Consider the following 115,343-nt stretch of genomic DNA (forward strand, 5'->3'; position numbering starts at 1 on the left):
TGGTCACGTGCGATTGCTGTTTGCTGATGATAACAACCTCGGCGAATGCTACCTGGGGGTCACGACAAAGATTTATTTGTCTTAGCGTTTGTCATGGCCACAGCTTTTGCCCGAATTTAGAAAGTCCTGATCAGCTCAAATGCAACGATAAAACTAACGCGACTTTTATTTTCAGGTTATAAAAATGGGGCCTTCCCAAACTAATGGATAAGCAAATTGCCAAAAATGGTTATTTGCCAGGACCTATGCAGTACTTGAAGAAAGTTAGAAATTTGGGCGTCACGTAGCAATAAGCACTTCCTCAGGTCAGATCCTGCATCAAGACAAAAGCTGATATCAGGTGATGGGCCATTTCGGCTAATTCTTGGTAATATGAGTGCTAAGCTTTGTTGAAAGTGCGGGGGCTATCTTTTCAATAAGGTATAGCATAAAAAACGGACATTAAATATCCGTTTTGGGATTTATAATGAGCTATATAGGTTTTCACTTTTTTTTTGTTTTCTATACAGATAATCTGAACAAGTTAAAGCGGCTCAATATTGTCTGTGTTACAACAGGCACTCTACCAATCATACCTATCAATTTATTTCTAATACCCGACTATTGTCACAGTAGTCGACTGGTAATCAATTATCTTGTGATAGGCCCAAGTCACCGTGGTAACATCTTTACGCAGTATGTGATAAAAATAGCGGTTAGACCGCAGCACATTTGTTGTGGATGTCTAAAATTCACCTCTTGCCAAAGTCAACGCCTGTACTATTTTGCTGGCTTTTTTTGACTTGCACTTATTATCTGTTCAAAACTGCACTGTCTTCGATAGTATTGTATCAGCATTATATAACAGGCTCTAATTTCCTCAGTTAAATTCCTCAACTCTATAGTTTGTACTTTATTACTATTTTAATAGATTATAAAATATAGTCGCTGGCTCTTCTGACCGTCTGATAACCTTATAATTCCCATACAACCGGCTGCTCTCATCATTTTAAAAAAAGAATATAAAGCCCCTCCCCCACCCCCCCCCCCGTTAAAAAATCACAACTATTCTCCATCCGCTATGCGCATCAGCTGTTTTAATGTTCTAAGTTCGATTCTGTCCACTCACTGTAAATAACTCGAATCATTAGGTTCTCGAAGTCTCTAAGGCATTTTTGTTCGAGCCGCTCCAATAGGAGAAGCTTCCTTCTTCCCATTGCTAAGAATGTACTTCTCTGATAATAATAGGTTGTAGCTAAGCAAACTTACCTTTTGCTCGTGAGGTGCTATTCTCAAACGCTTTGAAGCATACGCTACTTGATTTATGTGACTATACCGTAAACACCGTTTTTGGCAGCCTTCTAAACATTACTAAAATAGCCTGCCTTTCAGGTGTAAGTTAATTCGCTCGTGCAATATCACAATTGAGCCTTTATTAATGATGTTCTTGCTAGCACTGGATAATAAAGACCATGATTGCGGTCAGACCTTGTTCTAGCTGTGGAAGGATTTGAACGGTTCTTTTCGAATAGTAATAGAATCACTATTTGCGGCTTTTTAAAAGTACATTGTATCTCTTTTCTAGCTCAGCTGCAATTGGTGTTAAAAGTCTGCGAGACTCATCCTTTATTAGCAATGTAGATTCACTTTAGTCGAGGAAGTGTTTGAGGATTATACGGGATTAGGCAGTGGAAAGAATATATAATTTAGAAAAACATTTTTTTATACATGTATGTTTGTAGCGATAGGTATTCGTTATTTAGGACATTGAAACATTGTCTATTTGTGATTAACATTGGTATTTATTTGTTTTATCAGCTTTTCTCGTGAAAAGAAGCATTCACAAGTTATCTTTTTGAAATATTAATCTTAAATTATATTTTTTATTTTAAAAATTCTTCTTTGTTTTCTTTTTTCACTAACGATGACTTTATTTCTGTACCTTGAAAGGTTCTTTTTCAACTCCTTTCATATTATCTTATATAATTTTTATATAGTAGTGTTTATGGCTCTTCTACCTTTGTACATATCTTGATATTAGATAAGATTTCTAGTAGTATATTTAGTCAGTATATATTTTCTATCTTATTATTTTGTCTTTACCTAGCTCTTTCTAAGATTACATCTGTCCTGAAAAAGCTTCTTTTAAAGGTTTTTTTAGAATTTTTTGTACTCTCAATGTTTCTGTAAGATAGTATTCAGAACGTGTATTTATGTGTTACTCTTATTGTACAGGCTGTAATTCCTCTACAATTCTGACAGATTGCTTATTACATCTTCTTACGTACATTAAACCCTCTAACCGTTTAAATCGTTAATTCTAGATTTATTATTTTTTATTTAGTTTTGTATTTTTTATTCTCACAGGTTTATATATACATCGTAATAGTTTTTACATCAGGTATTGAATACAAAAACTTAGTCACTAGCATTCACTGGTCACATCCCCTCACATGATAGAATATTAAAAAGGCGTTGATAGTAATTCAAACTTTCATATTACGAAGGTAGGGGCATTGGGTTTTCATAAGTCATCGGACTTCCTAAATTGGTTAAGATAAAAATTGAAAAATATATAAGTTAGGATGTGTGTCAGTATTTTTTTATTATCTGATACCTATTCTACCTTCGTTAGTATTATTATCAGTATACATACTCACCCATAATAGATATCACACAACTCTCCATCAACGAATAACTTGATCAACGTGCACTTCATCGGCGAATTTACTCTTTCAATAATCGATGGAAGGGATTATACGCTATAAGTAACCAGGTAGATTACTCTAAGAGATAGTGAAGACTTGGGCTTGTTTAGATCATAAAAAACTCTAGGTTTGCTTTTCAGCAAAATACTTAAACCACTTATAAAATTTTTAGATACACAGAGGGATAGGTTGCTTCTGAATGTTTAGCCCTTGACTGTTAAAGTAGGGTATCTGCTGTCTTAGCTTGAGGATGATAATAGAGGGCTTAAATCACGTCATCAGTGATGCTTATTCGGGCTTCGGCTTCCATGCGCGCTAGCGCTGAACCAATACGTGTTGGAGCATATTGTCAATCGGCATTCATGCGCTGGAGCAGCTTCTATGCAAAACACCTATAGAGACGTATTAAACCCGTAAGCAAGTCACCGGCTGAAATATTATGTAGTGATGCTAAAGCAAAGTATGGTTTTGTGATCCAGTTCAGTGCGAGTCCGAATAATTAATATTCGGATGGGCATACATTGTAATTTTCCCGATTAGCACGTATCTCATTGCGCTTGGCAGCCATCTGCTAAACCGAAAATTTCCTCATCAGTCAGACTCGTTAAAAGATGGGAGGATAGATACAGAATATACGCGCCATAAGCCTGCAGTGAGAGGCATGTTCTCTTATAACTCTATTTACACATCGCTTATTGTTTATTTACAGAATAAAGGATGAGGGTACGATGATGATGGGCAAATAACGCCATATGCTGTACTTTCACGAAATGCACTTCGCTATACCAATTTATTCTGAGTGTGAGGTGTAGTTAGCGTCTTTTAGCGTACGGTCGTCACGAAAGCAACATCATATCATGTTAAATTTATAGAAATAAGGATTCGGCAGCCATTGGTCCATATGCGATATTTTTCGAGCTCTATAATGACCATCTTTTTGACGATGTGAAGGAACCGGTACCAAAGACATCAGAGTAAGGGAGGATTAAATACAGGGTTTAATTAATCGCCATGCTGAGTTGTGGATGTGAGTGGAAGTTAGATTATACATTATAATTGCAATGATATCAGATATGTATGGACAAAAACACTCTGTAGACCGCCTCAAATCGTGCTGATTAACGGCCGAGCCTAGCATTGTCTGGCATTTCGCTTTTTTTGAGATCGGACCCATAGTAGACAATTATATTAGTGTTTACAGTGGAGGGTAATTTCTGAACGAACTTTGTGTTTTCTCACAGAAGGAAAGTGGGGCGGTTGAGGGTATGTGGTTGGGAGTATATGGAGATTTATTGATTTCTTGGGTTTATGGTGTATTAGAGTATATAATAATACGACCGATATTAATGAGCGTGAGTTATGGTGCTGTTTTGTAGGTAGTTGGTTTGGAGCTGATATACGCCAGAAGCTACTAATCTTATAGGCCACTAATGGGCCCGGTGACTTATGCGGATAGTTTCCTGGAACTCGTTTTAAAGAGATTTCCTTGACAAGCAGATGAGGTACAATATTATTATAAACAATATTGTAGAAGAGGCTAAACCGTGCCTTAAAGGGCGTACTATGATATCGGGATAATTATGTGTGTTTAAATTGGGGATTTAAGGTGACCTATGGCGATTCACTTCATTTTTTTATTTAAGTCGCATTATTATCTGTTTAAAAAGTGACTTTTGTATGTTTGGTTTATATCGGATGGAGTAAATAATTACTATGTCAGTTAAGTATTAGTATTTAATATTCTCAGCATGAATATTTAGGGTCGAATTGTGGATATAACTACTCACTTCTAATCAAATCATATTTTAAAGCTAAGAATGATTCCAAGAATGTTGTGACTTATATATTATTATGCGGAAATTGTTATAGCTGTTGGCGATGGTGTTGATTTGTAGAGTGTTTGTGGGGCGGATGGCATATTAAAAAGGGTCACTCGTAGTTCTGTGAATTCAAAAATACTTCGGGCGTTCTAGTATTTACTTGCTTAGTTTGTTCAATTGATTATGATCTAAGAGAATTTATATTATTGAGATGAGAAAGTTCAGTTTTATCTTGTAGGTTGACTGTGGATGATTTTTATTTTTATAAACAAAAAATATATTACTGATTATGTATTAAATAATCGAAACTAACCGCATTCTACGATTGCAAGTGTGTTATTAAACTTAGGTTTTTTTGTTTTATTAGTTGGTAATCGCGGTTCTAATGGGTAATTTATAAGATAGATTTTACGTTATGAATTAAGGGTTTTAGGAGTACTTGGTTAAGTTGAGTAGGTAAGACTTTAGGTCTGTGTAATATTCTTTGTTATATTCGATTACACTGTTGATCTTGGGAGAACAAATTAATGGAATAAAAAAGCGAAACGTTTAAATATTTTAAGTTTTCTATCACAATTTTGTTAGCGTTCGCTTACTCGAAATTATGATCTAAGTTGTACACTGGAAATGTAGGTAACCTATAGTACTTAAATTAATATCTAACAAAGGTAATCATTAGACAAACGGGGATGGAGCGTTATCAGCATGAGGTTGCGGTCACTTGAGAGAATTATACACAGATGTTTTTGGGATATGCCGTGCCATCGATAAAGCTAACAAAGCGGGGGCGCTTTATATCTGTGCATTTTTACTTAACGAGCATAGACGGCTACCTTTGATGGTAGTTTTCTGCTACTATAGTTTAAGCGAATCTGCTAGAGTAGTGATAGGAGAATATAATTTCCATTGAGTATAATGGGTGGCAGGCCGGCGCAGGACCATAGTTAAATTGCAAGTTGTTAGAAATAGGCATTCAGTTCTTCGTTTATTTGTAATATGGCTAAAAAACTAGTGAAATTGTAGATCCTTTTTAATTACTTGGTTGACTAGAGTTTTAATGAGGTTTATATGGAAGATTGGCGGTTGTTTAAAGATACAGATTGATTATCATCTCATCTTATACTATAGGAGTTAGGAATATGGTTGATAGAGAAACGACGGATCGAATCATAGGAATTTTTCGACCTCTTATAATCGGGTTTACATACATAGTATCCTTGTCCTTGTAATCAGTGCGAATTTGACAGAGTGGGGTGGACAATACACTGACAAGTGTAGGGTGTCGGAGTGGCATTGAGAATTAATACTGGCAATTTTATTGTGAGGCAGGCATGAAACTTACTTTGACTAATGGATTGTAATCTCAGTGACTCTTATTCGCTGGGACTGTTAGCAGGTATTATTGTTCAATCTGATATGACACTATCATTGAGAGAGAGTGGTGCTTATATATTATTGCCTTAACGGATTACTGGAGAAAACAAGCGTAAGCTTTTTATGATTCTGCATTGACCTATACTCTCGGTTAGTAGCCAAGGGTATCACAAATCTAGATTGCTTTAGAACTAGATCCTAATAACGTTTGGATAATGATTTCCTTTTGTAAGAGTTTAAGTTAGTGTAATTGAGTTTAAGTCTTGTTCGCTGTGGTCATCTTTGAAGCTGAAGTGCATTAGAATATGACGAACGTTTTATTTGTTGGTGAGAACTTAAATGATAACCGTTCGCGATTTGTTTTGCACATATGTTGTCGACATGTTTTATCTCAGAAACAAACAATCATAACACAAAGAAACGTGATAGATTTTTAAATAGTATTTGATTTCTGTCAATTTAATTTTAAGCTTCTTTCATCAATCATTCTGTAGAGAGCTGTGTTAAACTTGATGACAGTGAGTTTGATTGAATGTTGTAGTTAGATGTTGAAAAACGTGGTTATTCTATTTATATTATAAACCTAGGGTATTTTAAAATCGGACAACGTGTGATGTAGGGTCGGTGGTTGTGGGGGGTATTGGATGGTTTTGGGTGGTTTTTTTGGTTTTATTGTAGGAGGATTATGGTAGCGGTAGTTTTTATGTAGTGTTTTAATAGGATTTATTAAATCTCTGTCTTATAGTAAAAGATGAACTATAAGTCTTGCGAAAATTGTTTCAGGTAGATTGGATGATGTATGTAGATGTACAATTTGTTTAATGAATGTCCAATTACCTTAATTTTTTGAGATGATATAATATAGATATAGAAAAAGAATATCCTTGGTATATGTAATTTCACTTTAACTTCAATTCTTGAATTTTTCTATTGAGTTATGAGTGTTTGTGGATTTTATGAGAGTGATGGTTTTTTTAATTTTTTGTATACAGGAAGTTGTCTGGAGAGTTTATTGTTTTTCTTATGAAAAGTAGTTACTTTTTTCATTTAGAATTATTATTCTGTATTCTTTTTGGTTAGGGGAATATTGTGGTTGAAATGTTATAGTTTTATTGTTTGTATGAATTGGTATTCATTTATCATATATATAATTATAATTATGATAATTGGGATTGTGAAAATGTTTGGAGAGGGTTGAAGAGACATTTGTGAGTAGAATTTGGTAGAGGAGGAATGAGGTTTGGATGTGATGGGTTATGTGGTTTAATTGTTATATTTAAAGAAATTGTGTAAAGAGCAATGTGCAAATTTTTTTTTGGTACGGATGGGTATAGAGATACGATATAGAATTATAAAATTTAAAGTTTTCTATTTAAATATCGAGACGATATTGTTTGTGAGCACGTTTGTTTATACGAGTTTTTAAAGTTAAGTATTGGCTTGATGTAGAAATATGTGATAGATATTTTAATAATTAATATTATGACACTAGTTAAATAGGTTTTATAATAAGTTACGGTAAAGTTTTTTAAATGCAAATAGGTTGAGAGCTTTTGTTGGTCAGTTGGGAGTGACAATTTTTTGGTATGATACTTTATTAAATGCGGCGGATGAATACCTGTTTGATGGAGGTGTTGAGATGGTTGTTTGCATATGTAGAGATGAGTGATTGGTTGTTGGAGTAAGAATGCGTTTAGCTAGATTTATTAAGATTGAGTTGGTGGATTTAATATGGTGAAGCAGTTTTTGAGTGAGGGGTATGAGGAGCAATGCGAAGTTTGTGGGTTAGGGTGAGATGAAAAGTTAGTATTTGTAATTTTGATCGATGTATGAGTTTTTGCGTTTTTTATATTGTTGGTGGGGGTATTGGGAGCGAGAACTGAGAGATAATATTTAGTAATTGATTAATATATAACGAGTTAGGAATTGTTTGATTTTATGATGTTATATTGGGGGAAATTTGAATAATTGCTGGAGTATAATTGTTGGAGTGTAGGAGGGTGGGATTGTGAGGTGTGGGGGGTGGATATTTAGAGTTATGGAATAGCTGTCTTGTTACGGTTGGGAGCGTGTGGAGGGGAGAGGAAGTAATTGAAGTAGGTTAGGATGTAAATGGTTTGGAAGGGGTGAGTTTGGAATTAGAGTTGTTTTAAGAGTGGTAGATTTTGGAAGTGGTGAAAGGAAAGTTTGTGTGGGTGTATAAGAAGATGTTAGGTGATATTTTAATGGAGGGAGGGTGAGGTGAGTTTGGGGAGAAATTGAGTAGGTGGGTGTAGAGAAGTGTAGTGTTTTAGAGTGAGAATGTTGGATGTGGTTTGGGTAAAATTATAGGGGGGAAAATGTTGGAGTAAATAGGTAAGTGTAAGTTGATTAGATTAAGAAGTGTAGGGTGGTTGAAGGGGGGTGATATGATTGAGTTGTATGATGGTAAAGTAGTTTTGGTTGGGAGTGGTGAAGAGTGTGGATGTGAATTGGAGTGTGGGGGGGGTGGGGGTTGGGGGAAGGTGGTATAAGAGTGGGGTGTTTAGGGTTTTGTTTTGGATAAGTGAAAGTGTGGTGTAGGAGGAAAGGGGAGTGTGGTGAGTGGTTGATAGAATGTGGGGTGAGTGGGTTGGAAGAAGGTTGTTTATAGGTGTAGTTGGGTGGAGGGTGGGGTGGGAGTGGTGTGGTGGGGTGGAGTAGGTGGGGTTGTAGGTAGGTGGTTTTGTTGGTTATTGTTGTTTGGAGTTTAAGGAGAGTTTGTTGTAGAGGTAATTTGGTGTTTGAGTATGTTGTGTTATGTATATGGGTTTTAGTGTAGTGGTTTTGAGTGTGGTAGTGATAGAAGGGTTAGTGAGGATGGGTTTGGTATGTTGTAGGAGGTAGTTGGGGGGTGGATTGTAGTTTGGTAGTGAGGTTGGGGGGGGGTTGGGGTTAGTGTATGGTGTATGGTTGTTTTGTGTGAGTTTGGTGAGTGGGTGTAGAGTGTGGGTTGGTAGTTAGTTGGTTTTATTGATGTTTTATGGTTTTGGTAGGATGTTGGTTTTGTTATTGTTTGTAAGGTGTGAGTTGTAGTTGTTATGTTAGGTTGTATTTTTGAGTGTTTTAGAGGGTTTGTGAGGGGAGGTAGGGTTTTAATGGTGTTTTGTGTGGTTTTATTTTGTTGTTGGGGGTGTTGGTTGTAGTTTGTTAGTATTGTTGAGGTGAGTTGTTGAGGTGTGGGTATGTGGAGTGTGTTTTGTAAGTTTATAGTAGGTGTTTTGTGTGTTGTGTTGTGGTTTTGTGGGTTTTGGTTAGGATTGTGATTTTGTTGGTGGGGTGGTTTTGTGGATTTTTGAGTTGGGGGTTGTGTTTTTTGTGTTGGTTTGGTTGTGGGATTTTGTGTTAGAGGGGTTGAGGAGGGATAGTTGTTTTAGGGGTTTGTTGTTGTTTGTGATGAGGGGTGTGGGGGGGTTGAGAAGGGGTGGGTTTGGTGTTAAGGTGGTGAGTGTTATTTGTATTGGGTTTTTGTGGGGAGTTGGTTGGTGTTAGTTAAGGTATGGGGGAAGTTTATAGGAAGAGTAAGTTTTGTTAGAGGTGGGAGTTAGGATTTTGGTTAGAAAGTAGGGTGTTATTGAGGGTGGTAGTTTTGATTGGGTATTGGTTGGGTTTTGAAGATTTGTGGTAGGTTAAGGGGTGTTGTGGTTTGGATTTATGAGATTTTTGAAGTGGGATGGGGGTGGTAATTGAGGGGTGGGGGTATTGATGATTTGATGGTTATTGAGATTTGGATGGGGGGTGGGTATAAGGTTGAGTTAGGTATAAAGTTGGGATGAGTGGGGTGAGTTGGAGGTGGTGTGAGGGGAATTTTTAGGGGGTAGGTGGGGATATTAGATATGTGAGTGTGATTTTAGGGGTTGGTGATAGATTTGATTTTGGGTTGGTGGTAGTGATTAGGTGGTGGGGATTAAGTGGGGGTATGGTGGTATTGGTGTGTGGTAGGTGAAAAGTGGGTATGAGAGTTTTTTAGAGTTGTAGGTATTTAAGTTTGGTGATGGGGTGGTAGGGTGGTATGGTGAGTAGGTGTTAATGGGTTTATAGTGGATGATGTAGTGGGGTTGGGGGGTAGGTGTAGAGTGTTTTGGTGTGTATGAGGGTTGGTTGGTGAGGGGGGGTTTGTTGGATTGTAATTGAATGGTAGGGGGTTGAGTGTTTTGTAGTTGTTTGTATTTGGTGTGTGGGTAGTGGGGTTAGGGTGTGTGGTTTAGGGTGGTGGGAGTTGATTGTAGTGATTTGTATGGGATTGGGGGATATGTGTGGTTGGATTGGAATTTTTTTAATGATTTGTGTTTGGAGGTTTGGGGATTGGTGGGAGGTTGGATTTTTATTTGGTGGGGAGTGAGAGTGGGGTTTAGGGTAGGGAAGGTTTGTGGGATAATAGGTAGGGTAGTGATTTGGGTTGGGGAGTTTGGAGTAGTAGGTAAATTTTTGTGTGTGGTGGTTGTTTGTTTGGGTGTGGTGGTGGGGTGTGGAAGGGGGGTTATAGGTATTGTGGTGAAGAGGGGTAGGGGATGTGGTGAGGTGTGTTTATTTTTTTTGGGTTTAGTGTGATGAGATGTGTTTTTGATTTTTAGGTAGTGGGTTGTGAAGGGGGGTGAGTGGTAAGGTGTTTTAGTGAGTAAATAGAGGGATTATTTAAGGTATAGATGGGGTAATTTGGATGGTAAGAGTTGGGAAATGATAAGGTTGATGAGGGAGGGAGGGTGGAGAGGTAAGTGGATTAGGTGGAGTTGAGGGTAGAAATTTGAGGAGTTAGGGAGATTTGGTAATGGATGTGGAAGGATTTGTTAATTGGGGGATGGGGAGGTGAATGTAGGGGGTTGATTAATGGGGTGTTAAAGGTTTGTTTGAGAGAGTGGGGTGAGAGATGGGGTAGTGATGTAGGGAGTTTGGTGAGGAGTTGTTTAGGAGAAATGTATTTGAGAGTTTATTTGTTTGAGGGGGAGGTAAAATAGTATTGGAAAGTGGGGTGAGGATGATTTAAATATGAGATAAAGGGTAATAAGGTTGTTTGTGTAAGATGTGGAGGTGGGAAGGATAGTGATAATGTGATGGTAGTATTTGAAGGAGTGTAGGGGGGGGGTGGTGAGTTAGAGGTAGATAGTGTTGGGGGAAGGTAGAGGTGATGATGAAGAGGATGAGGAAATGGAGAGTAAGGGTAAGAGATAAGGAAGGTTGTATGAGTAGGATTTGAGGGGGGGGTTTGGTTGTTGGATAATGATAGAGTAAGTGGTGGTAAGGGGTGTTGGGTGGTAATGAGAATGTGGATGGTAGGAGGAAGTATGTAATGATGTGGGGGGTGGGAAGGTGTTAGGAGGTGAGGTAGAGGTGGGGAGGTGGGGGGGGGGGAGGGAGGAGTGGGGTGGGTGGTAGGGGTGGGTTTGTGTGAAAGGAAGAATAGGAGGGGGAGAGTTAAATTGGGGAGGGTAAGTGAGTATGTGTGGGGGGGAGGGGAGTTTTGTGAGGGATGGGGATGTTAGGAGAAGGGGGTGTGGGGGGTGGTGGGTGTGGTGTTTGTTGATTGAGTGGTTGAGTTGTAGTGTGAGTGGGGGAGTGGGGAGTGTTGTTTGGTTATTTTAGTGGTGAGGTTTGTGTGTTGGGGGGTGTGGGAGTTAGGGGTTGGATTTGTTTGTGAGGTTTTTGTGTTTGAGGGTTTGTTAGTTGGAGGGGGGGTTATAGTGGTGTGGTGAGGTGGGGTTTTTGGGAGGGAATATGTAGTTTAGGTGTGATAATTTGGTATATAGGTGGTTGATTGATGTTGGAGGAGGGGTGTGATTAAAAGTTTGAATGGTTAAGGGGGATAGTGTTGTGGATGGTGATTTTGTAGAGAAGTGTTTATGGAAGTGTAGTGGTATTTGATTGGGGGTAGTGTAAGGGGGGGGGTGTTGGGAGGTGGTGTTTGTTTATTTGATTGGTTTATAGTTATAATTAGTTGTGATTTGAGAAGGGATTTAAGGGGAGATTGGTGGGATGGGGTTGGGTGTTGGAATAGGGGGGGAAATGTTGTGAGTTTTTGTAGATGTTATTTGTTGTTTTGGTTATTAGGATGGGAATAGTGTAAGTTAGGTAGGAGTGGTGTGATTTGAGTTTGTTTGGAGTGTAGGGGGATTTGTAGGGTGTGGGGGTGGAGTAGGGTATTTGGGGAAGGGAGGGAGGGAAGGAGGATAGAATTGAGGTATTTTGGTGAATGTGAGAGGTGAGGTGGTATAGGAAATGGAGTATTTGGGAGGTTATAGGATTGAATGATGGTGGAGATGGGAGGGGTGGTTAGGGTATTGTTGGGTGAGGTTGGTGAGGAATTTTAGGAGGTAATGTTGATTTTGTATAGTAGGGTGGTGAAGGTGAAGTTGGTTAGTGATATTTGTTTTTGTAGAAGGTGAGGATTGTAAGGAATGTTAGTGGTAGTTTGAATGTGAGAGTTGTGTGGAATGAAATGGAGATAGGGTTGGGGGAGAAGGAGATGATTGAATAGGATGATTTTGTGAAGAGTAAGGAAGGGAGTTTGTAGTTTATGGGGGGTAATAATGAGATATTGAGATTTGTGAGAAGGATGTAAGTATATTTGAAATGTTAGGGAGGTGGTTTGTGTATTAGTGTATGATGGAAGTTGATAGGAAGATTGATTGTAGAATGGTAGTGAATTATTATTGTTTGGGGTGAATATAGTATTAGGGGGGGTTGTGGAGTAAGAGATGTAGTGTAGTTTTGAGGGAGTAGTTGGATTGGGAAGTATGTTAAGTTGAGTGTTGATGGGGGGTGGAGTAGATGAGTTTAGAAGAGGGGGGTAGATTGGTGGTATAGAGGAGAGATGATGTGTGATATTGAATTTAGGTGGAGATGATTTGGGGTGTGGGTGGGATGGGGTGTGGAGGGGGTGAAGGGTTGGTGAATTTGGTAGATGAATGTGTGGTATTTTAAGTTTTTTGAGAGTTGTGTTTGAGATTTAGTTTGGTAATATTGATGGAGGTTTTGTTGGGAATGTGGATAAAGTAATGTGTTGATTAATAAGAATGTGGTAGTAGATGATTAATGTTTTTGGGAAGTTTAGGTATTGGGAAGGGGGTTATAAGGGTGGTGGTTGGTTGAAGGTAATTTGGTGTATGTGTGGATTAAGTTGGGGTGAATTGTTTGGGGGAGAAAGAGGGGGTGTGAGTTGATTATAAAGGGTAAGGGGGTGGGGTGATTGATGTTTGAATTTTTGGGTAGAAGGGTGAGTGAGGGTAAGTGAAGATGTAGGATTGTAGGGTAGAGTGGAGTATGATGGGAGGTAGGTTTAGTATAATGTGTTTGGTTGAGGGATTGGGGGTGATGGTAGATGTAGAGAGATTGTTGTTTGGAGTGGTGTTGGGGGGGTGGTAGTTGATTATTTTAGGGGTTGAGTGGATGTAGTTTGGTAGATAATTTTGTGAAGGTGAGGGTTTTGTGGGGTGTGTTGTGGAATTGATTAAAAGGTTGGTTTAGGGTGTTTAGGTATGAGGTAAGGGTTTGAATGGAGTGGTGTGTTGGTGTGAGTTTTTGTTGATTTGTGGGGGGAGAGAGATGTGTTATAGTGTATTGTGGTTGTTTTGAGATAGAGAGATGAGTTTGATTGTTGTGGGAAGTGTGAGTTGTTGGTTGGGGGGAATTGGGGAAATTGTTGGGATGTGGTTGGGATGGGGTTTGTATGTGTTAGTGGGTGGATGTTTGTTGTTTGTGGAGAGGTTAAGGGAAGAATGTGGATGGGTGTAAAGGGGGAGTGTGTGAAAATGGTTGAATATTGTAAAAAAAAAGAGGTTTATGTATAAAGGGTGGGTGGGTGTGTAGTGTGTTGGTGGATTTTGGGTTTATATGAGTGTGGTGTGGAGATGGAGGTAGAATTGGAAGTTGTGGTTATAAGGAGGTAAATTGGATAGGGAATGAGGGATTAAGTTGGGTTAAGGGGATTGGGATAGGAGTGTTATGAGTAATGTTTGGGGAATTTGTTTAGTTGATTTGATTAGTATAGGAAGTGGGTAGGTGTGTGGAGGTGGGATAGGAGTATAAGGTGGGTATGATGATTTATGGTTGTTAAGGGGGGATGGGGTATAGGGATGGTTTTGGTAATGTTTTATGAAGGGGTGTTTTGTCTGGAGAGGTAGGTTATGGGGTGAGGAAATAGGGTGTGGAATGATAGAGAGAGGGGTAGTTTGTAAGGAATGGAGGATTGTATGGTTGGTAGGTTTTTGAGAGTTGGGAGGTTAGGGAGTTGGTGTGGGTGAGTGGGAGGGGTAGGGGGGGGGATTGATATGTGGTGTGGTTGGTAGGGTGTGTTTTAGTTATTGGATTTTTTCTGATGGATTGGATTAGTGGATTTAGTATATGTATTTGAGAGAGATAGTAGTTATGGAGGTGTGGTGTGTGTAGAGAGTTGATTTTAGGGAATGAGTTATGTTAGCGTTGTTGTGGTGTGGAGTTAGTATTGTTGGGAGAGTGGTGTTGTGGTGGGGATTTAGGCTGTATGGAAAGATGATTTGGTGGGTAAGTGTAGAGTGAGTGGTGTGTATGGTAGTAGGAATTTTGGTGAAGATAGAGGTTGTTATGAGGAGGAAAGGGGGGGAGTGGTGAGTAGGGGTGTGGGGTTATGGTGGAAGGGTTGGGGGTGTGAGTATTGTGTGTGGGGGTTGTTAATGGGGAGTGGGGGAGGGTGGTATAAGTGGGTGAATGTGAGGTGTTGGGGGGTGTGTGGGTGTGTGAGGGATGTGTAGGTGGTGTTGTTTGGGGTGGTGGGTGTGGTGGTGTTGGGTGGGGGTGGTTTGGGTGTGGTGTGGGGTGTTGGGGGGGGTGGGTGGTGGGGGTTGGGTGGTGTGGGTGTGGGTGGGGTGGGGGGGTTGTGTTGGGTGTTGTTGTGGTTGGGGGGGGTGTTGGGTGGTGTGGTGGGTTGGGGTTGTGGTTGTGTTGGTGTGGTTTTGGGTGTGGTGTGGGGTGGTGGTTGTTGGGTTGGTGTGTGGTTTGTGGGTGGGGGTGGTTGTTGGGGGTTGGTGGTTGTGTTGTGGGTGTGGGTGTGGGTGTGTTGGTGGGGGTGTTGGTTGGTGTGGGGGTGGGGTGGGGGTGTGTTGTGTGTGTGGTTGGTTTGTGGGTGGGGTTGGGGTGTGGGGGGGTGTTGTTGGTGGTTGGGGTGGGGGTGGTTTGGGGTGTGTTGGTAGTGGGTGTGTAGAGTGGGGGTGGGGTTGGTGTGTGGGTTGGTTTTTGTGTGAATTAGAAAATTTTGCATTTTTATTGGTATCCGCACGTTCAATGTGCATTTGAAGGAGGGATTGAGAATGTGGTGGAGGGTTGTGGAGGGGTAGGGTGTTGTGTGGGGTGTTAGAGAATGTGGGTGGGAATTTGTGAAGTTGGGTGGTGTGGGAGAGGTGTGTTTTGGATGATGATGGTGATGTGGTTGTAGGTATGAGTTAAGGGGGTAGGAGAGGGTGGAGTGTGGGTATATTGGGGGGAGTTTTGTTTGGATGAGAGGTTATGTGTGGTTTGTGTAGTTGAGTGGAGTAGGGTTGTGGGGGTTGGCGGGGTTGTGGGTGGAGAAAGGTAATGTGAGGTATTTGTGTTTTTAGAGAAAGATGGGTAGAAAAGAGGGGGTAGGTGGAGATGTATTGTAATGTGATGTAGTGGTTGGTTGATGGTGAGTGGGTGTTAGTGTTTGTTTTTTTAATGATTTTTGTTAGGTGTTATGATTTGAGGGTTATTTGAATTTTTGTAGGGTTGTTGAGTTTGTATAAGGGAGTGTAATATTGTTGGTGGTGTGATTGTGAATGATTGGTAGATAGTTTTTTGTAAAAGATTTTATTTATAGTATATTGTAATGTATGTAAAGGTGTTTGATTGTTTTTTTATGTGGGGAGGGTAATAATATGTATGTAGTGTTTGGTGTTTGGAGTGTAAGGGTGATGAAGGTGTGTGTGGAATGGTGGTATGGGATTTTTTGATAGGGTTGAGGGGTGATTAAATATGGTAAGTTTGGAGTGATTGGTGGAATGTGTGTTTTAGATTTGTGAGTTGGTGGTTATGAGTTATTTTGTTAAATTTTTTGTAGGGATAGGGGGAGAGTTGGTGTGAGGTGTGTAGATTGTTATTGTGGAAGTGAGGGTGGAAAGGGGATAGGGATGAGGGGGAAGGTTGTGTATTAAGAGAGTTGGGAGTAAGGGATAGTATTTTGGGTGGGGAGGTATGGGGATGGGAATATGAGGGTGGTAAATTTGGGTTTTGAAGTGTGAGATTTGATTATGTTATAGTTGAAGTAGGTGGGGATTGGGTGTTTTGGGGAGGAAATTAATGTGGTGTTATTTGAATTTTTGGGGGTGGGAATGTAAGTGATTGGGTGGGGGATTTTGGGTTTTGGGAGGATAGTGTATTTGAGGAAGATGGGATTAATGATTTATTTGTTGTGATATGTGGGTGGTAAGTGTAGGGGGTTTTGTGGATGTTAGGGGGTTTGTGAGTTGAGGGGGATGTTGGGTTGTTTTTTTATAGTGGTTTGTGATGGGGGGGGGGGGGTGTTGGTAGTGTGTGGATAGGGGGGGGGGAGTGTATGTGTTGAGGTATTGGTTTTAGAGATTGTGGGATGGGGTATTATTAGAGTAATTATGTTAAGTGATTGGTGGGAGGTTGTAAGAGTGAGAGGGGGGGATGTGATAGGGTTTATTGGTTATGGGTGTGGAATTGATAAGGGGTAATGAGGGTAATGTTAGGAGTTTTGTGAGTGTGTTAAATGAAGGGGGGGGGTTGGATATTGATTAGAGAAATTTGGAGTAGAGGTAGTTGGGAGAGGGGGGGGTAGGATAGGTTGTGAGGGATTTTAGGATAGGAGGAGGTGTGGTGGTGGATATTGTTTATGAGAGTGTGAAGATGGGTTTGAAGATTAGAGTGTTGGGGGTAGGGTGGTAGTGGGGTGAGTGGTTTTTGTTGAGAGGAGATGAGGTAAGGAGGTTTTAATTTGTTGGAAGGTTTAAGAGGAGAGATGATTGGGGTGTAAGGTTTTGGATATTATGGATAATGAGAGTGGAGATGATAGGGGTTTGGGGAGTTGAGTGTAGATAGATATGTTTGTTAAGATTGATGGTGGAGAGGTTGAGAGTGATGGGGGGGAGTGAAGAGATTGTGTGTTGAGGATGATGAATGGGAGTTGTTGGTAATGAGGAGTTTTGTTGTTGGGTGTGAGATGATAGGTAAGGGGAGAGGGTGAGTTGAGATTTAAGGGGTGATGTGAAGTAGGGTGGGTATTGTTAGTTTATAAGGGGGGGGATTGGAGTAGTTGTATGGTGAGTTTTGTGAAGAATGGATGGGGTTGGGTTGGATGAGAGATTGTTTATATTGGTAAGGGTGGTTGGTGGGAGGAGGTATAGAGGGTTTTTGTAATTGGGGGATGTAATTGTTTTAGTAGGGGGGTGTTGAGGGGTAAGGGTAGTGGAGATTTGGGTTGATAGTGGGGAGAGGGTTTAGGTAAGGGTTAGGAGGGAGTGAGATGATATATGGGTGGTGTTTGGATGGAAGAGAATGAGGGTTGGTATTTGTTTGGAGGGGTGGAGTGGTTGGGGGGTTATAAGGGATTAGGAGGGGGTAGTTGGTTTGTTTATTGGGGGGTATGGGAGGGGGTGATGTTGAGGGTTGTTGGGAATTGTTTATGTTGGATTTTTTGTTTATATGGTAGGGTGGTGGTGGGTTATAGGGGAGGAGGTTTTGTTAAGATATTGGTGAGGGGTTTGTGGTTGAGGTGTGGGGGGGTGTGGTTTTGTAGGAGGGGTTGAAGGGGGATAGTTATGTAGGTGGAGTGTAGGTTGGGTGGGGATTAGATGGGGATGTGTGAGGAGTGTGGGGTGTTTGGTGGGGTGTAGAGGGTGTTGTGTTATGTGTTTGGTGGTGTGTTGTGGAGGTGTTGGGATGGTGGTGATTTGAGGGTTGGGGGGGAGGGTAGTAGAGGAGTTGTGGGTAGTAGGATGTTTTATAGGGTTTGGGGGTGTTGGGGGGGTAGAGATTTGGGGATGGTGATGTGTGAGTTGGGGTGGGGTAAGGGTTGGAATGTTGGAAGTATGGAGGATGGGGAGGTGGTATGAGTAGGTAGTATGGTTTAAAGAGTTAAGTGTTTTATGTTGAGTTTTGGTGGGGTTGGATTGGTGTTGGGATTAATGTTTTTTTTATGAGTTGTGGGGTATGATGTGGTTGTATTTTAGGTGATTGGTTAGAGGATGGGAAGGGAGTGTTGGTGGGTGTGGTGAGGGTGGTGGGTTTGGGGTTGGTGTGTTAGGGGGGATTGGGTGTGTTGATATGTGTGAGGTTGTGTGGGGGTGTGGGGTGGGTTTGGTTGGGTGTGGGGGTAGGGGTTTGGTGGTTGTTGGGGGTGTGGTGGTGGTGATGGTTATGTTTAGTTGTTGTGGTTGTTAGTTATATGTATTTTGTGTTTTTGTTTGGGGGTTTTGGTGGAGGTAGGGTGGTTGGTTTGGGTGTGGTTTAGTGGTGAGTGTGGGTGAGGGGGTTGTTGGGGGGTGTTGTGTTGGGGGTGATAGATTTAGGGGTGGTAGGGGTATGGGGATGGGGTGAGAGGTGTAGTTGTGTTGATGTTGAAGGTTTATGATTATAGAAGTTTGTGTGGGATAATGAGGTGGGGGGGATGGGTGGGTTGGGTTGTTGGTGTTGGGGTGGGGGGTTTGGTGGTTGTGGGGGTTGGGTTTGTGGTGGTGGGTGGGAGGTTGTGGTAGTGGGGTTGGTTGGGGTTTGGGTTGTGTGGGTGGGGTTGGTGTTGTGTGTGTGGGTTGGTTGTGGTGTTGTGTTGTGGTGGTTGGGGGGTTGGTTTGTTTGTGTTGGGTAGGTGGTGGTGTTTGGGGTGGGGGTGTTTGGGGTTGGTTGTGGGGTGGGGGGTGGTTGTTTGGTTGGTGGGGGTGGGTTTAGTGTTGGGTTTTTGTGTTTTGTGTGTTTTTTTTTTTGGGTGTGGTTGGAAAATGGTTTTTTTTTTTTGGGGGGGTTTTTTTTTTTTTTTGGGGGGGGAAGATGTAGAGATGAGATAGTTAAGAGAAGAGGAAGATGTGATGGATAGGGTAAAGAGGTGTGGGAGGTAAGTTATATTTGAGGGATATTGTAGGGAAGAGGGTTGTGGAGGATGGGTAGAGTTATTGTATTTTGTTATTGTGGTGTGGGTTTGTTGAAGAAGAGGAAGGTGAGTATATATGATGGGTGGGGGATTGTAAAATTTGGGAGGGGTATGGAAGGGGTTGTGTGTAGTTGGATGGGTGTGGTTTGGGTAGGGTGGGTGGGGGGGGGGGAGTGTTGTGAGTGGGGAGTGTTTTGTTTAGTAATTTATTTGGGTTTTGGTTGGTTGTTTTTGGTGTGGTGGGGTGGTTGTGGGGTGTGTGAGGGGTATGGTTGGTGTGGGTGGGGGTGTTTAAGGGTTGTTGGTGGGGTTTGTGTTTGTGGTGGTTGGGGGTTGTATAGTGTGGGGGTGTGGGGTGGGTTGGAGGGGGGGTGGGTGTTGGGGTGGGTTGGTGTGTGGGTGGTGGGGGTGTTGGGGGGGGTTTGAGGTTTGGTGGATGGGTGTGGTGTTGGGGGTGTGTGGTGGGGGGGTTGTGGGGGGTTGGTGTGTTGGATGGGGATTGGTTTGGTGGGGTGGAGGGGTTGGGGTGGGTGGGTTGGGGGGGGTTGGGGGTGTTTGGTGTGGGGTGGGGTGTTGTTGGTTGGTGTTGTGGATGGGGGTTGGGTGGTGGGGTTGGGGTTTTTTGTGTTGTGGTGTTTGGGTGGGGGGGGTGTGTGGGTGGGGTGGTGGGGGGTGGTGGGGGTTTGTTGGTGTGGTGTTGGGTGGGGGTGTGGTGTGTGGTTTTGGGGTTGTTTGGTGGTGGGGGGTGGTTGTTGGGGTGGGGTGTTGTTTGGGGGGGGGTTGGGTGGTTGGTGGGGTGTGGGGGTGGTGTTGGTGGGGTGGGGGGGTGGGGGGTGGGGGGTTGTGGTGGTGTTGTTTGGGTGGGTGGGGGGGGTGGGTGGTGGGGGGGGTGGGGTTTGGGGGTGGGGGGGGTGGGGTGTGGTGGTGGTGTGTGGGTGGTGTGGTTGGTGGGGGGGGGGGTTGTGTTGGTGTGGTGGTGGTGTTGTTGGTGGTGGTGTTGTGTTTGTGTTGTTGGTTGTTGTGTGTGGGGGGGGTGGGGTGGTGTTGGTTTATGGGGTTTGGGTGGTGGTGGGGGTGGGTGGGGGGTGGGGTGGTGGTGGGTGGGGTGGGTGGTGGTGTGGTGGGGGGTATGGGTGTGTGGTTAGGGTGTGTTGGTGTGGGTGTGTTTGTGGGTGGGGGGGGGTGGGGGTGTGGGGTTTGTGGTGGGGGGGTTGGGTGGGTGGGGGGTTGATGGTTTGGGGTGGTATTGGGTGTGTTTTGTGGGTGTTGTTGGTTTTGTGTTGTGGGTGTTTGGTGTTGTGTTTGTTTTGGGGGGGGGTTTGTGTGGGTGGGGTGGGTGGGGTTGGGTGTGGGGGGGGTTTTGGTTGGGTTGGGGTTGTTGGGGGTGTGTGTTTTGTGGGGTGTGTGGGTGTTGGGGGGGGTGGTTGGTGGGGTTGTGGTTGTGGTTGGTTTGTGTGGGTGTGGTGGTTTGGGGGGTGTGGTGGGTTGGGGGGGTGTGTTTGGTGGGGGGTTGGGGTGGGTGGGTGTTGGTGGTTGGGTGGTGAGGGGTTGGTGTGGGGGTGTGGGGGGTGGGGGGTGGGGGGGGGTGGGTGTGGGGGGGGTGGGTTGGGTGGGGGGTTGGGGTGTGGTGTGGGGGTGTTGGGTTGGTGGGTGGGGGGGGGGGGGTGGTGGTGGTGGGGGTTGGGGTGGGGGGGGGTGGTGGGTGGGGGGTGTGGTGGGGGGGTGTTGGGTTGGGTGGGGGGGGGGTGGGGTGGGTGGGGGTGGTGTGTTGGTGGGGTGGGGTGGTTGTGGGGGGGGGGGGGGGTGGTGGTGTGGGGGTGGGTGGGGTGGTGGGTGGGGTGGGTTGGGGTGGTGGGGGTGTGGGGGGTGGGTGGGGGTGTTGTGGGGGGGTGGGGTGGGGTGTGGGGGTGGGGGGGGGGGTGGGGGTGGGGGGGTGTGGGGGTGGGGGTGTGGTGGGGTGTGGTGGGGGTTGGTGGGGTGGTGGTGGGTGGGGTGGGGGTGGTGGGGTGGTGGGTGGGTGTGGTGGGGTGGGGGGTTGGTGGGTGGGGGGGGGGGGGGGGGTGGGTGGGGGGGAGAGTGGGGGTGTGGGTGGGTGGGGGGGTGGGTGTGGGGGGGTGGGGGTGGGGGGTGGTGGGGGTGGGGGGGTGGTGGTGGGGGGGGGGGGTGGTGGGGGGGGTGGTGTGGGGGGGTGTGGGTGGGGGGGGGGGGGGGGGGTGGGTGGGTGTGGGGGTGTGGGGTGTGGGGGGGGGGTGGGGGGGGGGTGGGGTGGTGTGGTGGGGGGGGTGGTGTGGGGGGTGGGGGGGGGTGGGGGGGGTGGGGGTGGGGGGGGGGGGGGTGGGGGTGGTGGGGGGTGGGGGGGGGGTGGGTGGGGGGGTGGGGGGTGGGGTGGTGGGGGGGGGGTGGGTGGGGGGGGGGGGGGGGGGTGGGGGGGTGGGTGGGGGGGTGGGGGGGGGTGGGGGGGGGTGGGTGGGGGGGTGGGGGGGTGGGTGGGTGGGGGGGGGGTGGGGGTGGTGGGTGGGGGTGGGGGGGGGGGGGGGGTGGTGGGGGGTGGTGGGGGGGGTGGTGGGGGGGGGTGGGTGGGGGTTGGGGGGGGGGGGGTGGGGGGGTGGGTGTGGGGGGGGGGGGGGGGGGGGGGGGGGTGGGGTGGGGGGGGTGGGGGGTGGGGTGGGGGGGGGGTGGGGTGGGGTGGTGGGGGGGTGGGGGGGGGTGGGGGGTGGGGTGGGGGTGGGGTGGGGGGGGGTTGGGGTTTGGGGGGTGGGTGGTGGTGGTGGGTGTGGTGGTGGTTGTGTGGGGTGGGGTGGGTGGTTGGTGGGGGGGGGGGTGTGGGGGGGGGGGGGTGGGGGGGGGGGGGGTGGTGTGGGGGGGTTGGGGGTGGGTGGGGGTGGTGGGTGGGGGGTGGGTGGTGGGGGGGGTGGGGTGGGGGGTGGTGGTTGGTGTGGGGGGTGGGGGGGTGGGTGGTGTGTGGGGGTTGGGGTGTGGTGGTGGGGGGGGGGGGGGTGTGGGGGTTGGGGGTGTGGGGTGGTGTGGGTGTGTGGGGTGGGGGGTTGGTTGGTGGGGTTGGTGTGGGTGGGGGGTGGTTGGGGTGGGGGGGGGGGTTTTTGGGGTTGTGGGGTGGTGGGGGGTGTGGGTTGGGGTTTGTGTTGTTTGGGTGTGTGTTGTGTGGGTTGTGGGGGGGGGGGGGGGGTGGGGGTGGTGGGTGTGGGGGGGGGGTGTTGTGGTTGGGGGGGTGGGTGGTGTTGTGGGTGTGTTAGGGGTGGGGTGGTTTGGGGGGGTGGTGGTGGTGGTTGGTGGTGGGGGTGTGGGGTGGTGTTGTTTGTGGTGGGGGTTTGGTGGGGGGTTGTGGGTGTGTGGGGTGGTGGGGGGTGGTGGGGGGGTGGGTTGGTGGGTGGGGGGGGGTTGGGTGGGGTTGGTTGTGGGTTGATGGGGGTTGGGGTTGGTGGTGGGTGGGTGGTGGGGGGTGGGTGGGTGGGTGTGGGTGGGGGGGGGTTGGGGGTGGTGTTGGTGTGTTGGGGGGGTGTGGGTGGTGTGGGGGGGGGTGGTGGTGGGTGTGGTGGTGGGGTGGTTTTGGGGGTTGATTTGGGTGGTGGGGGGGTGGGTGGTGGGTGTTGGGGAGGGGGTTTGGGGTTGGTGGGGGTGTTGGGTGGGTGGGGTTGGTTGGGGGTGGGTGGTGGGTGTGGGGGTGGGGTGTGGGTGGGTGGGTGTGGGGGGGGGTGTTGGGGTTGGGGGGTGGGTGTGTGTGGTTGTGGGGGGTTGGTGGGTGTGGGTGGTTGGGTGGGGGGGTGTTGGGGGTTGGGGTGGTGGGGTGGGGTTGTGGTGTGGTGGGGGGTGTGTTGGTGGGTGGGGGTGGGGGGTGGGGGGGGGTTGTGGGGGGGTGGGGGGTGTTGGTGTGGGGGGGGGTGGGGTGTGGGGGTTGGTGGGGGGTGGGTGGTGTGTGGGGTTGGGTGGGGTGTGGTGTGTGGGGGTGGGTGGGGTGGGGGGGTGTGGGGTGTGTGGTGGGGGGTGGGGGGTTGGTGGGGTGGGTTGGGGGGGGGGGGGGGGGTGTGGGGGTGTTGGGGTGTGGGGTGGGGGGGGTGTTGTGGGGTGTGGTGTGGGGGTGGGGGTGGGGTGGGTGGGGGTGGGGGGTGGGGTGTGGTGGGGTGGGGGTGTGTGGGTGGGGGGGGGTGGTGGGGGGGGTGGGTGGGGGGGGTGGGGTTGGTGTGGGGGGTGGGGTGGGTGGGGTTGGGGTTGTGGGTGGTTGTGTTTGGGGGGGTGGGTTGGGGGTGGGTGGGGTGGGTGGGGGTGGGTTGGTGGTGGGGGTGGGGGGGGGTGGGGGGGTGGGTTGGGTGTGGGGGGTGGTGGGTGGTGTGTGGGGGTGGGGGGGGGGTGGGGTGTGGGTGGGGGTGTGGTTGTGGGGGGTGGGGTGGTGTGTGGGGGGGTGGGTGGGGTGGGTGGGTTGTGGGGGGGGGGGTTGTGTGGGGGTTGGGGGTTGTGGTGGGGGGGTGGGTGTTGGGGGGGGGGTGTGGGTGGTGTGGGGTGGGTTGGGGTTGGGGGGGTGGGTGTGGGGGTGGGGGGTGGGGTGTGGGTGGTGGGGGTTGGTGGGTGGGTGGGGGGGGGGGTGGGTGGGGTGTTGTGGGTTGGGGTGGGGTGGTGTGGGGGTGGTGGGGGGTGGTGGTGGGGTGGTTGGTGGGTTGTGGTGGGGGGTGGGTGGGGGTGGGGGGGGTGGGTGGTGGGGGTGGGGGGTTGGGGGTGGGGGGGTGGGTGTGGGGGTGGGGTGGGTGTGGTGGGGGGGGTGGGGGGTGGGGGGGGTGTGTTGGGTGGGGGTGGTGGGGTGTGGGGGGGGGTGGGGGTGGGGGGGGTGGGTGTGGGGGGGGGGGTGTGGGGGGGGTGGGTTGGGGTGTTGGTGGGTTGTGTGGGTGGGTGGGGGTGGGGGTGGGGGGTGTTGGGGGGGGTGGGGTGGTGGGGTGTTGGGGTGGGGGGGGGTGTGGGGTGGGGTGTGGGGGGGGTGGGGTGGGGGGGTGGGGGGGTGTGGGGGTGTGGGGGGTGGGTGTTGGGGGTTGGGTGGTGGGGTGGTGGTGTGGGGTGGGGGGGTTGTGGGGGGGGTGGTGGGGTGGGGGTGGGGGGGGGTGTGTGGGGGGGGTGGGGTGGATGGTGGGTTGGTTTGGGGTTGTGGGGTGGGTTGGTGGGTGGTTGGGGTGTTTGGGGGTGGTGGGGGGGTGGTTTGTGGGGTGGTGGGTTGTGTGGGGGGGTGTGGTGGGTTGTTTGGTGGGTTGGGTTGTTTGTGTGGTAGTGGTTTGGGTGGGGGGGATGTTTGGGTGGTTTGGTGGGGGTGTGGTTGTGGGTGTTGTGGTATTGGTGTGGGTGTTGGTGGGTGTTTTGTGGTGGTGTGGGTGGGGTGGTGTGGTGGGTGTGGGGTGTTTGTGGGTGTGGTGTTTGTTGGGGTTGGGGGGTGTTGGGGTTGTGGGTGTTGTGGTGGGTTTGGGGGTGTGGTGTGGGTGGGGTTGTTGTGTGGTGGGGGGGGGGGTTGAGGTGGTGTTGGAAGGTGTTTTGGTTGTGGGTGTGGTTGGTGGGGTAGGGGGGGGTGTTTGGGAGGGTGGGGTGGGGGATTGGTGTGGAGTTTATGGTTTATGGGGATTATATATGTGGTTGGGATTGAATTTTTTTTTAATGGTGGTGGTGTTGGGTGTTAGGGGATGTGGGAGGTGGGTGGGTGTGGGGTGGAGGTGAGTGGGGGGTTGTGGGGGGGGGTGGGTGGTGGGGTGGGGTTTGGTGTGGGTTAATTGGTGTGGGTGTTGTGGGGGGGGGGTGGGGTTGGGTTGTGGTTGGTGGGGGGGTTTGGTTGTTTGGGTGTGGTGGGGGGGTTGTGGTGGGGGGGTGTGTGGGTTGTGGGGTGGGGTGGTGGGGTTGGTTGGGTGGGGGGGGGTGGGGTGTGGGGGTGTGTTGGTTGGGGGTGGTGTTTGGGGGGGTGGGGTTGTGGGGTGTGGGTTGTGGGGGTGGTGTTTGTGGGTGTGGGGTTGGGGGTGGTTGGGGTGTGTTGTGGTGGTGGGTGGGGTTGTGTGGTTTGGGTGGGGGTGTTGTTGGGTGTGTGTTGTGGGGGGGGTGGGGGTTGGGGGTTGGGTGTTGGGGGTGGGTGGGGTGTGGGTGGGGGGGTGGGTTTGGGGGTGGGGGGGGTTGTGGGGGGTGGGTGGGGGGGTGGTGGGGTGTGGGGTGGGTGGGGGTTGGTGGGTTGGGGTGGGGTTGGGGTGATTGTGTGTGTGGGGTGGTGGGTGGGGTGGTGTTGGGGGTGGTTGTGGTGGTTTGGGTGGGGGTGGTGTGGGGGGGGTTTTGGTGGGTGGGGTGGGGGGGGTTGGTGGGGGGTGTGGGGGGTGGTTGGGGTGTTTGTGGGTGGGTGTGGTTGGTGGGGGTGGGTGGGGGGTGTGTGGGTGTGGGGGGGGGGGGGTGGGGGTGGTGGGGGTGGTGGTGGGGGTGGGGGGGTGGGGTTGGGGGGGGGGGGTGTGGGGGTGGGTGTGGGGGTGGGGGTGTTGGGGGGGGGTGTGGGGGGGTGTTGTGGGTGGTGGTGGTTTGGGGGGGTTGGGTGGTGGGGGGGGGGGGGGGGGGTGGGTGGGGGTTGGGGGTGGGGGGGGTGGGGGGGGTGGTGGGGGGGTGGTTGGGGTGTGTGGTGGGGGGGGGGGTGGGGTGGGTGGGGGGGGTGGGGGTGGGGGGGTTGGGGGGGTGTGGGGTGGGTGGGGGGGGTTTGGTGGTGTGGGTTGGTGGTGGTTTGTGTGGGGTGGGGGGGGGGGTTGTTGGGGTGGGGGGGGTGGTGGGGGTGGGTTGTGGTGTGGGGGTGGGGTGTTGTGGGGTTGTGGTGGTGGGGTGTGGGGTGTTGGTGTGTGTATGTGGGTTGGGTTTGTGGTGGGGGGGGGGTGTGGTGGGTGTGGGTTGGGGTTGTGTTTGTGGTGGGTTTGTTTGGGGGGGGGTGGGTGGGTGGGTTTTTGGTTGTGGGGTTGTGGTTGGTTGTGGTTGGTTTGTGGGGATTGGGTTGTGAGGTTGGAGGTTGTGGGATGGGGGGGTTGGGTTGGTAGTGGGGGATATTAGGATGTTTTAGGGTTTTGTAGTAGTTTATGTGTGGTTTTGGGTTAGTAGAGGGAAAAGTGTAAAGTTTGGGATATATGGGGTGATTTTGGTTTGTTTGAGTGTTGGGGGGGATTGTAGGGGTGGGGGGGTGGGTTGGGGGTGTTGGGAAGATGGTGGTTGTAGTTTTTGGGTGAGTGGGGGGTAATATGTGTGGAGGTTAGTGGTAGAGGTTTTTTGTGGGGGGTTGGGTGAGTGGTTGTGGGGTGTGGGGTGGGGTTTGGGGTTGGGGGGGGGGTGGGGGGTTTGTTGGGGTTGGGGGTTGGGTGTTTGTGGAGTGTGGGGGGGGGGTGTTTTGGGGGGTGGTGTGTTTGGTGGGTTATGGTTGGATTGTGGGTTTGTTTGGGTTGTTGGATGTTTTTTGGTGTTGTGGTGGTTATAAGGGATTTAGGGGTGGGGGGTGGTAAGGAGATGATTGTAGAAGGAGTGTATTGTTTATGTTAAGAAGGAGTTTGTGAGTGTTGTGGTAATAATGGTGTTGTATTTATGTATTGGTTTGTGGTTTTTGTTTGATTTGGGTTATTGTGGTTGGGTGATATGATTAGTTGTATTGAAGGATGAGATGGAAAGGTATTTTTTTGTAGGAGGGATATATTTTATTGGAGTGGGTGAGTTTTAGGGGTTGTTTGGGGGTTGTGGTGTTGGTTGTGTGGGTTTTTGTTGTGTGGGGGTGGGTGGTGGTGTGGGGGGTGTGTGGGTTGTGGGGTTGTGTTTTGGTGGTGGGTGGTTGGGGGTGTGTGGAGTTTTTGTGGGGGTTGTGTGTGTTTGGTTGTGTGTGGGGTGTTGTGGGGTGTGTGGGGTGGTGTGGGGTGGTGGTGTTGGGTGGGTGGTGTTTGGGGGGTGGGGTGGGGTTTGGGTATTGTGGTTGTGGGTGGGTGTGTGGTGGTGGGTTGTGTTGTGTTGGTAGGGTGGGGGGGGTTGTGGTGTTGGTTGTGTGGGTGTGGGTGTGTGGTGGGTTGGTTATGATGGGTTGGTGGGTGGGTGTTTGGTGGGGGGGTTGTGTGGGTGTGTGGTGTGTGGGGGTGGGTGGTTGTGGGGTGGTTGGGGGGGTGTTTGTGGGGGGTGTGTTGTTTTGTTGGTTGGGGTGGGGGTGTGGTGGGTGGGGGGTTTGGGGTGTGGTGGTTGTGGTGGGGTTTGGTGGGGTGGGGTGGGGGTGTGGTGGGTGTGTGGGTGGTGGGGTTGGGGTGGTTGTGGGTTGGGGGGTGTGTGGGTGGGGTGGGGGGGGTGGGGTTGGGGTGGTTTGGGGGTGTGGGTGGGGTGGGTGTTGGTGTGTGGTTGGGGGGTTGTGGTGTGGTGGGGTGGGGGGTTGTGTTGGGGTGTGTGGGGGTGTTGGGGGGTTGGGTGTGGTGGTGGGGGTGTGGTGGTGGGGTGGTGGGGTGTGGGTGGTGGGGTGGGTGGTTGGGTGTGGTGGGGGGTGGGTGTGGGGTGTGGGGTGGTTGGTGGGGGGTGGTTGGGTGGGGGGGGTGGGGTGTGTTGGGGGGTGTGGTTTGGTGGGTGTGGGGTTTTGGGTTGTTTGGGTGTGTTGGTGGGGTGTGTGGTAGGTGTGTTGGTGGGGTGTGGTGGTGGGGGGGTGGTGGTTGGTAGGGTGGTGTTGTGGTGTTTGGGGGTTGGGGGGGATTTGTTGTAGTTGTATGGTGGTGTTTTGGTGTGGTGTGATTTTGGTAGGGGGGTTGTGTGTTGGGTTGGGGGATGGTGGGTGATGGATGGGGGGTGTGTTGGTGGGTGGGTGTGTGGGTGTTGGTGGTGTGGTTGGTGGTGGTTTTGTTTGTGGTGTTTGTGGTGGGTGGGGTTGTGTTGGTGGTGGGTTGGGGATTGTGATATGGGGGTGTTTTGGGGGTGGTGTGGGTGTGGGGGTGGTTGTGTTTGGTGGGGGGGAGTGTTATGTGGTGGTGGTGTGTGTGGTGGGGGGTGTGTGTGGTTTGTGGTGGGGTGGGTGGGGGGGGGGTGGGTTTTGGGTGGGGGGGGGGGGGTGGTTTGGGGGGGTGGGTGGGGGGTGGTGGTTGGTGTTTGGTGGGTGGGTGTGGTTGGGTGTGGGGTGTGGTTGGTGTTGGGGGTTGGGGTTGTTGGTGTTGGGTGTGGGGTTGTGTGGGGTGGTGGGGTGGTTGGGTGTGGGGGGTGTGGGGTTTGTTGGGTGGTGTGGGGGTTGTGGTGGTTTGGGGGGGTGTTGGGGGGTTGGGAGGTGTGGGGGTGGTGGGTGTGGTGGGGTTTGGGGGTGTGGGGGGTGTGGTTGGGTGGTGGGTGTGTGGTGGGTGGTGTTGGTGGGGGGTGTGTGGGGGGTGGGGTTGGGTGGGTGTGGGGGGGGTGGTGTGGTTGGGGGGGTGGGGTTGGGTGGGTGTTGGTTTGGGGTGTTGGTGGGGTGGGGGTGGGGTGGTGGGGGGTTGGTGGGTGTTGGGGGGGGGTTGGGGGGTGGGGTGGGGGGTGTTTGGTGGTGTGTTGGGGTGGGGGGGTTTGGGTGGTGGTGGGGGGTGGGTTGTGGGTGGGGGGGGGTGTGTGTGGGGTTGGGTGGGGGTGGGGGGGGGGTTGGTGGGGGGTGGGGGGGGTTGTGGGTGGGTGGGGGTGTGGGGGGGGGTGTGGTGGGTGTGGGGGGTGGGGTGGGTGGTGGGTGGGGTGGTGGGGGGGTGGTGGGGGTGGGTGGTTGGGGGGGTGGGTGTGGTGTTGGTGGGGTTGGTGGGGGTGGGTGGGGGGGGTGGGGGTGGTGGGGGTTGGGGTGGTGGGGGGGGGGTGGGGGTGGGGGGGTGGGGGGGGTGGGGGGTGTGTGGGTGGGTGGGGGGTGTGGTGGGGTGGGTGGGGTGGTGGGGGGGGGGGGTTGGGGGGTGGGTGTGGGGGTGGGGGGGTTGTGGGGTGGGGTGTGGGTGGGGTGGGGGGGGGTGGGTTGGGGTGGTTGTGGTGTTGGGGGGGGTGTGGTGGTTGTGGGGTTGGGGGTGGTGGGTGGGGGGGGTTTGGGGGGGGTGGTGTGTTGGGGGTGGTGTTGTGGTGGGTTGGTGGGTGTGGTGTGTGGGGTTTGTTGTGGGGGGGGTGGTGGGTGTGGTGGGTGTGGGGTGGGGGGGTGTGGTGGTGTGGGGGGTGGGGTGGTGTGTTTGGGTTGGTTTGTGTGTTGGTGGGTTGGGTTGGTTTGTGGGTGTTGGTTTGTTGGTGGGGTGTTGTTGGTGGTGGGGGTATTTGTGGGTTGTGGGTTGTGGTGGTGTGGTGTTGGGTGTTGGTGGGTGGGTTGGGGTTGGTGTGGGGTTGGTGTTTGGGGTGGTGTGGTGGGTTGGTGGTTTGTGGGGTGGTGGTGGTGTGGGTTGGGGGTGGTGTTGGTTGGGGGGGGTTGGGGGTGGGGGGGGTGTTGGTGGGGGGGGTGGGTGTGTGTTTGGGTTGGTGTGGTTTGGTGGTTTGGGGGGTGTGGTGTGTGGGTTTGGGTGGGATGGTTGGTTTTGTTTGGTTGGTGGGGGTGGGTGGGGGGGTTGGGGTTGTGGGGTTAGTGTGTGGTGTTGGGAGGGGGTTTGGTTGGGGTATGTGGGGGAGTGGTGGGATTAAGGATTGAGTATGGGATATTGGTTGGGGGGGGTGGTATGGGATGAAATGATGGTGGGTAAAGTTGGGGTTTGAGTGTGGATTGGGATGTAGTGTTTTAGTTAGAGTAGGGTGGGATTGGGTGTTTGGGGGGAAGGAAATTAATGGTGTTTATTTGAGTTTTGGGGGGTGGGAATGTATGAATGTAGGGGGGGATGTTTTGGGTGGGGGGTTATGTGGGGATGTTGGTAGTGTTTAATGAGGTTGAGTGGTGTGGTGAATGGTTGTGGTGTTGGGGGTTTTGGTGGAGTTAGGGGGGGGTTTGGGAGTTGAGGGGGGATGTTGGTGTGTTTTTTTATTTTGGGGGGGTGGGGGGGTGGGGGTGTTGTAGGGTGTGTGGGATAGGGGGGGGGGAGTGTAGTTGTGGTATTGGTGGGTGAGATTGTGGGGATGGGGTATTTATAAGATGTAATTGATGTAAGTGATTGGTGGGAGGTGTAAGAGTGAGAGGGGATGTGGAGTAGGGTTGTATTGGTTATGGGGTGTAATTGTAAGGGGGTTTTATGGGTAGATGTTAGAGTTTTGGTAGTGTGTTAATGAATTGGGGGGGGTTGGATGATTGATAAGAGGAAATTTGAGTAAGGTAGTGGGAGAGGGGGGGGTAGGATAGGTTGAGGATTTTTAGATAGGGAGGAGGTGTGGTGGTGGATGATTGTTGTATGAGAGTTGTGAAGATGGTTTGAAGATTAGAGTGTTGGGGTAGGGTGGTAGTGGGGTGAGTGGTTTTTGTTGAGAGGGAGATGAGTAAGGAGGGTTTTAATTGTGTGGAAGGTTTAAGAGAGAGATGATTGGGGTGTAAGGTTTTGATATTATGGATAATGAAGTGATGATGATAGGGGTTTGGGAGTTGAGTGTAGGATAGATATGTTGTTAAGATTGATGTGGAGAGTTGAGAGTGATGGGGGGGAGTAAGAGATTGTGGGTGTTGAGGATGATGAATGGAGTGGTTGGTAATGAGGAGTTTGTTGTTGGGGTGGTAGTGATAGGTAAGGGGAGAGGGTGAGTTGAGATTTAGGGGGTGATGTGAGAGTAGGTGGGTATTGTTAGTTTATAAGGGGGGGATTGAGATTGTTTATGGTGAGTTTGTAAGAATGGATGGGTTGGGTTGGATAGAGATTGTTTATATTGGTAAGGTGGTTGGTGGGTAGGAGGTATAGGAGGGTTTTTGTAATTGGGGGGATGTAATTTGTTTAGTAGGGGGTGTGGAGGGTAGGGTAGTGAGATTTGGTTGGATAGTGGGGAGGGTTTAGGTAAGGGTTAGGAGGGAGTAGATGATATATGGGGTGGTGTTTGATGGAGAGAGAATGAGGGTTGGGTGATTTGTTTGGAGGGGTGGGAGTGGTGGGGGTTATAAGGATTAGGGAGGGTAGTTGTTTGGTTTTATGTGGGGGGTATGGGAGGGGGGTGAGTGTTGAGGTTGTTGGAATTGTTATTTGGATTTTTTGTGTTATAGTGGTAGGGTGGTGGTGGGTTATAGGGGAGGAGGTTTTGTTATGGATATGTGGTGAGGGGGTTTGTGGTTGAGGTTGGTGTGGGGGTGTGGTTTTTGTGAGGAGGGGTTGAAGGGGATAGTTATGTAGGTGGGAGGTGTAGGTTTGGGGTGGGATTAGATGGGGATGTGGTGAGGAGTGTTGGGGTGTTGGTGGGGTAGAGGAGTGTAGTTGTGTTATGTGATTTGGTGGTGGTTGTGGTGTGGTGTGGTGGTGGTGGTTGTGGTATTTGAGGGTGGTGGGGGGAGGGTTGTAGAGGGTTGTGGGGTATTAGGTTTTTGATGAGGGTTGTGGGGGTGTGTTGGGGGGGTAGAGTTTGGGAGGGTGGAGTGTGATTTAGGTGGGTGGGGGTAGAGGGTTGGATGATGGTTGGAGTGTATGGGGGGATGTGGGAGGTGGTTGGTGAGGTAGGTATGGTTTAGAGTTAAGTGTTTTGATGTGTGAGTGTTGTGGTGGTGGTTGGGAGTTGTGGTTGTTGGATTAGATGGTTTTTTTTATGAGTTTGTGGGTATGGATGTGGTTGTATTTTAGGTGGATAGTTAGAGGAAAGGTATGGAGATAAGATTTTGTGGGTTTGAGTGTGTTGGATAAGGGATTGTGAGAAGTTGGGGATTGGGGTGGATGTTGGATGAGGTAGGGAAGTTTGGGGGTTTAGGGTTGGTGGGTATTGGGTGTTGGGTGGTGAGGGTAAGGTGGAGTAAGGTAGTTGTGGTTTTGATGTTTTAAGTAGATAATGTTGTGTTAGATAGTTAATAAGATAATTGATAAGATTGTAAGGGTGATTAGGAGGATGAAGAGATTGTAGATGTATTGTATAGATGAAGGGAGGTGTTGAGAGTTGTGAGTATAATTTTTGGTAGATAGATGATAGTTGAGAAGGGGGAGGGGTTTGAGATGTATTAGATTGGGAGTTGAGATTTGAAGGTTTAATATTAATATTTTTGTGAGATAAAGAGGAGGTGGTTGTAGTAGTGTTGAGAAATTGGAAGGGGGTTGGTGGGTTAGTAGAGGTGAGGAGGAGTGTTTTTGAGGTTGATAGGATGATTGTGAGGGGTGAGGGATGAGGAGTAATGGAGAATTGAGAGATAATTTTAGGGGAGAGTTTGGATAGTAGGATGGATGGAAGGTAAGAGTGTGATAAGAGAGTGAGAGTAGTGTTGTAAAGTAATGGAAGATTAATTGAGGTGTGTTAGTTTGATTTGTTGGGTGGGGTGAAATGGATTGAAGGAGGTTGTTTGTTGGAGGTTGGATGTAATGTATGTGAGGTTGATAGGGTGAGATGTAGAGGGGATTGAGATAGTTAAGAAATGGGAAGATGAGGATATAGGTAAAGAGGTGGGGGAGTAGAGTTATGATTTGAAGAATTGTAGAAGGAGGGTTGAGAGGGATTGGAGAGTTAGGAAGATTTTGAAGAGAGTGTGGGTTTTTGAAGAGAGAAGGATGAGGTAAGATGATGTGGGATTGTAAAGGATTTTGAGTAAGAGTATGGATATGAGGAGTGTAATTGTGTGGAGTAGGTGAGGTGTTTGTTGGGAGTGTTGGAGAGAGGGAGGATAGTTTATAATAATTTATTGGTTTGTTTGTGTTTTTTATGGAGGATAATGGGGGATTTGAGGTGTGGGGAGGAGAGATTTGGAATTGATGTTGGTATGGGTTTTAGTAATTTAGTGAGTGTTTATGATAAGGGTGTGGTGTGTTGTGAGTGGTGGGTGGAAGGAAAGGTGATGGTGATGGAATTAGAGATGTTGAGATTTTTATAGATGGATAAGAAGATTGAGGGGAGTGGTAAAGAGTAGTAGGGGTAGGAGTGAGAGGGGGTAGATGAGAAATTGAGGAATGATTGGATGTGTAATGGGGAGGGTTGGGAGTATGTTGGGGGTTGGTGTTGGGTGGTGGGTGGTGGGTTGGGGTGGTGGTGTGGGGGTGGTGTGTTTGGGTGGGTGTTGGGTGGGGTTTTGTTTGTGGGGGTGTGGGTGGGGGTGGGTGGGGGGGTGTGGTGGGTGGTGGTGTGGGTGTTGTTGGTGGTGGTTGGGGGGTGGGTGGTTGGTGTTGATGTTGGTGTTGATGGATGTGTTGTGTGGTGGGTGTGGGGTGGGTTTGTGGTGTTGGGTGGTGGTGTGGGGTGTGGTGTGGGGGGGTGGTTGGGTAGTGGGGTGGTTGTTTGGGGGTGGGGTGTTGTTGTGGGGTATTTTGGGGGGTGTTGGGGGTAGTTAGGGGGTGGTTTGTGGTAGTTGATGGGTGTTTGTTTTGTGTGAGAGATGGTTGTGTTGGAGTTTGTGGGTGTGTAAGTAGATGAGTTTGATATTTAATTGGGTGTTGAGTTTTGGTGATTTTGGGTGGGATGTGTGTTTGGAGTATGTGGAATTGGGTGAGAGGTGGGAGATGTGGGTGGTTTGGGTGATGTTTGGGGGAGATGATGGTTTTTGGGGAGAGGTGGAGTGTTTGGAATAGTATGAGAGGAGTGTGGGTAGTGAGGTGGGGGGATAGGGGAGGTGAGATTTGTGTAGGGTGGTTGAGTGTGTTTGGATGGTGGTAGTATTGTTGGTGGATGTTGGTTGTTTGTAGGGTTTTATTTTTAGTTTGTAGGTTGTGGTTTTTTGTTGAGTTTATTAAGAGGTATAAGGGGATAGGGGGTTTGTTAAGTGGGTGGTGGTTGGTGTGTTGAGAGGGGATTTGATGGTGTTTTTTGTTTGGTTAGTGTGGTTTTGTTGGGTTTTGAGAGTAATGGGTGGTGGTTGTAGGTTTGAGTGTGGAGTGGTTTTGTAGTGGGGGTGTGGAGTGTAGTGAGGGGTTATGGGATATTTGGTTGGATTTTTTTGTGAGTTAGGTTGAGGGTTGGGAGATATATTTTTTGTGTGAGGGAGAGTGAAGAATAGTGAGATTTGTGTTATAGTATTTAGTTTAAGTGTGTAGTTTAGGTTGTGAGTGGTATTTGTTTGAGGTTATTTAGGGTTAGGGAGGGGTAGATGAGGGGAGGGAAGGGAAGTAGGTAAAGTGGGGGGGGGATTAAGTTGTAATGAGTGTTTAGGTAATAGAGGGGGAGATGTTGTTAGTGATGGTGGGTAGGTAGGTGATTTTAATGTAAGGGTGGGAGGGTGAGTGATAGATGTGTGTTAGATGATATATGATGTGGATTGGTGTTGAGTATTGAATGGTGTTTTGGGGATAAGAGATAATTTGGATAGGGATGGGTGAATGGATTGAAGTGATAAGGGTGAGGGATTGATATTAATATGGGATGTGGAATAAGTGGGTTGTGTATTGGGTAGGTGTTGTATGTGGGGGTGGGAATGTTTGAGTGTGAGGATAGGAGGGTGAGAGGGGTTTATTATGGTATGTGTTGGGTTTGTTTTAGTGAGAGGGAGGAGGTTGAGTGAGGGTAGATGTGTTTATGAGGGTGTGTAGTTGATTTAGGAGTGGTTGGATGGGAGTGGTGTTGAGGGGTGGGATATGAGGTGTTTTTGGTGGATGGGAGTTGAGGGAATTGTTGAGGGATGGAAAGATATAGGGGTATTGTGGTTGTGTGGAGATGGGGATAGGTAGGGAGTGGTAGTGAGGGGGTGTGTGGGATGATGTTTTGTAATGATTGGGAGAGGGTGTGTTGGTTTGTTGTGTGATGGTGGTTAGTTTATGAGTGGGTTGGGGTTGGTGGTTGGGAGGTATTTTGTATGGGGGTGTTTGTTTTTATATTGGTGTTTGTTGTATGAGGATTAGGGGTGAGTTTGGAAGGGATGTTTGTGGTGGTGGTGATGGGGGGTGGTTGGGTATGGTTTGGGTTGTGGGATTGTGTTGTGTTGGGGGGGGTTGGGTTTGTGGTTTGGGGGGGTGTGGGGGTGTGGTTGGGTTGGGGTTGGGGTGTTGTGTTGTGGGTGTGTTGTGGGGTGTGGTGGTTGTGGTGGGGGTGGGGGTTGGGTTAGGTGTTGGGTTGGGTGTGGTGTTGGGTGGTGTGGGGTGTTGGGGGTTGGTGGTGTGGGTGTGTGGTTGGTTTTGGTGGGGTGTGGGTTGTGGGTGGTGGGGGGGGGTGGGGTGGTGGGGGGGGGGGGTTGGGGGGGTGGGGGGGGGGTTTGTGGGTGGGGGGGTGTGGGGTGGGTGGGTGGTGTTGGGGGGGTTGTGGGTGGTGGGTGGTGGGGTGGGTTGGGGGTGGTGGGGTGTGTTGGTTGTGGGGGTGGGTTGGTTGTGGGTGGTGGTGTTGGGGGTGTGTGGGGTTGGTGGTTGGTGTGTTGGTTGGGGGTGGTGGGTGTGGTTGGTTGGTGGTGGGGTTGGTGGTGGGTGGGGTTGTGGGGGGGTGGGGTGTGGTGGGTGTTGGGGGTTGGTTGTGTGTGGTGTGGGGTGGGGTGTGTGTGGTGTTGGTGGGTTGTGTGTGGGTTTGGTGGGTTGTTGTTTGGGTGGGGTGTGGTTGGGTGGTTTGTTGTTGGGTGGGTGTGTTGGTGTGTTTGGTGGGTTGGGTGTTTGGTGGTTGTGGGGTGGGGTTGGGTGTGGTGTGTGGGTGGATGGGTGTTGTTGGTGTGGTGTGGGGGTGGTGTGTGGGTGTGTGGTGGGGTTGTTGTTGGTGGGGTGGGGTGGTGGGTGTGTTTGGGGTGTGGGGTTGGGGTGTGTGGTTTTGTGGGGTGTGGGGGGGGGTTGGGTTGGTGGTGGGGGGTGTTTGTGGTATTTGGTGAAGGTAAGTAGAGTAAAATAGTTATGGTGTTTGATGGGAGGTGTTTGGGTAAATAAAGAGGGTGTGAATTGTGGAGGGTATGAGAGTGTTTTGAGGTTGGATTATGAGTAGGTTAGGGTGAGGATTTGTGTGGGGGGTTGGTAGGGGATTGTGTGGGTGGTGGGAGGGTTGGTTTGTGTAGATTGAGTTTATAAGATTGATGATATGGAGTTGGTGGAGTTGTAATATGGTGAAGGAAGGGTGAGTGGGGATAGGAGGATTGAGATGGTGTGGGTTGGGGGAATTTTTGTGAGAGGGGGTTAGTGAGAATGTGGAGGGGGGAGTGGGTGGGTTAGGGGGGGGGGGAGGGAGGGTAGTGTGTAGAGTTGAGTGTTATTTGAGTGAATGTAGTAAGAGTTAAAGTTGTGGGGGAGTGTGAGTGGATGGGAGTTGGATATGGGGAAGGGGTGGGGATATGTGAGTGTGGAGAGTGGTTGGATGGGATTGTGGGGGTTTGTGAGGTGGGTGGGTGTGGAGGTGTTAGGAATAGGGTTTGTTGAAGTGGGGAGAGTGGGGAGGGAAGATAATTGAAGTAGGGGGTTAGGATGTAAGTGGTGGTTGGGGAGGTGGAGTGGGAATTGAGAGTGGTGTGTAAGGTGGTAGGTTGTTGGAAGGGGTGAAAGAAAGTTTGTTGGTGGATTGAGATGGTTATGGGTGATAGTGTAATGGGGAGGTGTGGTGTGAGTTGTGGGGGGGAAGTTGGGGTGGTGTGAGAGTGAAGTGTGAGTGGGTGTGTTGAGGATGAAATGTTGGATGGTGGTTGGGTAGGAATTTAGGTTGGGGAAGTGGTGAGTAGAATAGGTGAAGTGGGTAAGTATATTGATTATTAGTGGGTAGGTGGTTTGAATGGGGGTGTATATTAGTGGTATGATGGGTATAATTAGGTTTTGGTTGGGGGGGAGTGGTGAGAGAGTGTGGTGTTATGTGGGTGTGGGTTGGGGGGGGGGGTTGGTTGGGAGGGTGTTAAGATGGGGGTGTGTAGTGGTTATTGTTTTTGGATAGGTAGGAAGGTGGTTGGAGGAAGGGGGTGTGTGGTGGTGTTATGAGATGGTGGGTGGAGTGGTGTGGGGAAGGTTGTTTATAGGGTATTGGTTTGGAGGGGTGGGGGGTGTGGGGAGGTGTGGTGTGTGGGGGGTGGTGGGAGTAGGTGGGTGTGTGTAGGTAGGTTGGGTTTGTTGGTTATTGTTGTTTGGAGTTTAAGGAGAGTTTGTTGTAGGGAGGGGTAATTTGGTGGTTAGTAGTGTTGGTGTAGTATATGGGTTTTAGGTTTAGTGGTTTTGGGAGGTGTGGTAGTGATAGGAGGGTTAGTGAGGGATGGGTGTTGGGGTATGGGTTGTAGGAGGGTAGTTGGGGGGGGGGATTGTAGGTTGGTTAGTGAGGTGTGGGGGGGGGTTGTGTGGTTAGTGTATGGGTGTATGGTTGTTGTGTGGGAGTTGGTGAGTGGTGTGAGAGAGTGTGGGTTGGGGTAGGTTAGTGTGGGTTTTGATGAGGTTTTATGTTTTGGTAGGATGTTGTTTGTGGTTATTGTTTGTAAGGGGGTGTAAGGTGTTGGATTTTAAGGGTGTGTATTTTTAGAGTGTTTTAGAGGGTTTGTGAGGGGGAGGTAGGGGGTTTAGATGGTGTTTGAGTGGTTTTATTTGTGTTGTTTGTGGGTGTTGGGTTGTAGTTTGTGTATATGTTTAGTTGAGGTTATGGTGTTGGGGGTAGTGGGGTAGAAGGTAATTGTTTTGTAAGTTTTATAGTAGGTGTATGTTGTTGTTTTGTTTTTGTGATAGAGTTTGTTTTGTTTGTGGTATTAGGATTTATTGTTAGTTGGTGGGTGTTTTTTTGTTTGTGTATTGGTGGTTGGTATTTTGTTTAGAGTTGGTTGTGGGATTATTTTTAAGTTGTTAGGGTTTTTTAGTTGTTTGATTTTGAGAGTGTTGGGGGGTTAGAAGGGGTGGGTTTTGTTTAAGTGGTGAGTGTTATTTGGATTGGGTTTTTGTGGGGAGTTGTGTTGGTGGTTATTAGGAGGGGTATGTGGGGAAGTTTAATAGGAAGAGTAGTTTTGTTAAGTGGGAGTTTGATTTTGTTAGGGTAGGGTGTTTATTTGGAGGATGGTGTAAGTCTTGTATTGCTATTGGGTTTGGGTTTGAAAGATTTTTGAGGTTAAGGGAGGGTGTGGTTTGTGTTTATTTATGAGGATTTTTGAATTGGGATGGGGGTGGTAATTGAGGGGTGGGGTGGATTGATGGGGTTATGTATGATTGTGTTGAGATGGGGGGTGGGTATAAGTTAGTTAGGTATAAATTGGGATGGAGTGGGGTGAGTTGGGTGGTGTGAGGGGATTTTTAGGGGGGTAGGTGGGATATTAATATGTTAGTGTGATTTTGAGGGTGGTGATAGATTTGATTTTGGTTGGGTGTGAGATTAGTGGTGGGGATTAAGTGGGTTATGTGTGATATGTGGTGTTTGTAGGTGAAAGTGGGTGATGAGAGTTTTTTTATAGATTGTTAGGTAGTGTTAAGTGGGTGGAGTTGGGTGTGTAGGGTGTGTATGTTAGTAGTTTAATGGGTTTATGAGGTTGATGATGTGAGTGGGGTTGGTGGTAGGGTAGGAGTGTTTTGGTGGTGTATAGGGTGTTGGTTGTGTGGGGGGGTTTTTGGGATTGGTAATGAAGTGGTAGGGGTTGAGTGTTTGTAGTTTTTGTATTTGGTGTGTTGGGGTATGGTTGGTTGTGTGGTAGGGTGTAGGTGGTGGGAGTTGATGTATGATTTGTATGGGATTGGGGGATATGTGTGGTTGGATTGGAATTTTTTTTAATGATTTTTTGTATGAGTTGTTGGGGGATTGGGTGGAGGTTGGATTTTTATTTGGTGGGGGATGAGAGTGGGGTGTTAGGTGTATGAAGTTTGTTGGGATAATAGTGTAGGGGTAGTTGATTTGGGGTTGGGGAGTTTGGAGTAGTAGGTAAATTTTTTGTGTGGTGGTTGTTTGTTTGGGTGTGGTGGTGGGGTTGGAAGGGGGTTATAGTATTTTGGTGAAGATGTGTTAGGGATGGTTGAGGGTGTGTTTATTTTTTTTGGGTTTAGTGTGATAGATGGTGTTTTTGTATTTTTAGGTATGGTTGTGAAGGGGGGTGATTGTAAGGTGGTTTATAGTAAATAGAGGATTATTTGAATGTATAGATGGGTAATTGATGTGAAGAGTTTGGAAATGATAAGGTTGATAGGGAGGAGGTTGAGTAGTAAGTGATGAGGTTGGGAGTTGAGGGTAGAAATTGAGGAGTTAGGAGTGATTTGGTAATGATTGGAAGGATTTGTTAATTGGGGGGGGATGGGGAGGTGAATGTAGGGGTTGGATTAATGGGGTGTTAAAGGTTTTGTTTTGGAAGGGAGGTGGGGGTGAGGAGATGGGGTAGTGATGTAGGGTAGTTATGGGTTGGAGAGTTGTTTGAGAGGAAATGGTATTTGAGAGTTGTATTTGTTTGAGGGGGAGGTAAAATGAGGTGATTGAGAAGTGGGGGTGAGGATGATTTAAATATGAGGATAAGGTAATAAGTTGTTTGTGTGAAGATGTGGAGGGTGGGAAGGATAGTGATGAATGTGATGTAGTATTTGAAGGAGTGGTAGGGGGGGTGGGTGAGGTGTAGAGGGTAGATAGTTTGTGGAAGGGTAGGAGGGTATGAATGAGGGATGAGGGAAATGGGAGAGTAAGGGTAAGGAGATAAGGAGAGGTTGTATGAGTAGATTTGAAGGAGGGGGGTTTGGGTTGTTGGATAATGATGAGAGTAAGGTGTGGTAAGGGTGTGATTGGGTGGTAATGGAGAATGTGGATGGTAGTGAGTAGGTATGGTAATGATGGTGGGGGTGGGGAGGGTGTTGGAGGTAGTAGAGGGTGGTAGGTGGGGGGGGGGAGGGGAAGGGAGGTTGGTGGGTAGGGGTGGGTTGTTGTGAAAGGAAGAATAGGAGGGGGAGATTTAAATTGGGGAGGGTAAGGTGAGTATGTGGGGGGGGGAGGGGAGTTTTGTGAGGATGGGGATGTTAGGAGAAGGGGGTGTGGGGGGGTGGTGGGTGTGGTGTTTGTGTGATGAGTGGTTGAGTTGTGAGTGTGAGGGTGGGAGTGGGAGGTGTTGTTTGTTATTTTATGGTGAGGGTTTGTTGGTTGGGGGTGTGGGAGGTTAGGGGGTTGGGATTTGTTTGTGAGGTTTTTGTGGTGGAGGGGTTGTTGGGTGTGGAGGGGGGGGTTATGAGTGGTGGAGGGGTGGGTTTTTGGGAGGGGAATATGTGAGTTTGGAGTGTGATAATTTGGTGATGATAGGTGTTGATTGATGTTGGAGGGAGGGGTGTGATTGAAAGAGTTTGAATGGTGTAAGGGGGGATAGTGTTGTGGGTGGTTATTTTGTATGAGAAGTGGGTTGGGGAAGTGTAGGGTGTATGATTGGGGGTAGTGTAAGGGGGGGGGTGTTGGGAGTTGGTGTTGTTTATTTGATTGTTTATAGTTATAATTAGTGTGTGATTTGAGGAAGGGATTGTAAGGGGAGATTGGGTGGGATGTGGGGTTGGGGTTTGGATAGGGGGGGAAGATGTTGAGTTTTTGTGAGATTTATTTGTTGTTTTGGGTTGATTAGAGGAGGGAAGGAAATAGTAAGTTGAGTGATATGGTGTGATTGAGTTGTTTGGAGTATGGGTATTTGTAGGTTTTGGGTGGGAGTTAGGGTATTTGGTGGAAGGGAGGGGGGAAGGAGATAGAATTGAGGTATTTTGGGTAAATGTGAGGAGGTGAGTGGTATAGGAAATGGAGTATTTGGAGGTTATAGGATTAATATGGTGGAGAGTGGAGGGGTGGTTAGGGGTGATTTGTTGGGTGAGGTTGGTGGAGGGAGATTTTAGAGGTAATGTTGATATTTGTGATGAGTAGTGGGGTGGTGAAGGTGAGAGATTTGTTGTTAGTGATATTTTGTTTTTGAGAAGGTGAGGATTGTAAGGAATGTTAGGTGGGTAGTTTGAATGTTAGAGTTGTTGTGGAATGAAATGGGAGAGGGTATGGGGTGGAGGAGAAGGAGATGATTGAATAGGAGGTGATTTTGAAGAGTAGAGAAGGAGTTGTGTAGTTTATGGGGGGTAATAATGGAGATATGTGAGAGATTTGTAGAAGGATTTAAGTATATTTGAGAATGTTAGGAGGTGGTTTGTGTATGAGGAGGTAGTAGATGATTGGAAGATGATGGATGTAAATGATGTATTGAGAGATGTGATAATTATAAGGGGTTTAGTGGGTGAGGATGATGAGGTATTAGTGGGGGGTGAGGTGGTTTGGGAGTAAGAGAGTAAGGTAGTGATGTTTGAGGGGGGAGGTAGGTTGGATTGGGGAAATGTAATGTTAGTTGTGTGATTGGGGGGTGGGTAGGATAGATGAGTTTTAGAAGAGGGGGAGGTAGATTGGGGTGGATGAGGAGGAGAGATGATGTGGATATTAGAATGTAGTGGAAGTGATTTGAGGGGTTGGGGTTGGAGTGGGGTGTGGGGAGGGGGGGGAAGGGGTGTGGTGAATTTGGGTAAGGATGAATGGTGGTGGGTATTTAAGGTTTTGTTAGAGAGTTTGTTTGAATATGAGGTTTGGTTAAGTATGGAGTGAGGTTTGTTGGTGGAATGTGGATAAAGTAGGAAGGTGTTGGATTAATAAGAGAGGTGGGTGAGTAGATGATTGGGAGATGTTTTTGGAAGGTTAGTAGTTGGGAAGGGGGTTGATAAGGTGGAGGTGGTTTGAAGGGAAATTTGGTTGTAAGGTGAGGATTAGAGTGGGGGTGAGGGATTGTTTGGGGAGAAAGGATGGGGTGTGAGTTGGATTTATGAAGGGTAGAGGTGGGGGTGAGTGATGTTGTGAATTTTGGGTAAAGGTGAGGTAGGGGAAGGGTAAGAATGAGTGGGGTAGAGGATTGGGTAGGGGGAGAAGTGAGGGGTAGAGAGTATGGGGGAGGGTGTTAGGTAGTAATGTGTTTGGGTGTGATGGGGATTGGGGGGTTGATGGTAGATGTAGTAGAAGATTGTTTGTTGGGGGGAGGGTATGTGGGGGGGGTGGTAGGTGTGATGTGATTTTAGAGAGTGTTAGAGTGGATGTAGGGTTTGATAATATGTGGAAAGGTTGGAGAGTTTTGTGGTGTGGTGTGGGAATTGATTAAAAGGTAGTGTTATAGGGTGTTTTAGGGGGTAAGATGGTGAAGGGTGTTGAATGTAGGTGGTTGTATATATATGAGAGAGGTGAGAGAGATATTATTATAGTGGTTTTTTGTGATTAAGAGAGAGGGGGATGGTTGTAGTGAGGAGTTGATGTTGTGGGGGGGGGAATGGGGGTGGTTGGATGTGTGGGGGTGGTTGTGTATTTGAGAGAGTGGGGTGATTTGTGTTGGAGGTTTTGGGAGGAGGAGGGTATGGGGGGGAAGGGAATGTGAAGGGTGTGGAAGGAGGGTGGGAGTGAGGTGATGTTGAATTTTTATTAGTGTATGTATAAAGGGTGGGTTGGGTGTGGTAGTGGGTGGTTAGGTGGATTTTGGGTTAAAGGGTTGAGTTTGGGGTGGGGAGGGATGGGAGTAAGGAAATAGGGAGGAGGTATAGAAGATGTTAAAATTGGATAGGGGGATAGAGGATTAAGTGTGGGATAAGGGATGGATATGGAGTGTATGGAGGTAATTGGGGGGGGTGATGTGGTGAGGGGATTTGAAATTAAAGGGAAAAAAAATAGGAAGGTGTAGGTGTGTGATTTGATAGGTGGTAGAGGGTGGGGGGGTATGATAATGTGGAGGGGGGTTGTGTAAGGTGGTATGGGGGTATTGGGAGGGAATGTTTGAAAGAAGGGTGTTTTTTGATGTATGAGGAGTAGGTATGGGGGTTGAATTAGGGTGGGGGGAGTGTATAGGAGGAGAGAGGGGGGTATGTGATGGATGGAAGGGAGGGATTGGGTATGGAGTAGGTAAAGAGAGATGGGAGGTAGGGAGGTGGTTGGTGGGAGGTAGTGGAGGGTTAGGGGGGGGATTGATAGATGGGGGGGTGGGTAGTATTGGGGTGTTTGAGGTTTTGATTTTATGAATGATGATTTTGAGGGGTTGATTAAGGATTTAAGGGGGAGGAGAGAAAGTATTGGTGGTGGGGGTTGTGGTGTAAAGGAGAGGTTGTATGGGATGGGAGTAATTTTGGAGGGGTTGTGTGGGTAGGTTATGTTGGAGATGTGGTGGTGGTGGTGGGATTAGGGGAGGGTAAGGATGATGTGAGGGTGAGTAGGGAGGGTGAGGGTGGTGTTGAAGTAGTGGGGTGTTTTTTGGTGAGGAGGGGAGAAGGTGTTTTGAGGGGGAGGAAAGGGGGGGGGGGGGAGAGGGAGTGAAGTGGGGGTGATGGTATGAGGAAGGTTGGGTGGTAGGGAGTAGAAGGGAGTGAGGAGGTTGTGGAAATGGTGAGTGGGGGGAGGGTGGGTGAGAGGTTTGGGTGAGAGAGAGGGTTTGTGGTGGGTATATTGGGGTAGGAAGTTAGGTTAGGATGAGGGGGTGTGGAGGGTTAAGGTAGGGGTGGGGGGTGTATTTGGGAGGATTATTGGTTTGGGGAAGATATGGGGGGAGGGTTGTAGTGGTAGTGTGTGGGTGTTATGAAGGTGGGGGGTATGGGTGGGTGTTTCTAGGAATGGGGGTGGGGGGGATGTGGGTTGGTGGGGGGAGAAGTAGGTGATAGACATTAGAGAGGGGAGTGGGGGTGTGGGGGGATGACAGGTTGGAGGATTGATGATGGTTTGTTGTTAGGTGGGGGAGTAAATGTGTGAATGAATGTTATGTTGAAATAAGTGAGGGGGGAAGAGGGGATTGGAGGTTTGTTAGGGGGGTGTTGGGTTGGGGTTGATGAGTCTGAGAGTAGGTGTTTGTGTGGGTATAAGATGGTGTGAGTTAGGATATGATTGATTGGATTTTGTGGGGGGGTAATGGTATAGTATTAGTGTTTAAGTTGGGTATTTAGTGAGTAGGGTGGGAGGGTGGGGGTAGTTTTGGTGGAATGAGAGTGGTTTGGGGGAGTATGAGGTGTGAGGGTAAAGTGGTGGTGGGGGGGGTGGTAGTGGGGGTGAGAGAAGTTAAGGATTTTTAATGGGTTGGAGATTAAGATTTTGGTTATGATGGGTTATTAAGTATGTGATTAGTAGAGGTATATTTAGGGGGGGGAGTGATATGGGGTGTAGGGAGGGGGTTGGGTGAAGTAATAATGGTGATTTTTTATGTGGGTGAAAAGATTAAAGGAGGGGGGGAGTTGAGGGGATTGAGGGGGATGAGAGGGTAGTGATGGTGTGGGGGTGTTGAGAATGTGGGTGTGGAATTTTGGGAGATTGGGAAGGGTTGGGAGAGGTCTGTATTATAATATGGATTGGTGAGCGATGGTTGAGGAAGAGGTACGGGGGGGAGAGTAGAGGGTGAGTTGGGGGTATGATTTGGGGATTCAGTAAGGATGCAGAGTTTGTTGAGGGTTTTTTTAGGGATTTCGTAGGAGGGTATAATGGAGGTTGTGGGGGATGTAGTGTGGGTGGAGATAGGTATTTGGAGGTAGTTTGTGTTTTTAAGAGAATAGTGAGTTGAGGAGAAAGAGGGTGGGGGTAGTGTGTATATTTTGTGAATTTGAGATTGTGAGGGTGTGGTATAGAGTGGTGTATATTTATTACTATTTATTATGTTTTTAAGTTATTTTGGAGTTAGGAGATTATTGAAGTGTTATGTGAATTTGAATTTTGTATGGATTATGGATTATGGTACTAATTGGGAGAGTGAATATTGTTGGGAGGATGGTAATAGTGAAAGATTTGGGAAGATCTATAATTATAGCAGAGGATATAGATTATAAAAAATTCGTCTTTTAAGTGTTATGAAGACTGATATGGATTTTATATTTGATTTGGGGATGTTAAGTGAAGATGGTCTGTATTGGGATGATAGGGTATGTGTAAGTAGTATTACGTTTTATTAGTATGTGTTGTGTAAATGATTTACAGTTGACTATAATTTGAGGGCATTTGCTAGGAGTAGGTGTACACGCACGTAAGGTGATTGCACGGTAAAGGAGGAGGAATGAGATGCAGTGTGATTATAAGACGTCATAGAAAATCTAGTGTGTGGATTAGTGTCACAGTTGAGTTATTAACACTAATTAAGTTTGAGAAGATGTTTAGGAGTATGATAGGCTTATAGTTGAAGGAAATTTTCGAAGTTAGGCGATTATTTTGTAACGGTGGGATAGTGATGCAGGGGTTGCAGTTGTGTTAATACTGAGGAGTTTGAGTAGAAGGGGTAAATGTTTAGTTTGGTGGGGAATGAGAGTGGGGGTTGGGAAAATAGGTTGTGACAGAGATTGTTTGTAAGGTCAAGTGTTTGATCAATTGCACAGTAGATAACTACATGATACAGAGAAGTGTATTGAATGGTTTATATTGGTTGAAGACAAACGATATGATATGCATAATGAATAATTGTGGAGGTGTTGTCCAGGACATATGCACTGTTCCTTTGTGCATGAAAAGTGAGTATAGATGTGTGGGAGCCACGTTTACAATAAGATTGACTTCAGGACAGAGGACATATTGGTACAGAAGCTGATCCTTGTGTTGGCAATTTTTCGGAAGTTTGTCTTAGTTTATATGTAGTGATAAGATTTGTTGAAAGAGCTGGGCGGTGTAGATCGTGTTCAGTATAGGTAATAAGCGTTTAAAAAAAGACTATTTATAAGTGTCAACTGTGGAATTTTTTTTATTGAGCTGATATGTTTCAAATCTTGTTTTTTGTGTATTTTAACAGTTAATCTGTCTAGTTAAAGCGCTCAATATTGTATGTGTTTCTAATAAGATCTCACAACAATTCATACCTTCTTGATTATTTATTAATCCTCTAGAGCGTGGGTATGTGAGGTCGGGTTGGTAATTAGTTCCTGTGGTTGGCCTTGGAACCGTGGTGTACATGCCTGTAAGGCTGAAAGTTCTTAATTAACGTTGAACACATCCTTGTTGTTTTTGAATTCATGCTATCACATTATGCCCTAACAGGAGAACCGGGTCGTGGGTGGGAGGGAGGTTTTGGACAGTGCTCGATTATCTTGCTTAACTGATCATTCTTTAGTGTGTGAGTTTATGATTTTTAAGTCTATTAGTAGAAGATGGGTTTGAAGCTAATAGTGTTGGTTTATGAGTTAGTGGTTGTAGTGTTTAAGGTTTCAGATTGGCTCATCTACATTCATGATTTCAATGATAATTTCCCTTTATAACGCTGCTCTCATAATTTATAGAAGGTAAATGTATAATACATGTCAACATCGATTATGCAGAATCACTCTGTTTAAATGGGCCAAAGTCGTTATATGTCCACTAAATGGTTAGATCATCAAGAATGTGTGATAGTTAGTACTCGTGAAAGTTTGTTTGTTTTAGGAGACGGATATATTGGGGAGTGGTGTGATAGATTACGGCTATTATGTAAATTCGGTCTGAAAAATAATAGTGCTAGCTTAATAGCTGAACTTGTCTCTTGTGTGCTAATCTCATACCTTTTAGCTTTTTCGCGACTGTGAAGTTGTGAACAATTAACGGTGAAACAAACGGTTTTTGGCAAGCTCGACATGACTGAGGAGTTATAGTCCCTGCAATTCGGGTGTATGGTTTTTAGTAGATTCAGGCTACGTCTATATTAAACAAGATGAGCCTTATTTTTGATGTTCTTGCGTAGGCACGAGTGTTTTTTAAATGTATGGTCAATACCAAGGATTATCTAAGCTTTTTTGAGATGATTTGACATGTAATATTCAGAATTGGTGAATACTATTTTGTCGGATTTAATAGTTCCACACTTGGTTATATTGAGGATTAGATGATAAATGGTGTGATTTATAGTCAGGGCGCTCTCCAGTAGGGAAGGTTTATGCTATTAAATTTGCTTTTGGCGAGATGGTGTTTAGAACAACACTGTCAACAGGTTAGTTAGATTTGGATATGAGTTCTTATTTTGTTATATTTGTCTTTGTTTATCCGATAATCTATTTTTTTTCCGAATAATTAAAGGTGTTTCAATATTTATAAAACGATTGACTTTATTAATTTACAGCTTTACAGTCGTGAAAAGATGCCTTCACAGAGTTTGCTTTGTAAATTAATATAATTAATTTTTTATAGGTTTAAAGGCTTCTTTTGAATCCTTTTTCACATCTAATAAGACGGTTTATGTTATTGTGATTGTTACTTTCATCTAATTGCACTTGTTATATTCTTAATTTTTATAATGTAGTGTGTTAGTCGATATATACGTATTGTTAAATATTCATGATTTATTTCAGAATTTATTTCTAGTAAGTATATATTCAGTATTAAATTATATAAATCTTTTATTTTTTTTGTTCCTTACCTTGCATCTTCTATTTATTTACAACGTCTGAAAAAAGATTCTTTTTAAAGAGTGTTTTATAGAATTTTTTGTTACTCAAAGGTTTCTTTTAGCTATTTACTTTAGTGGTGGGTGTATCTCATTTATAGTCATGCAGTAAGTCCGCTAAACATGGTACTTTAGATTGCATTATTAAATACAGCTTTCGTTCTATTAAACCCTCCTAGACCTAAATAATTAGATAATTCTAGTAATAATTATTAGGTAATGTAGAATGTTTGAGTAAGTTGCAACTCATTAAAAGAAATACAGCGAAGATATGTTACATCAATTATTGTAATTAAAATCTTTGTATAGTTGCGACCGAATGGTAAAGGCGCTAAGGATAGGAATTGTTTTAAGCGTGATTAGAAGTTAACCTTTTAATAGCTCCTAAGTTTTCATTTGATCATATAAATTCATCGTAGCTCCTAAATGTGGGTTTAATGCGGATTTGTGTTGCAAGTTTAAAGTTATTTCTGTTTCATTTTCGTATCCCCTTCGTAAGTATTAAATCTGTTATGGTACTAATACACAATTTTATTACTCTAGTACAATACGCCATTGAACAGATATTCGTGTGTCACTTATGTCTTCTTCGCGCATATAATCTTAACGAATTTAAACTCATTGGCGCGTGCTTATAAGCGCTAATATCGTTCCAGGGAAGAAGTTATCGATCGGCACGATAGAGAGTGTCCTTTTCTTTATGTCTCATACTACGCAGAGGTGCTAATTCGGCAAATCCCTTAACAACTACCACAATTATTCGGCACCCCTGGCTTATGAATAACAAGCGGATATTCCACAATCCCTTGTAAGTAGGGTAACTGGGCTGTCTTAGCTTGACTGCTGATTATAGGCTAATTCTCTCTTAAGTGTGTGGATTGATTCGTCATCTTCTACAAGTGACGCGAAATCGCGGTGCACAAAAACTTTGGGAGCTAAATCACTCTGCATTCATGAGCTGAAACCAGCAGTTACAGTGCTAAGACAGAGTCGCGACGATAATACCCTTAAGCTTTCCGAAGACCTTTCTAGTTTATCTAATGCTAAGTATGTTTTGTCTCCCATGTTCAGTGGAGCGGTAGGTTTATAATATTGAGAGGTTGGGCAATAACATAGCATTTCGATTAGTAAGCGGTATACTAATGAGCTTGGGCGAATTGCTCAGCTAACCGAGCGGATTTCTCAGCGTCACTCTTAACGTCGATTGGTCACGCGAACAGCAAAGCGCGCCCATAAGGCACTTATTATGCGCTGGCTATTCTCGAACGCCATCTTAATAAATCTAGATCTTGTTAAATCCAGTCAATCGCCTTACCCTTGCGTGAACTCTCGATATGTGGCAATAACGCGGCTATATGGCTGACCTTCGACCATGCACATCGATAATAGCCTATATTTTCCAGAGTTGCGTAGTAGAGATTGTGTCAACTTTAGATATAGCTCTGTGTCGTCACGAAAGCACCACAATCCAAGTGAAAGAAATAGAAAAAAGCAGTCTGCGAGGCATGTCAAGCGATTAGTTATGAGATAATTGGATATATTTTTGACGTCTTGAAGAAGGCTGACCAAAGACATCTATTGTGGAGATCTACACAAACCACCCCACACACACAACAAAAAAAAACACAAAAACACACACAACCACAAGTTGTGATTTAATATGCAAATTGACGTGATGGATGGGGCTTTTCGCTTCCTGTATCTTTATAATGCCTAGCTCTCGATTAGGTCCCAGCATAAAACAGCTCATTCACCGACTCAATCTTGCAGGATTACCACGCTAGCATGGTGACTGGCTGAATTCGCTTTAGCGCATAGCCCTAGCGCTTCAATTTGCGAGATTCCAGTGGGCTGGGGTAAATTGGACTGACGAAATTTGGAGTAGTTCTATGTACCGGGGGGCCTTTGAGTAAGGAGTTTTTATTTTGGCGTGAAAGTGCGCCTTATTATAGCAAATGGCAAGGTAAAGGGTATTATCTATTAAAAAACGCCCGCCTATATCATTTGGTCGAGCGTTCGGGTTGCAGTTTAGGGATTTTGGTTTTTGGGGAGGATCTCGCCTATCCGCTAATATCTATATTCCCACTGGCTGCGGTGACTGATAACTGATAGTGTTCCTTGTACCTTCGTAAACCGCGACTCATGGCAACCCAGACTGCGTCTTTTTTGAACCCAGCTAATTGTCGAGCTAAACAGCCTTCAAGGCGTCTATTGATTACTGATTAAGAATGTGTAGGTTTTATTTGTGGATTGAGTTGACTATGGCTGCTTCACTCTTTGTTTTTTTTTTTAGGAGATGTTAGAGTATCTTTAAAAAAGGAGTGGAAGGTTGTGGTTGGATGGTTGGTTTACTAAATGATTTATAATTATGTTTCTTATCGATTTAGTAAAGAAATGTTTGCGCGATGTTTAGGAATGGTCTTAATATGGATATACCTACTGCATCTAAAGCTAAAACATTAGAAAGCTAGAGTATATATGTCGAGATTGGATGTGCATATTGAAATGATTCTGATGTCCATGGTTTATCGGCTTGGAGTGTCGCAGTGGAGTGGATTGAAGATTTTTCCAGTAAAAGGTTTGATTCTTGAATAATAAAGTGTCCGCGGTTGTCTGAAGAATTGCAACGACATCTGAGTTCTTGTTGTAGGCTAGCTTGTGGGGGGCACTTTGGTATTTGCTCAACCAGTGACGTTTTTTTTATCGATGATAAATCAGTTTTACGTCTAGTAATTATGCATATTAATATATTATACTTTAAACAAAAACTAAATACTGATTATGTTAAAATAATAATCTAACGAACCTCATACACGCTTGCACGTTTGTTAAAGAAAACTTGGTATAGGTTAAGATAGCTTACGCGGGTTCAAATCAGTTATAAAATAGGGTTATATTACAGAGATTGTAAGAAAGTTTAAAACTTTTATACCATTTGAGTGATGAAGAGCTGATAGGATAGATGAGCTGAGATAATACTATTTTTATTTTCAGATACTTGGGCGGTTGTAAAATTGGAGTCTAAGGTAGGCTTTTAAAAAAATAGCGAACGTTAAGCTTTAAGTTCCACACATAAAAAGATATACGTCGCTAGGCATCCTACGAGGATATTTGTGGTTCTCTGTATTGTCTGATATATACTTGATACTTGTATCGTAATATACGATGTCATAGGAACTCCTTTCAAGACAATCGTTGAAGCGTGCTTTTATCGCAATGCGGTGTTGCTGTCCTGGCGCGACTTTAAATGTGATTAAGTTGTATGACTGTTAAAGCTTACCATCGCGGGTTCACGGCTGTTAGCTGTGGGCTTATGTACGTACGGTTATTAGACGCTGACTTTAGTGGTCATTTTATCGATGGCTCTAATATTAGATAGCTGCTAGCAAAGATTTGTGAAATGGTGAATCTAAATCCCATATAGTAAAATGTGGCAGGCCGCGCCGTCTACTGAGACTTAAAAGAAAAAGGCACGCTTATCGGTGCCGAGTGAGTACTTCTCCTGGTGTCGATATAGCGATTATAAGCACGCGCATGAGTGTATCGTATTGATATTGCCGCCGATGAAGACACGTTGACTAAAGGTATTGGCGGTGATTGGTGAGTGCTCGTGAGTTATATATGGTGATAGGTTCAACTGATTTTAAAATACTTACGTAACGGTAGATATAAGGTAACAGATAATAAATTCTAACCTTCCAAATAATACCGCCTTAACAAATTAGAAGCTACGATGAATTAAGACATACACATTGACAACTTAGAGGACTATTGAAAAGGCTGATAATACTATCAGCCTTTAAACTATTCTTGCAGGTGAGAATGTACAGGAAGAGCTTCGTGACTAAGTTTTTGTATTCAATACTGAATGTTACCTATCCTTAATTTTTTTTAATGATTAAACTATTACATTAACATTAAATAATAAAATTTCTAGAATTCACCGATTTTATAGGCTCACGAGTTTAATGTACTAAGCTAGATACTAACAATCTGAAAGAACATGTAAGGAATACTAGCATGCATTAAAAGAGTACAATAAAACCGATGATATACGTAATTCAGAAAACCTTTGAGGAGTACAGAAAAATTCTATAAAACTCTTTAAAGATGCTTTTGTTTCTACGTTGTAAACTCATTTGAAAGCTAGGGTAAAAGACAAAAAATCAATAAAGATTTATGATATTTTTAATACTGAAATATACTACTAGAATCTTATCTAATAATCTTGATATGTTTACATTCGCTATAGAAGAGCCTAAACACTACATATAAAAATTAAAAAGATAATATGAAAATAGTTGAAAAGTAACCTTTCAAGTATCAGAAATAAGTATGTTATGAAGAAAGGAGTCAAAAGAATATGTTAATATAAAAAATAAAATTAAGATTATATTTCAAAAGATAACACTGTGAAGCTTCTTTTCACGAAGAAAAGCTTTAATAATAATAAGTCAACTCGTGTATATGTTTGAATCCTCGCTGTTTATTGGAAATTAATACCGATATTCGATAACAAAGACAATGTTAAAAATATGGTTTCTATTTAATTAGGTAAAGAACGCTTGACAGGTGTTCAAAACACTTCCTCGAACCTAAAAGAACTCTTATTTGCTAACTTCAAAGATGAGAGCGCACTGACTTTATGAATCAAATGTGCTGATGAGCTAGAAAGCAAAGTTACAGAGGTAAGTTAAAGCCGCTAAAAGTGACTTAACCTTGAAATAGTAAAGGTCAAACATCTCTAGAAAAGCAAGTTTCATTTGGTATGAACCAATATTGTATATTTCATTCAGTCTTACAAGAACATCATTAATAAAGGCTCATTTGTGTTTTATTGACGACCTGAATTCTAACTTACTCCCTGAAAGGCAGGCTATTTTAGCTAATGTCTTAGTAGAGGCTTGCCAAAAACGGTGTTACTATTGTCACAACTCAGAACATAACAATGCTAAAAGCGTTGAGATTTAGCACTCAAGAAAAAGAATAGATGAGCTATCAACGTTAGTATTTTCAACCGGGATGGTACATTTTTGAGCATTGATGATGAAGACTTACCCCTATTGACAGCTCGTAAAAAACCTGCTCAGACTTCTAACCTAATGATTCAGTATGTACGTGAGGACATATCGACGTTAGAAACCTTTATACAGCTGAGGCAAGCATAGCAATGGTGAATGTGTACTTTTACGGCTATTAAATTGATGAGAGCACGGGTTTAAGGATTTATCTTGTTTTAAAGAAGTCAATGAGCCAAAGCCGATTACTTTTTAATCGATAAAAAGCTAATAAATACAAATTATAGAGTTTTTGACGATTAAACCTGAGATTTTTAAGAGACTGTATTATTGCGAATCAATACACATCAAAACATGCTAGTTTTTGCACAGATATTAAGTGCAAGTCCAAAAAAAGCCACAAAATAGTACAGCGTAGAATTTGGCAGAGTATTCTGAATTCAAAATACAAATGGAGGGGTTCTATCGCTAATTTAGAACGTTACTGCCGGAAAGATGGTCACACGACGTTGACGTGACGATCAAAGTAATTGTCTTAAAGTCGACTATCTACACCCAAAAAGGATAGAGTATTAAAAATATAGGAGAGTAAGTGGTAGAGTGCCTGTTGGTACACTGACAATATTGAGCCGCTTTTTACTGTCAGATTATCGATAGAAACAAAAAAAAAGAAACATATCAGCTCATTATAAAAAATCCAAAAAACGGAACTATTTAATCGTCCCGGTTTTTTATGCCTATTACCTTATAAAACGTCTAGCCCACTCTTTCAACAAAGCCTTACACCTCATAGTTTCCAAAGTCATTACCGCTAATTCCCATCACCTGAGAAATCACTTACTGTCTGATGCGTCTGACCTGAGGCAAGCTTATGCTAATCGTGACGCCCAAATCTTCTAACTTTTCTGCAAAGTAGCCATGGCATAGTCCTGATAATAACCAATTTTTGCATTTCTATCCATACTGGTTGGGAAGCAACCATTTATACCCTTGAAAATTAAGTCGCGCCTTATGTACGTCTGCATTTTGCTATCAGACTTTCTAAATTAGCGCTAGTAAGCGCTGCCCATGACAAATCGAGTAAGACAAATAAATCCTGTCGTGACCCCACGTAGCAATTCGCGCGCAGTTGTGATCTGTCAGGCAAACCCAGCATCGCAACCGGACCACCGGAATAAAGATACCCAGAGCGGTATGGCCGTCACGAAGCAGCCATAAATCATTACACAAAGACTCATACTTTTGGGGGTGTTATTGAGCTAACGCGTACCTCACTATAGATTCCTGACGTCCCGTTATCATCCTCTGGAAGCGCCCAGTGCTCGTCCTTTACCCCTCTACTTAGCTGTTGACACGACATTCAATGAAGCTGGGGGGATTGGTTTATACAATCCATCATCTCTACACTAATAAACAGTATCGAGTTATGACCATGTCCTCCATTGCATTACTCCGCTCGTTAAACATTCATGAAGTGTTTGTTGCATGGATAAGCTATAGCGGGTCGCGTAGGGTCGTAGTTGTGTGGCAGTGGGCGCGGCTTTGTTGAGTAAGTTGTATATTATGACCGCGCCACTCTGTGATCATAAAGACACTATGTAGGGTAAGTTCGTATGTTTTTTTGGATGGGGGAGAAATGTATATTCATGGATTAACGATCCTGTTTGATGAGTTTTTTATGAGTTATATGTTAGAAATGATCTTCCGAGTATAGATGAGAGTTGATCAGGGGGGATTTTGGAGAGTTGTTAGATCTAAAAGGGTAGGTTTTGAAGAATTTTTTGTTGATGTTCTAAATTTGTATAGAAGAATAATTTGAGATTATTTTTTTGAGTTTTTGTAGCGTGTTTAGGGGTATTATGAGTTGGTTGTATTGGGGTTTTGGAGGGAAATATTTGCTAAAGAGTTTGCTCATTTGGTACAAAAGTTGTTATATTATTTTGAGGGAGGTGTAGTTATTGAAAATATTAGAATGTAAATGGGGAAGTGTTTGGAGTTTTTTATATGTAGAAGTGGTTTTTCTGAGTGGTATGGTATTTGATTGGGGTGTAGTGTACTTGGGGGGGTGTGGAGTGGTGTTTGTTATTATGTTTATAGTTATAATAAGGTTGTATTTGAGAAGGATTAAAGGGGAGATTTTTGGGATGGGGTTGGTTTCGAATAGGGGGGAAATGTTGTATTTTTGTGAGATGTTATTTGTTGATTTGTGGATTTTAATGGAGAAATAGTAAAGTTAAGATAAATGTTTGTATTTTGATTGTTTATGTAGGGGATTGTAGGGTGTGGAAATAGGGTATTTGGGAAGGAGAGGAAGAATAGGATATTGAAGTTATTTTGGGTGATGAAATGTAGAGGTAGTGTATAGTAAATGGAGTATGTGGGAGTTATAGGATTGAATATGTGAAGGGGAGGTGTTAGGTATTTGTTGGTGAGGGTTGTGAGAGATTTTAGAGTAAGTTGATATAGTGTATAGGGTTGGTGTGAAGTGAAGGATGTTGTTAGTGATATTTGTTTTTGAAAGGTGAGGATTGTAAGGAATTAGTAGTTTGAATGTTAGTTGTGTGGAATAAATGGGGAAATAGGTTGGGGGTAAGGAGAGATTGAATAATATTGATAGTAAGGGAAGGAAGTTGTGTATTTAGGGTAATAATGGAATGATTGAATGTGTAAAGGAATTATTTATTTGTTTGTTTTAGTTTTATTAGTAGTATTATGGAAAATGGATATTAAATGATATGGAAATGTATTATTATAAGTTTTATGTGTGTGGGTTGAATAAAATTAGGGGGTGGAGGGTGGTTGGAGTAAGAATAATTATTTTAGGGAGTAGTTGATTGAAATGTTAATTTGAGTTGTTATTGGTGGATTGAGAGTTTTTAAAGAGGATTAATTGTGGAATAGAAAGGATATGTGGATATGATGTATTAAGTATTAGGGTTGTATGGGTGTGAGGGGGGGAAGGGTTGTGAATTTGGTAAGGATAATGTGGTGGTATTTTAAGTTTTTTAGAGGAGTTTGTTTGATATATGATTTAATATATAGTTTTGGATGGTGATATAGTTTAAGTTTGTTAATAAGAAGTTGGTATAGATGATTGAGATGTTTTGGAGTTATATTGAAGGGGGGTGATAATAGGGTGGTTTAATGAATTTTGTTTAATAAGGATAGTTGGTGAGATTGTTTGGATAAGATGGTGTGAGTTGATTATGAAAGTGTAGAGGTGGTGAGTGATGTGGTTAATTTTTGGTTAAGGTTAGGAGATGGTAAATTGTGGTAATTTGGAGAAGATGAGGGTAAATATTAGAGTTTGTATATAATGTGTTTGTTGAGGATTGGGGTATGTTGAGGTTGTAGAATTTTTTGGAGTGATGGTGGGTGGTAGTGTGATTATTTTAAAGTGTTAAGGTGAGTTAAGAGATTGTGTAAATGTTGAGTGGTTTTGTTGTGGTGGTATTGAGTTTTATGTTTTAGGTTTTTAGATGATGGTGAAGGGGGTTTTAGGGGGTGTGTTTTTTTGTTATAGATTCATTTTATTTTATGTGTTTTGTGATATATTGTAGAGGGTTTGTTGTAGTGAGGTGTTAGTTTTTAAATGGGTGTTTGTGTTGGGGGGGGTTATGGAGTTTTTGGTGTAGTGGGTGTTGGGTTTGGTTTGGGGGGTTTGGTGGGGGTGGTGGGTTGGGGGTTTGTGTTTTTTGTTTGGTGTGTGGGTTTGTGGTGTGTTGTGGGGGTTGTTGGGGGTATTTGATTTATGAGGGTGGGTGGTTGTGGGATTGTTGTGTGTTGGGGGTGTATTGTTGTGGGGAGTGTTGGGGGGGGGATGTGTTGTTGGGGTGGTGTGTGTGGTGGTTGGTGGTGGTTTTATGGTTGTATTGGTGTTGTGGTGGGTGTGTTGGGGTGTTGGGTTATGGTTGTTGGTTTTGTTATGTGTTGTTTTGTTGTATTGGTAGGGGTGGGTTGAGTAATTAGTTTGTTTTGGGGTTGGTTTTTGGTGTGTGTGTGGGTGGGTGTGTTGGGTGGTTGTGATGGGATGTGTTTTGTTGGTGTTGTGTGGTGTTGTGTTTGTGAGTTGTGGTGTGTGGTGTTGGTTGTGTTTTTTTGGTTGGGTGTTTGTGGTGTTGTGTGTTGGGGTTGTTTTGTGTTTGTGGTGTTGGGTGGGTTTGTGTGTGTTGTTTGTGGTTTGTTGGTGTTTGGTGGTTGTGGGGTTGGTGGTGGTGGGTTTGTTGGGTTTTGTGGGTGGGTTGTGTGGGTTTGTTGGGTGTGGGTTTGGTGGGGTTGGGTGTTGGGTGGGGTTTGTTGGGTGGTGTGGTGGGTGTTTTGTGGGGTTGGGTGTTTGTGTGGTGGTTTTGTGTGGGTGTGGTTTGTGTGGGTTGGTGGTGGGGTTGTTGGGTTGTGTTTGGTGGTGGTGTGTTGTGTGGGGTGGGGGGTGTGTGGTGGTTGGGGGGTGTTGTGGTGTTGTGGGGGGGGTTGGTTTGGTGGGTGTGTTGTGGTGGTGGTGGTTGGTGTGGTGTTGTTTGTGGGGTGGTTGTTGTGGGTGTGTGGTTTTGTGGTGGGTGTGTGGTTTGTTTTGTTGGTTGTGGTGGGTTGGTGTTTGGGTGTGTTGGGTTGGTGTTTTGTGTGGGGTTTGGTGGTGTTGGTGTTGGGGGTTTGGGTGTGGTGGTGTGGGGTTTGTGGTGGGGTGTTTGTGTTGTTGTTTGGTGGTTGGGTGGTGGTTTGTGTTGTGGGTGTGGGTGGGGTGGTTGGGGTTTGGGTGGGTGTTGGTGTTTGGGGTGGGTGTGTTGGTGGGTTTGTTTGTGGGTTTGGGTGGTTGGGTGGGTGGTGGTGTTTGGTGGTGGTGTGTTGGTTTTGGGTGTTTTTTGTGTTTTTGTGTGTTGGTGTGGGTGGTTGGTGTTGTTTGTGTTGGTTGTGTGGTGTTTGTGTTGGATGGTTGTTTGTTTGGTTGTTGTGTTTGTTGTGGTGTTTTGGGTGTGGGGGGGTGTGTGGTGGTGTGGTGGGTGTTGGTGGGTGTGGTGGGTGGGGTTTTGGGTTGTGGTGGTGTTGTTGTGGTGTTGTGTGTGGTGTTGTTGGTTTGGGTGTTTGGTTGGGTGTGTGGTTGGTGTTGTGGGTGTGTGTTGTTTTGTGTGTGGTGTTGGTGTGGGGTTGGGGTGGTGGTTGGGATAGTTTGGTGTTGTTGTAATGTGTAGATGTAGTTGATGTGGGGGATGGTTGTGGGGTGGGGAGGTATGGGATGAAGATAGGTGTTGTTAAGTGGGGTGTTGTTTTGGTGTGTTTTTGTGTTGGGTGGGGTTGTTTGTGTGTTTGTGTTGGGGGGTGTTTTTTGGTGTGTTGGGGGTTTGAGGTGTGTGGATGTGGGTGTGTTTGGGTTGGGTGGGTGGGTGTGTGGTAGGTGGGGTGGTGGGGTTGGTGGTGGGGTGTTTGGTTGGGTTGGGTTGTGTGGTGGGGGGGTGTTTGTGGGTGTGTGTGAGGGGGTGGGTGTTGGGATGGGGGGTGTGTTGGTGTGGTGGGTTGTGTTTGTGGGTGTGTGGGGGTGGGGTGGGGTTGGGTTGGTTTTGTGGTTGGGTGGGGGGAGAGGGGATGTTTGTGGTGTGTGAGTGTGATGGAATTGGGATTAGGGGTTATATGTTTGGTTGGTAGTTGTTGTGTTGAATTAATGGGGGGGTGGAGTGCGAGAAGAATATTTGTGTTGTGTGGTTTGGGGTGGGTGTGGTTTGGTTTGGGTGTGGAGGTTGTGTGGTATTATGTGTAGAGAGGTGTGATGATGGTTTGAAGATTTGAGTGTTGGTTGTTGGATGTGTTGGTTTGTAGTGTAGTGGTTGGTGGGTGTGGGGTGTTGTGTATGGTATATTGGGGTGTATGTTATTATAGGTTTTTATTGTTTGTTTGGGGGGGGTGTGGTTGGTTGGTTGTTTTGGGGTGTTGAGGTGGTGAGTTGAGTGTGGGGTGGTTGGATGTTGAGTGTTATATTAGGGTTATTTAATTTTTTTTTGGTGTAGTTGATAGTAAGGAATTGAGTTGATGATTTTGGTAGTAAATGATGGGGTATGGTTTGTTGTTTTGGGGGGTGTTTGTAGGTATGTTGGTGGTGTTATGGTTGGTGAGTTGTTTTGTGTTTTAAGTGGGTGTAGTTTTGAGTTTTGAAGTTGGATTTTATTGGGTTTTGGGGTTTGTAAGTTGTAGATGGGTGTTTGTGTTGTTGAGTTGGGGAGTGTGGGTATTTTTGTGTTTGGTTTTAGATGTTTTTGGGTTGTGGGTTGGGTGTTGTTGTTGAGGGTTTGGTGTTTATGGGGGGTTATGGGAGGGGGTGAGGTTGAGTTTTGGATTTGTTTATTGTTGATTTTTTTGATTATATGAGGTTGTGGTTGGGTTATATGGAGGAGGGGTTGTTAAGAATTTTGTGGTAGGGTTGTGGTTTGAGTGGTGTGGGGTGTGGTTTTGTGAGTGTGGTTGGTGGGGATTGTTATTAGGTGGAGTGTAGGTGGGGTAGGGGATTAGATGGATTGTGGTAGAGTGTTGGTGGGTGTTTGTGGGGTAGTTAGGAGTGTAGTGGTGGTTATGTGATGTGTGGTGTTTGTGGAGTGTGTGTGGTATTGTGGTTTGGTGATTTGAAGGTGGTGGGGGAGTGTAGATTAGAGATTGTGGGTATTAGATTTTTTATGAGTTTTGGGTGGTTTGGGGGGGTTGATGATTTGGGATTGAGGTAGTTGTTTTAGGTTGGGGTGATAGGGTGTGATGATTGGTTGAAGAGTAGGTGAGGGATTGATGGTGTATGAGTAGGTAGTATGTTTAAAGAGTTAAGTTTTGATGTTGGAGTTTTGTGGTGTGGTTGGAGTTGGTGTTGGTATTAGATGGTTTTTTTTATGAGTTGTGTGTATGGATGGTGGTTGTATTTTGAGGTGATATTAGAGAAAGGTAATGGAGTAGAAGATTTTGTGTTTGGAGTGTGTTGTGATAAGGGGATTGGAGAAGTTGGGGATGGGTGATGTTGATGAGTAGGGAAGTTTGGGGGTTTAGTGGTGGTAGTTGGGTGTTGGGTGTGAGGGTAAGGTGAGTAAGGTAGTTGTGTTTTGATGTGTTTAAGTAGATAATGTTTGTTAGATTTAATAAATAATTGATAAGATGTAAGGTGATTAAGGAGATGAAATTGAGATTATTGTATAATGAAGGAGTGTTGAAGTTGTGAGTATAATGTTTTGTAGATAGAATATGTTAGGAAGGGAGGGTTTGAGATGTATTAGATTGAGTTGAATTTGAAGTTTAATATTAATATTTTGTGAATAAAAGTGAGGTGTTGATAGTTTGTTGAAATTGAAGGGTTGTGTGGGGTGTAGGAGAGGTTGGTGAGTGTGATTTGAGTTTGAGTGGAGATGAGAGTATGAGATTGAGTGGATAATTTAGGAATTTGATAGTAGATGATGAGAAGGTAGAGGATAGTGATGAAGTGAGAGTAGTTTGTAAAGTTAATTGGAAATAATTGATGGTGTTAGTTTATTTTTGGTTAATATGGATTTTGGTGGTTGTTGTGGATGTGTTTGATGTATGTGTGGTAGTGGTAGTAGTATGTGAGTTATTAATTTTGGGAAGATGAGGAGAATGGTAAAAGAGGGGTTGAGTTATGTTTGAAATTTGGTTTGAGGGGTTGATGAGTTAGGAAGATTTTTGAATAGATTGTGGTTTTTTAAAAAAGTTGAGTGGAGTTTGATGGTGGATTGTAAAGTTTGTTAGTATGGTTATGATGTAATGTTGATGTGGATGGTAGGGTGTGTTGGGGAGTGTTGGAAGAGGGAGATATTATAATTAGTTATTGGTTTGTTTGTTTTTTTATGGAAGTGTGTGATTGGTGTGGGAGAAGATTTGAATTGATGTTGTGTTTTTAGTTAATTTAAGATGTTTAGATGATAAAGGTGGTTGTGATTGAATGTGGGTGATGGTGAGGAGAAGGTGATGGTGATGGAATTAGAGATGTAGTAGTTGTTGAGTTATTGATTATTAGATTTGGATTAATTGTTTGGAGTGTGATGAGGTAGAAATTAGGAAGTATTGATTTGGGGTTTTGAGGGTTGGATGGTATAGTATGGGTGATGTGGTATGTGTTGGTGAATTTATGTGTATTGATTGTTGTGTTGAGTTGTTTTTAAAAAGTTTGATTTATAGAGGGGGGAGGTGGGTGGGGGTAGTGAGAATTGAAAGTAGTGAGGTGTGAAATAGAAGTAGTTTAGGTGTGGGAAGGGGTAAGATGTTAAAGAGATAATTGGAAAAATGAATGAGGATTGTTGTGTAAAAGTGGGAAGTAGTTTAAGAGAGGATTATAGTGGTGTTAGTGGTTGTTGGTGGTGTGTTGGGGGGGTGTTGGGTAAGTGGGAGAGGATATGATTTGGGTGTGGGTTGAGATGTTTGTGAGGGTATTTGTGGGGGGTGTTGGTGGTGGTAGTTAGGTGGTGGTTTGTTGGTAGTTGATGGGTGTTTGTTTTGTGTGAGAGATGGTTGTGTTGGAGTTTGTGGGTGTGTAAGTTAGATGAGTTTGATATTTAATTGGTGTTTAGTGGTTTTGATGTTGGTGGGATTGTTGTGGAGTTTTGGGAATTGTGTAGATTGGTGGGTGAGATGGGGTGTGGTGGTTGGGTATGTTTGGGGGAGGATGATGGTTTTTGGTGGAGAGGTGAGGTTGTTGGAATAGTATGAGAGGATGTGGGTAGTAGGTGGGGGGTATGAGGTGGGAGTGAATTTGTTAGGGGTGGTTAGTGTGTTTGGATGTGGTAGTATTGTTGGTGATTGGTTGTTTGTAGGGTTTTATTTTTAGTTTGTAGGTTGTGGGTTTTTTGTTAGTTTATTAAGAGGTATAAGGGGATAGGGGGGTTTGTTAAGTGGGTGGTGGTTGGTGGTGTTGAAGGGGGATTTGATGGTGTTTTTTGTGTTGTTAGTGTGTTTGTGTTGGGTTTTGAGGAGTAATGGGTGGTGTTTGAGTTTGAGTGTGGAGTGTTTTGTAGTGGGGTGTGGAGTGTAGTGAGGGGTTATGGATATTTGTTGATTTTTTTTGTATTAGGTTGAGGGTTGGGAGATATATTTTTTTGTGAGGAAGTGAAGAATAGTGAGATTTGTGTTATAGTATTTAGTTTAAGTGTGGTAGTTTAGGTTGTGAGTGTATTTGTTTGAGGTTATTTAGGGGGGGGTTAGAGTGAGATGGAGGGGTAGGAAGGAAGTAGGTAAATGGGGGGGATTAAGTTGTAATGAGTGTTTAGGTAATAGAGGGGGAGAATGTTGTTAGTGGATGGTGGGTAGGTAGGTGATTGTAATGTAAGGTGGAGGTGAGGTGGATAGATGTGGTTTAATGATTGATATATGTGGTGGATTGTTTGAGTATTAATGGTTTTTGGGATAAGAAGTAATTTGGAATAGGATGGTGAATGATTGAATGATAGGGTGAGGGATTGGATATTAAATATATGGATTTGGAATAAGGTGTTGTTATTGGTAGGTGTTGTATTGGGGGGGGATTGTTTTGTGAGAATATAAGATAGTGAAGAGAGATTAATTATTTTATTTTTTTGGGTTGAAGATTGTTAGTGTTGGTTTTTTGGGTGATTTATTTTTTATGTGTGTTGTTTGTGTTGGTTGGTGTGGGTGTGGTGTGGAGGGGATTGTGGGTGTTGTGTTTGGGGTGGTGGGTGGGTGTGTTGGTGGTGTGTGGGTTTGGGGGTGGTGTGGGGTGGGGGGGTGTGGTTGTGTGGTGGTGGTGGGGGTGGTGGGGGTGTTGTGTGGGGTGTGGTGGGGGGTGGTTGGGGGGTTGTGGGTGGGGGTGGGTGGGGTTGGGGTGGGGGGGTGGTGGGTGTGGGGTGTGGGTTTTTGGTGTTGGGGTTGGGTGGGTGTTGTGGTGGTTGGGGGGTGGGTGGTGTGGGGGTGGGTGGGGGGTGGGGTGTGGTGGTTTGGTGGGGGTGGGGGGTGGGTGGTTGGGGTGGGGGGTGGGGGGGGGGTTGGGGTGGGGGTGGTGGTGGGGGGTGTTGGGGGTGTGGGGTGTGGGGGGGTGGGGTGGTGTGTGGGTTGTTGTGTGTGTGGGGTGGGGTGGTGGTGGGGTGGGTGGTGGGGGGGGGTGTGTTGGGTGGTGGGGGGGTGTTGGGGTGGGGGGGGGGTGGGGGGGGGTGGGGGGGTGGGGTGGGGGGGGGGGGGGTTGGGGGGTGTGGGTGGGTGGTGGGGGGGTGTTGTGGGGTTGGGTGGTGGTTGGTGGGGGTGTGGGGGTGGGGGGTGGGTGGGGTGGGTGGGGGTGGGGGTGTTGGTTGGGGGGGGGTGTTGGTGGGTTGGTGGGGGGGGGTGGTGGGTGGGGGTGTTTGGGGGTGTGGTGGGTGTGTGGGTGTTGGGGGGGGGGTGGTGTGTGGGTGTGGGTGTGTTGGTTGGGGGTTGGTGGGGGGGTGGGTGGTGTTGGTGGGTGGGTTGTGGGTTGGGGTGGGGGGTGTTGTGTTGGGTGGTGTTGTGGGGGTGTGGGGGTGGGGTGGTGGGTTGGGGTGGGTGGGGGTGTTGGGGGGGTGGTGGGGGGTGGGTTGGGGTTGGTGGTGGGGTGGGTGTTGGGGGGTTGGGGTTGTGGTGGGTGGGTGGGTGGTGGGTTGGTGGTTGGTGGTTGGGGTTGGTGGGTTGGTGGGGTGGTGGTGGGGGTGGGGGGGGTTGGGTGTGGTGGGTGGGGGGTTGGGTGTGTTTGGGGGTTGGTGGTGGGGTGGGGTGGGTTGGGGTTGGTGGGTGGGGTTGGGTGTGGGTGGGGTGTGTGGTGTTGTGTGTTTGGTGTGTGGGGGGGTGGGGGTTGTGTTTGGGGTTGTGGGGGTTGTGTTGGGGTGTGGTGTTGGGGGGTGTGTGGGTGTGGTGGGGGGTGTGGGTGGGTGTTGGGGTGTGTGGGGGGGGTGGTTGTGGTGGGTTGTTGTTTGGGTTGGTGGGGGGTGGGTTGGGGGTTGGGTTGGGGGGGTGGGTTGGGTTTGGTGGGGTGGGGGGTGGGTTGTTGGTGGTGGGGGTGTGGGGGGGTGGGGTGGTGGTGGGTTGGGGGGGTGTTGTGTGGTTGGGTTGGTGGGGGGGTGGGGGTGGGGTGGTGGGGTGGGTTGTGGGTTGTTGGGGGGGGGGTGGGTGTGGGGGGGTGTGGGTTGTGGTGGGGTGTGGTTGTGGGTGGTGGGTGGTGGTTGGGTGGGGTGGTTGGGGGTGGGGGTTGGTTGGGGGGGGGGGTGGTGGTGGGGGTGGGTTGGGTGGTGGGTGGGTGGGGTGGGGTTGGGTGGTGTGGGGGTGGGTGGGGTTGGTGTGGGTGGGTGGTTTGGGTGGGGTGGGGGTGGGTGGGGTGGTTGGGGTGGTGGGTTGGGTTGGGGGGTTGGGGGGTGGGTGGGGGTGTGGGTGGGGGTGGTTTGGGGGGGGTGGGGGTTGGTGGGGTGGTGGGGGTGGGTGGGGTGGGGGTGGGGGGGTGGGTGTGGGTGGGGTGTGTGGGGTGGGGGGGTGTTGGGGGGTGGGGGGGGGGGGGTGGGTGTGGGTGGGGGTGGGGTGTGGGGGTGGGTGGGTGGTGGTGGGGGGGGGTGGGTTGTGGGGTGGGGTGGTGGGGGTGGGTGTGGGGGTTGGGGGGGTGGGGTTGGGGGGTGGGGTGTGGGTGTGTGGGGTGGGGGGGGGGTGGGGGGGTGGGGGGGGGTGGGGGGTGGGGGGGGGGTGGGGGGGGGTGTGGGGGTGGGGGGGTGGGGTGTGGGGGGGTGGGGTGGGGGGGTGGGGGGGGTGTGGGGGGGGGGGGGGGGGGTGTGGGGGGGTGTGGGGTGGTGGGTGGGTGGGGGGGTGGGGGGGTGGGTGGGTGGTGGGGGTGGGTGGGTGTGGTGGTGGGGGGGGGTGGTGGGGGGGGGGTGGGGTGGGGGGGGTGGGGTGGTGGGGTGGGGTGGGGGGTGGGGGGTGGGGTGGTGGGGGGGGGGGGTGGGGGGGGGTGGGGTGGGTGGGGGTGGGGGTGGTGGGGGTGGGGGTGGGGGGGGGTGGGTGGGGGGGTGGGGGGTTGGGGGGGGTGGTGTGGGGGGGGGTGGGGTGGGGGGGGTGGGGGGGGGGGGGGTGGGGGGGGGGGGTGGGGGGGGGGGGGTGGGGTGGGGGGGGGGGGGGGGGTGGGGGGTGTGGGGGGGGGGTGTGGGTGGGGGGGGGTGGTGGGTGTGGGGGGGGGGTGGGGGGTGGGGGGGGGGGGGTAGTGGGGGGTAAGTGTTTGATTGGTTATGGTTAGTTTTTTGAAGGGTATTTTTTGTAGGTAAGGGGAGTTTGTGGTTTGTATTTATGAGGATTTTTAAAGTGGGTATGGGGGTGGAATTTGAGGGGGGGGGATTGATGGAGTTATTTTATATGTTGTTTAGATGGGGGGGGGGTGGGGTAGGTTAGTTAGTTAGTATTAAAGTTGGATAGTGTGGGTAGTTGGAGGTGTTGTAGGAATTTTTAGGGGGTTGGTGGAATATTAGTGAGTGGATGTTGGGGGGGTGTATAGTTTGATTTGGGTTGTTAGTGATTGTGGTGGGGTATGTAGGGGTGGGTTATTGGTATGGTGGTGTTTTGGGTAGGGAAAGTGGTGATGAGGTTTTTTAGAGTGTGGTTGTTTAAGTTGTGATGGGTGTGGGTGGTATGTGAGTAGGTTTAATGGGTTTATAGGTTGATGATGTAGTGGGTTGGGGGGTAGGGGTAGAGTGTTTTGGTGGTTATAGGGGTTTTGGTGAGGGGGTTTTTGATTGTAATTGATGGTAGGGGTTGAGTGTTTTGTAGTTGTTTGTATTTGGTGTGTGGGTATGGTTAGGTTGTGGTTGTAGGTGGTGGAGTTGATTGTAGTGATTTTATGGATTGGGGGATATTGTGGTTGGGGATTGAATTTTTTAATATTTTGTGGTATGAGGTTTGGGGATTGGGTGGGAGGTTGGATTTTTATTTGGTGGGAGTGAGAGTGGGGTGTTAGGTAGTAGGAAGTTTGTGGGATAATAGGTAGGGTAGTGATTTGGGTTGGGAGTTTGAAGTAGGTAAATTTGGTGTGTTGTGGTTGTTTGTTTGGGTGTGGGTGGTGGGTTGGAAGGGGGTTATAGGTATTGTGGTAAAGGGGTAGGGGATTGGTGAGGTGTTTTATTTTTTTTGGGTTTAGTGTGATAGATGGTGTTTTTGATTTTTTAGGTAGTGGGTTGTGAAGGGGGGTGAGTGTAAGGTGGTTTTAGTGAGTAAATAGAGGGATTATTTAAGGTATAATGGGTTAATTTGGATGGTAAAGTTGAAATGATAAGGTTGATAGGGAGGAGGGTGAGAGGTAAGTGATTAGGTGGAGTTGAGGGTAGAAATTTGAGGAGTTAGGGGAGATTTGTAATGATGTGAAGGATTTGTTAATTGGGGGGATGGGGAGGTGAATGTAGGGGGGTTGATTAATGGGTGTTAAATGTTTGTTTGAGAGTGGGGTGAAGTGGGGGGTGTGTTGGTTGTGTTGGGTTTTGTTGTTTTGTTGTGGGGTTTGGTGAAGTGAGTAGGGTGTTTGGTGAGTTGTTTGAGAGAGAAATGTATTTGAGAGTTTATTTGTTTGAGGGGGAGTAAAATAGTATTGGAGAAGTGGGGTGAGGATGATTTAAATATGAATAATAATAAGTTGTTTGTGTAAAGTGTAGGTGGAAGAATAGTGATAATGTGATGGTGAGTATTAAGAGTGTAGGGGGGGGTGGGTAGGTTAGAGTAGATTGAAGGTTGAAGGTAAGGTGATGAAGAGGATGAGGAAATGGAGATAAGGGTAAGAGATAGGAAGGTTGTATGAGTAGGATTTAAGAGGGGGGTTGGTTGTTGGGATAATGATGAGAGTAAGGTGGTAAGGTAGGTATGGGTGGAATGGAGAGATGTGATGGTAGAGGGGGGAGGGTATTAATGTAGTGGGGGGGTGGGTAGGGTGTGCTGAGGTAGAGTGGTATTGGTGGGGGGAGGAATTGGGGGTGGAGGGGGGTTTGTGTTGAAAATGAATAGTGGAGGAGAGTTATTTGGAGGGGTAAGGTGTGTATGGGGGGAGGGGTGTTTTTGAAGGATGGGATGTTTGGTGAAGGGGTGGTGGGGTGTGGGTGTGGGTGTGGGTTGTTGAGAGGGTTGAGTGTGTAGTGTGATGGGGGGGGGAGTGAGGGTGTTTGTGGGTTATTGTTTAGTGGTAGGGTGTTGGTTGGGGGTTGGAGGTAGGGGTTGAGGAGGTTGTGTGTGAGTTTTTGTGGTTTGAGGGGTTTGAGTGTTGGAGGGGGGGTGTGGTGTGGGGTTTTGGTAGAAATTTGATTGAGTATTTTTTTATTTGGTAATATATGTGGGTTTGATGTAGAGGGGGTTTATAAGTTGATTGGTAGATTGTGGGGATGGTGGTTTGGGTTTTTGTGGGTTTAATTTGGTATTGTTTGGTTATGTTTGGGGGGTTTGAGGTGTGGGTTCTTTGGTATTGTTTATTTGTTGATGATGTTTGTTGTGTTTGGGTGGGGTGGTATATGGGGGGTATGGAGGGTTGGTAGGGGTTGGAGGGAGTGTGGTTTGGGATATGGGTAAATTGTAAGTTTAAGGATATTGGTTGATTTGATGTGGGGTTGTTGGGGTTGTGGTTGTGTGGTGATGGGTTGGTGTTGAGGATATAGTTAGGTTTGTGGTAATGAAGTAGTGTATAGGAAATGAGATTTGGGAGGGAATATGATGGAAGATGTGGAGTGGGAGTGGTTAGGGTTGGTTGTGTGGGTGGTAGTTGTTGGTTATTTATGTGGATTGTTTGATGTTTTGAAATTTTTGGGGGTAGTAGTTTTGTTTGTTGAAAGGTAGTGTTAATTGTTGGTTGTAGGATTGTTTGTGTGTGTATAATAGGTCTAGGGGTTGGGAAAGGAATGATTGAATAGAGTGATTTAAGAGTAAGAAGTTTGTTAGTTTATGGGTAATATGGAGAATATTGGAGAGATTTGTAGAAGATGTAATATATTTGAGAGGTTAGAGGTTGGTTTGGTGATAGGATATAGATATTGAAAGGATGGAGTAAATTATGTATGAATGTATATATAATTTAGTGGGTTGAATATATATTAGGGTGAGGTGTTTGGAGTAAAGAAGTAAAGTAGTGTTTAGGGGAGGGTAGGTTGGATTGGGAAATTAATGTTTGAGTTTATTGGGGTGATGATGATTTTAGAAAGGGGAGAATGTGGATAAAGGAGAGATATGTGGATATTATTTAGTGAATAGTTGAGGGTTGGTGATGGGTGAGGGGGGAAGGGTGGTAATTGGGGTAAGGATAATGGGTGGGTTTTTTAAGTTTTTTGATTTTTTTATTAGATTGAAGGAATGATATGGTTGGTTTGTGTTAGTTTGTTGAATGTTGGTATAAGAATGTATAGAGATTGAATTTTGGGGTTTTAGTGTTTAGGGGGGTGATATTTTTAATAATAAATGAGGTGTTTATAGAAATTTGTTTTAAGTAGGATTAGAGTGGGGTGAGGATTGTTAGGGAAAGATGGTGTGAGTGATTTATTGAATAAGGGTGGTGAGTGATGTGTAATTTTTGTAAAGGATAGAAGGTAAGGGATTGATGGGTAGAGGAGTGTAGGGGGAGATAGGGTAGAAGAGTATGGAGTATTAGTATATTTTTTGGGTTGAGGATTGGTGTTGTAAGTAGTAGAGATTTGTGTTTGGGAGGTATTGGGGGGGGGGGGGGGTAGGTTGTATTTTTTTTTGTGTGTTTTGGTGTTTAGTTTTGATATGTTGTGATGTTTATGTTTTGTGGTGTGAAGTATGTAAAAGTAGTTAGGGGTTTAGTATGAGGTGATTTAATGTATGGTTTAGAGTATATTATAAAGGGGTGAGAGAATTATTATTATTATTGTGTTTTTTTGATATAAGAGAGAGGATGGTGTTGTGAGAGTTGATGTGTGGAATTGGGGTGTTGGGATGTGGTTGGGTGGTTTGTATTGAGATAGTGGGTGATGTTGTTGATTGTGGTAGAGGTAAGAAGAATGGAAGGGTGTAAGAGGGAGAGTGTTGATGGTTGAATTTTAATGAGTGTATTATAAAGGGTGGGTGGTGTGTAGGGTGTATGATTTTGGGGTTATATGAAGTTTGTGTTGGTGGAATGGAGTAATAATAGGAGAGTGATAAGGGGGAGGTGTAAATTGATAGGGATAGTAGATTAATGTGTGGATTACGGATTGGATATGATGTTAGGGGGGATAATGTGGGAGGGTAGTGTGATTGATTTGATTAGGATAGGGGGGGTAGGTTGTGATTGGAAAATATTAGGGATATATGGGTGGTAGGATAATGTGAGGGTTTGTTAAGGGTGGTAGGGTATGAGGGAATGTTATAGATGTTTTTATGATGTATTGGGTGTTGTTGTGTTTATTGTATGTGGTTAATATAGAGGTATGTGGATATTTTTAGTAGTTGGTGGGTTGGTAGGTGGTGGGTATGGGGGATGGATTAGATGTGTTGTTTGGTGTTGGAGGTTTAGTTTATATATATTGATGATTGAAGTTGATTAAGGAATTGAAGGGAAAAAAGTAGTTGAGGGTTGGTGGTAGGAAAGTTGTAAAATTTTATTTAGGGGTTGTGATTAGTAATTTTGAGAGTGTAGGTGGTGTTAGATGAGAAGGATATTTAGGTGAAGTGGAAATAGTGTTAATTGTAGTTATTATTTTTGGGTGGTATAATTGTTTTAATGAATAGGTGTTATGGTTGAATGTAAGGTTGGGTGGAGAGTATGAGAGTTTTGGTTAATTTATATGGGGGTGTTTTGGTTTGGGGGAGTGTGTATGTAGTGATGAGTTTGGGGTTTTTGGGTTAATTTTTTTTAGGGGGATTTGGGGTGGTTGAATGATTGGTTTGATATAGGAGTTTTTGTTTTGTGTGGGGAGTGGGATTGTGGTTGGTTTGGGTGGATGGTGTATGAAGAAGTATGATAGAAAGGAAGAGTGGGGTGTGATAAGGGAGATTATGATGTTTTGTTATGTGGGAGTTTATGGAATTGAATTTTTGTTTAAGATGATTGTGGGGTGTTAGGGGTTTGGTGTGTTTGTTTAGTAGGTGTGGGTTGTTTAGGTGTTAGGTTTTGTTTGTGTGTTTTGTTTGTTTTAGTTGGGGGTTGTTGTGGGGTTGGGGGGTGGGTAGGGTGAAGTGTATTGTGTGTATGGGTGGGGGGGGTGTGTGTGTGTATGAGGTGTTGGTTGTGTGGTTGTTGTGTATATGTTATTTAAAAGGGGGGGAATTTAAGAGGGGATGTGAGTAGGGGGGTGGGGTAGAGGGGGGTGGGTGAATTATAATGGTGATTTTTTATTGTTAAAGATTATGTGTGGGATTGGTATGAAGGTAGTTGGTTGGTGTTAATGGGTAATGTTGGAAGTGAGTGTTTGGTGGGTTTTGTGTGTGTTGGTAGTGGTGATGTTAGGTTGTTGTTGGGGTTGTTGGGGTTGTTGGGTTTTAGTTTTTATTGGTTTTGGTTGTTGGGGGGTTGTGTGTTTTGGGTGGGTGGGGGTTAGGAGGTGTGTGTGTGGTGGGGTGGTGAGGTTTGGTATTGGTGGATGGGGGTTGGTAGTTTTTGGGGTTTAATAGGGGGGTAGGTGTGATGATGTAATTGTTGTGTAGGGGGTATGGGGAGGGTGTTTTTGGGTTTTGGGTGTGGGGGGTTTTAGGATGTGGTTAGGGTGTTATTGTGGGATGGTTGTATGGGTGGTTGGGGGTTGTTAGTTTTATAAAGTTATTATTGGTTGGAGTGTTTATGTTGTGAGTTGATAGTTTGTTTGTGGGGGGGGGGGTGTATGTGTTTGGTGATGTGTGGGGGTGTGTTGTGGTTTGGGTGGTGTGGAGTTGGTGGGTGTTTTGTTTGGTGTGGGTGGTTGGTTGTAGTTTGGGTGGGGTGGGATGTGTGTGGTGGTGGTGTTTGGGGTTTTTTTGTGTTTTGGTGGTTTTGTGTTGTGGTGTGTGTGGTGGGTTGTGTTGGTTGTTTTGGGGTGTGTGTTTGGGGGTTGGTGTTGGGGTTGGGTTGTTTGTGGGTGGTGTTGTTTGTTGTGTGTGGTTGTTTGTTGGTGTTTTGGTTGTGGTTTGGGTGGGGTTTGGGTTGTATGGGTTTGGTGTGGTGTTTTGTGGGTGTGGTTGTGGTTTGTTGTTGGGGGTTTGTTGGTGTGGTTGGGTTGGGGGGGTGTTGTGGTGGGTGGGGTGGGTGTGTGTGGGTGGTGTGTTGGTGGTGGTGTTTGGTGGTGTTTGGGGTGTGGTTGGGTTTGGTGTGTTGGGGGTTGTTTGGGTGGGTGTGTGGTGTGGTTTGGTGTTGTGTTGGGTGGTTGGGTGGGTGGGTGGGTGGGTTTGGTGGGTTGTGTTGGGTGGTTGGGGGTGGTTGGGTGGGGTGTTGTTGTGGTTGTGTGGTTGTTGGTGGGTTGGTTGTTGTGTGTGGGGGTTGTTTGGTTGTTTTGTTTGGGGTGTTTGGTTGGTGGTGGTTTGGTGTGGGTGTGGGTGGTGTTGGGTTGTGTGTTGGGGTGTTGTTTGTGGTTGTTGGGTGTTGTGTTGTTGGTGGGTGTTTGTGTGGTTGTGTTGTGGTTGGTGTTTGTGTGTTGGTGGGTTGTTGGTGTTTTGGGGGGTTGGGGTTGGGGGGTTTGGTTGGGTGTGGTTGTGGGGTGGGTGGTGTGGTGTTTTGTGGTGTGGGGTTGGTGGGTGTGTGGTGGTGTTGGGGTTGGTGGGGTTGGTTGGGTGGTTGGGGGGTGTTTGGTGTTGGTGGTGGGGTGTTGTGGTGGTGTTGGTTTGGTGTGGGGGTGGTGGGGGTGGGGGGGTGGGTTTGGTTGGGTGGGTGGTGGTTGGGGTGTGGGTGTTTGTTGTGGGTTGTGGGTGGTTGGTGGGTGGGTTTGTGGGTGGTATGTTTGTGGGGTTGTGTTGGGTTTTGTGTGGGTGGTTGGTGTGTGGGGGTGGTTGGGGTGTTGGTGGGGGGTGGTGGTTGTGTGGTTGGTGGTGTTGGTGGGGGTGGGGGTGTTGTTGTGGGGTGGGGTGGTGTGGGGTGTGTTGGTGGTGGGGTGTGGGGTGGGGGTGTGGGTGGGGTGGGTTGTGTGGGTTGTTGTGGGGGTGTGGGTGTGGGGGGGTTGTTGGTTTGGGTTGTGTTGTGGTTGGGGGGTGTGTTGGTTGTGGGGGGTGTGGTTTGGTGTGGGTGGTGTGGGGTAGTTAGTAGGTGGAGGTGTAGGGTTTGGTAGGGATGGATTATAGATGGAGGATGTGTGAGGAGTGTTGGGGTGTTTGGTGGGGTGAGAGGAGTGTGATTGTGGTATGTGATTTGGGGTTTGGGGGGGTTGTGGTTTTTTTTGGGTAAAAGGTGTGGGGATGGTGGTTTGGTGATTTTGAGGGGTGGTGGTGGGAGGGTTAAGTGAGAGGAGTTGGTGGGTATTAGGATGTTTTTGATTGAGGGTTGTGGGGGTGTTTGGGGGGGGGTAGAGATTGGAGGGTTGAGTAGGTTGAGTTGAGTGGGTGGGGTGTGGGGGTTGGAATGATGTTGGAAGAGTATGGGAGGGATGTGGGAGTGGTATGAGTATGGGTAGTATGGTTTTAAAGAGTGTGAAGTGTTTTGAGTGTGGGAGTGTTGTGGTTGGTGGTTGGGAGTTTGGTTTGTTGGGATTTAGATGGTTTTTTTTATGAGTGTGTGGGGTATGGATGTGGGGTTGTATTTTAGGTGATAGTTAGATGAAAGGTAAGGGATATGGATGTTGTGGGGTTTGGAGTGTGTTGTGATGAAGGGATGTAGAATTGGGATTGGTTGAGTTTGGAGTAGGGAATTGTGGGGGGTTTAGGTGTGGTATTGGTGTTGGGTGTGAGGGTAAGTGGATAGTTTGTAGTGTGGTTTTTGATGTGTGAAGTAGATAATGTTTGTAATATTATTAAGTAATTGATATAGATTTAAGGGGGGTTAGGGAGTTGAAGATTTAATTATTGGTATAAGTTTGTTTTGGTTTTGAGGGGTTTAAATTGTTGGTAGGGTGTTCATTTGTTTGGTATGGGGTGGGGTTAGGGTTGAGTGTGTGTTAGGATTTGAAGTTATATTAATTGTTTGTTGATATAGAAGTTTTGATTTTGTGGTTTAGTTTGTATAGGGGGGGGGTGTGTGTGGTTGTTGTGTGGAGGTTTGTTGTGGAGGTGTGTGGTGTTTGGGTAGTGTGTGTTTGGTGTTGTGGTTTGTGTGTTGGGTGGTGGGGTGTGTTTTGTTATTGTTGGTTGTGTGGGTGTTGGGGGGTTGATTGGTATTTTTGTGTGGGGTTGGTGGGTGTTGGTTGTTGTGGGGGGTTGTTGGGTGTTGTTTGGGTTGGGGGGTTTGGTTTGTTGTGTGGTTTTGGGGTGTTTTTGTTTGTTTTGGGGGTTGGGTGTTTTGGGTTGGGTTGTGGGGTTTGGTGTGGGTTTTGGTGGTTGTGGTGGGGTTGTTGGTGGTTGTGTGGTTTGTTGGGGGTTGTGGGGTGTGGGTGGTGTGTTGGGTTGGGTGTGTGGGTTGTGTGGGGGTTTTGTGGTGGTGGGTTGGTTGGTGTGGTTGGTGGTGGGTGGGGGGGGTGGGTGGTGTTGGGGTGGGTTGGGGTTGTGTTGGTGGGTGGTGGGTTGGGTGGTGTTGGGGTGTGGTTGGTGTTGGGGGGGGTTGGGGGGGGTTTGTTTGTTGGTTGGGGGTGTGTTTGGTGGTTGGGTGTGTTGTGGGTGTGGGTTGGTGGTGTGTGGGGTTGTGGGTTGTGGTGTTTGGGGTTGGTGGGGGTGGGTGGGGTGGTGGTTGTTGGGGTTGGGGTGGTTGTGGTTGGGGGGGTGGGGGGTGGGGGGGGGGTGTTGTGTGGGTGTGGGGGGGTGTTGTTGGTGGGTTGGTGGTGGTTGTGGGTGGTGGGGGGGGTTGGGGTGTGTGGGTGTGTTTTGTTTGGTGTGGTGGGGTGGTGGGTGTGGGTTGTGGTGGGGGGGTGGGGGGTGGGGGTGGGGGTGGGTGGGTTGTTGGGGGGGTTTGGGGGTGTGGGGGTGGGTGGGGTGGTGGGGTGGGTGTGTGGTGGGTGTGGGGGTGTGGGGTGTTTGTGTGGGGGTTTGGTGTGTGGGGTTTGGTTGGGGTGTTGGGTGGTTGGTGGTTTGTTTTGTTGTTTGGTTGTGGGGTTGTGGGGTGGGTTGGTGGGTGTTTGTGGGGTGTTTGTGGGTGGTTGGGGGGGTGGTTGTTGGTTGTTTGGTGGTGTTGTGGTGTGGGGGGGTGTTGGGGGTGGTGGTGTGTGTGGGGGGTTTGTGGGTGTGGTTGGTGTTGGTGTGTTGGGTGTGAGGGTTTTTGGTTGTGGTGTATTGGGTGGGTGGGTGGTTTTTTTGTTGGTTTGGTGTGTGGTTTGAGGGGGTTGTTGGGGGTGGGTTGTGTGGGGGGGGGTGTTGTGTTGTGTTGTTTGGTTGGGTGTGTTGGTGTGTGGTGGTTGTGTGTGTGGGTGTTGTGTGGGGTTGTTGGTGTGTGGGGTGTTTGTGTTGTTGGGGTGGTGGGTGTGGTGGTGTTTGGTTTTTGGGTTGGGTGTTTTGTTGGGTGGGGTTGTTGTGTGGTTGTGGTGGGTTGTGTGGGGGGTTGTGGTGTTGTGTGGGTTTGGTGTTGGGTGGGTTGTGGTGTTGTGGTGGTGTTGGTGGTGGGGGGTGTTGGGTTGTTGGGGTTGGGTGGTTGGGTTGGTGGTGGGTTTGTGGGGTGGTGGTGGTGTTTGGTTTGGGTTGGTGGTGGGGGGTTTTGGTGGTGTTGTGGTTGTGTTGTGTTGTGGTGGTTTGGGTTTTGTTGTGGTGGTGGTGGGGTTGTTGTTTGGTGGTTGTGGGTTTGGGGGTGTTTGTGTGTTGGGTGTGGGGTGGGTGGTGGGTTTTGGGGTGGTGTTGTGTTGTTTTTGTTTGGTTTTGGGTTTTTGTGGTGGTTTGGGTGTTTTGTGTTGTGTTGGGGGTGTTGTTGTGGTGGGTGTGTGGTGGTGGTTGTGTTGGGTGGTTTGGGTTGGTTTGTTGTATGTGGGTTGGGGTTTGTGTTGTGTTGTTTTGTTGTGGTGTGGGTGTGTGGTTTGGGGGGGTGTTGTTTGGTGTGGGGTTTGTGGGTTTGGTGTTTTTGTTTTGGGGGGTTGTTGTTGGTGTTGTAGGGTGTTGGGGGTTAGTGTTGGGTGTGGTGGAATGTAGTGTGGGTTTGGGTGTTGATGTTGTGTGTTTATAAAGGTTTGTTGGGGTGTTTGGAAGGGGTGGTTGTGGGTTGGTTGTGGTGGTTGTTGGTTGTGTTTGGGGTGTGGTTGGTGGTGGGTTTTGTGTTGTGGGTTTGTGGTGTGTGTTAGATGGGGGGGGATTTTGGGGTGAATTGGGGATTATAATTAAGTGTATTGTGTGGGTGGGGGGGATGATTAATGTGTAGGGGTTAGAGTTGATTTGAAAAATGGTGTGTTGAGGGGTTAGGTGAGGGGATGTGAGGTTGGAGTATAGGGGTGTGAGTGGGTTAAAGATGTAGTATGTGGGGATGTGTTTAGTGGTGTTATTGTAGTAGTAGTGTTTGGGGAGGTGTGGTGTGGGTTAGGGGATAGTGGTGGGGGGGGGTTTGTGGTGGGTTGTAGGGATGATGGTAGGAGTTGTATGGGGAGTGATTAGAGGTTGTTTAGGAGAGGGGTGGTATGTTGATTTAGTGTATTTAGTTAGTATTGGGAGTTTTAAGGGGGTGGGTAGGGATTGAAGATGTATGTAGTAATTTGGGTGAATGAGTTGTAATTTTAAGGTAGGTTGTGTTTGAGGATGATAGAATAGATATAGAATTGAGTGTTTAATGTATGAGGTTATGGGAGTGTGAGAATGATTGTGTTGTTGGAGAGGTTGGTGTTGTGGGGGTGGGTTGGTGTGGTGTGTGAATGTGGGTGTAAATGTTGTGGAGGTTTGTGTGTGGTGGGGTAGTTTGTAGGTGGTAGGTGGGTAGTTTGATGGTGTTTTTATTTAGGAGGTTTTTTGGGGGGATTATTGGGGTGTGATAGGTTATTAGTTTGGGTGGTTGATGAATGTGGATTAGTTGAATTTTTGGTGTTTAAGTAGATGGAGGATGCAATGGTGATTGTGGAAGTAAGGGTTAGTGGGTAGATATTTGTAGGGGTTAGGGTGTGTAAGATGAGTAGGAGTTTGGAGTGGTATTTTTTATGAAGGGTGAATAATAAATGGATTGTGTTGGTGTATGGAGGTGATAGACTTGTAATTTGTAAAGTTTTATATTTAAATTTAGAGAAGTGGTGGGAGAGGGGGGTGGTGTATAGGTGTAAAGTAAGGGATTGGGAGTGTTGTATATAGGGATAGGATTTGTTAGAAGTAATAATGATTATAAATTAGTATAAGGTTGTTTTGGAGAATTTGGGAGATGTGGGTAAATTAATAGGGTGAGAATTGGGTTATAGGGAGGTGAGAGTTTTGATGATAATGTTTTTTGAGTAGAAGTTTTGAAGAATTTGGTAGGTTGTAGGGGGGGGGATTAGGTGTGTTGAGGATTGGTGTTTCTTAAGTTTGAGTTGTATAAGTTGGATGATATGGATTGGTGGAGTTGAATTTGTGTAGGTGTGTATAGGGGTATAGTGGAGGATTGAGTTGGTGTGGGTGAATTGTGTTGTATGGGTATTTGTGAATTTGGAGGGGGAGTGGGTGGGTGTAGGGGGGGGTGGTGTGTATTATTTATTGAAGTGTTATTAGAGTGTAGTAGTAAAGTTTGAAGGTTGTGTGAGGTATGAATGGGATTGATTTGGGAAGGAGGTGGGATATGTGGATGGATAATGGTTATTAGGTGGGGGTGTGTGTTGTGGGTGGGTTTGATAATGTGGGGGTTAGTGTTACGGTGTTGATGGTTTGTTGTGAGAAGAGTTAAATATTTGATGGTGTGTGAGGGTAGTTGAATTGGGGGGTTTGTGGGTGTGTTGTATGAGGGTGATGGAAATTAGGGGGGGTTTTTGTTTTGTGTGGTATATATGGGTATGGTGGTGGGTGTTGGGTTTTTTGGAGAAATTGAGGTAGGTGAAAAGTTGGTGGGTTTAGAAAATGTGGGGTGGTTGGGTAAATTGGTAGGGGTGGAGGGATATGATAAATAGATAAGTATAATTGATTGTATAAGGTGGTGTTGTGTTTGTTAGGGGGTGATATATGTTTTGTTTAGATGGGTATAGTAGGTGTTTTGTTGGGGATGGTAAGAGTGGTGGATGTTGAAAGTGGAATGTGGGGGGGGGGGGGTTGGTGATGGGTATGTAGTGTGGGTGTGTAGGTTGTTTTTTATAAGGTGAGGAATGGGGTGTAGGAGGATAATGGATGTTGTATTGGTGTATAAGATGTGGGGGAGGGTGTGTGGAAATGTTGGGTATTGGTATGTGGGGGGGGGTGGTGGTGGTGTGGTGGGTTGGAGTGTGGGTGGGTGTGGTTGTGTTGGTGTGTTGGTGGGTTGGTTGGTGGGTGGTGGGTTGGGGGTGGGGGTTGGGGGGGTTGTGGTGGGGGGTGGTGGGGGGGTGTGGTTTGTTTGGTGGTTGGGGGTGTTGTGGTTGGGGTTGGTGGGGTGTGGGTGGTGGTGGTTGGTGGGGGTGTGGGGTTGGGGGTGGGTGGGTTTGTTGTGGTGGGGTGGGGGTGGGTTGTGGTTGGGGTGGGTGTGGTTGGTGGGGTGTTTGGGGGTGGGGGGTGGGGGTGGGGGTTGTGGGGTGTGGTGGTGTGTGTTGTTTGGGTGTGGTTGTGGTGGGTGGTTGGGTGGTGGTGTTTGTGGGTTTTGTGTTGTTGTTGTTGTGGGGGTGGGTGTTTTGGTGGTTGTTTGTGGGTGGTGGTTGGTGGGTTGGGGTGGTTGGTTTTGGGTGTGTGGGTGTTTGTGTGGTGGGTTTTGGGTGGGTTGGTTTGTGGGGGGTTGTGTGTGGTGGTGTGGTGGGGGTTGTGGTTTTGTGTTGGTTGTGGTGGGTGTGGTGGGTTGGTGGGGTGTGTGGTGGTTTGGTGGTGGGTGGGTTGGGGGTGGGGTTGGTGTGGGGTTGTTGTGGTTGTGGTTGGGTGGGGTGGTGGGGGTGTTGTGGGTTGGTGGGTGGGGTTGTTGTGTTGGTGGGTTGGGGTGGTGTTGTGGTTTGGGGTTTGTTGTGGTTGGTGTTGGGTTGGGTGTTTGGGGTGGTGGTGGTGTGGTGGTTGTTGGTGGGTGGGTGTTGGGTGTGGGTGGTGGTTGTGGGGTTGTGGGTTGGGTGGTGTTGGTGGGGGTTGGTGTGTGGTTTGGTTGTGGTGGGGTGGTGGTTGGGGGTGGGGGTGGGGTGGGTGTGTGGTGGTTTGTGGGGGTGTGTGGGGGGGTTGTGGGTGGGTTTGTTTGGGGTGTGTGGTGGTGTGGTTGTGGTAGGTGTGTTGTGTTGTTGAGTTGTGTGTAGGTTTTGGTTGGGTGTGTTGGTGGAGTTGTAGTTTAGGTGATGTTGTTGGTGGTGGTGTGTGTTTGTGGGTTGAGTTTGGTTAGGTGGTTTTGTGTTTATTGGGTTGAGTTGGGAGGGGTTTTTGTGTGTTTTTTTGATGGTGGGTTGGGGTTTTTTTGTTGTTTTGTGTTGTTGTTGGGGTTAGTGGGTGTGTGTTGGTGGGTGGTGATGTTTGTGTGGTTTGTGGTGGTGTTGGTTGTTAGTTGGTTTTTATTTTTTGGGTTTTGTTGGGGTTGGGTGGTGTGGGGGTGGTGTGGGGTGGTGTGGTGGTGTTGTTTTGGGTGGGGTTGTTGGTGAGTGTTGGGTGTTGTTGTGGTTTTGGGGGGGTTTGTGGGTGGGGGTTGGTGGGGGTTTGTTGGGGGGTGGGGTTGGTGTGGGAGTGGTGGTTTTTGTTGTGTGGTGTGGTTGTGGGGGGTGTTGGTTGGTTGTGGTGGTTGGGTGGTGTGGGGTGGTGGTGTTGGGTGGGGTTTGGGTTGGTGTTTTGGTGGGTGTTTGGTGTTTTGGTGTGTGGTGTGGTTGTTTGTTTTGGTGTTTGGTTTTGGTTTGGGTTGTGTGGTGGTTGGTGGGTGATGGTGTGTTTGGGGGTGGAATGTGGTGGATGTAGGGGTGTTGTGGTTGGTGGTGGTTGGTGTGTTGGTTGGGTGGTTGTGGGGGTGGTTGGTGTTGTGGTTTGATTGGGTTGTGTGTTGTTTGGTGTTGGGGTTTTTGTTTTTTGTGTTGGTGGGTTGTGGTTTGTTTTTTGTTTAGTTGGATGGTGTGTTGTGGTGGGTGTTTGGTAGTTTGGGGTGGTGGGGGTGGGTGGGTGTTAGGTTGGGGTGGTGGGTAGTTTGGTTGTGTGTTTTGTTGGTGTGGTGGTGGTGTGTGTGAGGGGGTTGTTAGGTTTTAGTGGGGGTGTTGGTTTGGTGTTGTTGGGGTTGTGTGGTGGGTGTTGGGTGTGTTGTTGGTGTGTGGGGGGGTTGGGGGGGTGGTGTGGTGGGGTGGTTGGGGGGGGGGTGGTGGGTGTTGGGTGTGGGTGGGTTGTGGTGGGTTGTGGTGGGGGTTGTGGGGTTGTGGGTTGTGGGGGGGTGGTGTGGGGGGTGGGGGTGTGGGGGTGGTGGGGTGGGGTGGTGGGTGGGGGGGGGGGGTTGTGGTGGGGTGGTGTGGGGGGGTGGGGGTGGGTGGGGTGTGGGGGTGGTGGGGGTTGGGTGTGTGGGTGGGGGGTGGGTGTGGGGTGTGGTGGGTTGTGTGGTTGTGGTGGTGGGGTTGGTGGGGGGGTGGGGGGTTGTGGGGGGGTGGGTGTGGGTGGTGTTGGTGTGGGGTGGGGTTGTGGTGGGGGGTGGGTGTGTGGGGGGTTGTGGGTGGGGTTGGTGGGTGGGGGGGGGTGTGGTGTGTGGGTGGGTGTGGGTGTGGTTTGTTTTAGTGGTGGTGTGTGTGGGTGTGTTGGGGGGTTGTTTTGGTGTGGTTTGGTTTGGTGTGTGTTGGTTGGGTGGGGGTGGGTGTGTGGGGTGTGGGGGGTGGGTTGTTGTGTGTGGGGGTTTTGTTGGGGTTGGTGGTGTTGGGTTGTGGTGGGGTGGTTGTGGGGTTGTGGGTGGTGTTGGTGGGTTGGGTGTTTGGGTGGGGTTTGTTTTGGGTGGTGTTTGGTGTGTGTGGTGGTGTGGTTTTGGTGGGTGTGGTTGGGGTGGGTTTTGTGTGTGGTTGGTGGTTGGTGGGGTGTGGTGGTTTGTGTGGTGGGGGTTGGTGGTGGTTTGGTGGTGGTATTGTTGGTGGTGTTGTTTTGGTTTGGGGTTTGGGTTGGGTGTTGGTTGGTTGTGTGTGTGGTTTGTGGGTTGTGGTGGTGTTGGTTTGTGGTGTGTTGGTGGGTGGTGGTTGTTGTGGGTGTGTTGGTTGGTTGTGTGGTTGGTGTTGTGGTTTTGTGGGGTGGTTTGTTGTTGGTGGGTGTGTGTGTTGTTTGTGTTGTGGTGGGTGGTTGGGGGGTTGGGTGTTGGTGTGTTGTTGTGGTGGTGTGTGGTTTTTGGTGTGGTGTTTGGTGTTTTGGTGTGGTTGGTGGGGGGGTGTGGTTGGGGGTTGTGGGTTTTGTGTGGGTGTGTGTTGGGGGGTTTGTGTGGTGGTTGTGGTTGGGGGTTTGTGTTGGTGGTGGTGGTGTGGTTTGTTGTTTGGGGGGTTTGTTGTTGGTTGTTGTGTGTTGTGGGGGTGGTTGTTGTGGGGGTGATTTGGTAGGTGTGTTTGGTAGGGGTTTTTGTTTGGTGTTTTGGGTGTGTTGTTGTGTGGTTATTTGGGGTTGTGGGTGTTTTTATTGGGTGTGTGGGTGTATTTTTGTGTTTTTGTTTTGTTGTTGTGTGGTGTGGTTGTTGGTGTGTGGTTGTTTGTGGTGTGTGTTATGTGGGGTTAGGGTTGTTGGTTGTGGTATTTGTTTGTTGTGGGTGTGGTGGTTGGGTGTTTGGGGGAGTGGATTTTGTTTGGGTTATGGTTATGTTGGGTTTTGGTTTTGGTGATAGGTGATGTGTGTTGTTTGGGTATGGTGGTGTGTGTGTGTGTTGGTGGGGTGTGTTGGTAGATGGTGTGGGTTTGTGTGTTGTTGTTGGGTTGTTGGTTTTAATGGTGGGAGTGGTTTTTGTGTTGGGTGTGGGGTGGGTGTTAGTAAGGGAGTGGTGGTGTTAGGTGGGTAGGTTTTGAATTGGGGTTTGTGGTGATGGGTTGGTGTTGTTGTGAATAGGGGTGATGGGGGGGTGTGGTGTGGGGTTGGGATTATTGGTTGGGTGTGGGGTTGGGGTGGTGTTGGGTGTGTGTTGTGTTTGTGGGTGGTTTGTTGATTTGGGGTTTTGGGTTTTTGGTTTTGTGTGGTGGGTGGATGTGGTTGTGGGATGTATTTGGTTGTGTTGGTTTGGGTGTTGTTTGTTAGGGTTATTTATTGTAGGTTAGTGTTGGTGTTTGTTTGAAGGTTTTGTGGTTGGTTGGTGAGTGTAGGTTTGGTTAATTTAAGGGTGTGGTTGGTTTTATTGTGGGGTTTTTTTGATTGGGTTGTGGAATGGGTTAATGGTGGTGTTGGGAGAAGGTTGGTGGTGGTTTTGTGTGTGTATGTGGTAATGGGGGTTTTGGTTTGTGTGTGGTGGTTGGGGGTATATGGGGTTGGGGTGGTTGGGTGTGTTGGGGTAGGTGGGTGGGGGGTGGTGGGTTGTGTTGGGTGTGTTTTTGTGGTGTTGGTTTTGATGTGTGGTTTTGTTGGTTTTTGTGTTGGGGGGGGTGTTTGGGGTTGTGTGGTGTTGGGGTTGTGGGTGTTTGTTGGTGGTGTGGTGTGTGTGGTGGGTGTTTTTGTTTGGGGGTGGGGTGGGTTTGGGTTGTTGGTTTGTTGGGTGGTGTTGTTTTTGGTTGGGGGGGTGGTGGGGGTGGGTTGATTGGGGAGGGTTGTGTTTGGGTGGTGTTAGGTGTAGGGGGTTGTGGTTTTGTGTGGTGGGGTGGTTTGTGTGGTAGAGGTTTGGGGGTATATTGGGTAAGTGATGTTTGTGAGTTGGAGGGGGTAATAGGTGTGGTATTAAGTATTGGTTTGGTAATTGTTAATTATAAGTTTTGTGTGTTTGGGTGGGGTGGATGATGTTTGGGGTTTTGTTTGATGTGTGGTTGTGTGGTTTTGTTGTTGATTGGGTGGTGGGTAGAAGTTTGTTAGAAAGTGGATAGGATGGGTGGTGGTTGTATGGGTGTTGAGTGGGGGTTAGGTGGTTTTATGGTTTGAATTTTGTTTGTTGTGAGGTTGAGGGGTGTGGGTTGATGGGGTTTTGGTTGGTGGGTGGGGTTTGTGTGTTTTTTTTAGTTAGGGGTTGGGGATTGTATATGTTGGTGTGTTTATGGAGTGTTTGGGTGGTTGGGGTTGTGTGGGGTGGGTGGGTGAGTGTTGGGGGGGGGGGTGTGGGTGGTGTTTGTGTGTTGGAGTGTTGTTGGGTGTGGGGTTAGGGGTTGTTATGTTTGTTTGTGTTAGGGGGGTGAGGATGGGTGGGTGTGGATGAAAATGGGAGTTTGTATAGTGTTTTTTGTTGGTGGGTGGTTGTGTGTTTGGTATGGTAGTAGGTGGTGGGTGTGGAATTGGGTGTAATTTTGGTGGTGTGGGGTTTGGTGTTGAATATTGGAGGGGTTTTTGTGGGGTTGTTGTGGTGGTGGGTTGAATTGGGTTGGTTGTGTAGGTTTGGTTGAGTTTGGGTGAGGGTTTTTTATTGAGTAAGGGGTTAAAGGTTGTGTGGGATTGTTGGGGTGTATAGTTTGTGGTAGTTTGTTTTTTTTAGAAGTGGGTATTTGTAGGGGTAGGTGAATTATTGTAATTTGATTGTAGTGGTTGTTGTTGGTAGTGTGGTTAGGGTTGTTTTTTTTAAGGATTTTTTTGGGTGTTATGGATTTGGGGTGATTATTTTTTTGTTGGGGTGGGTTATGAAGGGTTAATATTTTGGTATGTGAGTTGAATGAATGATTAGTGTGTTTTTTTTGTAAGAAATTATTTGTAATTAGTATATTTAATGTATGTAAAGTGTTTATTTTTTTTTTTATGTGAGGTAAGTATATGTTTAGTTTGTTTTGAGTGGTAAGGTGTATGAAGGTTGTGTGTGGTGTATGGATTTTGTTGATAGGTGATGGGGATAAGTAAGTTTTGATAGTGTTGAATGTTGGTGTGTTAGAGTGATTGATGTTTAGAGTGTGTGTGTGTAGGATTTGATTGTGTAATAGGGGAGAGTGTGGTGTGAGTGTGGTATTGTTATTGTGTAGTAGTGGAAAGATAATGATGGGAATTGGGTTGAGTTAGGGTGGGAGTAATGGTATATGTTGTGGGGAGGGAGTGGGATGAATATAGGTGTATGTTGGGTTTTGATGTGAGTGATTTGATGTGTTGGTGATGAGATGGGTGGGGATTGTGTTTTGGGGTGTATTATGTGGTTTATAATTTTGTGAATGTAAGTGATGGAGGGTTTTGGTTTTGGGAGGATATGGTATGTTTTAGATTGTTAATGATGTTATTTTGAGAGGTGAAGGTAAGTGGGGGTTTTGTGGAGTTTGGGTTTTAAGTGAGGGGATGTGTTGTTGTTTTTTTATAGGTTTGTTGGGGGTGGGTGTTGTGGGTGTGTGTGGATATGGGGGGGGAGTGTATGGTTGAGTTTGTGTTTGGAGATTGTGGGGATTGGGTTGGTTAAGTATTTGTGTTAGTGATTGGGTGGAGTGTGTAAGAGTGAGGGGGATGTGAGTAGGTTTATTGGTGATGGGGTGTAATTGATAAGGAATGAGGGAGGAGTTAGGGTTTTTATGGGTTAAGAAGGGGGGGGGTTGATGTGTGATAGAAAATGTGGATAAGGTATTGGGAGTGGGGGGTAGATAGGTTGTGAATTTTGGATAGGAGGAGGTGTGGTGATATTGTTGTTTGAGTTGTGAAGGTGAAGATTAGAGTGTTGGGTAGGGTGTGGGTAGGTTTTTGTTGAAGTGGAGGTAGGAGGTTTGAAGGGTGTTAGGTGATAGGGGAGTGATTGGGTGGTAGGTTGTTGTTATGGTGATGTGGGTATGATGGGGGGTTGGGGTTGGATGGTGGAGTAGATATGTGGTTTGGTAATGAGTGTGTGATAGTGAGAGGATGGGGGATAAGTAGGTTGTTGGTGTGGATGTTGATGGGGGAGTGGTTGTAATGGTTAGTTTTTGTTGGTGGTTTGATGTAGTAAGGGGATGAGTGAGTTGAGATTTAGGTGTTGTAGTAGTGGGGTATTTTAGTTTTATGGGGGAGTTAGAGTATTGTTATGTATTTTTGTATGAAAGGGTAGTTGTTGATAGAGGATGGTATTTTTGGTTAAGGGGTTGTGGGGGAGGTGTTTAGTGGTTTGTGTATTTGGTGTATTTTTGTTAGTTGGGGTTGAGTGGTTTGGTAGTGATTATTTAGGTTGAGTTTGTGGGAGTAGGGTGTGGTATAGGGTTGAGGGATGTGAGAATATGGGGTTGGTTTTGATATGAAATATGAGGTGGGATTGTGGAGGGGTGGAGTTTTGGGTTTGTTTGGATTGGAGTAGTGGTTTTTATTGGGGTTGGAGGGGTGGTGTTGAGTTTTGGAATTGTTTATTTGGATTTTTATTTGTAGGTAGGGTGTGGTGGGTTATAGTGGAAGGAGTTTTTTTAGGTTGGTGGGGGGTTTGTGTTAGTTGGGTTGGGGGTGTGGTGTTTGAGGGGTTAGGGGTAGATGTTTGAGGTGTGTGTGTTTGATGTGTGGTTTGGGTAGGTGTGGGGTTTTGTGTGGGTGGGTGTAGTTAGTGTGTTTTGTGATTTGTGGTTGTGTTGTGAGTTGTGTTTTGTTGGTGGTGTTTGGTGATTTTGGGGTTGGGGGAGGGTAAGTATGAGTTGTGGGTATTAAAGTTTTATGGGTTGTGGGTGTTTGGTGGGGGGGTAGAATTTGGGGGAGTTTGATTAGTTTGTTAGTGGGTGGGGTTGGTTGGTGGGATGTTGGAAGTATGGGGGGTTGGGGTGTATGTAGGTAGTATGGTTTAGAGGGTTAGTGTTTGAGTGTTGGAGGTTTGTGTGTGGTGTGGATGGTGGATTAGATGGTTTTTTTTTGAGTTGTGTGGTATGGATGTGTTGTATTTTTAGGGGAAAGGTAGAGGAAAGGTAGGGATATAGATTTGTGGTTTATGTGGTTTTGTGTGGGATTGTAGAAGTTGGGGTAGTGGGTGGATTGGATGAGTAGGTAAGTTTGGGTGTTTGTGGTATTGTGGTTGGTGTAGGGTAGTGGAGTAGGTATTGTGTTTTTGTTGTGTTATGTGATAGTTTGTGTGTAGGTAGTTAATAAGGTAAGTGATTTGGGTAGTGTAGTGATTAAGGTATTGTAGATGTTTGTATAGATGAAGAGGTTTGAGAGTGGTGATATAAGTTTGTAGAAGAATATGTTTGGGGAGGGTTTGAGATGTTTTTGATGTGGAGTTGAGATTTGGAGTTTAATGTAATATTTTTGTGAATAATAGAGTGTTGATAGTATGTTGAGGAATTGTGAAGGGGGTTTGTTAGGAGGAGGTAGGAGTGGTTGTTGAGTGTTGATGATGTTGTGAGGTGTGGGGATTGAGGAGTAATGGGAAAATTGAAGATGATTGTTAGGGAGTTGGATAGTAGATGGATGAATTAAGATGATAAAATAATTTGTGGTGGTAAGAGTATAGGGAAAGAGTTATAGAGGTGGTTAGTATTTGAGTGGTGTGATTGGGATTGAAGTTTGTTGTGGTTTGAGTATGAAGTGGTATGTTTAGGTGAGATGTGAGTTAAGTGTTATAAGGTAGATTGTGGATTGTGAGGGTGTTTGTATGTTGAGATTTATAGTAGGGGGTTGGTTGGGGTGTTTGTTGGTGGTTTTGTGGTGTTTTGGTTGTTTGTGTGGGTGTGTTTGGTGGTTGGGTTGGGGGTTGGTGTGTTTGTTGTGGTGGGTGTGGTTGTTGTTGGGGGTGGGGTGGGTTGTGTTTGGGGTGTTGTTGGTTTTGTTGGGGGTGGGGTGTGGTTTGGTGTGGGGGTTTGTGGTGGTTGTGGTGTTTGTGTGGTGGGTTGTGGGGTTGTGGTGGGTGTTTGGTTGGGGGGGTGTTGGTTTTGGGTTGGGTGTTGGTTTGGGGTTGGTGTTTGTGGTGGTGTTGTTGGTGGGGGGTTTGTTTGGGGTGGTGTTGGGTGGGGTGGTGTTGTGGTGGTTTGTGTGGGTGTTGGTGGTGGTGTTGGGTGTGGGGGGTTGTTGTGTTGGGGGGGGTTGTGGGGTTGTGGTGGTTTGGTGGTTTGTGTGGGTTGGTGGTGGGGTGGGGTGGGTTTTGGTGTGGGTGTGGGTTGTGTGGTTGTGGTTGTGTGGGTTGTTGGTGGTTGGTGTGTTGGTGGTGGGGTTTGGGGGGTTGTGTTGTTTGGGTGTGTGGTTGTGGGGTGGGTTGTGTGGTGGTTGTTGTGGGGGGTGGGTTGGGGTGTGTTTGGGTGGTGTTGTGGGTGGTTGTGGGTGTTTGGTGGTTGTGGTGTTTGTTTGGTGGTTGGGGTGGTGGTTGTGGGTTTGTTGTGTTGGTTGTGGGTGTGTTGTGTTTGGTGTTGTGGTGTTTGGTGGGGTGTTTGGTGGTGGTGGTTTTGGTGGGTGGTGTGGGGTTGTGTGTGTGGTTGGTGTTGTTTGTTGTTGGTGGTGTGGGTTTTGTTGTGTTGGTGTGTGGGGTTGGTGGGGTGTTGTGTGTGTTGTGTGGGTGGTGGTGGGTTGTGGGTTTGGTGTGGTTGTTGTGGTGGGTTTTTTGGTTGTGTTGTTGGTTGGTGGTTGTTTTGTGTTGGTGGTGTTGTGTGTGGTGGGGTTGGGTTGTGGTTGTGTTGTGTGTGTGGTGTTGGTGGGGGTGTGGGTTGGGTTGTTGGGTTTGGGGTTTGTTGTGTTGGGGTTGGTGGGGTGGGTGTGTTGTGTGGGGGTGGTGGGTTGGGTGGTTTGTGGGTGTGGTGGTGTGTGGTGGTGGGTGTTTGTTTTGTGTTGGTTGTGTGTGTTTGTGGGTGGGTTGGGGTGGTGGTGTGGTGTGGGTGTGTGGTGTGGTTGTGTGGGTGGTTTGGTGGTTTTGTTGGGGTTTGTGTGGGGTGGTGTTGTGGGTGTGGTGTGGTGGGGTGGTTGTGGGGTTGTTTGGGTTGGGTGTGGGTTGTGGGTTTGAGGAGTTTGTGGTGTTTGGTGTAGATGATTTGTGTGATAAAGATATTTGGATAGATGGTGTTTTGGTGTTTGGGTGTAGGGGAGGAGTATTTAATTTTGGATTTGATTAGTGGTGTTATTGTGGTGTATTTTGGGGGGTTTGTGGGTGTTAGTATAATAGGGAATGTTTGTTTGTATTATTTGGTTTTTTTGTTGATATTTTTATAATGAGGAGATTGTTGTAAGGTATTATTTTTTTTAGGGTGGTTGATTGTTTAGGGTATAGTGGTTTTGTGAGTAGAGGGGGGAAGGAGATTGGGTTTGGGTGATAGAATGATTAGAAATTGTTGAGGAATATATTATAGGGTAGTTGTGGTTGAGATTTAGTAGAGAGTATGGGTTTGGAATAGGTTTTAAATAGATGAGAGGAGGTAATGTTTGGTTGGTAATGATAGTGGTAGAGTTTAAGTGTAGGTTTAGGTGTTGTGTTGGTTTTTTTTGAGGTGGAAAATTTGTGGAATTTGATTATGTTGTTTTTGTAGTGAGGGGAATGTTGGGAAGGGTATGTGTGTGGTGTGGTGTTTGGTTGAGGTATATATGTGGGGATTGGATGAGGGTGGGTGGGTGGGGGGTGTGGTGGGGGGGTGTAGTTGGGGGGGGATGGTGGGATTGTGGGGAGTTGTTAATGGGTTGTGGGGTGTGGGTTATGTTATTTGTGAGGTTTAGATGATTTGATTAGGTTTTGGTGTGGTGAGGTGGAGGTGATGGGTTTGGGGTGTGAGGTGGGTTTAATATGGTATAGTTGGTTAGTGGTTATTGTGGGTTATTTATATAGTTTGTGGGGTTGGTGGGGTATGTGATGTGGGTGGGGGGGTTTGTGGGTTGGTTGTATATAGGGAGGAGTGATTGGATGAGAGGTTTTGTAGGATAGGTTTTTTATGTATGATTTATTAGTTAGTTTGAGTTTAATGTATTGAGGATTATGTTTTTTAAGGGTAAGTTGTTAAATTTAGGTAGGTTTGAGATGATAGATAGGATATAGAAAATATGTTTAATATTGTATGGGAGGTGATATTATAGGGCGGTGTGGAGAGGGAGGGTGTGGGGGTGTTGTGTGTGTTTGTGTTAAAGGGTATGGTTTTTGTGTGGGGGGTAGTTAGATGTTAGGGGTATTTGTTGGGTTTTATGTAAGGTTTTTTTTTGGGGGGATTATTGTGGTGTATAGGTTTAGTTGTTTTGGGTGGTATATGTGGATTAGGTTGAAGTTTTGGGTAGTTATGTGGAATTTGAAAAGGTATGGTAATGGGTTTCGGGGTAAGAGTAAGTGTGATTATGTGTTAATGAAGATAGGAGTTGTGAGGGGGTGTTATTTATAGGTGAGATGTGGATAAAAATGGAGGTGTGTTGTATGATTTGATAGAATTTAATTTGTAAAGTTGAGATTTAAATTTAAGAGAGTTGGAAGGGGGGTGGAGAGGTGTTAAAGTAAGATGGTGTGTTGTAGAATAGGATTAGATTTTTAGAAAGGAATAGAGTATAAATGATAAAGGTTTGAATTTGGGAGTTTTTTGGGTAAATGAAATAGTGTATAAATATTTAGGGGGTATAGGATTAAGTTTTTGATGTATAATGTATTATGAGTAGAGTGATGATTTGGTATTGTAGGGGGGTGGAGGATGGGAGTTTGTGTTGTGTAGAGTTATTGTATTTGTGAGTGTGGTGGGGTGTGGTTGTGGGGTATTGGGATGGAGGGATAGGAGATGTGTTGGGGTGGTGGGTGGTTGGTTGGTTGGGTTGTGTTGGGTGGATGGGTTAGGGGGGGGTGGGATATTTGATGTTGTGTGGGTGGTTGGTTGTGATTTAGTGTTTTGGTGTTTTGGGTAGGATGGATTGGGATATGGGGAAAGGTGAAATATTGATGTATAAGGGTTTTAGGGGTTTGGGTGGGTGGTAGGTTTGTGGAAGGTAGTTTTTTTGTTTGGGTGGTAAGTTGAATGTTGGTTTGTTGGGTTGGGGTTTTAGTTATGTTGGATTTTTGTTTGTTGTGTGTTGGGGGGGGTTGTGGTTTGTTTTTGGTGGTGGATTAATATGTTTAGGATTTTGTTATTGAGGGGAGGTTGAGGTGTTTGGTTTATTTGTGTGGGTGTTTGGTGGGGGTATTGTGGTGGGTGTGTGGTTGGGTGTAGTTTGGGTGTGTGGTTGTTGGTTGTGTGGGTTGGTTGTGTTGTTGTGTGTGGGGTGGGGTGTGGTGGTGGGGTTGTGGTGGGGTTTTGTTGGGTGGTGTAGGGTGTTTGGTTTGTTGGTGGGGTGTGGGGGTGGGGTGTTGTGGGGGTTGGTGTGTGGGGGTTGGGGTGTGGTGGGTGGTGTTTGGGTGTGTGGTGGGGGGGTGTTGTTGGTGGGGTTTTTTGTGGGTTGTGGGTTGGGGTGGGTTGGGGTTTGGGGGTTTGGTTGTTGGGTGTTGGGTGTTTGTTGGGGGGGTGGTTGTTTGGTGGGTTTGGTTTGGGGGGTGGGTTTGGGTTGTTGGTGTGGGTGTGTTGGGTGGTTGTGGTTTGTGGTTAGTGTGGTTTGTGGGTGTGGTGGGGGTGGGGGTGTTTGGTGTTGTGGGGGGTGGGGTTGGGTTTGGGTGGTGGTGTGGTGGTGGGGGTGGGTGGTTGTGTGGTGTTGGTGGGTTGGGTGTTGGTTTTGTGTTGGGTGTGTGGGGTGGGTTTGTTGGGTGGGGTTGGGTGGGGTTTGGTGGTGGTGTGGTGTGGTTTGTGGGTTGTGGGGTGTTGTGTTTGGTGGGTGGTGGGTGTTGGGTTGGGGTGTGTGGTTGGGTTGTGTGGTGTTGTGGGTTGGTGTGTGTGTGTGTGGGTTTTTAGTTGTATAGGGTTGTTTTTGGTGTGGGTGTTGGTTTTGTTGTTTTGTTGGTGTGTTTTTGTTGTGGGGTGTTTGTTTGATTGTTTTAGTGGGGGTTGGTTGTTTTGTTGTTTGGTTGTGGATTTTGTTTAGAGGTGAGAGGGATATGTTGTTGAGGTTTGTTTGGTTTGATTGAAGTGGGGGGGGTTGAGTAGGTGGTTTGGTTATGGTGTGATGTTTATTTTGTTTTGTGTTGGGTGTTGGTGGTTGGTTATTTAGTAAAGGGGAGGGTTGTGTTAGAGATTGTTTTTAAGTGGAGTTAGTGGTGTTTATATGTTGGGTTAGTTAGGAATTTTTGATTGGGATTGTGGGTTATGTTGTGTTGGTAGGTGTGGTTTATTTTTGATTTAAGTTGGGGATGGGGTTAATTGAGGGTGGGGGATTGATGAGTTATTTTTGAGTGTTGTTTAATGGGGGTGGTATGATTTTTGTGTTGGTAGAATGTTTGAGGGTTTTGGGTGTGGGTTTGAATTGTTTTAGGGTGTATGGATATTATTATGTAGTGGTTTGTTTGTGGTGATAATTTTTTTGTTGTGTAGTGGTTTGGTGGTGGAGTAATGGGATGGTGTGTGGTGTTTGTGTGTTTGGGTATGTGATTTTTGGTGTAGTGTGGTAGGGGGATTTATGTGGGTTGGTGGTTGTTATTGTTTGTTTATGTGTTTGTGTGATTTTGGTGGGTGGGGTGTGTTTGTGGGTTGTGGGTTGGGTGAGGGTGTGTTGATTGTATTGTGGTAGGGGTGGGTTTGGTTATTTGTTTGTATTTGTGGGGTTGGGGTTGATGTTGGGGTTTGGTGGAGTTGGGTATGATTGGATAGTGGGTTATTGTGTTGGATTGTTTGTTTTTTAAGATTGGTGTGGTTGTGGGATTTGGAGTTGGGTTTTTTTTGTGGTGTAAGTGGGGTTTGAGTAGTAGTTTTGGTATTATAGGTGGGTATGATTTGGTGGGGTTGTATTAGTAAATTTTTGTGTTGGGTTGGTTTTTGTTTGGTGTGGTGTGGGGGGGAAGGGGGTTAAGGTATTGGGTTAAAGGTAGGGATTGTGTAGGTGTTTTATTTTTTTGGTTTAGTGTGATAGATGGTGTTTTGTGATTTTTTATAGTGGTTGTGGAAGGGGGGTGAGTGTAAGGTGTTTTATTGAGTAAATAGAGGGATAGTGATGTATAATGGGTGTAATTGATGGTAAGAGTTGAAATGATAATTGTGATAGGGAGGAGGGGTGAGGAGTAAGTGAGTGGTAGGTGGGGGTGTTGAGGGATAATATTGAGGGTTGGGGGAGATTTGTTAATGATTGATGATTTGTTAATTGGGGGGGATGGGAGGTGGTATGTAGGGTTAGTTAATGGGGTGTAAAGGGTTTTTTTGGAGAGAGGTGGGGGTGAGAGGATGGGTAGTGATTAGGGAGTTTGTAGAGTTGTTTGAGAGGGAAATGGTATTTGAGAGTTGTATTTTTTGAGGGGAGGTAAAATAGGTATATGAAAGTGGGGGTGAGGATATTTAAATATGAGTAAGTAATAATTGTTTGTGTAGATTGTGGAGGTGGGGAATAGTGATAATTATGGTGAGTATTTAAGATGTAGGGGGGGGTAGGTGTAGAGTAGATATGTTGAAGGGTAGAGGGTGATAAAGGATGAGGGGAAATGGGAGAGTAAGGGTAAGAGATAAGGAAGGGGTGTAGATAGATTAAGAGGGGGTTTGTTGTGTATAATGATGAGAGTAAGTGTGGTAAGGTGATTGGTTGTTAATGGAGAATGTGATGGAGTAGAGTTTGGTAATGATGTGGGGGGTGGTAGGGTGTTGAGTGAGGTAGAGTGGTAGGGGGGGAGAAAGTGGGGGGTGGGTGGTGTGTGTTAAAGATGAATGGAGTGGAGAGTTGAATTGGGAGGTTAGTGAGTTGTGTGGGGAGGGGGGAGTTTTTGAGGGATGGGATGTTAGAGAAGGGGGTGTGTGGGGGTGGTGGGGTGTGGGTTTGTGTGATTGATGGTGGAGTTGTAGGTGATGGTGAGTGGGGAAGGTTTGTTTGTTATTTTATGTAGGGTTTGTTTTGGGGGTTGTGGGATTGAGGGGTTGATTTGTTTGTGAGGTTTTGTGGGTGTTAGGTTTTGAGTTGAGGGGGGTTATAGGTGGTTGTGGGGTTTTTGGAGGAATATGTGATGTTTAGTGTATATGTTGTGGATGATGGTTGTTTGATGGTGTGAGGTGGGGTGTGTTTAAAGATTTAATGTTGGGGTTAGTTGTGGGTGGTTGTTGTTGTAGTGTGTGTTAGATTGGTTTGTGTGTGGGTATTGTTTGGTATGATTGGGGGGTGTGGTGTGTTTGTTATTTGGGGTTATGTTATTTAGTGTGTGATTTTGTGGTTTAAGGGAGTTGGTGGGTGGGGGTTGGTTTGATTATGGGGAAGTTGTAGTTTTTGTAGATGTTATTTGGGTTTTTGTTTTTTTGAATTTGGTAAAGTAGATTGTGGTGTATTTGAGGTTGTATTGTAGGAGGATGGTTGGTGAGGAGTGATATTTGTGGGATGGGAGTGAGGATAAATAGGATGGTATTTTGGTGAAATGGTAAGGTAGTGTATAGGAATGGTATTGGTGGGTATAGATTGAATATGTTGTGGAGGGAGTGGGTTAGGGTATTTGTTGGTGAGGGTTGGTGAGGAGATTTGTATGGTAATGTTGATATTTGTTTAGTAGGGGTTGTGAAGGTAATTGTTGTGAGTTGATGTTTTGTTTTGAAATAGTAGGTTGTAAGGATGTGTAGGGTAGTTTGAATTGTGAGGTTGTGTGAATAAATGGAGTAGGGTTGGGTGGGAGGAGTAGTGAATAGGAGGTTGTTATAGTAGGGAAGAGTTTTAGATTAGTGTAATGATGGAGATAGTAGTAGATTGTATAGTGTTAGTATATTTGGAATGTTAGGGTGGTTTGTATAATATATAGATATGGAGATGATGATGTAAATGATGTTTGAAATTATAATTAGATGTTTGGTGGGTGAAGATTATTAGGTGAGTGGTTGAGTAATAGGGAGTAAGATTAGGTGTTTTGGAGTATGTTGATTGGATGATAATTTATTGTTTTGGTGTGGATGTGGTTTGTTGTAGAGTGGTATTGGGAGTTGTGTAGGGATGAAGGGTGATTGAGGTGGTTGTTATGGGGGTGGGTGGTGGATGGGGTGGGTTGGGTGTGGGTTGGTTTATTTGTGTGTGGTGGGGTTTTGAAGTTTGGTGAGTGTGTGTTGTGTGTGTGGTGGGTGTTGGTAGAGTGTGGGTTGGTTGGTGGTTTTTTGTATTTTTGTTGTTTGTGGGTTTGTGTGTGTTTTGTGTGTGTGGATGGTTTTTTATTGGGGGTGTTGTGGGTGTTGTTTTGAGTGTGGTTGGATTTGGTGTGGTGTTGGTGTGTGGTGGTTGGTGTTGGGTGTTGGGTTGGTGGTGGGGTGTTGTTTTGGGTTTGGTGTGGGTGGTTGGGGGTGTTTGGTGTTGTTGTGGGTGTGGGGTGTTTGTGGTTGTGGTGGTTTGGGTGTGGTGGGGGGGTGGTTGTGGTGTGTTGGTGTGGGGTGGGTGGGGGTGGGGTTGGTGGTGGGGTGGTGGTGTTTGGTGTGTGGGTGGGTTGGTGGGGTTTGGTGTGTTGTTGGGTTGTGGTTGTGGTGTTGGTGGTTTGGGGGTGGGTGGTTGGGGTGGGGGGTTGTTGTTGGGGTTGTTTGGTGGGGGTGTTGGTGTGGTTGGGTGGTTTTGGTGTGTTGTTGGTGGTGTTGTTGTGGTGTTGGTGTTGGTGGGTGTGGTGGGTGGTGGTTGTGGTTGTGGGTTGGTGTGGGGTTTTGTGGGTGTGGGTTTGGTGGTGGGTGTGTTGGTGTTTGTGGTGGGGTGTGTTGGGGTGGGGTTGTGGGGTGGTTGGTTGGTGTTTGGGTGGGGGGTGGGTGGTTGTGGGTTGTGTGGGTTGTTGTTTGGTTTGGGTGTGTGGGTGTGTGTGGTTTGTGGGTGGTTGGTGGGGTTGGTGTGGTGTGGGTTGAGTTGGGGGGGTGGGGGTTGTGTGGGGTTTGGAGTTTTAAGGTGGGTGTGGATATGTTGGTGGGTGTGAGGGGTTTGGGGGGTGTGGATTGTTTAAAGATGGTTTGTTTGAGGGAGAGGTATATGGGGTGGATTAGTGTGGGAGATGAGTTGGGGGGTAGGTGATATTATGGATGTGGGGATGGAGGTAGAAGAGATGGGGGTAGGATGGGTGGGTGGGGTATGTGGTTGGGGATTGATAGAGGTGGGGTTGTGGGTGTGGTTTGATTTTTAGTATGTATGTGATTTGATTAAGGATTTAAGGGGATAAAAATGTGGGGTGTGTTAGGGTGGTTTTAAGAAGGAGGTTTTGGGGGTTGTGGTAGTAATTTTGAGAGTGGTTGGTGGTGATGGATGGTTGGAGATTGGGGTGTGGAGGTGGTGGTAAGGTATAGTAATTTGGGGAGTGAGGGTAGTGTTTTGAGAGGAAAAGGGTGGATGATGGGTGGTGATGTGATTGGGGGGTTGAGTAGAGAGTGGGGTGGTTTAGGGTGAGGGGTGGGAGTGTATGAAGTGAGAGTTTTTGGGGGTAATTGGGGTAGTGAGTTATAGATTGGGGGTGGAGTAGTGTGGTGTTAGGTTATTGGTTTGAAAGATGGGGTGTATGGTGTGTGTGGGGGTGGTTATGGTGGGTATGGTTGGGTTATTGGGGTGGGGAGGTGGGGATGGTGGTGGGATTAGTAGGTTTAGATATTGGTAGAGGGGGGGTGTGGATAAGGGAAGTATGATGGTTTGGGAGGGGGGAGTAGAATGGAATGATTTTTGGTAAGGTAGATGAGGATAAGGGGTGTTAGGTGGTTTGTTTGGTGGTTTGAGTTGAGTAGTTTTGGGGGTATGAGAGTGGGAGTGAATATGGATGGATTGTTTGGGGGAAGGTGGTATTTAGTGTTTAGTGGGGTTTCGTGAGGTGAGGGTGGGAGGTGGAGTATGTTTGGGTTGAGTTTTGGTTAGGGGGAGATTGTGGGGAGGAAAGGGTGGTGGGGGGTTGAGTGGTGGTAGAGAAGTGAGGTTTTTAATGGGGTTGGAGATTTAGGATTTTGGTTATGATGGGTGATTAAGGAGGGAATTTAATGGGATGGAGTAGGGGGGTGGGGGGTTATGGAGGGGGGTGGTTGAAGTAGAAAATGGGAGTTTTGGGATTGTGTAGAGATAGTAAATGGGAGGGGAGTTTGAGGGATTAGATGAGTGGTTAGGAGTGTGGGGGTGGTAGAAATGTGGGAGTGGAATGAAGGGAGTTGTGGGTGTAGAGTGGGGTGTTTTAATGATGGATGGTGAGGTGGTTGTAAAGGAATGATTAAGGGGGTGAGTATGGGTAGGGGGGGGTATGATTGTGGGATTAATTTAAGGATGAAGAGTTGTTGAGGGTTTTTTTAGTTGAGTGGAGGAGGTGTAAAGGTTGGTGGGGGATGGTTGTGGTGGGAGATAGGATTTAGGTAGTTTGTGTTTTTAGAGAGAGTTGGGTTAGAAGAGAGGGGGGTAGGGTTGGGAGATTATTGTAATTTGATGGTGGAGTGGTTGGTTTAGGTGGTGAGTGGGTGTTAGTGTTTGTTGTGATTTAAGTGATTTTTGTAGGGTGTTGAGGGTTATTAGTTGAGGGTGTATTTAATTTTTGTAGGGGTTGATGAGTTTGATAAGGGAGTGAATATTGTTGGGGTGATGTGAGTGTGGAAAATTGAAGATAGTTTTTGTAAAGATTGAGTTTAATTAAGTATATTGTAAGTGTTAGTGTAGAAGGTGATTTGGATGTTTGTTTGATGTGGGGAGGTAAGGTAATGATTGTATGTAGTGTGTGGGGGTTGGAGTGTGAGGGTTGTTAAGGTGAGTGGTGTGGATGGTGTATGGGATTTTTTGGATGGGTAGGGGTGAGTGGTTGATAGAGTAGGTAAGTTTGAGTGATTGGAGGAATTGGTGTGTTTAGATTATTGAGGGTGGTGTAGGTGAGTTGAGTTTGTTAAGTGTTGGTTGGGATAGGGGGAGAGTGTGTGTGGAGTGTGGGTATTGGATTATTGATGTGAGGGTGAAAGGGTGGATAGGTTATTGATGGTGGGGGTAAGTTGTGGTATTAAGGATGGGAGGTTAGGGATAGTATTTGTGGTGGGGGAGTGGTAGTGGGGATGAATTTGAGGGTGGGTAAAGTTGGGTTTTGAATGTGGAATTGTGATTAGTTTGATTGTTAAGTAGGGTGGGGATTGGGGGGGTGTTGGGGGGAGAATGGAATTAATGGGGTGTTTTTTGAATTTTTGGGGGTGGGAATTATGTGAATGGTAGGGGGGGGGGATGTTTCGGTTTTGGGGGGAGATATGGTATTGTTGAGGGAGAGATGATTAATGGATTGTATTTTTAGTGATATGGTGAATGGGTAAGTGTAGGGGGTTTGTGGTGGATTGAGGGGGTTTTGGGAGAGTTGAGGGGGATGTTGGTTGTATGTTTTTTAGGGAGTGGTTTGTGAAAGGGGGGGGGGGGTGTTGTTGGGTGTGTGGGATAGGGGGGGGGGGGAGTGTAGGTGTTGTGGTTTTGTGTTAGGGGGAGATTGTGGGGATAGGGGTATTTATGATAGAGTGGAATTGTTGTTAGGGATTGGTGGGAGGTTGTTATGAGTGTGAGGGGGGGATGTGGATAGGGTTGTATGGTTATGGGTGTGAATTGATAAGGGTAGTATGAGGGTAATTTTGAGTTTTGGTAGTGTGTTAAATGTTGGTTTTAGGGGGGGGGTTGGAGATTGATAAGATAGTTTTGTGAGTAAGGTAGTTGGAGAGGGTGTGGGGGAGGATTAGGTTGTGAGGTGATTGTAGGATAGGGGAGAGGTGTGGTGGTGGATGATGGTGTATGAGAGTTGATGAAGTTGGTTTGATGATTTGAGTGTTGGGGGTTGGGGTGATGGGGTTGTGGTGGTTTGTGGTGGGTGTTGTAGTATGGAGGGGTGTATGGGGTGGTTGGGTTTGAATGAAGATGAGTTGGGTGTAGTTTGGGGTAGGTTGTAGTTGGTGGTGGGTGGGGTGGGGGTTTGATGTGGTTGGTGTTGATTGGTTGGTGGTGGTTGGTGTTGTGGGGGGTATTGGAGGATGTGGGGTTGGTATGTTTGGGGGGTTGTGGTGTGTGGTGATTTTATGGGTGTTGGGTTTGGGGGGGTGTGTTGTGGATGGTTAGGGGGTGGGTTTGATTGGGGAGTGGGTGGGGGTGTGTTGGGTGGTATGGGGGGATTGTGAGTTTTTGGTTGGTTTTAGATGGTGGGTGGTTGAGTAGGGATGTGGTTTGTTGGGTTGTTGTGGGGGGGGAGTGTTGTGTGGGTTTGGGTTAGTTGGTGTTTTTGGGTGTTGGTGGGGGGAGGTGGGTTGGGTGTTGGTGGTGTTTGGGGGTTGGTTTGGGGTGGGTGAGGGAGTTGGTTGGTGGGGTGTGGGGTGTTGGTTTGGGGGTGTGGGTTGGGTGTGGGGTGGTGGTGTGTTGGTGTGGGTGGGGTGGGGGGTTGGGTGGGTTGGTGGTGGGGGTTGTGTGGGGTTGTTGTTGGGGGGTGTGGTGGGGTGGGGGTGTTGTTTGGGTGGTTGGGGGGGTTGTTGTTGGGTGGTTGGGGGGTGTGGGGTGTGTTGTGGGGTGGTTGGGGTTGGTGTGTTGGGTTGTTTGGGGGGGTGGGTGGGTGTGTGTTGGTGGTGGTTGGGGGTTTTGTGGGGTGTGGTGTGTTTGTGTTAGTGGTTTGGTGGTTGGTTTATGTGGGTGGGATGTGTTTGGGTGGTTGTGGGGGTGGTGGGGGGTGTATGTTGGGGTGTGTGGGGTTGTGGGTTTTTGTGAGGGTTTGTGGGGTGTTGGGTTGGTTGGGGGTGGTGTGGTGATTTGTGTGGTGGGGTGGGTGTTGGTGTTGGTTGGTGGTGTTGGGGGTGTGTGGGTATGTATTTGTTTGGGGTTGGGTTGTTGTTAGTGTTGGATGTTGTGGTGGTGTGGTTGATTGGGGTGTTGGGGGATTAGATGGTTTTTTTTATGAGTTTGTGGGGTTTGGATGTGTTGTAGTTTTAGGTGGATATTAGAGGAATGGGTAATGGAGATAAGGATTTGTGGGGGTTTGAGGGTGTGTTTTTGATAAGGGGATTGTGAGAAGTTGGGGATTGGGGGTGGATTGTTGGATGAGGGTGAGGGAAGGTTGGGGGGTTTGGGGTGGTGGGTGATTGGGGTTTGGGTGGTGAGGGGAAGGTTGAGTAAGGTAGTTGGTGGTTTTGATGTTTTAGTTGATAATGTTTGTTAGATATTAATAAGATAATTGATAAGGATTGTTAGTATGGTGGATTAGGGAGGAGGAAGGGGATGTGTAGATGGATTGTATAGATGTAAGGGAGTGTGTAGATGTTGTGAGGGGTATAATGGTTGGTGGGGTAGATAAAGTTATGTTGGAGGAGGGGGGAGGGGTTTGGAGATGTAGTAGATGTGGGAGTTGAGATTTGAAGGTTTAATATTGAATATTTTGTTGAGGGGGATGATAAGAGCAGGTGTTGGTAGTGATGTGTGTTGAGAAATTGGAAGGGGGTTGTGGGTTAGGAGGGGAGTGTGGAGAGAGTGTGTTTTAGGTGATAGAATGATGTGTGGAGGTGAGGGATGAGGGAGGTAATGAGTGAATTGAGAGGATAATTTTAGGGGGAGTTTGGATAGGAGGATGGATGAGAGGTAAGGGGGAGGAGGGTTATAGAGGGGATGTGAGAGTATGTTGTTAAAGTAATGGTAGATTAATGGGAGGTGTGTAGTTTATGTTTTGGGGGGTGATATTGAGTGGTAGGGTGAGTTGTTGGTTGTGAGTTAGTATTTTGGTGAGGGTTGATATAGTGAGATGGAGAGGATTGTATTGTTATAATTGGGTTTGATGATGTGTAGGGTATAGTAGTGATTATGGGTTGGTTGGGTTTTGTGAGTTGGGTGGTGGTGTTGGGTGTGGTGTTTGTGGGGGTTGTGTGGGGGGTGGGTTTTGTGTGTGTTTGGTTTGGGAGTGTTATTTTTGTAGGATGTGTTGGATTTGTATGTGAATTGGTGAGTGGGTTGGGGGTGGGGTGGGGGGGGTGTGTGGAAGATGGGTGTTGGGGTTTTTTATGGGTTGGGTGGTTGGTGGTTTTGGTGTGATTTTGTGATGTGATTGTGGTGGAAGTTGTTGGGTTAGGTGATGTTGTTTGGTTGTGTGATTATGAGTTGTTTGAGTTGGGTGTAGATGTGGGTTTATGGGTGTTGGGGTGGGTGGTGTGGGGGTTTGGTGATGTGTTGGGGTAGGTTGTGTTTTGTGGTGTTGGTGTTGATGAGTTGTTTGGGTTGGGTTTGGTGGGGTTGGTGGTTGGTTGGTGGGTTTTGGTGGTGGGGTGGGTTTGGTGGTGGGGGGGGTGGTTGGGGGTGGGGTGTTGGTGGGGTTGGGGTGGGGTGGTTTTGGGTGTGTGGGAGTGGTGGGGAGGGGGGGTGTGGGGGGGTTGTTGTGGTGGGGTGTGGGGTGGGGGGTGGGGTGTGTTGGGGGTAGTGGGGTGTTGGTAGTGGGGTGGGGGGGTTTGGTGGGTGGTTGTGGTGGTGGGATGGGTTGGTTGTGTGTGAGTATGGGGTGGGTTGTGGAGTGGGGTTGTTGTGAGGGGGTGGTGTGTTTTGGGTTGTGGGTGGTTGTTGGTGGTTGGGGTGGTTGGGGGGTGTTGTGGTGTGGTGGTGGGTTGTGTGTTGTGTGGGGTTGGTTGGGGTGGGGGTTGGGGGTTGTGGTGTGTGGGTGGTTGGGTTTGTGGTTTTGGGTGGTGTGGGGTTGGTGTGGGTTGGTGGGGTGGTGTTGTGTGTGGTGGTTTGGTGGTGAGTGGTTTGGGTGTGGTTGGTGGGGGGGGTTTGGTTGGGTGGTTGGGTGTTTGTGGGGTGGTGGGGGGTGTGGTGGGTGTGGGGTTGTGTGGTGGGTGGGGTTGTTGGTGTGGTGGGTGTGGGGTGGGTTGGGGTGTGTGGGTTGTTGGGTGGTGTGGGGTGGTTGTGGTGGGTGGTTGTGGGGGGGGGGGTGGTTTGGTGTTGGGTTGTGGTTGTGGGGGTGGTTGGTGGTGTGGGTGTTGGGTGTTGGGTGGGGTGTGGTGTGGGGGGGTGGGGGGGGTGGTGGGGTTGTGGGGTGGGTGGTGGGGGTGTGGGGGGTGGGGTTTGTGGGGTTGGTTGGGGGGTGTTGGTTTGTGGGTGGGTGGGTGTGGGTTGGGGGGGTGGGTGGTGGGTGGGGGTTTGGGGGGGGGGTGGTTTTGGTGTTTGGGGAGTGGTGTGGTGAGGTTGTGGTGGGTAGTGAGGTGGGGTGGGTAGTTTGTGGTTAGTTTGGTTTTTGTGGGAGTAGGGGGGTAGGTATGTGTATTGAGGTGTTTTGGTTATTGGGTGATTAGGGGGGATGGTATAGGTTATGGGGGGGTATGTGGGTTTGTTGGGGGGTGTAGGGTGTGTGGGTGATGGTGGTGGTGTGTTTGGTTTTATGGTGGAGGGTGTTGGATAGGTGTGTTTTTGTGTTGGGGGTTTGGGTGTTGGTATTGGTGGGGGTGTTGGTGTGTATGTTTGGTAGGGGTGGTTAGGTGGTGGTGATAGGGGGAGGGTTTGGTTATTGTGTGGGTTGGGATATGTGGGTTGTTTGGGTGTGTGTTGTGGGGTGGGGGTGTTGGTGTGGTTTGAGGGGTGAGGGGTTGTGGTGGTGTGGTTGTTGTGTTGATATGGAGAGTTGTGTGGTGTGGGGTGATTAGGTTTGTGGTGTTTTGGATGGGGTGGGTGAGGGAGTTGGTTTGTGGGGGTGGTGATTTGGTGTGGTGGTGGGTTGTAGAGTGAGTAGGGTGGTGGGGGATTTGTTATAGGGTTGGTGGTTGGTGATGGGGGGAGTGTTGGTTGGGTGTGTTGTTGTGGATTGTGGTAGGTGTGGTGTTTGTGATTGTGAGTGATGGTGGGGGTGAAGGTGATGGGTGTGGTTTGAGTTTTGGGTGGTGGAGGATGGGATTGTTGAGGTTGGTGTGTTATGGGTGGTGGGGAGTTTGGGATGGGGGGATGTTGGTGGGAGTGTTGTGTGGGTGAGGGGAATGGATGAGGTATGGGTGGGTGTGAGTTAGGTGATGGGGGGTGAGTTTGTTGGTTAAGGGAGGGGGGGGGATGGTTGGGGGAAATGGGATTATATATAATGTGATGTGTTGTGTGTGGGGATGATGTTTGTGTGATAGAGGATTGAAGATTAGGTGTGGGGGTTAGGTGTGGATGTGGAGGTTGATTGAGTGAGGGGGTGGTAGTGGGTTTAGATGGTAGTTGGTTAGTGTTAAGTGGTGGTTATGTATTAGGGGTTTGGTGGGTGTGGTGGGGGTTGTGGATGTGGGGGGGGGTGGGTGGTTTGTGGGTGGGTTGGGAGATTGAGGGGGGTGGGTTGTAGGTTTGGGTATGAGAGGTGTGTTTTGAGAGGGGTTATGTTTATTGGAGGTATTTAGTTGTGGTGTGAGTGTGTTGTTTGAGGGTGGTGATGGGAGTTTTATGTAGTAATAGGGTATGGTGGTAGAATTAGGGTGGGTGGTTGAGGTATGATGAATATAGAATTTGTGGTATGTAGGAGTGGTTGGGATTGTAATGATTAGGTTGTTGAGAGTAGGTGTTGGGGGGTGGGTGGTGTGTGTGTGAATGTGGGTTAAAGGTTGGGGGTGTGTGTGGGGTGGGGGTAGTGTTAGGTGTTAGGTGGGTTGTTTGATGGTGGTTTAATGGTGGAGTTTTTTGTTGGGGGGGGATTTTGTGTGGTGTGATAGGTTTAGTTGTTTGGGTGGGGTTATGATATTGGTAGGGTGAATTTTTGGTGTATGTAGATGAGGAGGATTGGTGAGTGTAATGGTTTGAGGTAAGATATGGTAGGGTATAGTTGTTAAGAGGAGGGATTGGTAGTGGGGTGTGAGGTTATTGTTATGATGAGGGTGATTAAGGATTATGGGGGTGTTTGTGTATGTGTTGATAGAATTTTATATTTGTAAAGTTTTATGATTAAATTTAAAGAAGTGGTGGGTAGAGGGGGGGTGGTAAGGTGTAAAGTAAGGATGGGAGTGTTGAGATTAGGGATAGATTTGTTTAATGTAAAGATTGATAAAATAGGTAAAGTGGTTTGGAAATTTGGAGGATTTTGGGTATATAAATAGGGGTGAGAGATTGGTGGTAGTAGGGATGAAGTTTTTGAGTGATAATGATTATTGATTGAAGTTGAGTGAATTTGGTGAGGGTGTGTAGGGGGGGATTAGGTAGTGTAGGGATTGGTGTGTGTTATATTGATTGTTATAAGAGATGATGTGTGAGTGGTGGAGTTGAATATGGTAGAAGGGTGAGTGAGGGATAGGAGGATTGGAATGGTGTGGTTGGGGGGTGGGTTTTTTGTAGGGGAGGGTATTGGTGATTTGGAGGGGGGGAGTGGGGTGGGTTAGGGGGGGGGAGGAGGTAGTTTTGAGGTTGAGTGTTATTTGAGTTAGTAGTAGTGATGTTAAGGTGGTGGAGGTAGTGGAGGGAGTTGTATGGGGAGAGGTGGATATGTGTGGTGGATGGGTGGTTGTGTGGTGGGGTTTGTGATGGGTGGGGTGGGGTTTTAGGTTGGTTTTAGGTGGGTGGGGTTGGGATAGATATGTGTTGTTTGTGTTGGGGAGTGTGGTGTATGGGTTGGTTGGAATTAATGGGTTGGAGTGGGTGTTGAAGTGGTAAGAAATGGGTGGGGGATTGAAGATGGGTTAGTGATATGTAGGAGGTGGTAGGTGTGTTGTGGAGTTGAGTAGGGGGTTGGGGTGTGTGGTGTGTGATGATGAATGGGTTGGGTGGGGTAGATTTATTGGGGGGGATTGTGGATATTATGGGTATGTGTAAGGGATTTAAGTGGTGGTAGGTGGTTAGGGGGGTTGATGATGTGTTTATATGGTAAATTGGTTTTTTTGGATGGGGAAGGTGGGTGGATTGTATTGATGTGGGGGGGGGGGGGGTTGGGGAAGTGTTGTAAGTGTGGGGTGGGTTAGGGTTTGTTTTATTAAGGTGAGGTGTGGTGGATGGGAATGGGATTGTGGTGGTAGTGGTGTGATAAGTGGTGGGTGGAGTGGTGGGGGAAGTGTTTTGGTGGTTGTGGTGGAGGGGTGGGGGTGGGGAGTGGTTTGGTGGTGTGTGGAGTTGTGGGTTGTAGGTAGTTGGTTTGTTGTATTGTTGTGGGTTGATGGAAGTTTGTTGTGAGGTAATTTGGTTTAGTATGTTGGGGTTTGTATGGGTTTTAGTTTAGTGGGTGTGTGGATGTGGTTTGATAGGGTAGTTGGGGGGGTTTGGTTGTGTGGTGAGGTGTTGGGGGGGGTGGTTGTTGTTGGTTGGTTGGGGGGGGGGTTGGGGGTGTGGTTGGTGGGGTGGTTGTTAGTGTGGTAGTTTGGGGGGGGGGTAGGTGGTGGTTGGGTGTTAGTGGGTTGATTGGAGTTTTTTGGTTTGGTAGATGTTGGGTTTGTGTAGTGGTTGAAGGGGTGTAGTTGGATTTTAGGGTGGTATGTTTGGAGTGGTTTTGAGGGTTGTGTGGGGGGTTAGGGTTGATGTGTTTTGAGTGGTTGGTATTTGTTGTTGTTTGGGGGGTTGGTGTGTTTGTTGTTTTGGTGGTTGTGTGGGTGTGGGGTTGGTGGAGTGTGTTTTGGTTTATGTGGGTGTTGTGGGTGTGTTGTTGTGGGTTTGGTGGGGTTGGTTGGGTTGGGTGGTTTTGGTGGGGGGGTGGTTGTTGGTTTTTGGTGAGTGGGGGTTGTGTTTTGTGTTGGTTGTGGTTGGGATTTTGTGTGGGTTAGGTGGGATAGTTTTTAGGGGTTTGTTGTTGTTTGATGAGGTGTGGGGGGTGTGGGGTGGGTTGGTGGTATGGTGAGTGTTATTTGATTGGGTTTGTTGTGGGGAGTTGGTTGGTGTTATTAGTAGGGTATGGGGAAGTTTATAGGAAGATAAGTTTTGTTGAGGTGGGAGTTAGGATTTTGTTAAATGTAGGGTGTTGATTTGGGAGTGTATTTTATTGGGTGATGGTTGGGTTTGATTTTGTGGGTAGGTGTAGGGGTGTTGTGGTTTGATTTAGAGATTTTGAAGTGGGATGGGGGTGTATTGAGGGTGGGGGATTTGAGTTATGTTTATGAGGTTGTTAGATGGGGGGGTGGGTATAAGGTTGAGTTAGGTATAATGTTGATAGTGGGGTAGTTGGAGGTGTGGGAGTTTTTTGGGTGGTAGGGGGATTTGTAGGTGTGAGTTTTGAGGGGTTGGTATAGTTTGATTTTGGGTTGGGTGTAGTGATTAGGTGGTGGGGTATGTAGGTGGGTGTATGGGGGTGGTGGGTTGTGGTAGGTGAAAAGTGGTATGGGAGTTTTTTAGAGTTGTAGGTAGTTTAAGTTGTGGATGGTGGGTAGTGAGGGTATGTTGAGTGGTTATGGGTTTATAGTGGTATTAGGTGGGGTTGGGGGTAGGGGTAGGTGTTTGGTGGTTATAGGGTTGTTGGGGTGAGGGGGGTTTGTGATTGTAATTAAGTGGTAGGGGGTTGATGTTTTGTAGTTGTTTGTATTTGGTGTTGGTGGTAGTGGGTTAGTGTGTGGTGTAGGTGGTGGGAGTTGATTGTAGTGATTTGTATGGATTGGGGGATATTGTGGTTGATTGAATTTTTTTGAATATTTTGTGTATAGGTTTGGGGATTGGTGGAGGTTGGATTTTTATTTGGTGGGGAGTGAAGTGGGGTTTAGGTAGAAGTTTGTGGATAATAGGGTAGGGTAGTGATTTGGGTTGGGGAGGTTTGGAGTATGTAGGTAAATTTTTGTGTTGGTGGTTGTTTGTTTGGTGTGGTGTGGGTTGGAAGGGGGGTTATAGTATTTTGGTAAAGGGGTTAGGGATGTGGTGAGGGTGTTTATTTTTTTTGGTTTAGTGTGATAGATGGTGTTTTTGATTTTTAGTAGTGGGTTGTGAAGGGGGGGTGAGTGGTAAGGTGGTTTTAGTGAGTAAATGAGAGGGATTATTTAAGGTATAGATGGGGTAATTTGGATGGTAAGAGTTGGAAATGATAAGGTTGATAGGGAGGAGGGTGGAGAGTAAGTGATTAGGTGGAGTTGAGGGTAGAAATTTGAGGAGTTAGGGGAGGATTTGGTAATGGATGTGGGAAGGATTTGTTAATTGTGGGGGATGTGGGATGTGAATGTAGGGGGGTGGATTAATGTGGTGTTAAAGGTTTTGTTTGGAGAGAGGTGGGGTGAGGAGGATGGTGGTATGATGGGTAGGAGTTTGGTGAGAGTTGTTTGAGGAGGGAAATGGTATTTGAGAGTTTATTTGTTTGAGGGGGAGGGTAAAATGAGGTGATTGGAGAAGTGGGGGTGAGGATGATTTAAATATGAGATAAGGTAATAAGGTTGTTTGGTTAAGATGTGGAGGGTGGGAAGGATAGTGATGAATGTGATGTTGAGTATTTAAGAGTGTAGGGGGGGGGGTGGGTGAGGTGTAGAGTAGATAGTTGTGTGGAAGGTAGAGGGTTATGAAGAGGATGAGAAAGGAGAGTAGGTAAGGAGATAAGGGAGGAGGTTGTATGAGTAGGATTTGAAGAGGGGGGTTTGGTTGTTGGATAATGATGAGAGTAAGTGTTGGTAAGGTGATTGGGTGGTAATGAGAATGTGATGGTAGGAGGAGTATGTAATGATGTGGGGGGGTGGAAGGTGTTGGAGGTGAGGTAGAGTGGGTAGGTGGGGGGGGAGGGGAGAGAGTGTGGGGGTGTTAGGGGTGTTGTTTGAAAGAAGAATAGAGGGGAGAGTTAAATTGGGAAGGGTATGAGTATGTTGGGGGAGGGGGGAGTTTTGTGAGGATGGGATGTTAGAGAAGGGGGTGTGGGGGGTGGGGGTGGGGTGTTTGTTGATGGAGTGGTTGAGTTGTGAGTGTGAGTGGGGAGTGGGAGTTGTTTGGTTATTTTATGGTGAGGTTTGTTGTTGGGGGGTGTGGGAGTTAGGGGTGGGAGTTGTTTGTGTAGGTTTTGTGGTTTGGGTTATTTAGTTGGGGGGGTGAGGGTGTTGTGGGGTTGGGAGGTGTTTTGAGGAGGGGGATTATGGTAGTGTGGAGTTGGATAAGTTTGGGGGTTTTGGTGGTGATTGATGGGGGTAGGGGGGGTGATGGTTATTGGATGTTTTTGGAAGGTGTAAGGGGGTAGTGTGGTGATGGGGTTTTGAGGATGAGGGTAAGTGTTTGTGGGGATGTATGGTAGGATTAGTGTTTGGGGTAGTGTAAGGGGGGGGGGTGTTGGAGTGGGTGTTGTATTATTTATTGTGTTAGTTATTATTTAGTTGTGATTAATGGGGTGGTTTGTTTGGGGGGGGGAGATTGGGGTGGGATGGGGGGGGGGTTGGTGTGATAGGGGGGAAGATGTTTGGAGTTGGGGTGTTGATTGTATTTGTGGTTTTGGTGATTTTAGGGAGGGGGGTATTTGGTAAAGTGAGTGGATTTGGTTGTGATTGTGAGTGGGGTGGGTTGGTATGTTGGGTGGGGATGGTGGGGTGTTGTGGGGAGGAGTTAGGGATATTGGGGATGGGAGGAGGGGATGGTGGGGGGATAGTATTGTGGTATGTTTGGTGAAATGTGAAGGTAGTGGTATGAGGAATTGGAGTATTTGGAGGTTATAGGGGTTTATATGTGAGAGGGAGGGGTGGTTAGGTATTGTTGGGTAGGGTTGGTGGGGAGGGGATTTTTGGAGTAATGTGATATGGGGATTGATTATGGTGGGGGAGTGGAGGTTAGTGATTTGTTGTAGGGTTGTTTGAGGTGGTATTTTTGGAGTTTATGTTGAGTTTTGTATATTGGGTGTGATAGTGGAATTTGGTGGGTAGTGTTATTTTGTGTTGTAAGGTGAGGATTGTGAGGAATGTGTAGGTGGGTAGTGTGATTGTTAAAGTTGTGTGGATTTTTATGGGAAGTAAGGGTTGGGGGGTGAAGGGGGAATGATTGGAATAGGAGGTGATTTTATGTGTTAGTGAAGAGTTGGGTGGTAGTTTGGTGGGTGGTGGGATAATGGAATATGTGGAGAGATTTGTAGAAGATGTTATTGTATTTGTGGAATGTTAGGTGTGTGTGTTGGATGAGATGGGGTGGGTTTATGGGTGTGTTGGAATTGTTGGGGATGTAAATGATGTATTGAGAGATTGGATAATTGTAAGGGGGGGGGGTTGTTGTGGGTGTGGGGTTGGGATAGGTATTTGGGGGGGGTGAGGGTGGTTTTGGGGAAGTAATAGGAGTATGGTAGTTTGTTTGGAGGGGGGAGTAGTGATTGGGGAAATGTGTTTATGGTTGAGTTGTTGATGGGGGGGGTGGTAGTGGATGTGTTGTAAATGGGGGGGGGGGTGTATTTGGTGGATTAGAGGAGAGATGATGTGGATTATTGAATTGTTAGGTAGAGTTAATTTGAGGGTTGGTGGGTGGGTGGTGTGGGAGGGGGGGGATGGGGTTGGTGAATTTTGGGTTAAGATGAATGGGTGGGTTTTTTAAGGTTTGTGATGTGTGTTTGATATATGAGGGTTTGGTAATGGGTATTGTTGAGTAGGTTTGTGGGGTTTGTGGATAAAGGTAGGTAGGTGTTGGATTAATAAGAGAGGGTGGGGGGTAGTTAGATGATTGGATATGTTTTTGGAGGTTTGTGTAGGGGTGAAGGGGGGTTGATATGGTGTAGGTGGTTTAGGAAATTATGTGGTTGTAAGGTTGAGATGAGAGTGGTGTGGATTGTTTTGGGGATATAGGGGTGGGTGTAGTTAGATTTTTATGGTTGAGGTGGGGGTGATGGGGGGGGGGTGATGTGTGAATTTTGGGGGTATAGGTGATAGGGGGGTGGTTAGAATGAAGTGTAGAGGGTTGGGGTAGGGGGGTGTTTGGGGGGTAGTGAGGGGTATGGGGGAGGGTGAGTTAGGTTTGTTAGTTTTGGGGTGTGGTGATTGGGGGGATTAGGGGGGGTTGTGGTTGTTGGTGTAGTGATGTTGTTTTGGGGGGAGGGGTGATTGGGGGGGGTGGGGGTATGTGTGTTGTGATTTATAGAGGAGTGTTTGAGTGGGGATGGTAGGTTGGATATTGGTTTGGGTAATGGAAGGAGTTTTGTGGGGGTGGGTGTGGGAATGGATTAAAAGGTAGTGTATATGGTGTTTAGGGGGTAAGTTGTGTGGTGTTTAGGTGATGGTGGTAATATTAAAAGGGGTGAGAGTAGAATTATGATTATTAGGTTTTTTTTTTGATGTGTTTGGTGATTGTGGGGGTTGTGTAGTTTATGTTGTGAAGTGGGGTGTTTGGGAGTGGGTTGGGGTGGGTTGTGTAGTTTAGATCGTGGGTGGTATTTGTTGAGGTTGTGGGAGAGGGTAAGGAGAATGTAAGGTGTTGAAGGAGGGGGAGTGGGATGAGAGTTGAATTTTAAAGAAGTGGGGGGGTGGGTATGTATAAAGGGTGGGTGGGTTGGTAGTGTGGTAGGGGATGGATTTTGGTTAAAGTGAGTGTGGGTGTGGAGAATGGGAGTAAGGGGGGAATTAGGGGATAGGTTATAAGGGGGAGGTTAATTGATAGGGGATAGGATTAAGTTGGTGATAAGGGGGGATGGGATATGGATGTATGGTGGTAATGGGGGGGTGATGTGGTGATGATTTGATTGAGGGTAGAGAAGGGGTAGGTGTGTGATTTGGGATAAGTATAAGTGTGGGTTAGTGATAATTGTGAGGCTGGTGTAAGGGTGTAGGGGTATGAGGGATATGTTTAAAGAGTGTGTTTTTGATGGAGGAGGTAGGTATGGGGTGGAGAATAGGTGGTGAAGATAGAGGGAGGGGGGGGTAGGTGAATGGAAGAATGAGAGGTGTGGTATGGAAGGGTTATAGAATGGGGAGGTAGGGTGGTGGGGGTGGGTGGGTAGGTGGAGGGTAGTGGGGGTGTGATTAGTATGAAAGGGAAATGGGTAGTATGGGTGTGGAGTTTTGATTTTTTTGATATGATGATTGGATTGATGAGGATTTAAGGGGGGGGGAAAGAGGATTGTAGGTGGAGGTTGTGTGTAGGAGAGAGGGTTTGTAAGGAGGAGTAATTGTGAGGGGTTGGGGGTGATTAGTAATTTTGGGAGAGTGGTTGGTGGTGGGGGGATTTGGAGTAAGGGATGGGATAGATATTTAGGGTGAGAGGGGAGTGTGAGGGTGTAAAGGGTTGTTAGGTAATTTTGGGGGGGGAGGGGAGTGGGGGATTGTTTTGAGGGAGGAAATGGGGGGGGGGGAGTGAAGTGGGTGGTTGGTGATGTGATTTGGGTAAGTAGTGGAAGAGGAGTAGGGTTGTTGAATGGTGGATGGGGGGGGGGGGGGGGTGGATGGAAGTGGGGGTGAGAGAGGGGTGTGGGGGAGATGGGGTGTGTGAGGTGAATGAGTGTAGGGGGGTGAAGTAGGTGGGTGGGGATGGAAATTTAGTGGTGTGGAATAATATGAGGGTTGGTAGGGGGAGGGTGTGGGTGTGGGGTTTGAAGAGTGGGTTATGGGTGGGTTGTGTTAGATGGGGGTGGGGGGATGTGGGTGGTTGGGGGGGGGAGAGAAGTAGGGTGTGTAATTGAGTGTGTTGGGGTAAGTGGTGCTGGAAGGGGGGGGGGGAGGGGATGATGAGGTTTGGTGTTATGGTGGGGGTGTTATTGGGAATGAATGTTTTGGTAAGTAGGGGAAGGGGGAGGGATAGGGTGTTGGTTAGGGGTGTGGGGTGGGTTGGTTGATAGGTTAAGTGAGGGGGTGTTTGGGGTTTTAGTGGGGGTGGGGGGGGAGTGGGAGGGGAATATTATTGTTTTTGGGGGGGGGTAATGGATATTTAGAGTGTTTATTTGAGTTTGTAGTGAGGTAGGGTGGGTGGGGGTGGGTAGTGTTGGGTGTTGTGTGGGGATTTGAGGTGAGGTAATGGGGTGGTGGGGGGTGTAGTGGGGTAGAGAAGTGATTTTTAATGGGTAGGAGATTAAGGATTTGGTTATGATGGGGTTATTAAGGGAGGAATTAGAGGGGATGGAGTAGGGGGTGGGGGGTAGGGAGGGGGGGGTGGGTGAAGGAAAATGGTGATTTTATTGTGAAGAGATTAAAGGAGGGGAGTTGAGATGAGGGGGGATAGGGGGGGGTAGTATGGTGGTGGGGGTGTTGAGAATGTGTGTGAATTTTGGAGTTGAGGGTTGAGAGGTGGGTGTTTTGAATATGATGGTAGTGGTTGTAGGAAAGTAAGGGGGGGGAGAGTATAGGGTAGTGTGGGTATATTGGGGGATTAAGTAAGGATGAAGATTGTTGAGGGTTTTTTATTGAGTGGAGGAGGGTTAAGAGGGTTGTGGGGATTGTGGGTGGAGATAGTATTTGAGGAGTGATGTGTTTTTAGAGAAGAGTGGGTTAGGGGGGAGAAAGAGGGGGGTAGGGTGGAGATTATTGTAATTTGAGTTGTGTAGTGGTGTGGTTGATGGTGAGTGGGTGTTAGTGTTTGTTGTTTTTTAAGTGATTTTTGTTAGGTGGTTATGATTTTGAGGGGTGTATTTGGAATTTTGGTAGGGTTGTTGGGGAGTTGTATAAGGGGGAGGTGTGAATATTTTGGGTGGATGTGAGTGTGAAAGATTTGGAAGATAGTTTTTGTGAAGAAATTGATTTTAATAGTAGTATTGTAATGGTATGTAGAAGGTGTTTGATTGTTTTTTTGATGTGGGGGATGGTAAGTGATATGTATGTAGTGGGTGTTGGGTTGTTTGGAGGTGTAAGGTTGATAAGGTTGTGGTGGGGTATGGTGGTATGGATTTTTTGATGAGGGTTGGAGTGGGTGATAGAAGGTATGGTAAGGTTTGGGAGTGATTGGGATGGAATGTGGTGTGTTTTAGGATTGATTGAGTGTGGTGGTAGTGGATTTGAGTTTGTTAAATTTTTGGTGAGATGAGGGGAGATTTGTGTGGGAGGTTGGGTAGGATTGTTAGTTGTGGAAGTGAGGGTGGAAGGGGATAGGGGAGTGGAGGGGGGAAGGTTGGTGTTATTAAAGGAGTTGGGAGTAAGGGGGATAGTATTTGGTGGGTGGGGAGGTGAGTGGGGGATGGGAATATAGGGTGGTGAAGAGTTGGGTGTTTGGAAGGTGTAGATTTGGATGTAGTGTTATAGTTGAGAGTAGGGTTGGGATTGGGGTGTTTTGGGGGGGAAGGAAATTAATGTGGTGTTGATTTGGATTTTTGGGGGGTGGGAATGGTAAGTGAATGGGGTAGGGGATGTTTTGGGTGTTGTGGGGGAGGATAGTGGTGATTGTTGAGGAAGATGGATTTAATGATTGTATTTGAGGTGAGATGGGGGGAATGGTGAGGAGTTGGTAGGGGGGTTTTGGTGGGAGTTGAGGGGGGGTTTTAGGGGAGTGTGAGGGGGATGTTGGTTGTGATGTTTTTTAGGTAGTGGTTTGTGGAAGGGGGGGGGTGGGGGTGTTGGTAGGTGTGTGGGATAGGGGGGGGGGAGTGTATTGTTGAGGTATTGTTTTAGGAGATTGTGGGATGGGGTATTTTATATAGAGTAATTTGATGTAAGTGATTGGTGGGAGGTTGTAAGAGTGAGAGGGGGGGATTGATAGGTTTGTATTGGTTATGGGTGTGGAATTGATAAGGGGGGGTAATGAGGGTAGGATGTTAGGAGTTTTGTGAGTGTGTTAAATGAATGGGGGGGGGGTTGGATATTGATTAGAGGGAAATTTGGAGTAGAGGTAGTTGGGGAGGGAGGGGGGGTAGGATAGGTTGTGAGGGGATTTTAGGATAGGGAGGAGGTGTGTGGGTGGATATTGTTGTATGGAGATTGTGAAGATGGTTTTGAAGGATTAGAGTGTTGGGGGGTAGGGTGGTGAGTGGGGTGAGTGGTTTTTGGTTAGAGGAGATGAGGTATGGAGGGTTTTAATTTGGTTGGATGGTTTAAGAGGGAGAGAGATTGGGGGATGTTATGTTTGGTTGAGTAGTTTAGTGGATAGAGTGGGTTTGGGGTGTTTTGTTGAGTGAGGGATGTATGTTGAGTTGATGGTGGGAGAGGTGGTTAGAGTATGGGGGGGGTGAAGAGATTTGGGTGTTGAGGATATGAATGGGAGTTGTTGGTTAATGAGGGGTTTTGTTGTTGGTTGTGAGATGATAGGTAATGGGAGATGGTGTGGATTTTAGATTTGAGTGGGTGATTGAGAGTAAGGTGTGGGTATTGTGAGTATATAAGGGGGGGGATTGGAAGTGTATTTGTGAGGGTATTTTTGTGAAGGAATTGGGATGGTTGGGTTGGGGGGAGAGTGATTTTTTATGTTGGTTGGTGGTGTGAGGTAGGTAGGGGAGTGGTTTTTGTAATTGTGGGATGTAATTTTTTTAGTGGGGGTGGTGGGTGGGTAGGGTAGTTGGTGTTGGGTTGTGGTGGTGGAGGGTTTTGTAAGGGTTATGGAGGGAGTGAGATGATAGATGGGGGGTTTGGTATTAGTAGATGGTGGGTTGGTGATGGATGGTGGGGGGTTGGGGGTGTGTTGTTTTGGGTTGTTATGGGTAGGGTGGGGGTGTTTGGGGGGTATTGGGGTTTGGTAAGTGGGTTTGTTGGGTGATTGGGTTGTTTTGTGGGATGTGGTTGTAGTGGGGGTGGGGGTGGGTGTTGGGGGGTGGTGTGGGTGTTTGTGGGGGTGGGGGTTGGTGGTTGTTGTGGGGTGGGTGGGGTGTGGTGTGGGGTTGTGGGGGGTTGGTGGTGGGGGGTGGGGTGGTGGGGGGGTGGGGTTTGTGGGGGGTGGTGGGTGGGGTGGGGGGGGTTGGGGGTGGGTGGGTGGGGTGTTGGGTTGGTGGTGTGGGTGGGTGTGGGTGTGGGTGGGGGTTGTGGGTGGGGGGGGGGTGGTGGGGTGTGGGGTGGTGGGGGGTTGGGTTGGTGTGGGTGGGGGGGGTGTGTGGGGGGGGGTGTTGGGGGGGGGTGGGGTGTGTTGGGTGGGGTGGGTTGGGTGGGTTGTGGGGGTGGGTTGTGTGGGTGGGTGGTGGGGGTTGTTGGGTGGGGTGTTGGGTTGTGGTTGGGGGGTGGTGGTGGGGTGGGGTTGAGTTTGGTTGTTGGGATTAGATGGTTTTTTTATGAGTTGTGTGGGTATGGATGGGGTTGTATTTTAGGTGGATATTGATGAAAAGGTAATGGAGATAGTTGATTTGTGTTTGGAGGGTGTGGTTGTGATAAGGGATTGTGAGAAGTTGGGGATTGGGGTGATGTTGGATGAGGTGAGGAAGTTTGGGGGGTTTAGTGGTGGGAGGTTGGGGTGTTGGTGGTGAGGGTAAGGTGGAGTAAGGTAGTTGTGGTTTTGATGTGTTAATAGATAATGTTGTTTTAGATATAATAAGATAATTGATAAGATTGTAAGGTGGATTAGGGAGATGAAATTGTAGGATGTATATAGATGGAGAGGGAGGTGTGTAGAGTTTGTGAGTATGAATGTGTTGGTAGATAAGAAATAGTGTTAGGGAAGGGGAAGGGTTTGGGGAGAGGTATAGATGTAGTTGTTTGTGTTGGTGTAGTTTTAGTTTTGTGGTGTGATGATAGAGTGGGGGGGTATATGGTTTTTGTTGGGGGGTGTTTGAGGAGGTAGTGAGTGTGTGTGGTGTGTAGTTGGTGGGTGTGATGTAATGGAGATTTGGTGTGGATTAGTTTGAGGGAATGTGGGTATATGTGGTGAGTTGTGGTGTAATGGAGTTGTTGTGTTGATGGTTTGTTGTAAAGGTGATGGTTGGGATGTATGTAGGTTTGTGGGGTGTTTGGGGTTTTTTGGTTGTTGTGTTGTTGTTGGAGGTGTTGTTAGTGTAGGTTGTGTTGAGAGGGTGTAGATGTAGAGGGGTTTGATTTTGTTATATGTTGGGGTAGTAGGATGTTATTGGGGTTATGATGGTGTTGTGTGGTGTAGGGTTTGTAGGGAAGGAGGGGGTTTATGGGTGTGGTATTTGTGGTGTTGTGTGGGGGTGGGGGTTTTGTAGATATTTGGTTGTTGTGGGTTTGTTGATTGGAGGTTTTTTTTATATGGAGATGTTATGTGATGTTATGTGTGTGGAGGTGGTATGTGTGTTTGGGGAGGTGGGTATGTAGGGGGGGATGGAGGATGTTATATGGAGTGGGGTGTTTGTTTTTTTTGGAGAGGTATGGGGATTTATGTGGGGGGAGGAGAAGATTTGGATTGATGGTGTAGGGGGGGTTGTTAGTAAGTGAAGAGTGTTTGGAGATTGTAATGGGGTGGTTTGTTGTGAGGAATGGTGTGAGTGTGAGTTGATAGGAGGAAAGGTGATGGTGATGATGAGGAGATGGGATGTTTTTTAGAGATAAGTTTAAGGTATTGTGTTAGGGGGTGGTGGTTTAAATAAGTGTTGGTTTGTTGTGTGGAGGGGGTAAGGTGGAATTGTTATATGATGGGGGGGGTGGTTGGTTGGGTGTGTGGTGGTTGTGGGGGGGGTGGGGGTTTGGGGGGGTGGGGGGTTGATTGTGGTTTGGGTGGTGGGTGTTTGGTGGTTGGTGGTGGTGGGTGTTATTGGTGGGTTGTGGGGGGGGGTTGGGGTGGTGGGGGGGTTGTGGTGTTTGTGTTGGTTGTGGGTGTTAGGGGTGTGGGGTGGGTGGGTTGGTTGGTGTGTAGGGTGTGGGGTTGTGGTGGGGGGTGTGGGGTTGGGGGGGTGGGGTTTTGGGTGGTTGGTGGGGGGGGTGGTGTTGGGGGTGGGGGGTGGTTGTTGGTTGTGGGGGGTGGGGTGGGTGTGGGGGTGGTGTTGGGGGTGGTGTTGGGGGGGGGGGTGGGGGGGGGTGGGGGTGGGTGTGGGTGGTGTGTTGTGGGGTGTTGTGGGTTGGTTTGGGGGGTGTGTGTTGGGTGGGGTGTGTTTGTGGTTGTTGTGTGGTGGTGGGGGGGGTGTGGTGGGTGGGGGGGTGGGGGTGTTGGGTGTGGGGGTTGGGGGGGTGGTGGGGGGTTGTGGGGTGGTGGTGGGGGTGTGGTGTGGGTTGTAGTTGTGTGGTGGGGTTTTGGGTTGGGTGGTGGTTGTGGGGTGGGGGGGGTGGTGGGGGTTGTTGGTGAGGGGGGGGTGGTGTGGTTGGTATGTGGGTTGGTATTGGGTTGTTGTAGGGTTTGTTTTTATTTGTAGGTTGTGGTTTTTTGTTGAGTTTAGTTAAGAGTATTAAGGGGATAGGGGGGTTTGTTAAGTGGTGGGGGGTTGTTGTTATAGGGATGGTGTTGTTTGGTGTGGGTAGGGGGGTTTGTTGGGTGGGTGGAGTAATGGGGGGTGGTTGGTGTGGTTTAGTGTTATATTTGGTTGGTAGGGGGGGTTGGTGGGTGTGTGGGGTTTTGGGATTTGTGGGTTGTTTGTTTTTGGGTGGTGGTGGTGGGGGTTGTTTTGTGTTTTGTGTGGGGTGTGTGTGTGGATAGGGAGTTGGGTTTTGTTTTTTGTGTTTATGGGGGGTTTGGTTAGGTTTGAGGTATTTGTTTGAGGTTTTTTAGGGGTGTGAGGGGGGTTGGTGGATGTGTGTGGTGGTTTGGGTGAGTGGTGGTTGTGGGGGTGGGTTGGTTGGGTGGGGGTGGGGGGTTGGGGGGTTGGGTTGGGTGAGTGTTTGGTTGGGTGGTGTTGTGTTGGGGTGTTGTTTGTGTTGGGGTTGGTTGGTGTGGGTTTGGGGGTGTGGTGTTTGTGGGTTTGGGGTTTGGGTGGGGGGTGTGGATTGTTTGTGAAGGGTGAGGGTTTGGATGTTTTGTTGGTTGGTGTGTTTTGGGGGGGGGGTTGGGTGGGGGTGGTGGGGGGTGGTGTTTGGTGGTTTGTTATGGTGGGTGTGAGAGTTTTTTTATTGATTTTTTGGGGGTGTTTGTTTGGATATATGATGTGAGATTGATTTTGGGGGTTGTATGTTTTTTTATGGTGGTTGTTTGATTTTGGGTGTGGTTGGATGGAGTAGGTAATGTGGGGAAGGAGGTAGTGGTTGTGAGGGGTGGAATGAGATGAATTTTAAGTGGTTGAGGGGAGATATGAATATAGGGGTTAGTTGGTTGGTTGGAGATGGGGATTAGTAGAGGGAGGGGTGAAAGGGTTGGGGGTTATGATGTTTTAAATTTGTATTGAGAGTAGGGGGTGGTTAGTTGTGAAGGATAGGTGGGGAGTTTATTAAGTTAGGGGTGTTGGGTGGTGAGGAATTTAGTGAGGGTTTAAGAGAATTGTTATGTTAGTATGTAGTTTTATAAAGGATTAAGGGGGAGTTTGGGGAGGGATGTGGGTGGGTTGGAGTTTTGTTGGGGATGTGGGGATTGGGGATGAGGTATGGATGTGGTTGTTAGTTATGTGAAGGGGGGGGGGGG

The 115,343-nt window shown here is 47.4% G+C and carries 2 protein-coding genes; both read left to right on the forward strand.

All coding sequences use genetic code 11. The features are described 5' to 3' along the window. Positions 1-52,262: 52,262 nt before the first annotated feature. Positions 52,263-52,397 (forward strand): hypothetical protein, encoded by a 135-nt coding sequence (locus tag M0N77_RS13120; protein ID WP_353105685.1) that lies wholly within the window; start codon positions 52,263-52,265, stop codon positions 52,395-52,397. Between the two features lie 14,493 nt (positions 52,398-66,890). After that, the gene (locus M0N77_RS13125) at positions 66,891-67,016 is read left to right on the forward strand and encodes a hypothetical protein (RefSeq protein ID WP_353105686.1); all 126 of its coding nucleotides are present in this window, start codon (positions 66,891-66,893) and stop codon (positions 67,014-67,016) included. The last annotated feature ends 48,327 nt before the right edge of the window (positions 67,017-115,343 follow it).

This window comes from Psychrobacter sp. AH5 (assembly GCF_040371085.1).
Taxonomy (GTDB): domain Bacteria; phylum Pseudomonadota; class Gammaproteobacteria; order Pseudomonadales; family Moraxellaceae; genus Psychrobacter.

Excerpts from the sequence above, each read along its gene's own strand:
- M0N77_RS13125 (WP_353105686.1), top strand. The coding sequence starts at position 66,891 with ATGATGGAAGATGTGGAGTGGGAGTGGTTAGGGTTGGTTGTGTGGGTG.